This is a genomic window from Paenibacillus sp. HW567 (assembly GCF_000374185.1).
GTDB lineage: Bacteria > Bacillota > Bacilli > Paenibacillales > Paenibacillaceae > Paenibacillus_AQ.
The window spans coordinates 3,526,302-3,641,644 of the sequence record NZ_KB910518.1 but is presented as its reverse complement, the minus strand read 5'-3'; the positions used below and the strand labels follow the sequence as shown (position 1 = coordinate 3,641,644).

Below are 115,343 nucleotides of genomic sequence, written 5' to 3'. Positions count from 1 at the left end.
AGATGAACGGATATGAGATTGAAATCGCCGTTAATGGCGAGCAAGGCCTGGAGCTGGGTCTCAGCGGAAAATACGAATTAATCGTACTGGATGTCATGCTGCCCAAGCTGAATGGCTTCGAGGTATGCAAAAAAATCCGCGACGAGCTGGATATTCCCATTCTTATGGTCACCGCCAGACGGGAGGATATTGATATCGTGCGCGGCCTTGGCCTTGGCGCAGATGATTATATTACCAAGCCCTTCAAGCCTGCGGAGCTGGTAGCCAGAGTTAAAGCCCATTTATCCCGTTATGACCGCCTGAAGGGCCGCGGATCATCCACAAGCGAGCTGGAAATCAGGGAACTCAGGCTGAATCCGGACTCGCGCCGCGCTTTTGTCAGGGATGAGGAGGTTTCGCTGACCACCAAGGAGTTTGATCTGCTCTATTTCCTGGCTTTGCATCCCAATCATGTCTTCAGCAAGGATCAGCTCTTTGAGCGGCTATGGGGTGTGGATTCCCTGGGGGATACTCAGACGGTTACGGTGCATATCCGTAAGCTCCGCGAGAAGATTGAAGAGGATTCGGCAAATCCGCTATACATCGAGACTCTTTGGGGCGCCGGCTACCGGTTCCGCTCCTAATAATTCTTAATATTGCAGTCAGTCAAGCCAGAGATCGCCTTCGGGAGGATGCTCCGGCTTTTTTGTGTTCGGAATGGCCAATGGAGTTAAGAATTATTTAAGGGTCTGTTCACAGGCACTTTAGATTTATCCTTTACTCTGATTCTGCGGGAATATTTACGGAACAGGGCTTAAGTAACGCAAGGGGGATAAGTTATGGAAAGTATAGCCAAGCTAACAGGTGTAAGCAAGGAGTTCCCGAACGGCAGGGGGATTAGCGGTGTGAATCTGGTGCTGAACAAGGGAGATATCTACGGATTGCTTGGACCCAACGGGGCCGGTAAAACCACGCTTCTCAAAATGCTGACCGGACTGATCTCTCCGAGCTTTGGGAGCCTCTCGTTGTTCGGACAAGAGCTGGAGCAAGCCTTCGCGGCGAATATGCGGAAGGTAGGCTGTATGATCGAATCGGCTGATTTCTACGATTATGTCACAGCAGGCCAATATTTGAAGCTGAATGCGGTTTTTTATCCTGAGCTTTCACCGAAGCGGATTGACGAAGTGCTTGAGGCCGTGGATCTTGCTGCTTATGCCAGGGACAAAATCAGGCACTTCTCCACGGGAATGAAGCAAAAGCTGGCGATGGCCTCGTCAATCCTGCACCACCCGGAATTCGTGATCTGGGATGAGCCGACGAACGGGCTGGATATCGAAGGTGTGGTTCATTTCCGGGCCTTGGTCAAGCAATTGTCTGCTGAGCAAGGAATCACCTTCCTGATTTCCAGCCACATGATTCATGAACTGGAGCAGCTCTGCAACAGGGTGGGGATTCTGCATCAAGGCGTGCTGGTGCGCGAAGGTTATGTGCATGAGCTGCTTACGGACAACACCTCTCTTGAGCAATACTACATTTCCGTGCTGGAACAGGGAAAGGAGCTGATGGATAATGGACGGCCTGACAGCAGGACTTAGAAACGAACTGCAGCTTATGCTCTACCGCAAAAAAACGATTGTCCTCCTTCTGGTATCCATCATTATTCCAGTACTGCTGGTTGGGCTGTTCCATTCTCTGCAGCCGGTTCTGGGGCTTGTGGCGGTCAGCCCTTCCTATCCCGTTCAAATGCTGGAAATCTACACCTTGTTCGTGATCCCTCTGTTCATGATTGTGGAGATTGCCGATTTGTTTCCGCAGGAAATATCATCCCGCACTTTGAAGCTGGCCCTGCTGCGGCCAATCACGAGGCTCGGGGCATACACCGCCAAATTCCTTGCCCTTGGCATCGCCATCGGCGCCCTGCTGCTGCTCCTGGGAACGGTAAGCACTCTGTGCAACCTGCTGTTCGGAACTCCCGGCACGGGAGGCCTTAATGTCTTCAGTATGCTGAAAGCTTACGCAGCAGCGTTTCTGTCCATGTGCTCCCTTGCTGCATTGTTTGTGTTTACCGCTCAATTTTTTCGCAGCGCCGGCGGATTTCTGGTCACTTCCATTCTGTTATACACCGGAGGCAAAACCGTTCCTTACTTCTTCAGCGGCTTCTCCTATTTTTCGGTCACCTCGTATACAGATTGGTATTCATTATGGTTAAGCCATACCTTTTCCACAGGCAGACTCGCCAATACTTCATTATTTCTGCTGGCCGGGCTGCTGATGTTTTCCACGCTGGGCTATATTCTATTTGAACGTAAGGAGGTATAGCTATGAATGAACGCCAACTATGGAACAAGGTTCCGCAGGTTACGATTTTTTTCTGGATCATCAAAATTATGGCCACTACAGTGGGGGAAACAGCAGCAGATTTTCTGAATTTCAATCTCAATTGGGGTTTGACCCTCACAACTCTGGTGATGACCGGGCTGCTGGTAATCTCTCTGTTCTTTCAGATGTCTGCCGTTAAATACGTGCCCTCAATCTATTGGCTGGCCGTTGTGCTGATCAGTGTGGTAGGAACACTGATTACGGACAACCTTGTAGACAATCTCGGAGTTGCGCTGCAAACGGCAACGATATTCTTTGCACTGGCGCTGGCGGTGACTTTTGCAGCTTGGTATGCCAGTGAGAAGACGCTTTCCATTCACTCGATTACCACCAAAAAGCGGGAGGCCTTTTACTGGCTGGCCATTCTCTTTACCTTTGCTTTGGGTACCGCAGCGGGTGATCTGGTTGCCGAAAGTCTAAACCTCGGGTACTTCGTCTCCGCACTTATTTTTGCCGCACTCATTGGTGTTGTAACGCTGGCGCACTTCCGCTTCAAGCTGAACGCTGTCATAGCCTTCTGGATAGCTTATATATTGACCCGTCCAATGGGGGCATCCCTTGGTGATTATCTGTCGCAGCCCCGCAGCGCCGGGGGACTTGAACTGGGTACGACCGGAACCAGCCTTCTCTTTGTCGTAATCATTCTGGGTCTGGTTCTATACTTAACAAAAACAAGGAAAGACCAGCTTACACTGTAAAAATTTGTTCCCAGAGTTAATACTCCATTAAGAATCCCTTCACGATCCTTTTACGATTAAGGGTTAGAGTTAAAGAAGGCCAAGAGAAAAAAGGAGCTTTCTATGAACCGGAATCCTGCAGTGCTTATTGTGACCTCCAAATTTGGAGATGGTCATGTCAAAGTGGCAGAAGCTATCGAACACTCTTTTAAATCCAGAGGACTAGACCGGGTGTATACCGTTGACCTGTTCGCTGAAGTTAATCCCCGGCTCAATGAGCTTTCGCGGAGATTCTATTTGAACAGCACCTTTCCTGCTCAAGAGCTCTATGGGCTGCTATATGAAATAACGAGCAGCATGAAGCCGGGACGTGCGATGGGCAAGCTGCTTCATTCCCTGGGGAAACGTAAGGTGCGGCAATTGCTTGAAGATCTCCGTCCCGATGTTATTATCCATACCTTCCCGTATCTGGCCGCTGCCCAGCTTGCCGAAGAAACGGACAGCCAGGTTCCGGTATTTACCGTCATGACGGATTACGTCCTGCATGGGAGATGGATGCATCCGCATACCACGAAGTATTTTGTTGCATCCGAGTCGCTGAAGACGGCCCTGCTTGCAGCAGGAGCCGCAGAGGATACGCTGGTTGTGAGCGGTATTCCGGTGCGCCATCCGTTTGAACAAATTCAGGATCGTGAGGAACTTCTCGCGAAGCACGGGCTGGATGGCACCCGGCGGTATCTTCTGCTGGCGGCAGGCGCATATGGCGTACTGTCGAATATCGGCGGTCTGATCCACAGCGTGCTGGATCAATCCGGCTTCGATGTCATTGTCGTGTGCGGGAACAACCATAAGCTCAAGGCAGCTACTGAGAGCATATTCAAGGCTAACGACCGGGTCCATGTTCTGGGCTACACCGACAGAATGCATGAGCTGATGCACATCTCCTCTTGCCTGCTGACCAAGGCTGGCGGCATCACGCTGACGGAGGCGCTCTCCCAGCTCCTTCCGGTCATCGTCTATCGTCCGCTCCCCGGTCAGGAGGCAGGGAATGCGGCGGCGCTGGCGAGCGAGCGGATTATTGATGTGGCGCTTGATGAAGAACAATTGATTGCCCAGCTTCTTCAACTTGACAATCTCGAGTATAGAGAACAAAGAAAACAATTGATGAGAGAATTTGCCCGAAAAGCTTCTGCGGAGCGGATTGTCACCGAAGCTTTGGGTGTTATCGAGCAGCGGCAGCCGTTCGCCGGGCAGGCGGCGCAGCAACTCCTTGAAGGGCAGGTGCAAACCATTCATGGGTATCTCTAAAGCAAAGACAGGACAGATGACGTCCTTTACCCTGCTGGCTGTCATTCTTTTTTTCATCGAGTGGGTCAGAGGGGCTGTTCTGGTTGCTTATTTACCGGCTTATACGCTTATGGGCTGGGGACTGTCCGCATCCGTTGTCGGAATCGCGGTATCGGTTCATTACTTGACCGACAGTCTCATTAAAGGGCTGGTTGGTTATCTGCTGGACAGATTTCCGGGAAGGCTCGTGCTGCATGGCGGCTTTCTGCTGGGCTTCACCGGTCTCCTGCTTATCGTAACTACGCATAGTGCGTGGATTCTTATTGGCGCCTCCGCTTGTCTCGGGGCAGGGCTGTCCCCGATCTGGATTATCTGCATGAGCCAGATCAAGGAAGAGAACCGGGCGCAGCGGATGGGGACCCTCTATGTCTATTGGATGGCCGGTCTGGGCCTTGGTCCGGTTACGATGAATCTGATCATCGGCCGGAGCCTGCCGCTGGCGCTGTGGATTATTGTCCTATTCCTTACTGTAGGCTGGGTCATTGCCGCTTTTGTACATCTGGAAAAGACAACTGTCACGCGGATACATTCCTCCTTGGGAGAACAGTTCAGTGCATTGTGGAGCAAAGTGAAAAACGGCGGCTTTCTGCTCCCGGGCATGCTGCTGCAGACCACGGCCGGCGGAATGCTTGTCCCCTTTTTAACCAGCTACGCTGTGAAATATTTGGGCCTCTCCCATTCCCAGTTGTCTGTTGTGCTGTTAACGGGCGGGGCAGGGGTTGTCCTGCTGCTCGTTCCTATGGGCAAATGGTTTGATCATGCCGGCGGAAGATGGTTTTTGGTGTTGGGCTTCGGAATTTTCTCAGTGGCCTTGTTCGGCTTGACCGGAGTCAGTACCTTCAGTGGCGCTGTAGGGCTGGCGCTGCTGCTTGGATGCGCCTATGCGGCTCTGCTGCCCTCCTGGAATGCTCTGATGGCCCGCTATATTCCTGAGGATGCGGCGGGGATAAGCTGGGGGCTGCTGTTCTCTATAGAAGGGTTAGGCGTGGTGGTAGGTCCATTAATCGGCAGTTGGCTGGCAAGCATCGGGAATGAATTGCTGCCTTTTCGGGTCAGTGCCGTGCTGTTCGGGCTCATCAGTGTTGTCTATCTGCTGTCGCCCGCGCGTTTATTTGCCCGCAGGGAGAAGCTGGCTGAAATTAATCCGTGATCCGCTATAATTTAAGATTTATTTAATAGTCTCTTCACTGCGAATTTAGGATTGTCGCTTAGGCTTGGATGGCAAGATAAATTCAGCAGTGGAAGGAAGGTTAAGGAATGAAGAAAAAGTGGCTGTTGACCGGAAGCGCGGTCGGAATTAGCGGTGCTATTATGTTAGCCACCGGACTTACGGCATTTGCAGGGACCTCGGGCTATGAGGATTACAAGGCTGCGCTTAAGACTACCGCGCAGAATCTGACAAGTGCTACGATTCAGGCAGATGCTATTCTTAAGGATAATGGTTCCCTGCTTAGCCAGGCCCAGAGCAGCTTGAAGGCAAGCCGGCAAAATGAAGCCGTGAGCGGAACCGTCAAGATCAGCGGAAAAGCAGGCGCACAGACCATCAGCCTTTACAGTCAGCCTGACGGACAGGTCTGGAAGAGCGATGCTTCGGATGTGTATTATGTGAAGCAGGACAAGGCAGAGAAGGATAATCTGGAAGCAGGGAAGGGGACCAAGGACGGGAAGTGGTTCAGCTCCCAGGAAGAGACGGTCATTGACGCTTTGATCGGAAATTTGAAGAATGAGATCACTTCCACTGCGGGAAGTGATGGTTCCAAGGATATTTCGCTTCAGCTAGACAGCGCACAAATCCCGGCTGTGGTGCAGGCCCTCGCGCCGGTTGCTTTCAAGCATCTCGCGGATCAGTCCAAATGGGAGCATTCCACTGACAGCGGCAATGCCGCGAAGCCAACCGATCCTGAGGAGCTGTTCCGGCAAAATCTGCTTAGCGCCAAGGATATTGCGCTGACAGATGGCGTGCAGATTCAAAACATCAGCCTGCATGCGGTCGTTAGTCCGGCCAATGAAATTCAGCGCCAGCAATTTGCCATCACATTTACCGGACAGGATGCCAAGGGAGCTTCTCATACATTAACTGCAAGCCTGGATGTCCAGTTGTCTGCCATTAATGGCACAACTCCTGATTCCATCGACTTAAGCGGCAAGAACGTGCAGCCGGTGCAGGACGAGCATGAGGGCAGACACCACGAATAAGACCGGTTAAGCAGGCTAAACAAAACGCGGATAAGAGCAGTATTGTTCTTATCCGCGCTTCTATGAATAGTCCCGTCAATCATTACAGCAGAGAGGAGCTATCTATACATGCATGACTACATCATTGCTATCATTCAAGGCATTGTCGAGGGGATTACGGAATTCCTGCCGGTATCCTCCACAGGCCATCTCATATTAAGTGGAGAGCTCCTTGGATTCACAGGAGATAAAGCCGATACCTTCGAAATTATCATTCAGCTTGGAGCTATTCTTGCCGTGGCCGTCATTTACTGGCGGCGGATTCTTGGCTTGCTGGGTCTCGCAAAAGTGGATTCCGGGAACGGAAATACGAATTCGAAGCAGAAATTGAACCTGATCCATGTCATCCTGGCCTGCTTGCCCGCCATGGTGCTGGGCCTCGTCCTGCATTCCTTCATCAAAACGTATTTGTTCTCTCCCTATACCGTGCTGGCAGGACTCGTACTTGGAGGCTTGTTCATGCTGTTTGGTCAATACAAACGCACTGCAATACAGGCTGAGGACATTGATCAGCTATCCTACAAGCAAGCGTTCACCATCGGTTTGTTCCAGTGCTTGTCCTTGTGGCCGGGCTTCTCCCGTTCGGGAGCGACGATTGCCGGGGGCCTGCTGGCAGGTGCGGGCTACAAAGCTGCAACCAATTTCTCCTTCCTCATTGCCATTCCGATGATGGTTGCCGCAAGCGGCTATGAGCTGCTGAAAAGCTACCATACCTTAACGGCAGCCGACGCCGGATTTTTTATCACCGGATTTATTGTCGCCTTTGCCCTAGCCCTGCTTGCCGTGGTTACCTTCCTGAAGCTGCTTGAACGGCTGAAGCTCGCACCGTTTGCTTACTACCGGTTTGTGCTTGCTGCGGTATTCCTGATCTATATGATCAGCAAATAATTAAAGGCTAGTGCTGCATTCTTACCTTATTTTGATGGGCTGGGCAGCTTTGCTTTTTCCAAGGGTGTTCAGTCCATACATATCTTCAAGGGTGCGGAGCAATGAGTAATGGTTTGTTTTTACGGTATAAGTGCCCTTCTTGACGTCAGCGCCAACTATAAAGGTCGGTATTTTGTTATGCTCGCTCATATCGTCTTCATCCCAGGTAACAATTAGAAGGCTATTGTGGTTAGCGGCCCACGCGGCATACGCAGACAGATGGCTCTTGAGCCACTGATCCGCTGTTTTAATGCTGCCGTCATGCATATCATTGTTTAGGTTCGGTATAACAAAAGAAACGGTAGGAAGCTGATTGAAATCCTTGGGAAAGCTGGTTAACGGCATGTTGATGCTGGACGGCAGATTGGAGAAATTGACCCAGGGGTTATGTTTTTTTGCATACTTTGTTCTCAGATCATAAGGACCGGTATATCCCACATTGGGCAGCTGTTCATATATGGAGCTGAGGGGTTGTTCAGAATTTTGTGTGAGGAATGATTTTCTTCGACGACAATGACAATATGATCATACGCGGATTTTGCAGCCGGAGCCGCCCCGGCAGTAGCTGCTGAAACGGGATGAACGAGGGAGCCCGCTCCCAAAGTGCATAAAGCTATTGAAGCAATGATCAATTTCGATTTAAACATATTTCTTCCTCTTTTCTGGGCAGATTGCTGGAATACTCTTCATACTAAACTGGAAGTATTAAAATTTTCTTAATTCGCTGAATGCATATGATGGACTAAATGCTTATAATATAGGGTGCTGATTTTAGATAGATAAGTTGAGAGGGGAGAGGCACTGTGAGTGCTGTGTTTGAAATACATAATCTGGCTAAATTTCATTGGGAGGCCGGGGAGCAGGGGGCGGACAGGTATTTGTTCTCGCATATCGCCGCTGAGATCACTCAGCCGGAACGGGTTGCGCTTATCGGCGCTTCCGGACAGGGTAAAAGCACGCTGCTGCGGATATTGGCCTTGCTGGACATCCCGGATGAAGGAGATTTGCTGCTGAACGGCACTTCCTATACAATCTCGAATTCTCGTGAATGGAGAATGGCAGTAGCCTATGTAGCCCAGCAAGCGGTAATGCTGCCCGGCAGCATCGAGGATAATTTGCGTACGGTCAGCAGGCTGCATGGACAGCCGTATGATGCTGTACTTAGTGCGAAACTTATAGAGCAGCTTGGACTTGATCACCTGGACCTTGCCAAAAAAGCGGAGGATTGCTCCGGGGGAGAGAAACAGCGCATCTCATTAATCCGCACGCTGCTGCTTCGGCCAAGCATTCTTTTGCTGGATGAGGCTACAGCTTCACTGGATGTTGACAGCACAAGGAAGGTCGAGGCACTGTTGCTGAACCGGCATAAGGAAGAAGGGACAACTCTGATTTGGGTTACCCATGATCTGGAGCAGGCCCATAGAATCAGCAATCGGACATGGGTTATGGAAGAGGGCGGGCTGCAGGAATACAGCAGTACCGCTTATTATGACCGGACCGTGGAAGGAGCCGTGCATTCATGACATTAACCGCATTAAGCTTTACGCTCCTGTTTGTTATGGGAACGATGCTGGTCTCCATCTGGCAAAAGCTCGGCCTGGAAAAAGATATTGCGATTGGAACCATACGCTCAGCGGTTCAGCTCCTGGCGGTTGGTTATGTGCTGCAGTTTATTTTCCAGGCGGAGCATATGATTTATGTCGTCTTGATTATAATTTTTATGATCGGTGTCGCCTCATGGAATGCTGCCAAGCGGGGCAAAGGACTGCCCGGGCTGGTCTGGAGAATTGCCGTGGCGATCTCAGCAATGGAGCTTCTGATGATGGGGATACTGCTCGGGCTGCACATTATTGAGGCCACCCCGCAGTATATCATTCCAATCAGCGGAATGACCATCGGCAGCGCAATGGTTGTCTCCGGGCTGTTCATCAACCACCTCAAGCATGAAATGCAGCAGAACAAGGGAGAAATCGAAACCCTGCTGTCGCTTGGAGCCACGGCTCAGCAGGCCATGCAGAAGGTCAGGGCAAGAGCCGTGAAATTCAGCATGATCCCTACGATTGACGGCATGAAAACTGTGGGCCTTGTGCAGCTCCCCGGCATGATGACCGGGATGATCATTGCCGGAGCCGATCCGGTTATAGCCGTACGCTACCAGATTCTGATCGTATTCTCCTTCACCGCCTCCGCCGCAGTTACAAGTATGCTGCTGAGTGTGCTCATCTACCGGCTGTTCTTCACCGCCGATCTGCGGCTGAAGCTGCCGGGGGCTGTGGATTAAGCACTATGCAAATAGGGAAGCATAGGTGGTGAAAGCGAGGCGCGCCTATGAACCGGTTCCGGGAAATTCTTCGACGATTGCAGATTGTACGGCTATTCTCAGCTCTTTACCGTTATAAGCTGGTTCAGATCCTTATTCCTGCTGCAGTGATTCTGTTCATCTACTGGGAAGGGCAGAAGGAGTTTCGAAGAATTGACTGGGCCGGTACGCTTCACATTCTTCACCATATGAAGGCGGAGACTGTACTCCTGCTGTTTGGATTTGCGCTAATCGCGGTTGCAGCGGTGAGTCTATACGATTTTGTTCTCCGGCGTCATTTCCAAATTCCGCTCAGTGCCTGGGAGACCTTCCGATATGCATGGATTGCTAATACCTCCAATAGTGTCATCGGCTTCTCCGGGATTGCCGGAGCCGCTTTGCGGACCTTCCTATACCGCAAGCGGAATATTCCTGCGCAGACCATTACTGCATCCATCGCTTTCCTCTCCACAATTACAATCACCGGCCTTTCTGTGCTCTCATGGGCTGGCATTCTCGGCATACTGCCTATGCAGCCTGTCCTGCAGTCTCATCCCTGGACGATCTATGCGGTATGGGCAGCCGCCTTGTATTTGCCCGGATATTTGATATTGCAGCGTACGCCGTTTTACGCAAAGTGGCTGAACCGGAATCTGCCCCGGATGGATGCAGCTACAATCGCAGCCTCTGTCGTTGCTTCCTTATTGGAGTGGGCCTTTGCGGGAATCTCCTTCTGGCTGATCGGCTCCTGCTTTCTACCCGGACTTTCTCTCGCACAGGCACTTGGCATCTATACACTCTCCGCGATTACCGGCCTGCTCAGTATGGCTCCGGGCGGTATCGGCGGCTTCGATTTGACCGCTCTGCTGGGTCTCCAGCAATTGGGTTATCCCTCCGACAAGACGGCAGCCGTCCTTGTTCTATTCCGTCTGCTGTACTACCTGTTCCCCTGGTGGATCGGTCTTGTTCTAGCTGCATTTGATTTTGCCAGGGGCCGTGAAGGAGAGGACGGGCGAGACAATGCGGGCTACGAGAGCGTGTTGAACAACTGGCAAAAGATATGGCAATTTCCATCCCGGCTCGGAGTTGTCGGGGAGATCGGGGCCTGGTCGCTGGGCAAGCTTGTATTTGCAAGCGGCATCGTGCTTTTACTCTCCGCAGCTACGCCCGGCCTGCTCAATCGGCTGCGATTTGCCGAGGAGCTGCTGTCGGCTCCGCTGATGAGGCTGTCCCATCAATTAAGCGTAATCATTGGCCTGTTGCTGCTCGCATTGTCCTGGGGCATTTCGCATCGGGTAAAACGGGCCTACCGGCTGACTCTTTTCTTTCTCTGTGCCGGTGCGCTGTTCACATTCACCAAGGCGTTTGATTTCGAGGAAGCGATCTTCCTGCTCATTGTGGCATTGCTGCTGTGGATATCACGAAACCGGTTTTTCAGAGTCGCTACACCCTTTGACCCGGGAAAGGCAGCCCTTTGGGGACTTGTAACGCTTCTGGCTGCCTATGTCTACGACTTGATTGCTACAGGGATTCCGCCTGCGATCCTAAAGCATTGGCCTTCGAATGCGAAGCTAATGTGGCTCATTAACCCGAAACAGCATGCCGCGGCTGCGATTGCAGGTCTGGTAATGGCCTGGCTGCTGATCACACTTTTTTTTATTCTCAGGCCCAACCGGTTAGCCAATAAAGGGGCTTCTGCTGAAGAGCTGTCCAGATTGCACAAATTCCTTGAGCACGAACAAGGCAACCTGCTGACCCACGTATTATTTGCCGGCGATAAAAGCTTTTTTTGGGCATGCAACGATCAGGTGTTGATCCCCTATGCCATTGTCCGCAGGGAATTTGTCGTGCTTGGTGATCCCATTGGCAAAGGGAATTTGGTCAGTGAAGCCATTCAGGAAAGCCAGCGTTTTGCAGACCTGTATGATTTAACAGTTGTGTTCTATCAGGTTTCTCCGCAGTACCTTCCAATTTACCATGAGAATGGCTACCGTTTCTTTAAATTGGGTGAAGAGGCTTTGGTTTCTTTGGAACACTTTACCCTTAGCGGTAAATCAGGCGCAACTCTGCGCAGTGTAACTAACCGGTTCGACCGTGAAGGCTTCCGCTTTGAGGTGGTGCAGCCGCCCCATCCGGAAGATTTAATGAAACAACTGTATGACATTTCGCAAAAGTGGCTGGATGGAAAAAAGGAAAAGGGATTCTCGCTCGGCTGGTTCGATGAGGACTACCTGCAGCAGTCCACACTCAGTTTATTGTCTAGTCCGGGTGGCGACATCCTTGCGTTTGCCTCTTTGGCACCCGGCTATGATAACGGCAGCACACTGTCAGTGGATCTCATGCGCCATCTTCCGGTTACGCCTAACGGAACAATGGATCATTTATTCGTCAGCCTGTTAAAATGGGCGAAGGCACAGGGGTATGCGTACTTTAATTTAGGTATGGCCCCGCTATCAAGCGTAGGGCAGACTCAGTCCGCCATCCGGGAAGAGAAGCTTGCCCATTTAGTTTTTAAGCATGGAGGTCATTGGTATGGATTCCTGGGCCTGAGAAAATACAAAGAAAAGTTCTCTCCGGTCTGGGAGCCCCGCTACCTCGCGTATCCCTCTTCGGCTTCGCTGCCGGTCCTTTTGCTGGAACTGGTAAGGCTCATTGCCCGGCGGCCGGGAAAAAGGGATTGATTAGAAGGAATCTCAATCTACAGGTATTGCTGCTCAGCTCCCAGGCGCCCTGGCCGTTCTTTTGCACGAGCATGCGGTAGTCGTGATAATGTCCGCTTGGGCAGACGTATCCTAACGGACCGCATAGCCTTTATTTTCCCGAAAGAGATACATTTAGCGAGCTAGCGGACCGTAACGCGCTTATCGTCTCTTCGGCAGGTATATTTGGAGTGAATTTCTGCCCATAAAGGCGCTGGAGTCCGTTGACTTACGGAAAAATGACTTCCATTGGAAATAAGAGCGGCTCAGTCCGTTTACAAAGACTCAGAGGATAAAGTACCGGGTCACCTGGTTTCTGTAACTACACTCCCAATTTATTTTGCCTTTATATTATCTGATCAAAATTAGAAAAGAAGTTAATCGCTAAATAACCGCCCCTCCGCATATACAGGGGCGGTTATTTGTCATGAGTACCATTTCCTCTATTCCTCAACCGCCTTAGCCGAACTCGGCGTGTTCTTGTTCTTATACACCCACAGCGCATATTCCAGCGGGCGCTGGAGCGCCTTGCGGTAGGTGGCGCTGTCGCCTGAGCGGGCGAAGACCTCGCGGGCCGGCTTGGGGTTGACCTCCAGCACGTATATTTTGCCCTCGCGGTTAATGGCAAGGTCCAGCGCCAGCTCGCAGAGGGCGCCGAAGCTCTCTTCCAGGAAGGCGGCTGCATCTATTCCCAGCTTCTCGGCTGTCCGCATCGTTTTGTCGGCCTTCTCCGGACTGCCGAGCCACTGCCGCAGCAGCTTCTCCGCACGGATGGCGTGACCGCCGCCGTGGAGGTTGGAGGTCACGCTGCGGGCGGCGCCGACTCTGCCGGCGATGCCGGTCAGCTCCCAGGCGCCCTGGCCGTTCTTTTGCACGAGCATGCGGTAGTCGTGGTAACGTCCGCTGGGCAGGCGCAGCGGGATGCCCTGCTGCACCAGGAAACGTCCGCCAAGGCACCACTGGCGCACGATGGAGTCCAGACGGGAGAGCGACACCTTGCGGGGGGCGATGATCTGCCGGTTCTGGCGGCGTCCCTGGATATCGAAGAGGTTCTTGCCGTTCTGCTGCCGTTCAATCCGCAGGATACCGCGTCCGCCGGTGCCGTTAATCGGCTTGACATAGACGACCGGACTGAACTTCAGCATCCGGTGCAGATCGGCGGAGGATTGATAGAGCAGGGTTTCCGGCAGATGCTGCCGGAAACGGCTGCGCTGCGAGAAGGTCTGATGTATCGTCCATTTATTACGCAGCGGGCGGTTGAGAAAGGTCAGGTGGTTATAGCGCTCGCGGAAGCGCAGCAACTGCTGGAACCTCTGGCTGCGCTGAATCCGGCAACGGTCATAGATCATATTCGGGAATGAGCGCCATTTGCGGGACCAGGTCCCGCTTTTCACATCGAAGACCAGAGCATGTATCTGCTCTTTGCTCGTATGCACATCGGCAGGAGTGAAGACAAAGACATCCAGCCCCATTCGGCTGCCTTCAATAATCATCCGCCGGTATACAGTTTTTTCTTCGAGCTGCCTGGCTTCATTTAAATACAACGTGAGGATGCCTAAGACGGGCTCTGGCACAGGAGTTCACCTTCTTGTGGAAGATTTGCCGTATGGCTGCCGGATGTCAGCGGCGAACGGAACAGCAGGGTAGGTTTTCCGGTTGGGCCTGTTGTCAGCGCCACTGCAGCAAGCCCGCTATGGAAGCACATCTTCAGGCTGGCGGGGTTGTCGCTGGCTACGGCGCACTCCAGGCGGCCGAGCCGTTTGAGCTGCTCGGTCAGCAGCGCTGTCCCGGTATGCCTGTTCCGGTATAAGGGATGGACAGCGACAAGACAGGCGTCCTTGCCGTAGCCGGACACGAAGCTGACGCCAGCGAGCTGGCGTCCGTTCTGGCCGCGTACGGTGGCGACCAGCAGGGATACGCCGGGCAAAGCGAGCTGCTCCGGCGTCACTCGGGCCAGCACCCTGCATCCGCGAAGCGTAATCCGCTGCTCCCCGTATTCCCTCAAGAACTCCAGCAGACCGGTCAGCCTCGATTTCCACCGTCCCGGGTCACTGTCATAGATGGAGGATATCTGCATGGTGTGTCACTTCCTTTACGGTTTCTGTCACTACTTGCTTTGGCGGGAGAGATGCTGGCTGTATTGAAAGATCCGTTCCAGCGACAGCTTGCGGATTGCCGGCTCATCGAATTTCATCGGCCGGGAGTTGGCCTCGAAAAACCACAGCCCACCGTCCTCATCCACGCCGAGATCCATCGACATCTCTCCGAGCATTGTTTCGGAGGCCCGTTCAATCTGCCGGGCAATCAGCAGTGCGGTGGTGGGGACATTCTTCAGAATCGCTGCCGTCCGCTCCTCCCCGAAGGTTCCTTCCAGCATGTTCGCAGGCTCCTCGATACTGCCGCCGCGTGGTACATGAGTGGTGATGCTTCGGGCTCCGGCCAGCCTTGCGCCGATACCGGTTACCGCCCAGGCGCCTCTGCCGTTCTTCTGCAGCAGCGCGCGCAGATCAAAGGGGCGCCCATGGTACGTGGCGAGCCCAATGGCCTGCTGCACTATATAGCGGGAGGCCCCTTTCTCCTTGCCGATTCGCGCCCAGAGACGGTCTATAGAGGCTGCTTTGTAGGTCACATTTTTTTTGCCGCTCTGAATCTGCAGCCGGTAGGGCAAAGAAGTGTCCGAACGGTATTTCAGCCGCATGATTCCTTTGCCGGCTTTGCCATTCTCCGGCTTGAGGTAGAGGCTGTCATGGTTTTTCAGCATGGCAATCAGCGTATTCGCACTGCGCAGCCGTCTCGTTTTGGGCACATGCTTGGAGGTTGCGCGCGATTCCTTCAGCCACTCAAATAAATGCCATTTATTAAAAAAATGCGGATTATACAGATGGATATCCGGATGCATCAGACACTCGGAAATTTTGCGGGCGACAAGCGCCTTCTCCTCATCATCGCGATTCGGAATGCGGTTGTAAATGACCTGCGGCAACGGCATAGGAATGCTGTACCAAAGCTTGCCGCTTGCGGAAGGAACATAACCGCTCACAACTTTATCCTCCAGCTTCAGATCGCGGACAGTGACGACATACACAAGATAACCCATGTCCTTGCCGGTGCGGATGATGTCGCGGAAATTTCTCCGGTTGCCGCGAAATTGCCGCAGTCTGTCGCTGGTGGTCAGGATGGCGATAACGGGTTTGCCCGGGTCCGGGATTCGGATGCTCACAGTTCATCCCTCCTGCGGAATTTACTGAGATACAGACAATGCTCCAGAATGTGCTCAACGGAAGCTTTGCCTTCAGCACGCAGTGAAGGATGGCGGAAGATTGAACGTCCCGGCTTGGCGTTAGCCTCGAACATCCAGATGTCCTCATCCTGGTCAATGCCAAGGTCAAAACCGATTTCTCCGAGCAGATGCCGGTGCTGAATTTCCAGAGATTCCGCCAGTTTTACGGCGGTAGTCTTCGCCCGCTGCAGCACTTCGTCCGCCCTGGCTCCGAAGACGCGGCCCAAGGCCTGCTGCGGGGTGAGCAGTGCACCGCCATTCTTGAGATGTGTGGTGACACTGCCCCGGCCGGCTTTCTTGGCACCGATTCCGACAACGACCCATTGGTTGCTGCCGTTCTTGTGCATATGAAAGCGGAAGTCAATCGGGCAATTGTCAATTTCAATGAGGCGGATGCCTTGCTGCACCACATAGTTCTGCAGGTTCTGACCATGCCGGCTGCGCAGCATCCGCATCAGGCTGTCGAAGGTGGCGAAGCGCAGCAGCACATTTCTGCCGCCCCTCCGGTAACGGGCAAAATACCCCTTCTTGGGCAAATAGGTCAGACGGTATATTCCGTGTCCCAGGCTGCCGGCTGAAGGTTTGTAATACACGAAATGATGCCGGTCAAGCATGTCGCGCATCTTCTCTGCATTCGGGTTACTGTGCGTTTCAGGCACGAAACGGCCCGCAGAGCTGTCATTCTCCAGCAACTGGTAAATATCTGATTTGTTGAAAAAGCTCCAGTTAAAGTATGGAATTCTCTTGCGCGCGAACCTCTCACGCAGTTGATTGATGTAGGGCGAGGTCTCGGCTTTGCGGCTGGGCAGCCGGTTGTAGACGACATCCGGCAGCGGGACCTGCTTGCGCTCAAATTTGCCGCTTGCGTTCAGAAAATAGCCGTTCACCTGCTCCTGCTGCCAGTCTATGTCACGCGGCGTGAAGGCGAAGATGTAGCATTTGTTGCTGCCCTCGCGCAGCAGTTGCTTGATGAAGCCGGTCCGGGAGCCAAAAGGCTGTGAAGAGGAGGCGGGGCCGTCAGACAACACGCCGACAAGCGGTCCAAGCTGAACCTCGTCATTCTGCAGATTTCGGAGAAAGATGCCGCCAGATTTAGGGATTTTAATTGCACTCTTCACGCCCGAGGCGAGGAACAGGTGCTTCCCGGCGCGTTTGATCGGCTTGATCATTGCCGGTACCGCATCCTTGCCGAGCCGCAGGCGGATATTTTTCTTGCCGGACAGTTTCAGGCTTTTCATCAATTCACCCGAAACATAGACGACTCTTTGGGGCTGCTTGGTGAAATGCACATTGCAAAAAGTGAGACCCATTTATGAATCCTCCTTAGGAACCATTGATATCATTCTCCCGTTTGTAACGGAGCGGTCCGCCGGCAAATCTCTGATTTGCCGCTGACGCAAGAAGCAGATGACGCGCATAGCGCAGCGGGTTCTCGGCGGCGAGCTTAGCAGCCCGGCGGTCGCCCGTCAGCCGGAATACCGTGCGCCCTGGCTTGGAATTGGCTTCAAGCAGATAGATTCTGCCACCGGCATCAAGGCCGAAATCTAGGCCGAGCTCCCCCAGTCTGCCGCAGGCTTCTTCCAGCAGGGGAGGCAGCAGCGCTGCGGCTGCGGCAAGTTCTTGGAGCAGCTCATTTCCGTAATATCCATATTCATCTGTCAGGAAGGGCAGGGGAGACACTGCCGTTCCACCGCCATGCAGATTCGAGGTGAGCGAGCCGCGGTTACCGAGACGCACGGCCATGCCGGTAAGCATCCAGGCCCCGCGGCCGTTTTTTTGCATGAGCACGCGCACATCGAACGGCTGTCCAAGGCTGTTGGTCAGATGCAGGTAAGGCTGTATAATATAGCGGCGCGAGCCGATGAAATCATGGACCCAGCCCAGCCCTTCACCCAGCGTGCCGAACACATGCTGAAAGAACACGTTTGCTCCGTCCCTTCCGCGAACACGGATTCCCCCGCCTTTACTGTGCGGCAAGCGTACAGCGTGCAGGGTGCGTTTGCCATGCGAGCCGGCTTGGGGCTTCAGGAAAACGCCTTGCTCTCTTTCCGCAAGCATGGCGGCGAGCTCCCGGGTCCCCCTGTAGAGCCTGGTCTCAGGCAGCATAGCGGAAGCTTTGCGGCTCTGCCGCAAAATTTCATACACACGCCATTTATCGGGCAGTCCGCGTGACCAGGGAAGGGAGCGTGAAAGAGCGGCAAGGGCCGTGGCCGCAGCTCTTTTGTCCTGAGGACTTGAATACAAGCAGCGGTTATAGAGAACGTCGGGAGGAGAAGCCAGCGTAGGCTCCCATTGCCCCTCATTCCAGGTATAGCCGCTTATGGATCGCCCGTCTCTGGATACGCCATCCGGGTGAAACACGAGGACCTTGAGATCATACAGCGGGGCCGCCCGGCAAAGATGTGTGCAGAACTCCGGCTCCGAGATAGGGGGATTTCCTTGGCGGCGGCCTGTCATGATGCCCAGGAACCCCATTGCTGTTTCTGTCATGATGTCCTCCTTATAACCCGGCCAGATAGCGGCAATATAAAATCATTTGTTTGACGGAAGGCCTGATCTTCTGATCATTCAGCGGTGTGTTGTCATTCTTGGATGGCTTGGAGTTGACCTCCAGAAGCCAGATTCTTCCCGATTGATCGAGGGCGAGGTCAATTCCAAGCTCTCCGAAATGCGCCGGGATATAGGTTTCGACGCCTCTGGCAATAGCCAGGGCTGCCCGGGGAAGCTGAAGCTGTGTGCTCTCCTTCAGACCAGAGGGCAGATTGCTTTTGGAGATGGCCTCACGCACTGTACTGAGTGTCCCGCCGCGGGCCAGATTCGAGACAAAATGGTTGCTTCCGGCGGTACGGGCGACAATGGAGGTAACCCCCCATTTGCCGGTGCCGTTCTTCTGCACCAGCGCCCGGAAATCTACCGGACGCCGACCCAGCTCCATCAAGGGCAAGCCCTGTTGAATCTGGTAGCGGGTGGTTTTCATCTTGGGGGCGATGGCTTGGAACAGCTTTGCCAGAGTAGGAAAGCTAATCTTGCGTGTGCCCAGGGGTGTGGTGGACAGCAGCCGGTAGCCGCCGCCTTCTTCCCTGGAAATGCGCAGAATGCCTTTTCCGAGACTGCCGCGAACAGGCTTGAGAAATACACTGGAATAGCTGTTGCACATCTTCTTCAGGGTGGCGAAGCCCTTCAGGGTATGGGATTCCGGCAAATACCGCTGGAGGGCGGTGTCTTGGGCAAGCGCTTCAAAAACCTCTGTCTTGTCAAGGAACTTCTCATTGAAAAAATGTGTGCCATAGCGGGATTTTACATCCGCCAGAAAATGCTGTACGCTAGGTTTGTTCTCAACCTTTCGTGTTGTAAGCCGATTGTTGATCACATCGGCCACAGGAAGAGTCAGCTTCCGCCAGCCCTCGTCGTATACCCAGCCCTGAACGGAAGAGCTGTGCGTTTCCAGCGCTTCCGGGGTGAAGAAATATACATAGGCGCCCTGTGCATGGCAGGCATTGGTCAGCTCCCGGCAGAACATAGTGATCGGGCCGAACAGTCTGTCGGGATGATCCGGATGGTCGCGGCTTACCAGCACTCCAATTAACGGACCGAGCCGTAGAATGCGGCTTCCCGAGGTGTAGGACACATTAAGCATAAGTCGTTGTCTGAGCCCAAGCCGCCGCGCCAGTGCCTCACTTATGCGCAGACTCTCGGCTTTGGGAACCGGAATGACTGTGACCTCCTGCCGGAAAGAGCCGAAGGTGAGCTGGAGTGTCCCGTTTGCCGGTATTTTGAGCCTCTTCATTGATTTGTCGCCAAGCATTACAGTGTTTTCCTGCAGGATGCCCGAGTGGACCGTTTGGACCGGGATCTTGAGCTTAGACATCTTGGATCTCCTTCCGGTAGGCAGCATGATGCCGGCAATATGAAGCTTAAGAATTACATATCATTCATCATATGGAGACATCTGACCCTTGGTGATTGACCTACTCTTCAAAAAGCCGTTCCGGACGGATTAAATCTCTCGTTTGGAAAGAACAAAAGCAAATGTTTTCGGAGTGAACCCGCATAAGGGGATGTGAACCAAATTTTAGGAGGAATAATAATGAACGTAATTGATAAGGCGCATGAATTGGCGCGGGCCATCAAGGACAGCAGTGAGGTAACGGATATCAGAAACGCGATGAAGGTGATTGAGGCGGACCAGGAGAGCAAGCGGATGCTGGATAACTTCCGGCAGAACCAGATTGAGCTGCAGCAGCGGATGATGAACGGAGAGATGCCGCCGCAGGAGGAAATGGAGCAAATGGAGAAGCTGTTTGAGGTGCTGAACCTGAACTTAGGCATCCGCCGCCTGTTCGATGCGGAACGCCGTCTCAGCGTGGTCATTGAGGATGTGAACAAAATTATTACCGATAGCTTATCGGAGATGTACGGCGGCGCACAATAGGCTTCGCCATTTGTACGGATGGTACAAGCCGTGCGCAAGCAACAGGAGGGTGTCCCTCAGCCATTTGGCTGCTGGAGCACCCTCCTGTTGTGTCAGCGACAAATCAGAGTAGACGCGTCGCCCGCCCTATTCCTGCTTGCCCTCCACAGCGCAGAGCAGAATTCCGGCGGCCAGACCAAGTCTGCGGTCGAGCAGCCCTTTGCGGTCCTCGGAGAAGTCGGCGATAATTTTGGTGACGAAGGGATTGAAGTTCTGACGGAAGGCGGGAAAGGTGGTGTTCCCAAGCTCAATATTATATTTCTGCGGAATCAGTGTAATAAAACGCCGCAGGAGCGCCATCGCCGTACTGTCCTCCTTAATCAACCCGATTTCGGTATCCCTGCTGTCCAGCAGCACCCACTCGTCCTTCACGATGGATTTGAGCCCTTTGCGGCGCAGAGAGCCAAGATGTTCACCGGTCTCTGAATCCTGCACGTCATACGTAGCGCTGAAATCAATCACATTCCGGGCCTTGATGCGCAGCAGCTCTTTGGTCATGGTCTCATCGGTATAAAGGGCGATGTCCTCCTTCAGCTTGAACGCTTTCATCTGCGAATACAGCACAAGCTCCTCCGAGCTATTGTAGATATGGAGCTTGGCTCCCATGATAGAGAACACCTTTTTACGGATAATGTACTCTGAGTGGTTATATGCGTTATTCAAATAAAATCCCTCCCTGAAATGCCTCCATCATCTCACATCGCAGCCGTTCCTGCTATGCCCAAGCCTACACTTTCCATATTTTTTCCCGGCTTGTCTCATAATTCCGGCAGCCTGTTCATAGAGTAGAGATATAGATTCAATTGAACAACCCTTGAGAGAGAAGGAGCTGTCATCTATGAAAAAAAGAAACAAATTCAAGCACGTCGTCTACATGCTGGCGGCGCTGGCCATGCTTCTCTACGCTCTGCCGCAATTGTCTTTTCAGGGCGGACCAAGCTGGGCGCTGGGCTTCGGTGTGGTCTGGTGCATTTTTGCCTTTCTCGTCATCGCCTCGCACCTGCATTTCATCATTGGGGTGGATGAAGAGAAGCAGAAGCGGCTTGAGGCGGTCCGCAAAGCTAAGCTGGAGCAGTGGCAGGGCAAGTGGAATGAAGATGCAAGAGTCTCGCAAAGACTTTAGGAAAATACTGGAGCGGACGATGAAAAAATCGGCTGCTCAGCCCAGGGTGCTCCATTCGGCCGGAAACGGTAGTGTGAAGCGCCTTTTGCTTGTTGGTGGCGGGAAAAAATTGACGGTGATAATTATTATCAATTAAAATCATTTCGATAGATTGCGATAGACAAGGGGGGATCATGGATATGGATCACAATTTCGACCGGGAGTATGAGCTGGCAGTTCAAGAGCTGTTGGACCGAGTCTCCTTCCGGATGCAGGACTGCAGCCGGGAGACCGTAAGCGGGCCGCATGTACTGCTCGATACGGCTGCTCCCACCCACTGCTTGCTTGCCATAGACGGTCCGCCCGGCCGGCTGGTTCTTGATGGGCTGCCTTATCCGCTGGTGCCCAATGCTGTGTCTTATGTGATGCCGGGGCAGCGGGTGGAGCTGGACTTTGACTACGGCGAAGCACGCATACTGTACCGGATGTCATTTGAGCTTACCGGCGCAGGAGCTGACACCACACAGATTGTAAACGCGATGGCAGCTTGGCAGCGGTTCGCCGTTCCTGCGAACGCCTCCGCTCTGACATATTGCGGGAAAATCATGGACCACTGGAACACCGGCGATCCCGCGGAGCGGTTCATCAGCCATGCAGGTTTTCAGGAGCTGCTGTATATATGCTTCAGACGGAAGGAGCAGAACGAAGCGGCTTTGGAGAAAGCTTTTCAATATATAAAGACAAATTTCGGGGAAGCAGTCACGATTGAGGAGCTGGCGGAGAAGGCGGGCATGAGCCGGTATTATTTCATGCGCTCCTTCAAGGAACGCTTCGGGCAGAGTGCTATGGAATTTCTAACGGAGCAGCGTACCAATGAAGCCAAACGATTATTGGAGGCCGGCGGGACGCCCGGAGAAGTGGCAGATGCGGTCGGCTACAAGGACCCGCTATATTTCAGCAGCCAGTTCAAAAAGCAGGTGGGTATTCCGCCCAGACTGTATTCCCTGAATCGGAAGTGCAGGACGGCCGCCTACAGTTGGCCCAACATTGGCCATCTGCTGACGCTGCAAATGATTCCCTACGCCGCCCCCATGGATCAGACCTGGAGCGACGATTACTTCCGCAGATACCGGTTTGACGTCAAGGTGCCGCTGAGCCACGATTATGATTTTAACCGGCTGGCTCTGGAACGGGCGAAGCCGGACCGAATCGTCGCGCTGGACGAGATGATTCCCGAAGAGGAGAAGGAGAAGCTCCGTTCCATTGCGCCGATACTGTTCCTGAAGTGGCATGAGGATGACTGGAGAAGCCATCTGAGGGATACCGCGGGGTTCCTGGACAGGGAAAAGGAAGGGGAGCGCTGGCTGGCCCGTTACGATGAAGAAGCTGAGGCGGTGCGCCGGAACCTTCCGGGCAGCCTGCGGGAGAGCAGGCTTGCAATTCTGTCACTCTCCCCGAAAGGCATCATGCTGTGGGGGAGGCGCGCGGGCACGGTGTTGTATGATGACCTCCGGATCGGCGCTGCCCGCGGTGTCGGGGAAGTTAAGTTCACAGAGTATATCGAGGCTGGGCAGTTGTTGACACTGGAGGCGGATGCGCTGCTCGTGAGCGTGGCGAAGGAACGGCAGACACAGGCCGGATGGGAGCGGCTGCGGCAATCTGCGGACTGGAACAGCCTGAAGGCGGTCAGAAGCGGAAATGTATACCTGGCCCCAGGGCATGCCTGGCTCAGCGAGCCGTATCTTGAGTATACGGCGAACCGCCACAGGCAACTGCTGAATGAGCTGAAACTAGTATTTCGTGCTCTATAAATAGTGAAATCCGGCACGATTATATATTCTTTCTTGGTGCATTAGTGTTTATAATTACTCCAGTGAGAATGATTCTCAACATAACGTCCTGGAGGGGAAACCATGCTTGTAAATACAACAGCCGGCCGTTTCGGCAAAATCCTGAGTTCTAAGGCGCTGCTGCTCCTGATGCTTATGGGGTTAGTCGTGAGCGCCTGCGGCAATAACAACAGCGCAACCGGCAGCACAGCCCCGGCGGAGACCGGAGCCGCTTCTCCTGCAGCCCCTGCGGCGGAGCCCGCCATGCAAATCGTCAAGCACGCCTACGGGGAAACGGAGGTTCCGCTGCATCCGAAGCGTATTGCCGTTATCGGTCTGGAGGATGTTATGCTGTCCTTGGATGTACCGTTGGTGTATGCCTACGGTTTCGACGGCTTCTACCTGTACAACGAGTTAAAAGAGAAGAACATTCAGATGTCCGGCCAGGCGGATCTTACGCTCAATCTGGAAGCTATCCTTGCGGCACAGCCGGATTTGATTGTGCTTCAAAAATACTATACGGATGACAAGGGCTACGGGGAACTGAGCAAGATCGCACCGACGATTGCCTTCACTCCAGATGATTGGAAGTCATCCATTAAGGTTATCGGCCAGGCACTTGGGCTGGAAGACAAAGCGCAGGAAGTCATTCAGGCAAGCGAAGATAAGATTGCTGCTGCGAAGGCAGAGATTACTTCTGCTGTCGGAAGCAATAAGTCCGTTATCTATATCCGCCCATCGGATAAGGACCTGCAGGTGTTTTTCCCCAGCTTCATGCCGCTGCTCTACGACAAGCTTGGGTTCAGGGCGGATGCGAGTGTAGCCGAATTCCAGAAGACGGCAGAGGACGACTGGGGAATCAACACTTCCCTGGAGAAGCTTCCTGATATTACAGCAGATTATGTGTTCGCTATTTACGGCGGATCAATCAGCTCTCAGGAGGATTACGAGAAGGAAGTTGCAGCCCAATCAGAGGTGGAGAAGCTGCAGGTATGGAAAGTGATGCCTGCCGTCAAGCAGAAGCATTTCTACAAGGTATCGGCCAGAACGTGGATGTCTTCCGGGCCGATTGCCGAAGGCCGCATCGTCGATGATGTAGTGGCTGCGGTTACCGGCAAGCAATAGCTCCCTAGCAAGCCATGCCGGCTGTTCCGCTGCCTGCAACTATCCCGTTATAGTCTGTTCCACGAAGCCGCGATCCTCCCGCTGACGGAGAGTCGCGGCTTTGCTCTTGTCCGGCGTTATAATAGCGGTGAAGGCTGTTGTATTCAGCGGTTCCCACCGTGTATAATGGGTACAGAGTAGTACAGATCGGAGCATGGGGGTGTAACAGTTGGAAGGTCAAGGGGATAATATCACAAAACATGAACAACTGCTGCAGCACATCGAAAGCCTGAAGGTAGGGACCAAGATTTCCGTCCGCAAGCTGGCGAAGGAAATGGGTGTCAGCGAAGGCACGGCGTACCGTGCGGTGAAGGAGGCGGAGAACCTTGGCATCGTTATTACAAAGGAGCGGATTGGTACAGTCCGGGTGGAGAAGAAGCCGCGCAATATCTCCGACCAGCTTACCTTCGGCGATGTAGTCGATATTGTAGAGGGCCATGTGCTTGGCGGTGTGAACGGGCTGAACAAGCATCTTCATAAATATGTGATCGGAGCGATGAAGGTTGATGCCATGGTCCGCTATATCGACGCGGACAGCCTGCTGATTGTGGGCAACCGCGATGATGCGCATTCGCTTGCACTGGAGCAGGGCGCGGGGGTGCTTGTCACCGGGGGCTTTGGGACAAGCCGTGAGGTGAAAGCGCTGGCCGACGAGCTGGATTTGCCTGTAATTTCCTCCCGGCATGATACGTTTACCGTAGCTTCGATGATTAACCGGGCGATTTTTGACCGGTTGATCAAGAAGAAAATCATGCTGGTTGAAGATATTGTAGACAGCAAGCCCCGCCTCAATACGCTGAAAATAACCAGCACGGCCGGCGAGCTGCGGCAGCTCTCGCTGGACAGCGGAGAGCAGCGCTTTCCGGTTACTGATGAGTGGAACCGGGTCATTGGCATCGTGGGCCGCCGCGATGTGGAGGAGTTTGGCGAAGGGCAGAGCATCGAGAAGGCCATGGTCCGCAGCCCGATCACCGCGGCACTGCAGACCTCGCTGGCTTCGGCGGCGCAGATCATGATGTGGGAGGGCATCGACTTCCTGCCGATTGTCGACCGCAACCGCAAGCTGGTCGGCTCGCTCACCCGCAGAGAGGTGCTGCAGAGCCTGCGTGATGTCAGCAACCAGCCGCAGCTCGGAGAAATGTTCGACCATCTGATCTGGAATGGCTTTGCCGACGAGCGGGATGAGGAAGGCAGACTTTTTTTTCACGGCTTCATTACGCCCCAGATGGCGACGGACCTCGGAACCATTTCAGAGGGCGTATTGTCTACCCTGATGACCCTCTCCGCTTTCAGGGCGGCCAAGGATCTTACAGGCAACGATTATGTGCTTGACAATATGTCCACCTATTTTATCCGGCCGGTGCAGATTGAGCATTCGGTCATTGTGATGCCGAAGCTGCTGGAAATCAGCCGCCGCACCTGCAAGCTGGAGATAGAAATCAGCCATTTGGATACCCTGGTAGCCAAGGCTGTACTCATGCTGCAGTCGATTGACCACAACTGACGGCGTCAGCAAATGAACACACAAAGAAGACTATTCCAGGCCGCTGAGCAGGGAATAGTCTTCTTTGTGCAATGCCGTAAATTACAAATAAACAATACAGCCGTTATCCTCTAATTTGTGCAGCCAATTGGGAACGTTCAGCCCGTGATTCCACCTCAGATCCAAGCGTTCAAGCCCCTTGATTTCCAGCAGGGATTCGGGGATTTCCAGCAGGCCGTTGCTTCTTAAATCCAGCTCCAATAAATTAGCAAGTCCTCCGAGGCTCTCAGGAAGAGCAGTCAGCCGGTTATTTCTCAAGTTCAGCCTTCGTAGCCTCTTGCACCCGCCGAGCGATACAGGAATCTGAATCAACTGGTTGTCCTCAACATCCAGCACCCGCAGCTTCGTTAACTGGCCGAACATCTCCGGGAGTGTGGTTAGCCGGTTATTTCTCAGATGCAGCTCCCGAATATGGGTCAGACCGCCGAAAGCTTCGGGTAATGCGCTTAATTGCGTATTCATCACACGTAGCTCTACCAGTTTGGAAAGACTGCCAATTTCACCGGGCAATTCGTTAATAGGATTATCGCTGAGATTCAAATATTTAAGCTTGTCTAGCTTCCCGATTTCTGCGGGTACCGTTTGAATCAAATTATTATGAAGATAAAGATAGTCCTCCAAATGCGCCAGGCTGCCGATTTCCGGTGGAATGGCTTCTATTTGATTATGGCCAAAATCTATCATTTTGAGCTTGGCTAGTGCCTTGATCTGGGGAGAAACGCTTGTGAGCCCGTTAGCTGAAAGGTTTAAGACTTCTAAGCCATACATCTGGAAAATCTCTTCAGGGATGCTGTCAAAATGATTCTCGTACAGATTCAAATCCGCAATCTCACTCAGGGAATAAGCTGTTGCCGGCAAAGAAGTCAGATTACTGCGGGACAAATCGAGTTTCACTGCATTTCCTCCTCTTAATTGGTTACCCGGAGATGTTGAACGCCCCAAGCAGCAGAAAAAGCGCCTCGACAATGACCTTGCTTGTGGAGCCGCGGAACGTAAACATGCAGATTAGGCAGAGCGATAGTAGCATGCCGCCGGGCATGATGTTCATAACAGAGCGTGTGATGCCTTTTTCCAGAGGGTCCTGCGCTCTGAAATACTTGATCAGCAGAATCATGGACAGGCAGCTTCTTTTAGCAAATGTAAAAAAGCCGTTATCTGTAAGCTATTGTACCACGATTGTCCTTAGCTGCGTTTATAGGGACTGATTTCGACCCAAATTTGCAGCACGCCCTCCATGACGAGCATGGTGCGGATTCGAACCGAATATTCCTTCTCGCGCACGGTATAAATTTTGCCGTCCAGCAGCAGGCGGGCCAGCTTGCCGTCGCTGTCAATGTCGAACATGCTGCGCCCGCGCATAGGCTCCAGGTCGCTGCTCATGCGGCTGATGATTTCCTTCAAGGTTACGGGGTCTAGCTCGGCTGTGTCCTCCTCGGCCCTGCTGTCCTCCGTGCGGAGCTTGATTTCCCGGATAACAGTGGAGGTGTTGTTGTATTTCTTGAGCGTCTGAATGTCCTTCTGGTATTGCTCGATCTGCATGCGCATGTCCAAATTGTTCTGCCACAGCACATTGTATCCCATATGAAACACCGCATTGTACATGATGCTGCCCACGACCATCCCTAATACGAATATTGCGGAAATTTGCGAAAAGCGGCGGTAATACCGAAACGGTGGAACCCTCATGGCCTGCTCACCCCTTGCCGCACACCCATTTGACCAGCTCGCTTCCCATATGGGCTCCCAGGAAGGCGAAGACCAGGTAGAGAACCTGCTTGATAGCGGGAGAGAGATTGCCGCCCAGCATATTACTCTCAATGACCCGCATCGGGTCGATGGTTCCGCCGACCGCCGCGGCAAGCGCCCAGATTTTGATCCGGTCGGCCACATCCAGCATGGTTTGTGTCGGCGGCTGCAGCGAGACCACGGCCCCCATGCCGCCCAGCATCGCTCCTCCCAGCACAATCCCGAAGGCAATGAAGAAATCGAGAACGGCTTTGCTCAAAAAAACATTCATAATCAAGGCCCCTTTCCGAACCAGGCCGCTCTTGACTCAGCCTGTCCTTGTGCTCTTTCTTCATTCTATGGGCGGCTCCCCCTCTAATATGATAAAATAGTTACATCTTATGCTTTGATTTTGGAACCTGAAGGGAAGTGGGGGTATGAGCCCTTTCGTGCATTTGCATGTGCACAGCGAATACAGTTTACTGGACGGGGCGGCGCGCATTACGGACCTGGTGCGCCGGGCCGGCGAATACGGCATGACATCGCTTGCGCTTACGGATCATGGAGTGATGTACGGAGCCATCCCCTTTTATAAAGCGTGCAAGGCCAGCGGCATCAAGCCCATTATCGGCTGTGAAGCCTATTTGACGGCAGGCTCCCGCCGGGAGCGGGGCAGCCGCAAGGACCAGCCCATCTACCATTTGATTCTGCTCGCCAAGAATGAGACCGGATACAAAAACCTGATGCGTCTCGTGTCTATCGGCCATCTGGAGGGACAGCACTACAAGCCGCGCATTGATATGGAAGCCCTGGCCGCGCATGCGGAGGGTATCATTTGCCTCAGCGCCTGTCTCGGCGGCGAGGTGCCGCAGCATCTACTGAATGGGCGGGAAGAAGAGGCGCGCAGGGCAGCGCTGCGGTACAAGGCGATTTTTGGCGAGGACTTCTACCTGGAGCTGCAGGATCATGGAATTCCTGAGCAGAAGCGGGTCAACCCGCAGTTAATCGCTCTGGCGGCCGAATGCGGCATTCCGCTGGTGGTCACGAACGATGTTCATTATCTCGCCAAGGAGGATGCCGAGGTTCAGGACGTGCTGATCTGCATCGGCACCGGCAAGACCGTCGATGACGAGGAGCGCCTGAAGATCGGAACAGAGCAGTTGTTCCTCAAGAGCGGAGAGCAAATGGCGTCATTGTTCCCGCATGTGCCTGAGGCGATTGCCAATACAGCGGTGATTGCCGGGAAGTGCAATCTGGAGCTGACCTTCGGTGAGCATATCCTGCCGGCCTATTCTCCGCTGCCGGAGGGAAAAGATGCCGCGACCTACCTCCGCGAGCTGTGCTGGAGCGGGCTGGAGGCCCGCTATGCGGACACGCCGCGCTGGTCCTCCCGGGAAGAGAGGGATGCCGCCGGGGCGAGGCTGGCCTATGAGCTGGGCGTTATTGAGAACATGGGCTTCAGCGATTATTTTCTGATCGTCTGGGACTTCATCGCCTTTTGTCACCGGCAGGGAATCGTTACAGGTCCGGGAAGAGGCTCCTCCGCCGGCAGCTTGACCGCCTACTGTCTGCGGATTACCGATGTGGACCCGCTGAAGTACAATCTGCTCTTTGAGCGGTTCCTTAACCCGGAGCGCATTACGATGCCGGATATCGACATCGACTTCAGCGATGAGCGGCGCGACGAGGTTATCGCGTATGTGGTGGATAAATACGGCAAGGAGCATGTGGCGCAGATCATCACCTTCGGAACGATGGCGGCAAGAGCCGCTGTTCGGGACGTAGGGCGTGTGCTGAATCTGCCCTATAACGAGGTGGACAAGGCAGCGAAGCTGATTCCGGGGTATCTCGGCATCAGCATCACCCGGGCGCTGGAGGAGAGCGCGGAGCTGAAGGCGCTGTACGAGAGCAACCCGAAGATCAGGGACCTGCTTGACATGGCGATGAAGGTTGAAGGCATGCCCCGCCACGCATCGACCCATGCGGCAGGGGTTGTGATCTCCAAGGGGCCGCTGACCGATAACGTGCCGCTGCAGGCCGGCAACGAGAGCACGGCGCTGACCCAGTATTCGATGGAGCATCTGGAGAGCATCGGGCTGCTGAAGATGGATTTTCTCGGGCTGCGCACCCTGTCGATTATCGAGCGCTGCATGAACTGGATCAGGGAAATGACCGGCGGTGTGCCTGATTTCCGCAGCATTCCCGACCATGATCCGCTGACGTACGAGATGCTGGGAGCGGGTGAAACGACCGGCGTCTTTCAGCTTGAGTCGGCGGGGGTACGGCGGGTGCTGAAGGATATGAAGCCCACGGGCTTCGAGGATATCGTCTCCGTGGTGGCGCTGTACCGTCCCGGCCCGATGGAATTCATTTCTAAATATATCGCAGGCAAGCATGGCCAGATTGAAGTGGAGTATCCGCATCCCGATCTGAAGCAAATTCTGGATGATACTTACGGCATTATCGTCTATCAGGAGCAGATTATGCAGATCGCCTCACGGATGGCCGGCTTCTCGCTCGGTGAAGCGGATCTGCTGCGCCGTGCGGTCTCCAAGAAGAAGCGGGAGACGCTGGACAAGGAGCGCGGCCACTTCGTGCAGGGCAGTCTTCAGATGGGCTATACGGAGGCGGATGCCAATGCCGTCTATGATATGATCGTGCGCTTCGCCAACTACGGTTTTCCGCGCGCCCATGCTGCGGCTTACGGCGTGCTGGCCTTCCAGACGGCCTACCTCAAGGCCCATTATCCCGTGCAGTTCATGGCGGCCATGCTGACCGCCGTGATGGGCGTCCACCGCAAGGTGGCGGAATATGTGCTGGAATGCCGGCGCAGCGGCATCGGCGTTTTGCCGCCGGATGTCAACGAGAGCGGTGTGCTGTTCACTCCCGTTCCGGGTGAAGGCACAGGACATATCCGCTTTGGACTGGCGGCGGTCAAGAATGTCGGCACACTTGCTGTGGAGAACATCATGGAGGTGCGCAGGGAGCGTCCGTTCGACAGCCTGCTTGACTTCTGCCGCCGCGTGGATCTGCGCGTCTGCAACAAGCGCGTCATAGAATCTCTGCTGCAGGCCGGGGCTTTAGACCGCTTGCCCGGACACCGGGCACAACTGCTCGCGATGCTGGATGAGACAGTGGAAGCCGCAACGAAGTGGCGCAAGGAACGCGACGAGCTGCAGATTCAGCTCTTCGACGATTTGATAGAAACGCCGAACTGGGAGATCCGCTACCCGGATATCCCGAATTTCACGGTCACCCAGCAGCTCGAACTGGAGCGCGAGCTGCTCGGGCTTTATCTGTCCGGGCATCCGCTTGACGATGCCGCGGAGCTGCTGGAGGAGCCGGGGATGCAGCGGCTGATGGATCTGGGCGAAGCGGCGGACGAGAGCCAGGCCGTGACAGCGGGCATGGTCGTGTCCGTCAAGGAAATCACGACGAAGGCCGGCAAGGCGATGGCCTTCGTGGAATGGGAAGACCAGATCGAGCGCTGCGAGGTCGTGCTCTTCCCCGAGGTGTGGAAACGCAGCCGCGCCCTGATTGTGAAGGGCGCGCTGCTGGCCCTGCGCGCCAAGGTGCAGCAGGAGGACGAGGGCTTCAAGCTGCTGGCCGAAGAGGTCGCGCCGCTTGGCGCGGACACGCTCCGCGGCCTGCTGCAGCGCCGCAGCGCAGCCGCCGCCCGGGCCGCAGGCGCGGGCCGGGCGGCCACAGCCGGAGCGCCCGGCGGCGCTCCGGCAGCGCGGACAGGCGCCGGCAGCCCCGGCGCCTCCCGCAGCGGCGCAGCCGGCGGAGCCGCTGCGCCTGCCACTGCGCCGCGCGCGGCGGCGCCCGCGCCTGCGGCGTCCACGTCCGCCGCGTCTGTGCCATCCGCGGCGCAGACGGCCGCTGCTCCTGGCGCAGCGGAGAGCGGCCAGCGTGTCTTTATCAAGATCACGCTGGCCGCCGAGAACCCGGCGCTGCTGTCGCGCCTCCAGGCGCTGCTGCAGCGCCATCCGGGCCCGGCAGCTACCCTGCTGTTCTACGAGCGCGACCAGCGGCTGCTGGCGCTCAGCGACGGCTACCGGATCAAGCCCTCGGAGGAGCTGACCGCGGCCATCGAGACGATGATGGGGGCTGGAACAGTAAGAATAAAGTAAGAACATTTCCACCCCTTTCCGCATACATTAGGAAACCACAGGGCATTGTCCCGTGCGGAAAGGGGAAGATTACCATGTCATATCAAATGGCAGCGGAGCTGCTGGAGCGCAGGGGAGTGTCGCTGGCGTCCATTGCTGAGATCGTATATATTTTGCAGTCGGTCTATTATGCCGAATTAACGCAGGATGAATGCCTGGAGAGTGTACAGTCGGTCCTTGGCAAAAGAGAGGTCCAGTACACCCTCATGACTGGCGTCGCACTCGACGAATTAGCGGAGAAGAAGCTTCTTCCCCAGCCGCTGCAGGCGGTGATGGAGGCGGATGAATCGCTGTATGGCGCGGACGAGACCCTGGCGCTCGGCATCACGGGGGTATACGGAATGATCGGGCTGACAGGCTTCGGTTATCTTGACAAAATAAAGCTTGGAATCATCGGCAAGCTGAACGCGGATAAGGGAGGCATTCACGTATTCCTGGACGATCTTGTTGCCGGAATCGCAGCGGCGGCATCGGCCAGAATCGCGCACGGGCATGAGGGGGCCAAGGTATATCCATATAGCGCCGGCACGGAATAATTGAATGGACCGGAACCGCTGAATGCAGCCTCCTGCCCTTGTTCCTTCACTCCGCTCCTGTTGCGGGAAAAAAGAAAACTGTGTTATCATGATTCCATCATACGGGATACGGCTGGGAATTAAGATTAGGGAGGCTTTGCAAGGCATGTGGACGGTAATTTATATAGCTCCGACCGCCAAAGTGGCGGATATGATTCAGAGCAAGCTTACGGAAGAAGGCTTTCTGATAAAATGCCGTCCGGTCAATATGTCCAAGCAGCAGTTTGAGATTCTGGTTCCTTCGGGTGAGCTTGAAGAAGTGCAGGAAGTCCTTAATCTGATTCTGCATCCCTGAATGTTTATCAAAGTGAGCAGTGATGACAGCGGCAAGCTGCTGAATGCGCAAATAAACGGCTGAAGAGGTGCGATCCTTGTTCAAAGATTTGTTTCAGAAAAAACGGAAGTACGCGACTATTCCTTCAGAACGTCTGGAGCGGAGCGGCGGAGCAGCGGAAGGTGAACGCCCCAAACGGGAGATTCCCGAGGGCTTAATGAGCAAATGCAGTAAATGCGGAACGATTCAGTACAGCAAGGAGCTGGAGAAGAACCTGAAGGTATGCCCTTCCTGCGGCCACCATATGCGGCTGAACGCTTCGGAACGGATCGCAATGACGCTGGACCCGGAAGGGTTTGTTGAGTTTGACAGCGCTATGGCATCCGTAGACCCGTTGCAGTTTCCCGGCTATGCATCGAAGCTGGAGCAGCAGCAGTCCAAAACCGGACAGGTTGATGCTGTAATTACGGGACAAGGCACCATTGGCGGCCATCCGGTCATTGTGGCTGTGATGAATTTTGAATTTTTTACCGGCAGTATGGGCTCAGTTGTGGGCGAGAAGATTACCCGCGCGGTGGAAGAAGCCACCGAGAAGAGACTCCCGCTGCTGATCTTTTCGACTTCCGGCGGAGCACGGATGCAGGAGAGTATTCTGAGCCTGATGCAGATGGCCAAGACAAGCGCGGCGCTCGCCCGGTTTGGCGAGGTGGGCGGACTGTATATTTCGGTGATTACCGATCCAACCACGGGCGGTGTATCGGCGAGCTTTGCCAGTCTGGGCGATATTATCATTGCCGAGCCGGGAGCCGTATTTGGTTTTGCCGGCAGAATTGTCATTGAGCAGACGATCCGCCAGAAGCTTCCTGAGGACTTCCAGACTGCTGAATTTAATCTTCAGCACGGACAGCTTGATCTCGTGGTGCACCGCAAGGAAATGCGCGCCACACTGACCAGGCTGCTTGACCTGCATGACGTGAAAGGGGGATTTTAGGTTGGCGGGAGAGTTGCCTTTTGAAATGCCTCTACTGGAAATGCGCAAGAAGATTGCTGAGCTGAAGCAGTTCGGCGATGAGAAGGGGATTGATTTCAGCGATGAGATTGCCCGGCTCGAAGAACGTTACCGCGTGCTAGAGGATGAGATTTATTCCAATATTTCGCCTTCGCAGAAGATGCATTTGGCACGGCATCACAGCCGTCCCACCTCGCTTGATCTGATGGGGCTGATTTTTACTGACTATATTGAGCTGCATGGCGATCGTCTGTTCGGTGATGATCTTGCTGTAGTTGGCGGAATTGCCAAGCTGAACGGAGTTCCCGTAACCGTAATCGGCCAGCAGCGCGGCAAGGATACGAAGGACAATATTGCTCGTTTCTTCGGCAGCGCGCATCCTGAAGGCTTCCGCAAATCGCTTCGTTTGATGAAGCAGGCCGAGAAGTTCGGCCGTCCGATCATTACCTTTATTGACACCAAGGGGGCTTACCCCGGCAATACGGCAGAGGAAAGAGGCCAGTCCGAGGCGATTGCCAGAAACCTGTATGAGATGTCCCAGCTTGCCGTCCCTGTGATCTCTATTGTGATCGGCGAAGGCGGCAGCGGCGGAGCGCTGGCTTTGGCTGTAGGCAATCGTGTACTCATGCTGGAGCATGCAATTTATTCGGTAATCTCCCCGAACGGGGCGGCGTCTATCCTGTGGAAGGATGCTTCCAAGGCAGAGCAAGCTGCAGAAGCCATGAAGATTACGGCAGCCGACCTGCTGGATATGGAAGTCATCGAGGAGATTGTGCCTGAGCCGAAAGGCGGCGCCCACCGTGATTACGAGGCGACGGCGGCAGCAATCAAGGATGCCGTATGGCGTCATTTGCAGGAGCTGTCCGCGATGGACTGTGCTGAACTCAAAGAGGACCGTTATCTGAAATTCCGCAAAATCGGTAAGTTTGCCGAGGGCGAAACAGAGCTCGTTGCCGCAGAAGATAAAGAACAGGAAGAAGAAGTGCAGAGCGTCGAATAGGCCCGGTATTTTACAAAGTTGAGGCTGTATTCGTTTGCACTTTCACACATAAATCTGCTTTTTTAGTCCATCATTGAAACTGGAAGCGGCATACATTTATTAGCTTGGAAATAATCCCGTGCAACCTGCGGGGTTATTTTAATTTGTGCGCATTCTTTGAAAATTCGACTTAAATTTACAATGAAAAGACGCTTCAACATTGATTTTGTGCCCAAGTTGCAGTAATATTCATAAGGGCGCAGTTAAAGGTTCATGTGATAAAGTTCCTATGCAAACGACAAGCCTTATAGTAGATTTTGTAGTTGGAAAAAGTGAGACAGAGAGAACGAAAAAACGGAGGAAAACCTAATGCGGAAAAGTAAAATTGTATGTACGATTGGTCCTGCTAGCGAATCGTTGGAGAACATCAAAAAATTGATTTTGGCCGGTATGAATGTAGCCCGTCTGAACTTCTCCCACGGCGATTTTGAAGAGCACGGCAACCGGATCAAAACGATCCGTCAGGCTTCCCAGGAGCTTGGAAAGACTGTTGCTATTCTGCTCGACACCAAAGGTCCAGAAATTCGCACAGGCAAGTTGGAAGTAGAACCGATTGAACTGGTTCAGGATGAGTACCTGACATTGACTACGGAAGAAATCCTTGGCAACCAAAACCGTATCTCTATCACGTACAGCGACCTTCCTAACGATGTTCAAGTAGGCTCGACTATCCTCATCGACGATGGTCTTATCGGACTTACCGTTGTTGACATTCAAGGCACAGAAATCAAGACCCGCATTGTTAACGGTGGTACAATCAAGAGCAAAAAAGGCGTTAACGTACCAGGAGTTGCCATCTCCTTGCCGGGCATTACGGAAAAAGACACCAACGATATCATTTTTGGGATCGAACAGGACATTGATTTTATCGCCGCTTCCTTCGTTCGCAAAGCCAGCGACGTTCAGGAAATCCGTGCACTGCTTGAGAAGCACAACGCTTCCCACATCCAAATCATTTCCAAAATCGAAAACCAGCAAGGTGTTGACAACCTTGATGAAATTCTGGCAGTTTCCGACGGCCTGATGGTTGCCCGCGGCGACCTTGGCGTGGAAATTCCTGCTGAAGATGTGCCTTTGGCTCAAAAGCTGATGATTCAAAAATGCAACATCGCCGGCAAACCGGTTATCACAGCTACACAAATGCTGGATTCCATGCAGCGCAACCCGCGTCCTACCCGCGCTGAAGCGAGTGACGTAGCGAACGCAATTTTTGACGGAACCGATGCAATTATGCTGTCCGGTGAAACTGCTGCCGGGAAATATCCGGTAGAATCTGTTCTCACAATGTCTCGCATTGCTGAGAAAGCTGAATCCGCACTGAACCACCGCGAAATCTTCATGAAGCAGCAAATTGCTCAAGAAACAACAGTAACTGAAGCGATCAGCCAATCCGTAGCGATTTCGGCTCTGGATCTGAATGCTAAAGCTATTATTTCTTCAACAGTAACAGGACACACGGCACGTGTGGTTTCCAAATATCGTCCTAAATCGCAGATCATCGCGGTGACGACTCAAGAAAGAACAATGCGTCAACTGGCTCTCGTATGGGGCGTAACTCCGGTTCACGGACTTGAAGCCACTTCGACAGACGAGCTGCTGGAAACTGCTGTTAAAGGCGGTAAAGCATCCGGTCTGGTTAGCGCCGGCGATCTTGTTGTCATTACAGCAGGTATCCCGCTCGGACGCTCCGGCTCCACTAACCTGGTGAAGGTAGAAACTATTCCTGCGGGCTAATTTCGGAAAAATGCTTTTTGCCATATTTGACTGAATTCAAAAAAGCAATGGTGCAAGATGCCATTGCTTTTTTTGAATGTTAAGCTGCTCTGTCAATTGTTATGCCAGCCCCATAATCATCTTTTGTGGCGATGTGTCAGTCGGCACCCGGATGGTTTTGCGGCTGTTTTTAATTTCGGAATTGTTATATATTGAATTGAGAGTTTTGAGGAAAGTACAATTAAGACCGGACAAAAATGGCGCTTCCGGAGTGGGCCAGAGGTTTTCCTTTACGATAGACGCGGTTGACGATAAAAGCATCACCGTTAGCATTAGGACTGCCAGGCACGGCTACCGTGATCTTATTCTGAACCATGATACCGCTGTCGGCAGGCGTCAGATTGGGGCTCTTGCCGTTCACGCGGCTGGAGAAGAATCTGGTGGCAGTCATTCTACTGAGTGCTCCGATCTTGCCTCCCACCTGGGGAGCTTCCATGATCCATTCTGCGGAGGAGTGCGGTCCGGTATAACGCTGCAATGTACGGAAGGTCCATTGCTTACTGAGATTACAGAGGGTGATGCGCCACTTGCCGCCGCTTTCCTTGGCGATGGAAGCCCGCATGTGGTCACCCGGTGAGACAGGGAGCGGGATTACCGTTTCCGCAGCAGGGAGGATTTCCCACCAGGCGTAATAGTGGACTGCCCCGTTAACGGATTCATGGCCGGTTCCCGTCTGGATCAGATTGCTGTTCTTGAAGCCGTCGATGCCGATCCAGGCCGAGGAATAAGTAGGCCCCGAAGTGGCTTTGACAAAAGGGACAATCCATTCACCGGATATTCGCCTGAAAGTACCCTTTTTACCGGAGATGGCATATCCGCTCCAGTTGCTGGAGACCCAGCCGAATCCGGTGCTTTGAGCTTTGTTCTTATGGGCTTTAGCCGTAACACAGGGCCGGGTGCGCTTTGAAAGATCAGCTTTGCTCACAGATCCACCGCCTTTGCGATATAAGGATTTATAGTTTGCTGCTCTATTAAATGCGGCAGATGGTTTTGAAGTATGGGTATTCCGTTAAAAAGGAATAGAGAGGACCTATCGCACAAATGAAGAAAATGCTTAATCTGCGCGGATTTTATCTTTTTTTGGGACTCGCCGGCGGCTCGTTTGGCTCGTATCTTACTCTTCTTTTGAAGCATAATGGACTGGACAGCAGCCAAATTGGTATGCTGATGGCGACGGGCACACTGATTGCAATCTGCATTCAGCCTCTTTGGGGCGTCATTTCCGACCGTTATAACCAGACCCGGCTTGTACTTATTCTGAGTGTGGCTGTCCCGGCGGTGCTGGCTACGTTGTATCAATCCGAATATTTCATCCTATTGCTGGTCGTCTACACGCTGGCAACCATCTTCTCATCTACACAGGCTCCTATAGCCGATTCTTACGCCATTGCAGCAGCGAACCAGGCGGGGGCTACCTATGGAAGCATTCGGATGATGATGAGCATAGGGGCGGCCGTAGGCGCCTTTATGGGGTCGCAGTATGTATCGCATTTTTCTGTGTCCACGATCTGGCTGCCGTATCTGCTCCTCAATGGCGTTGCCGTCATTTTTGCGCTTACGCTGCCTAAGGAGGCCGAAGAGAACCGCATGATGAGCCAGTCGTTCTCCAACGGGATCAAGAAGCTGCTGGGCAACAAGATCTTTTTGGCTTTTCTGGGCGGAAGCTTTTTGGTGAACCAGACGATGACGGCTTTTGGCACATATTTTGTGCTGGCCTTTCAATCTGTCGGGGGCTCCACGAGCTATGCCGGAATTGCGCTTTTCATCGCCTCTGTAACCAACGTTCCCTCCATGCTGTACGCCTCCAAGATCATCAGGAAGCTGGGACGGGAACGCACACTGCTGCTGGGGGCGCTGATCTATGTGCTGCGGTGGGGAATTCAGGTCGCCTTTCCGAGTCCTGTAGTGATGGTTGCTGTGCAGGTGCTGCACGGCTTGTCTTTTGGGCTCTTTTATATCGCAGCGGTCGAATATGTGTCTCAGATTACATTGCCGGAGATGCAGGCTACGGGCCAAAGCGTGTTCAATATTGTGTTCTCCGGCTTTGCGGGAGTTCTGGGCAATCTGCTGAACGGAATTTTGCTGGAGCAAGGCGGTGTGGGACTGATGAATCTGTCCTGCATGCTTAGCTCATCTGTGGGAGCGCTTTTGCTTTTTTACGTAGCCCGAAGCACGCGGGGCAGCCTTCCGCTGCCCGTAGCTTCCAAGGGGACCGGGGCTTAAGTAGTACCGGAGAATGTTAGTAGAGAAAGGGGCATGTACAGATGGAATCACGTAATCCGGTATTGACCAGCCGCTGGCATGGCACTGCCTTCCGTGTACGTTATCAGGAAACCGATCAAATGGGTGTGGTGTATCATGCCAATTATTTGAGCTGGTTTGAGACTGGACGCACCGAGATGTTCCGCGGGCTGGGTTTTGCCTACCGGACGCTTGAGAGCATGGGGGTGCTTCTGCCTGTCACGTCTGCAGATTTGCAATTTAAAAGTCCGGCGCGCTATGATGATCTTATTGCCGTATATGCACGGCTTACGACCTTCTCGGCGTTGAGGGTGGTATACGAATATGAAATCCGGAGGCTGGCAGAGCCGGAAGCGGGCAAGAGCTCAGATGCTGCTGCGCTTGCAGAGCTTCCCGTGCCGACGGGCCTAGAGCGGTTGCCTGGAGAGCTGCTGGTTACCGGCTCAACGAGCCATGTGTGGCTGAATATGGACTGGAAGCCTGTTCGACTGGACCGGGTGCTGCCGGAATTGTTTTACGCCATAACGATGGCGCTAAGGAAAGAAGGAGGAGCAGAATGATAAGAAGCAAATGGCTGTGGGCTGCATTATTTATTATCCCAGCCGTGGAATTATTCGGGTTTATTTATGTGGCAGGTTTTTTGGGAGCGCCCAAAACGCTGCTGCTCATGCTGGCTTCCTCCGTAATCGGCTTCTTAATGATGAGGTTCGAAGGCAAGAAGGTGCTGCTGGACAGCAGGACGCAGATGGAGGAAGGCAAGGTGCCGGGACGGACCATGCTGGACGGCCTGTGCATATTTTTTGGCGGTCTGCTGCTGATTCTTCCAGGATTCGTGACGGATATCGTCGGCTTTACTCTGGTGTTTCCGCTGACCCGGCCGCTGTACCGGGTTTTTCTGTTGAAGTGGATTGAGAAAAAAATGAAAAACGGCACCTTCACCTTTTACCGCAGATAAGCTGGTAAGAGGAAGGCGCCGCCGCGCATGAGGCACATTTTGGGCATGAGGCTGTATTTTATACAGCAGACATCCATGCCGCTCTGTCGCGGCACTTTAGACGATGAAATTTCATAGAAGACCCTCAATTTGGCTTCGCCAAATTCGAGGCTTCCATAACAATGTCCTCTGTTCGGACATCGTTATTTCAGGATAGACATCCCGCTTTTAGGGCTGAAAATCAATTCTGCTGCAGTTTATGCAATCATATTCGGGGATATCTGCGGAATACCGGGTGTCGCTTGAATTCTGTTGCAGGAAGTGCAGCAGATTCTAATTCCCGGTTCAGGTGGAGCGTTTCTAATGCAGATTCTGCAGTAGAACGCTCTTTTTTTACATTTGAAGCTAATGCAGCCTGCCGCTGACGATGTAGCTGCGCAGGGCGCGGAAGACGCCGGCCCGGTTGAAGGCGTCGAGGATGACCAGAATCACCGGACCGAGGAGAAGGCCGAGCATGCCGAATAGTTGCATGCCGGCGTACATACCGATCAGCATGGCGAGCGGATCAAGGCCGATGCTGCTGGCCAGCACCTTCGGTTCGAGCACCTGGCGGGTAATCAGGATCACGGCATAGAGCACCGACAGCCCGATGCCAAGCGCCAGATTGCCGGTCATGTAGGAATACACCGCCCAAGGGAGCAGCACAATGCCTACGCCGAGATAAGGGAACAGATCAACTATTCCGATGGTCAGTCCGATGGCAAAGGCCGAATCCACACCCAGCAGCAGCAGGCCAATGATGACAATTATCGCTGTTATGGATATGAGCACGAGCTGCGCCCGCAGGTAGCCGAACAGCGCCTTGCGCAGACCTTCCCAAATATCGGCCACCGGCCTTCGCAGAGGCGCGGGCACAAGCGCATTCAGTTTAGCATTATGCCGCTCCCAGCCGGTGCTGAGAAAAAAAGCGGATAACACTACGACGACAAGAATGGTGCCTATGCTTGGCAGGGCGGAGACCAGCTTCAGGATCATGTTGAAGAAGCCGGTGATGAGCTGCGTCACGGCCTGACCCACCGTTTCTGTAGTCCGGCTGATATTGCTGTCAATAGTGGCGTGATAATTCGGGTTGTCGTGGTAGAACTGGTTGATTTGGTTAATAATATTTTGAATGCTGGCATTGCGGCTGACGGACAGCAGCAGCTCCCGCCACTTATCGGTGTGAAGATCGAAGGTCTGGAGCAGCACGATCAGCTCCTTGACAAGCCTTGTAATCAGCGCGGTCAGTACAAGCAGGGTCCCCCCGATATAGAACAGCAGCGACAAGGATACGGCCAGCCAGTGCGGAAGCTTGAAGCCTCTGAGGATGAGCACCAGCGGATGGATCAGGTAAGCGAGCAGATAGGCGAGCAGCAGCGGGTAGACCAGCGGCAGCAGCATATATACTGCAAGCAGCAGCGACACGGCGGCAAGGACGACCCACAGGCCGCGCAGCACTCTTTTTAATACCAATGAGTCCATCAATTTATCCCCTCCAGGTAAGGCTGCACGCGCCCCGAAAAACGGCTCGTCTTATATATATTCATAGCTTGGATATAAAGACTACCAGATGTTGAACGCCGCTCCTTATAAACTGAAAGCGCAATCATGAATCAGAGCAGCCGGAAGTTTTTTTCTATCTCTCCGATAAAATCATTTAATGCGGTGCAAAGCTTCCACGTTGTTCACATAACCGTCAAAATCCGGTATGATAATGAAAGGTTCAAAGCCAAAATTTCGTTGCATTCTCTGCGGGAGCTCATTTTGACTATTTATTGATAATTATGATACCTTGAAATGTAAATGTTTTCATGAGCTAAAAACGGCTTTTATACTCTTGTTGGCAAAGGAGAGATATACCATGACAGCTACTAAAGGACTGGAAGGCATCGTTGCTGCTACCTCCTCGATCAGTTCAATTGTGGACGGCGTGCTCACTTACCGTGGTTACGATATTGATGATCTTGCGGCAAATGCCACCTTCGAAGAGACCGCATATCTGCTGTGGTTCGGCAATCTTCCGACGACTCCCGAGCTGCACGCGCTGCAGCGTGATCTTAGCGCATTCGCCAAGGTCCCGGAGCAGGTAATCGCGCAAATGAAGCTGTATCCCAAAGAAGCCAATACTATGGCGGCGCTGCGTACGGCTGTATCCAGCCTTGCTCTGTATGACGAGGCGGCAGACGACATGAGCCGTGGAGCGAATGAAGCTAAGGCTGTAAAGCTGCAGGCACAGATTCCGACGGTGGTCGCCGCACTGTCCCGGATACGCAAAGGTCTGGAGCCTGTTGCGCCAAAGGAAGGCGTCTCGCTTGCCGAGAATTTCCTGTATATGCTGTGGGGCAAACAGCCGGATATCGTATCCATCAAAGCGCTGGATGCCGCGCTTGTACTCCATGCCGACCATGAGCTGAACGCTTCCACATTTGCCGGCCGGGTAACTGTAGCTACGCTCTCCGATATTTATTCCGGCGTAACTTCGGCAATCGGCGCACTGAAGGGGCCGCTGCACGGCGGGGCGAATGAGGCCGTGATGAAGATGCTGGAGGAGATCGGCAGCCTGGATAACGTGGAGCCGTATATCCGGGGCAAGCTGGAACGCCGTGAGAAGGTGATGGGCTTCGGACACCGTGTCTACAAGAACGGCGATCCGCGCGCCAAACATCTCATGAAGATGTCCTACGAGCTGGGAATGATGAAGAATGACACGACGCTCTACGACATGTCGGTGAAGATTGAAGAGCTGATCACAGGGCAGAAGGGACTTAAGCCTAACGTGGATTTTTATTCGGCTTCGGTTTACACGCAGCTTGGCATTGACCGGGAGCTGTTTACGCCGATCTTTGCGATTAGCCGCACTTCGGGATGGACCGCACATATTCTGGAGCAATATGTAGATAACCGCATCATTCGTCCGCGTGCGGAATACACAGGTTTATCCGAACAAAAGTACGTTCCGGTAGACGAGAGATAAAAGCGGCCCTTGCGGGCCGCTATACCCCTTTAGTAGAATGAAATATAAACCAAACTCACAAAACTTTTAGGAGGATATCCACAAATGTTGAAACTGGAAAAATACGATCTGCCGACAGAAGGCGAACAAATTACAATCGAAGACGGCAAGCTGCTCGTTCCGGATCATCCGATCATCCCGTTCATTGAGGGTGACGGTACAGGCCGCGACATTTGGAAAGCCTCCAAACGGGTGCTGGATGCTGCTGTAGCCAAGGCTTACGGCGGTGCCAAGCAGATTGCCTGGTACGAGGTGTTTGCCGGTGAAAAAGCCTTCAATACATATGGTGAATGGCTGCCGAATGATACGCTGGAGGCGATCCGTGAATATATTGTGGCGATCAAGGGACCGCTGACTACGCCAATCGGCGGAGGCATCCGCTCCCTGAACGTGGCGCTGCGCCAGGAGCTGGATCTGTATGTGTGCCTGCGTCCGGTCCGCTATTTCGACGGCGTTCCTTCGCCGGTGAAGCATCCTGAGCTGGTGGACATGGTTATTTTCCGTGAGAATACGGAGGATATTTATGCCGGCATCGAATATAAGGAAGGCTCTGCCGAAGTGAAGAAAGTAATCGAATTCCTGCAGCAGGAGCTGGGTGTGAACAAAATCCGCTTCCCCGAAACATCCGGTATCGGCATCAAGCCGGTATCCTCGGAAGGCTCCAAGCGCCTGGTCCGCTCTGCGGTTGAATATGCCATCAAGCACGGACGCAAGAGCGTAACGCTGGTTCATAAAGGGAACATCATGAAATTCACTGAAGGCGCGTTTAAGAACTGGGGTTATGAGGTCGCTGAGCAGGAGTTCGGCGAGCATGTCTTCACCTGGAACCAATATGATGCCATCAAGGAACGTGACGGTGAGGCTGCGGCGAATGCGGCTCAGAAGGAAGCGGAGGCGGCCGGCAAAATCATCATCAAAGACGCGATTGCGGACATCGCCCTGCAGCAGGTGCTGACCCGTCCAACTGATTTCGATGTGATTGCTACGCTGAACCTGAACGGCGACTATTTGTCCGACGCGCTGGCTGCACAAATTGGAGGCATCGGCATCGCTCCGGGAGCGAATATCAACTATGTTACCGGGCATGCTATTTTTGAAGCTACTCATGGTACTGCGCCGAAATATGCTGACAAGGACGTAGTGAATCCGGGTTCGGTGATCCTGTCCGGGGTAATGCTGCTGGAGCATCTGGGCTGGCAGGAAGCGGCTGACCTGATCTATAAAGGGATGAGCACAGCGATCAACAACAAGACGGTTACTTATGATTTTGCCCGCCAAATGGAAGGTGCGACAGAGCTGAGATGCTCGGCGTTTGCCGACGAAATCATCAATCATCTGTAAGCCGATCAATCTTTCAGGAGGATGACGAGTGGCCATCAAACGCAATAAAATTACTGTCGTGGGCGCCGGTTCTACCGGTGCTACCACGGCGCTTATGATTGCCCAGAAGGAACTCGGCGATGTGGTGCTGCTGGATATTCCCCAGCTTGAGAACCCGACCAAAGGCAAGGCGCTGGACATGCTGGAGGCCGGTCCTGTGCTGAGGTTCAGCAGCCAGATTACGGGAACCTCAAGCTATGAGGATGCGGCGGATTCCGATGTTGTAATTGTTACGGCAGGCGTTGCGCGCAAGCCGGGCATGAGCCGCGATGATCTTGTGAATACGAATGCCTCCATCGTGAAATCGGTCTGTGAGAATGTGAAGCGGGTCGCACCCGAATCCATTGTCATCATTCTGAGCAATCCGGTGGATGCCATGACTTATGTAGCTTACAAGACGCTGGGCTTTCCTAAGAACCGCGTCATTGGGCAATCCGGCGTGCTGGATACAGCGCGTTATTGTACCTTCATTGCCCAGGAGCTTAACGTGTCTGTGGAGGATGTGCGCGGCTTTGTGCTGGGCGGCCACGGGGATGACATGGTTCCGCTGGTCCGCTATTCCAGTGTCAGCGGCATTCCGATTGAGACGCTGATTCCTGCACAGCGGATTGCGGAGATTCTGCAGCGCACGCGTGTCGGCGGCGGTGAAATCGTCAGCCTGCTCGGCAACGGCAGCGCCTACTATGCGCCTGCAGCTTCGCTGGTGCAGATGGCAGAAGCGATACTGAAGGACAAGAAACGGATCATTCCTGTGATCGCCCTGCTTGAAGGGGAATATGGCTATAACAATCTGTTCATGGGAGTTCCGGCGCTGCTGGGTGCGGACGGCATCGGGAAGATTTATGAGCTGGAGCTGACGCCGGAAGAGAAAGCCGCCCTGGATAAGTCAGCCGAATCCATACGTGCGATTACTGCAGTAGTTACAATCTAAGATTCGGCTAGAAGCCCTCATTTGCAACTGAAATGAGGGCTTTCTTTTCATCTGCGATATGGTTGGGTATAATAATGTTGTAACTTATATCACAGCGAAAAGTGAGGGAATATAATATGGATCGGATTTTCTTTTTCTTACATATGATCGGGACACTGGCACTTGGCTTCTATCTGGTTCTGCCGTTTATTCTTAGCAGTACGGCAAAGCTGTCCGCTCCGGCCAAGGAGGGAACATTGAGCGCAATTGGCGGCTTTAACCGCTTCGCTCAATACGGATTGGTTGTTCAACTGCTGACCGGCGGCTATATGATCTCGAAGGGGGATTATACCGTAGCCTGGATGGTTGTTGTGGTTGTGCTGCTGCTCGCGATGTTCGCCCTGGGCGGGATTATGGGCAAGCCGCTGCGCCTGGCCGCAGCCGGAATGCGCGAGAACCGTGATGTGACGGCCCACACCGCAAAGCTTCGCACCATGAGCCTGCTGCTGATGGTCGTGCTGCTTGTGATGATGTTTTTTATGGTGTACAGACATATTATTTAAGCTGAACCCAACAATCGGTGGTTGACTGTAGAAGGGAGAAAGAGCCATTTGCGTGTCAATGCCGGAACGAGTGTGAACATGAAGTGAACATCACAATAGCAGGAAATTTACCCTCTGTTCTAGGCTGAGAGATCAATTTCAGGAAGATAGCGGGAAATTGTCTCCTTATATCTAACCGGTAGCCCTATCTGTGGCAGATTGGCAGATTATACAGGGAGGAAATCCCCTTACCTCGTGGATAATGGCAATTTCATACGAAGTAGCGGGTTATTTTCCTCTTACCTTTTCAGTTCGCGGAATGTCCATAGGGGTTCCCAGCAGCCGTTTCATGGCTCTTGGGCCCCCTTCTTTTTGTAGTTAGCTGTTGCTCACAGCAGCTCCTCCAGCGCAAATACATTGCTTTTCTCAAATTCCGCCAGAATGCCGGGCGGCAGCAAGGTCTGAACTTCAAGCTTGGTGCACCATTTATAAGCTGTATGTTCTTCTGAGAGCAACACCGTATCTTCATGTGATTTGCACAGATAGGTGATGATAATAAGCTGTCTGCCCGGATCGCTCAGAAAGGAGGAGGCATATGCAAGGGCTCCCACAGCTACCGTAAGCCCGGTCTCTTCCTTGACCTCCCGTTCCAGCGCGGCCTCCAGGCCTTCTCCGAATTCAATTTTTCCGCCCGGGCATTCCCAGCTCCCCGCTCCTGCAGTATCCTCTCCAGCGCGCTGTACAAGCAGAATTCTGCCTGTATGCACAATGATTCCTTTGACGGCAACGATGATGCTCCTTGAATTTCTGGTCATAACTGTACCGGCCTCCTTTGCCTAACCTCATTGCTCCGTCCGAATCTCCTTGCCTGACAAATACAATGTTCTCTAAATTATATCTGGTGTCTTCACGAAAAACGACTGTATTAATCCAAGCCCCATAAGCCATCCTAAAACGATGATGCTACTTCCATAGTTGCACAGCGAAAGGAGACAAGGATCATGCCAGACAATCAAGCCACACAAACCTTACCCCCGCAGGAGCAGAAGCAACAGCCCGGAATTGAGAGCCAGATGAAACCATTGCCGGAGTTCGAGACGTCAGCCTATAAAGCGGCAGGCAAGCTGCTGGGGAAGGCGGCGCTTATTACAGGCGGTGACAGCGGCATTGGGCGCGCGGTTGCTGTTCATTTTGCCAAGGAGGGCGCGGATGTCGTTGTGTCTTACCTGAGTGAGCATTCGGATGCCGAAGAGACCAAACGCCAGGTGGAGCAGGAAGGCCGCAAATGTATTTTGGTTGCCGGTGATATCGGTGTGGAAGCCTTCTGCCAGGATCTGATTAAAAAGACGGTAGAGGGACTAGGCAAGCTGGACATTCTGATCAACAATGCGGCCGAGCAACATCCGCAGGACAAGATTGAGAATATCACTTCTGAGCAGCTTGAGCGTACGTTCCGCACGAATATTTTCTCTATGTTCTACTTAACCAAGGCGGCAATGCCCCATCTGAAAAAGGGTTCCGCGATCATCAACACAACCTCCATTACGGCTTATCGCGGAAGCCCGCAACTGCTGGACTATTCATCCACCAAAGGCGCAATTCTCAGCTTCACCCGGTCGCTGTCGATGAATCTGGCGGAACAGGGCATTCGTGTCAACGCCGTCGCGCCGGGTCCGGTCTGGACTCCGCTTATCCCTTCATCCTTTGATGCCAAGAAGGTCAGCGAGTTCGGCGGCACACAGCCGATGAAACGCCCCGGTCAGCCGGAGGAGCTGGCTCCCGCCTACGTCTATCTGGCTTCCCAGGATTCATCCTATGTAAGCGGACAGGTGATTCATGTCAACGGCGGCGAGATTATCAACGGCTAACAGGAGCATTGATGCTCTATAATTCAGGAGCAAGAGCGTACCGCTGCGGTCCGCTCTTTTTGCTGTGTATGCCAAAGCGGTGAAATTCTTCTATCGCTTGTATAGCTTTTCCAAGGAAAACTATGTTAATATGAACCACGTCAGCAACTGAATATGAATTTGCCACTAGGGGTGCCGCAAGGCTGAGACGAACCTGACCGTTCGGACCCTTTGAACCTGATCTGGTTTATACCAGCGTAGGAAAGTGAGGACGAATGACTGCAGCGGGGCTTATCCTTCAGCCCATATTCCTGTATATTTCCGACTGCCTCCTATTGCTGGGGGCGGTTTTTTTGTGCCTGGTGCTGCAACAACAATGAATGAAGGTGAACCGTTTGGTTGAAATTCATTTGATTTCGGACGGGAAGCAGGAGCAGGAGAGGCTGATTACGCTTGCCGCATCTGTGCATCCACTCATGGATTATATCCATCTGCGGGAAAAGCATTTGTCCGCCCGGGAGCTGCTGAGCCTGACGGAGCGGCTGATCGGAGCCGGAATTCCTGCGGGCAAGCTGATCATTAATGACCGTCTTGACGTTGCCCTTGCGTCCGGCGCGGGCGGCGTCCAGCTTGCCTGGCACAGTCTGCCGCCTGCCGCTGCCCGCGCCGCTGCTCCCGGCCTGCGGCTGGGGAGGTCGGTGCATTCTGCGGAGGAGGCCGCTGAAGCGGGAGAACAGGGGGCGGATTACTGCCTGTTCGGGCATGTGTTCGCCACAGCTTGCAAGCAGGGGCAGCAAGAGCGTGGCCTTGGTCTGCTGAGAGCAGCCGTGCGGAGCAGCCGCATTCCCCTGATTGCCATCGGAGGGATTGAGCCTGGCAACGCTGACCGGATTATCCGGCAGGGCGCAGCGGGGATTGCGGTAATGTCCGGCATCTGTAGTAGCGCAGATCCTGTGGCTGCCGCCAAGGCTTACAGGGCGGCGGTGCAGAATTATTCCGGCACGGCGGCTGTGAATATCGCTGAATCTTCTGGCGGGGGAGGTGAACAGGCATGAAGCTGACCATTAATGGGAAAGCCGGGGGGAATGCAGGGAACTGCCGCACCGTGGCCGATCTGCTGTCCCTCCCCGAGTGGAACGGAAGACTTGTAATTGTGGAGCTGAACGGTGAAATTGTCTCCAAAGACAGCTACGGGGAGACGCTGCTCAGCGAAGGCGACCGCATAGAGCTGGTACATTTTGTCGGCGGGGGCTGAGCCGTATGGTATCAACAAATATAATGTTCAGGAGGCGGGTTCATGTTAGATCCATTTATCATCGGCGGCATTTCTTTATCCAGCCGTTTATTCATAGGGACAGGAAAATATAGCCGGAACACTCTGATTCCCGACGTAATCACACGCTCAGGTTCGCAGGTGATTACGGTCGCTCTGCGCCGGGTCGATCCTGAGAGCAAGGACAATATTGTCAGCCATATTCCTGCCCATATGACGCTGCTGCCCAATACTTCAGGGGCAAGGACTGCTGAAGAAGCAGTGCGCATTGCAAGACTGGCCAGAGCGGCCGGCCTCGGCAACTGGGTGAAGATTGAGGTCATTAACGATCAGAAGTATCTGCTGCCGGATAACCTGGAGACGATTCGGGCTACAGAAATTCTGGCTGCTGAAGGGTTCGTAGTGCTTCCGTACATGAGCCCGGATCTGTCAGCCGCCCTTCAGATGAAGAAGGCGGGAGCCGCCGCCATCATGCCGCTTGGTTCCCCGATAGGCTCGAACCGCGGTCTGAAGACGAAGGAGCTGCTGCGGATTCTGATTGCCGAGGTGGAGCTTCCCGTTATTGTGGACGCGGGAATCGGCAAGCCGTCTGAAGCCGCCGAAGCGATGGAGCTGGGAGCAGCGGCGGTGCTGCTGAACACGGCTATTGCTACGGCCCGTGATCCGCTGCTGATGGCCGAAGCGTTCCGCGATGCGGTATCCGCAGGCCGCAAAGCTTATTTGGCCGGACTCGGGCCGGTGGAAGAGACTGCCGTGGCGTCTTCACCCTTGACCGGGTTTCTGAAGTGACTTGCAGCCTAACAGAAATGGGGGAGGAACATGAGCTTTTATGAAACGCTGACCCGTCTGGAGCAGCTTCCTTACGCGGCCTTATGGCAAGAATACAGGGTGGAGGATGTCAAGCGGGCAATCCGCAAGGAGCATTTGGACGAGCGGGATCTTCAGGCCCTGCTGTCTCCGGCTGCGGAGGCTTGTCTGGAGGAGATGGCCCAGCGTGCGCAGCAACTGACCCGTTCGCATTTTGGACATGTCATGCAGATGTTCACCCCGGTCTATCTTGCCGACTTTTGCGTGAATCACTGCACGTATTGCAGCTTCAGCTCCATTTATGATTTTCCGCGAAAAAGATTGACGGCGGGGCAGGTCAGGCAAGAGGGGCGGGCGATTTCCGCCACAGGTCTCCGCCACGTCCTGCTGCTGACAGGGGAATCCCGCAGGGAAAGCCCGGCCTCCTATGTGAAGGAATGCGTGGAAATCCTCCGCGAATATTTCGCTTCAATCAGCATCGAGGTGAACCCGCTGTCCACGGAGGAATATAAGGAGCTTAGGGAGGCTGGAGTGGACGGCTTGACGCTGTATCAGGAGGTCTATCATCAGGAGACCTACCGCAAGCTGCATGTCAAAGGCCCCAAGCGGGTCTACCGCAACCGTCTGGATGCGCCCGAACGGGGCTGTCAGGCCGGATTCCGCTCGGTGAATATCGGTGCTCTCCTCGGGATGTATGACTGGCGGCAGGAAGCCTTCATGACTGCGATGCACGCACGTTATCTGCAGAACAAATACCTGGAATGCGAAATCGGCCTCTCCGCTCCCCGGTTCCGCCCGTATTTGGGCGAGTTCAACCCGGACAGCGATGTAACCGACCGGGCGCTGGTGCAGATAATATTGGCCTACCGCCTGTTTCTGCCGCGTTCCGGCCTTACCTTATCCACCCGGGAGCCGGCTGCCTTGCGTGATCATCTGGTTCATTTGGGAATCACCAAAATGTCGGCGGGAGTCTCTACAGAGGTAGGAGGACATACCCAGGAGGGCGGTACTCCGCAGTTCGAAATCTCGGATGAACGGAGTGTGCCTGCAATTGTGGACATGCTGGAGGCCAGTGGCCTCCAGCCGGTATTCAAGGATTGGGATCTTCTGGCGGTGCAGGCCTCTAAGTGAAAAAGCAAATCTAATCCCCGCCGTTTATTCAGCTTCATCCGCGGATTCTCCGCGATTCATTCCTGCTGACAGCTCATCCAGAGACATTTCAAAGCCCGGAGCCATATGGGTCAGGAAGTACTCCATCTCCGGCATGGCCAGCGCGCGCAGCTTCGCGGCGGTCTGCTCCTTGGCGGCGGCGAATTCGCGGTTGCCTGCGGCGACCTCCCAGACGCATTTCAGATAGGCGTCCAGATGATCCGCCGCTTTGACATAACGCAGCAGCCCGGCATCCTGGGAGCCGGACGGGCTGATCTGCGGCTGCAGGAGCGGCGCGTAGACAGCGGCAAGCTCCGGCGGTATCATCGCCGCCAGCCGTTCGGCGGCGATCTGCTCCATCTCGCGGAAGCTGGACAGCAGACGCGGGTTGTTATGTTTCACCGGCGTTGCGATGTCGCCGGTGAAGACCTCGGCGGCGTCGTGGAACAGCGCCATGGCGGCGGCCCGGTCGGCATTCAGCGACCGGGCGAAGTGAACGTTGCCGATGGAGCAGAGCATATGCGCCAGCAGGGCTACATGGAACGAGTGCTGAGCGACATTTTCCGGTGCGGTGCTGCGCATGAGGCTCCAGCGCTGAATATACTGCAGCCGGTAGAGATAGGCAGAAAAATGGTAATTCAATTTTAAAGTAACCCCTTTCATACGTGGCTTAATATGTTATGATAATAACTAATTGTAACAGAGTTTGGACAACCGCGAACGTATGGAGAGGAGCTGGACTAAGGATGCGGCATTTTGAAGACAGCGTGTATAATCTGATCGTAGAGACCTCCACGAATCTGCCGGGCGACGTGCGCCGTGCGGTAGCGAAAGGACGCGCCATGGAGGACCGGGCCACGCGCTCCGGCCTGGCGCTCACCACCATTGCCCAGAATATCGGCATGGCTGAGCTCCAAGTCTCGCCGATTTGTCAGGATACGGGGATGCCTACCTTCATTATTCACACACCGGTGGGCATCAATCAGATTGAGATGAAGAAGGATATTCATAACGCAATCATCCGGGCGACGAAGAACGGCAAGCTGCGCCCCAACTCTGTAGATTCGCTTACCGGGGAGAACAGCGGGGACAATCTGGGTGCCGGTACACCGGTGATTCATTTCGAGCAGTGGGAAGAAGAAGCTGTGGATGTCCGGCTTATTCTGAAGGGCGGCGGCTGCGAGAATAAAAATATCCAGTACAGTCTTCCGGCAGAGCTGGAGGGGCTGGGCAAAGCGGGCCGCGATCTCGACGGAATCCGTAAATGTATTCTTCATGCTGTCTACCAGGCACAGGGGCAGGGCTGTAGCGCGGGTTTTCTTGGCGTCGGCATTGGCGGTGACCGGACAACCGGCTACGAGCTGGCGAAGAAACAATTGTTCCGCAAGGTAGAGGATATCAACCCCATTCAGGATCTCGGCAAGCTGGAAGAGTATATTATGGAGAATGCCAACAAGCTGGGCATTGGCACGATGGGCTTCGGCGGTGAAGTTACGCTGCTGGGCTGCAAGATCGGTGTGATGAACCGTCTTCCGGCCAGCTTTTTCGTCTCGGTTGCTTATAATTGCTGGGCGTTCCGCCGCCAGGGGGTACTTATTGATCCGGTCAGCGGCAGCATCCAGGAATGGCTGTATGAGAGCGGCACGGGGATCTCTGTTGAGGCTGATGGCGGCTCCGCAGCGACTGCCGTACCTGAACCGGTGGCGGTTGCTGCGGGTGCCGGAGCCTCCGGTGCTGTCTCTGGCGATGCTGCAATTTCTGCAACGGAAGCGACGGGAGGAGCCGCCGCCAAGCCCGGGGAAGCAGCGGCTGAACCATCCCGTGAGATCCGCCTGACCACACCGATCAGCGAGGAGGACATCCGCAGTCTGCGGGTAGGCGATGTAGTGATTCTGTCCGGAGAGATGCACACCGGACGCGATGCGCTGCATAAGTATCTGATGGATCACGAATCGCCGGTTGATCTGAACGGAGCGGTGATTTATCACTGCGGGCCGGTGATGCTGAAGGATGAAGAGGGCTGGCATGTGAAGGCTGCGGGCCCAACCACCAGCATCCGCGAAGAGCCTTACCAAGGCGATATCATGCGTAAATTCGGCATCCGTGCGGTCATTGGCAAGGGCGGAATGGGTCCCAAGACGTTGAAGGCGCTCCAGGAGCATGGAGGCGTCTATCTCAATGCGATTGGCGGAGCAGCGCAATATTACGCCGAATGCATCAAGCAGGTGGATGGCGTCGATTTCATGGAATTCGGAATCCCGGAGGCGATGTGGCATTTACAGGTGGACGGCTTCGCCGCCATCGTAACTATGGACGCGCACGGCAACAGCCTGCATGCTGATGTGGAGAAGGATTCTGCCGCCAAGCTGGCCCAGTTCCGGGAACAGGTATTCAAATAAGGCATGCCATATGTATGCAGGAAGTCTTCCTCCGGATTTAATGGGGGAAGGCTTTTTTGTGCACAATTCATTGCTGTCATGCATTGAACCGGACTTTCATTTCTAGCGAAATCCTTAATCTATCAACGATATTTTTAAGCTTGACAACGCATACATAGGCATGTTAATTTTTAGAAGGAAACCGGTTTCCCATCCTGTAGCATGGTCCTGCAACAATTGTCTTGCAAGTGAGAGAAGTGTATTCACAGGCAGTAAAGCTCTAATGCGCTCATATGAGAGGGAGATGAGGAATGAAACGCAAAGTATGGCTTGTTCCGGTTCTAATCATGTCTATGGTTCTTTCCATCACGACGAATTTGTTTGTATTGCCGCCCGCAAAGGCGGAAGCGGCCAGCATCGGTACCGTTACTGAGAACGACACGATTTATCAGATCATGGTTGACCGCTTTAATGATGGGGATTCCTCCAACAACGCCACCGGGGCCGCCATTCGTTATGGTGAGAACTCCGAGGAAGATTTCCGTTATATGAAGGGCGGGGACTGGCAGGGGGTTATCGACAAGCTGCCCTACATTCACAACATGGGATATACCGCTATTTGGATCTCCCCGGTGGCCGAGCCGCAAATGACTAACCGCGACAACAACGGTACAGGGAAAAACACAGCCTACCACGGCTATAACGTAAAAAACCCTAATGCTGCTAATCCCTATTTTGGAACCAAAGAGAAACTTAAGGAGCTGGTGGACTCCGCGCATGCGCTCGGAATTAAGGTCATTATTGACGTAGTGCCGAACCATGTCGGAGACTACATGCTGGGTACGCAGGCTTATTATGATATACCGGCTTTGCAGCCGGCAGCGCCTTTCAACAACCCGGCCTGGTATCACCACAATGGAGATATCAACTGGTCGCTGGCAGACGGAAGATATGATCAATGGGCCCAGGATTATTTAGAGAATCACGATCTCGGAGGGCTGGATGATATTGACTTTGACGTTCCTGCCGCCAAGCAGGCCGTATTCAATTCCATTAAAGGCTGGTTTGACTACACGGGAGCGGACGGCGCGCGCGTTGATGCTGCCAAGCTAATCAAGCCTACGGATATCGGCGAATTGCAGAACCTGCTCGGGGTTAACACATTCGGCGAGAATTTTGACGGAAATGCAGAATTTGTCTCCCGCTGGGTGGGCAACAACAAGGAATGGGGCATGCTCGATTTCCCGATGTTCTTCTCGGTGCTGAACAGCTTCGCTTACGGGCAGTCCTTTGACTCAACCGTCAAAAGCACATTGGCCCAAGATTCCTATTACAACGGAAATGCGAACCATATGGTTACGTTTATCGACAACCATGACCGTAACCGGTTCCTGACGGAAGCCGGCGGCAGCGTTGAGAAGCTGCAGAACGCGCTGTCCTTCATCTTCACCGTACGCGGAACTCCGGTGGTCTTCCAGGGCACGGAGCAGAATAAGGGCAATGGCAACGGCCAGATTATGACAGGCGGAATCGCCGATACCTGGAACCGCTGGTCCATGGTGAAGCGGGATGCGAACGGCAATGTTCTGCAGAACTATTTTAATGAGAACACGAACACCTACAAGCATATTGCCAAACTGAATGAAATCCGCAAAAATAATCCGGCGCTCCGCACAGGCACCCAGCGTGAAATGTGGTCTGCCCAGAATTTGTACGCGTTCTCCCGCCGTGTAGACAGCGGAACTAATGTGGGCCAGGAGGTTATCTCCGTATTCAGCAACAAATCCAGCGGATCGCAGACAGTCACCATTCCACTGCGTGCAGAGAGTACACTGGCTGTTGGAACTGTTCTGATTAATCAATTGAATACATCGGACACGGTAACTGTTGGGTCAGGAGGCGCAACCGGCAAGCAAATTACCGTAACGGTGGATGCAAACTCTGCCAAAATCTATTCCAAGACGCAGCCTATTGTGGATACCGAAGCTCCGACTGTCCCGGGAAATGTGACGGCCACAGTGCAGAATGCATCCAGTGCGCTCGTAAGCTGGACGGCTTCCACTGACAATGTCGGGGTAACCGGCTATGAGATTTACCGCGATGGGGTGAAGGTGGGAACCTCTGCCACAACCTCTTACACGGACAATGGGCTTTCCGCCCAAACGAGCTACAGCTATAAGGTAAAAGCTTTTGATGCGGCAGGCAATCTGTCGGCATTCAGCGCAGCGGCTCTGGTGACCACTCCTGCCGGAAATAACGTAACGATCTATTACAAGCAAGGCTACACTACGCCTTACATTCATTACCGCCCGGCAGGAGGAACGTGGACGACAGCACCGGGAGTAGCGATACCGGTATCTGAAGTGCCGGGCTATAATAAAATTACGATTAACATTGGCTCAGCCTCGCAGCTCGAAGCTTGCTTCAACAATGGCAGCGGCACTTGGGACAGCAACGGCGGCAACAACTACCTGTTCGGCACCGGCACTTGGACCTATACGCCAACCGGAAGCATTCAGTCGGGCGGACCGGTGACGCCGACGGCGTCGCCAACGCCGACGCCGACGGCAACACCAACAGCAACAGCAACACCAACACCAACAGCAACAGCAACACCAACGCCTACAGTAACGCCAACGCCTACACCAACCATTACGCCAACAGCAACACCGACGGTTACGCCGACAGCGACGCCAACCGCGACACCTGTGGGCAATACGGCGACGATTTATTACAAGAATACCGCGTATACGAACTCTTATATCCACTACAAGCTGGACGGCTCGACAGTATGGACCACAGCGCCGGGAACGCAAATGCAGGCTTCCTCGTTCTCCGGCTACAAAGCGATTACGCTCCCGTTGGAAGGCGCAGCAGGGCTGACCGCAGCCTTTAATAACGGCAGCGGCACCTGGGACAATAACGGCGGCAATAATTATCATTTTGCCACAGGAGTCTGGAGTCTGGTAAATGGCAGCATCGCGGCAGGCGAACCCCAGGCGGACAGCGTGACGTTCCGGGTCAGCGTTCCCGGCTCCACGCCTGCGAGCGGGCCAGTCTACCTGACAGGCTCATTTAACAGTTGGAATGCGGCGGACCCCGCTTATCAACTGACCAAAGGCAGCGATGGCGTGTACTCGATTACGCTGAGCCTTCCGGCCGGAACGGCAGTGCAGTATAAGCTTACGCGCGGAAGCTGGGCGACCGTCGAGACGGCCTCCGGCGGCGCGGATATCTCGAACCGGACATTGACCCCGGCAGGCGGGGCTCAGACCGTCTCCGTGACCGTGCAGCGCTGGAAGGATCTATAGTCATAGAGTCATCCCTGTCCATTCAATAGCCGCAAGAAGACAGCAGAGCAGCAATTTCCCATTATTGGGTGATCGCTGCTCTTGTGTTTTCGGTCAATTATACGGATTGCCGGCTTGCTTCGGCAGAACGACGAGACCCGTTATTCACTTTGAAGAACCCGGAAGGCATTGCGGGAATAAGTGAGGAATCCTTCGGCCTTCATCCGGCTTAGCTCGCGGGACAAGGCGCTTCTGTCCACACCCAAGTAATAGGCCAGCTCCTCCCGCGAAAAGGGAATGGTGAAGCTGGGACTGTTATTTTTTTTCGCTTGCTGCTGCAAGTAGTAGAGAATTTTGTTGCGAAGATTTTTATGCGTCACGATGTCCAGCTTGTCGTATAATTCCTGATTCTTGTGCAGTATAAGGCTGACGAGATTCTCAATAATCCTGGCTCTCAGCGAGCAGATCACCTGGCCGGGCCGTACGATCTGATCAATCCGGATAAACAGCACCTCGCAATCGGTTGCCGCCGTTATCTCATAGCCTGTCTGTTGCTGGCCCGCATGAAGCGCCGTTTCCCCGACAATGGCCCCTGCGTTAAGCTCCGAAAAAATAAACCGCATCCCCATAGGATCTTCCTTACACATGAACAGGGTGCCCCGCAGAACGACCCCAATCGAATGCAGCCGCTCCTCTTTGTTGATAATAATCTCTTTCTTCCGGTACGCTTGGCTATACCCGTCCAGACAGGCCAGAGACTGAACAATCTCCTGCTCGGAAAAACCTTTGAACAATGCCGTCTCCTTGAACGAATTGATATACATTTTCGACAATTGTCACCTCCTGTTGCCATGGCAACCGAAAATTTGTGTAGGCTCTGCTATACTTTCAGTAATTGATAAACATTCTCAATAACTTGCTGAGATCATTATAGTTCATTTTGCAAGTTGTGACTGCTATTTTTGCATAAGTTAGGAGGTCGCTATGAACATTCCCTTTGAGCAGGCAGTGAATTTGCGCGATTTGGTGGTATACCGGGACCGGCAAATTACGAGCCGCACGCTGGCAAGCGAGGTCAATATGGACCTGCTGCTGTATGCAATGGACTCCGGCGAGAGCATCAGCAATGAGTCTTCACCGAATATGAAGGTCATCTATGTGCTGGAAGGACAACTGAATCTAACGCTACAAGGTCAGCCTGTTACCGTTAACGCCGGTGAATTCTTCGCAATTACAAGGAATACGGAGCACTCTATCGAGGCCCCAGGCAGATGCAAGTTTGTGCAAATGAATGGACTCAATTAACAGAAGAAGAGGAGCATGAGCGCTATGGAAAATAACCAATATATCAAAAAATTACCGCACTCCCAAGTCATGAAGCTGGACGGCCTAATCCCGGTAGCCCCTAATCAGACCTCAAGCATGACACTGGTGCAGCGCCCGAATCTGGGCATGACCTTATTCTCTTTGGACCAGGGGGAAGGCATCAAGATGCACACGACAAAAGGGGATGCGCTGGTTCATGTCCTGTCGGGCGTGGCTGAGATTACAATTGGCGATCAGCAATATACTGTCTCGCAAGGCGAATCTATTGTGATGCCTTCAGAGATTCCGCATGCGCTGCGGGCGCGGGAGGCTTTTCACATGCTGCTGACAGTGGTCAAGCCGGATAAAGAATAGAGATCAGGGGGCGGGGAAATGGCGAAGGTGGAAGCCGGACATACTTTTTTGGCGAAACTGGGAAAAAAACGGCTGCGGCCAGGCGGGATTACGGCAACCCGGTGGCTGATTGGGCAAGCGGGCTTGTCTCAAGACACGCAAGTGCTGGAAGTGGCCTGTAATATGTGCACGACTTCCATTGAACTGGCGAAGCAATATCATTGCCGTATTACGGCGGTGGATATGGATGCGAAAGCCCTGGAAAAGGGCAAAAAGAATATTGCCAAGCATCAGTTGCAGGAATACATCCATGTCGTCCAGGCTAATGCAATGAAGCTGCCTTTTGAGAATGAAACGTTCGACGTTGTTGTAAATGAAGCGATGCTGACCATGCTGGGCGATGCGGCGAAGCAGAAGGCCATCTCTGAATACTACCGTGTTCTGAAGCCGGGCGGGGTGTTGTTGACTCATGATATTATGCTGACCCCGGGCACTCCCGAAGATTTGGTGGACACCTTAAGGGGCATCATCCGGGTGAATGTGTCACCCTTATCCCTGGAGAACTGGAAGCATCTGTTCAGCAGCATCGGCTTCAGCAAAGTTACAGTGTCTCATGGTGCAATGTCGCTGATGAATCCTGCGGGAATGATTCGCGATGAAGGCTTGTGGGGTACAATGGGCATCGTTAAGAACGGTTTGAAAAAGGATAACAGAGGGATGTTCAAGAGGATGTACCAATTTTTTAACCGGTCAGGCAAAAGCTTAAATTATATCGCGGTCAGCAGCAGAAAATAACCACGTAGCTGCCCGGGCGTACCAATTACGCGGCAATCCTTGCGGCGCAAAAAGAGGCCAAATGCGGCCTCTTTTTGTTGCGGACAGAATCAAATGTCAATGAAAACCAGAGCGTATTCGGTTAATCTTGGCATAGATTATTATGAACTGCCAAGCAGGAGGTGGCTGAATTGTCTCAACCCCATGTGCTGACAGACAAGAAAGTGTTATGGATGAGTGTGTGCGGAATCTTTCTGCTCCTTGTAATCATGGCTGTGGTGTTGTTGTACCCCGGGCAGCAACGTGTGCATTTCAAAACCGGAGAAACCAGCTTTGTTGTGGATGTGCCCAAAGGGTGGACGGTCGTACAAAAGCCGCGCCAGGCGGGAAATGCCAATATTGAAGCTAGTCCCGATGAAGGAGTGGAGCTGCTGCTTGCCGGTGACGAGCGTAATTCCATTCGGATCTACGCCCAGTACGGGACCATCGGCCAACCCGAAGCCGGCTTTGTCAAAGAGCAGTTCTCTACCAAGCAAGGGGTGCAGGGCGCACTTTATAAAGACCAGGAGGACGGGAATTGGCAGCTAATACTGGAGCAGGCTATTGCTCCCGGCTTTTATGGTGCGGCGGTACGTTTTGAGGATAAAGCAATGCTGGATAAGAATCAGCAGAAGCTGGTGCAAATTCTGAAAAGCATCCGTATTATTAAGCTCTAGGAAAGCTGCTTTTTTGCAGAGGACTCACGGACGATGAGCTCCGGCTCCAACTGCATGTGCCGGGATGCCATACCGCTGCCCTGAATGCGATCCATCAGCCACTGGCCGGAGGTTACGCCAAGCTTGAAGGTATCTATATTCAGCGAGGTCAATGGAGGAGTCGTATAACGCGACAAGGGATACTCGTCAAAAGCGGCGACGCCAAGCTGTCCGGGAACTTCGATTCCCAGCTCGCGGGCGGCTTTCAGTACGCCGAAGGCAGCATAGTTAGTCATGCATACAACAGAGTCCGGGCGTTCTTGCTCTTCAGAGGATAAAAGCTCCCTTGCGGCCCGGTAGCCTTCATGCTCGTCGGCGCGGACGTTTACAGTCCAGTCCTCTCGGGCGCTGAGTCCTGCCTGCTGCATAGCCTGAAGATAGCCGTTTAGCCTCCGGGTAAAAATCCGCTCGTCCCGTTCTCCGCCGATAAAAGCGGGTCTGATATATCCCTGCTGCAGCAGATGGCTGGTCAGCATTCTCCCCCCGGCTTCATTGTCGAAATCGACCCAGCTTGCGGGAGCGTCAATCTCACCGATGGAGACGTAGGGGAAGTCCAGCCGGTCCAGCTCCATGGAGAGCTCTTTGGTCAGCACCGAGTTGTTGGCAATAATGCCGTCAACACGCTGGTTCAGCACAAGCCTGTTCAGGAAATGGCCTTCCTCATCACTATGCTGAACATTGCAGATCGTTAATTCGTACTTCAGAGGCCCGATGACACTCTCAATTCCTCCGATAATATTGTAAAAGAACTGGTTGAGGAACTCGCTTTCCTTGGACATGTCCACCAGCAGTCCGACCGTGTGGCTTCTTTGTCTGGCCAGACCCGTAGCTATACTGCTTGGCGTATAATTCATTTGCTTCATGATCTCGCGGATTCTGAGCTTGGTTTCGGCGGATATTTTGGGAGAATCGTTCAGCACCTTGGAGACGGTGGATTTAGCCACATTGGCGGCTTTGGCAACATCCGAAATTGTTACTTTCATCGGCTTCCCTCGCGAACTTTAGCATTTTTGTGAGCATGACCTTCTGCTTGTCATAATACCATAATTTCAAAAAGGCCTCTATTCAGGCTTGAAGCCCCCCTTAAGTTTACACTGCGTTGATAATCTTTGAGGAACTGGTATTTTGGCGAAAATGAAGGTAGGATGTTCTCAAGGACATAATGACAAGAAAGAGGACTAATTCTGATGAAACCGTTTCGCATCCGCCTTACGGTCATACTGATGGCACTGATTGGAATATCCATGATCGGCGCCGGTATCACTATGGCCCAGTTATTTAAGAATTCCCATATTTCGGCGCTCGAAGAAAACATGTCCCGGGAAATAAAACTGCTCTCCGGCACCTTCAAATTCACGGATATGAACGGTCCGGATGCTATGAATTACTACACGGCGGAGGCTAAACGTATCGCCAAGCTGACCAATTCACGAATAACCTTCATTACAAAGGAAGGCAAGGTCATCGGTGATTCAGAGAAGAACCCGCAGCAAATGGATAACCACTCGACCCGTGAAGAGGAAGTGCTTGCAGCCCAAGAAGGAATTGGCCGGGCGATCCGCTACAGCGATACACTGGACCGCAAAATGCTGTACGTGGCGGGAGCCGTAGTCTCGGATCAGGGCTTCGACGGTTACATCCGTCTCTCTATGGGCCTCGACGCTGTGACGGAGGGGCTGAACCGTGCCTGGATGATTATGGCCGGCGGACTTGTGCTGCTGTTCATCGCGGCAACCTTTGTCAGCTACAAGGTAGCCTCCAGCATGACCTCTCCGCTGGAGCAGATTACAAGGGTAGCCCGCCGCATTACCGACTTGGACTACGATGCCAGAGTGCCGATGCGGCGCAAGGATGAGGTCGGGCAGCTCGCGAATGCGATCAATGCCATGGCGGACAGCCTGCAGGCCCAGCTTAAGACAATCCGTGACAACGAGGATCTGCTGCAGAGCGTGCTGGACAACATGACCGGCGGAATAGTCATGATCAATGCCGAAGGTGAGATTGCGCTGCTGAACCGTGCCTCAGAGCGGCTGCTGGATGTGAAGAACAGCGAGATGACCGGGCACTCCTATAAGGAGCTGAAGCATCATTATGAGCTTACCCGTCTGATTGAGGAGGGCGTTTCCCGCAAGGAGCCGATCCATGAAGAGCGGAGCATCTACAACCCCGCGGAGCGGATTGTACGGCTCGATGGCGTTCCAATGATGCAGGACGGGGCCTGCCGGGGAATGCTGTTCCTGCTGCAGGAGGTGACGGAAATCCGCCGTCTGGAAAAAATGCGCAGCGAGTTCGTGGCCAATGTGTCCCATGAATTGAAGACCCCGGTTGCCGCGGTCAAAGGCTTTGCCGAGACCCTGCTCGGCGGCGGTGTAACGGATGAGAAGACCGCCCGCTCTTTTCTGCAGATTATTTACGATGAGAATGAGCGTCTGAACCGTCTGATCGGAGACATTCTGGAGCTGTCCAAAATTGAATCCAAACGTGTGCAGTTGGAATGCTCGCCCGTGCATCTGATTGAATTTTTCGATTCTATGCTGGAGACGATGAGCAAGGTTGCGGAGAAGAAGAATATCAGTCTTAGCGCAGATGTGCCTGCAGAGCTGTTCGTGGAGGGCGATGAGGACAAGCTGCGGCAGATTTTCATGAATCTGCTTTCCAATGCAATCAACTATACCCATGAAGGGGGAAGCGTGAAGATAACCGTTGTTAACGGGCAAAAGGCGGATGGCACGGAAACGGTTGTCTTTACCGTCACTGATACCGGGATGGGCATTCCGCGCAAGGATTTGCCGCGGATCTTCGAGCGGTTCTACCGGGTGGACAAAGCCAGATCCAGAAGCTCCGGCGGAACCGGTCTGGGGCTGTCGATTGTCAAGCATCTGGTGGAACTGCACCGCGGCTCGATCTCGGTAGAGAGCGACCTCGGCATCGGCAGCTCCTTCATCCTTGAACTGCCGCTGCTGCAGGATGAAGCGGAGTAGGCTTGGCAGATTGGCTTTTGAGTGGCGGGCACAGGATGCCGTATAATATTAATTTGAAAGCACGGAAATATAATGAAAGCTTAATTATTTTACACCGGGTTAACATTCTGGTGATATGATGGGCATGCCAACAGTTTTGTAAATTTTATAACATATGAAGACGGGGGAACCTATGGCACAACGATTGCTTGTCATTGAAGATGAACCGACACTTGCACGGCTGCTGTCCTATAATTTGACGCAGGAAGGCTATGAGGTGACGGTGGAGGATCATGGAACGGCAGGATATGACCGTGCGACTAGAGAACCTTTTGATTTAATCGTATTGGATCTCATGCTGCCTGGTATGAACGGGATTGATATTCTGGATAAGCTGCGCGGTCAGGGCATCCGCACGCCCGTTATCGTGCTAACCGCCAAAAATGCTGAAGAGGATGTGGTCCGCGGCCTGAAATCCGGCGCCGATGACTACATCACCAAGCCCTTTGGCGTATCGGAGCTGCTTGCCCGTGTTAGTGCGGTGCTGCGCCGGATATCCGGGATGGCCGAGGACGTGCAGCCGGAAGCCGCTGTGGCCGCTTCAACCATCATTCTGGGCCAACTGGAAATTTACCCTGAGCGGTATGAGGTCTCACTGGGTGGACAGAGCATCAATCTGCGTCCTAAGGAATTCGAGGTTCTGCTGTATCTGGCCCGCAAGCCGGGTGTGGTGCTGACCCGGGATGATCTGATGAATGCCGTCTGGGGTTTTGATTATATCGGCGGACAACGGACGGTGGACGTTCATGTCAGCTCTCTGCGCAAGAAGCTGGAGCTGGACCCGGAATCGGTGCATATTGATTCAATCCGGGGTGTCGGCTATAAACTGGTCGTGAACAAGAAAAGAACGCCTGTCATTTGAAATGACGGCGTTCTTTTCTGTCAGGCAGATTATATGCTCAAACCTGACATGCGATTTTACACTGAGTTAACAATCCTCTTCAACTCTATTTACACTGAAAGCTTATCATGGGGTACGAAGATGATGAGAAGGAGACACAAAAACTAATGAAATCCATCATTGACATAGAGAAGCTAGATCTCTACTATGAGTCTTTCCATGCGCTGAAGAGCGTCGATTTGCAGATTCCGGAGAAGCAGGTGACCGCATTTATCGGTCCTTCCGGCTGTGGTAAGTCTACCCTGCTGCGCACACTTAACCGAATGAATGATATGATACCCGGAACACGTATTGAAGGAACAGTGAACATTGGCGGCAAAAACATTTACAGCGACGAGGTGGAAGTGGAAAGCCTGCGCAAGCAGGTCGGCATGGTGTTTCAGCAGCCCAATCCTTTTCCGAAGTCGATCTATGACAATGTGGCATACGGTCCCCGTCTGCACGGAGTACGCGGCAAAGCCGAGCTTGATGAGCTGGTAGAACAAAGCCTGCGCCAATCGGCCCTCTGGGAAGAGGTGAAGGATTTCCTCAAGAAGTCTGCACTCAGCTTGTCGGGTGGACAGCAGCAGCGTTTGTGTATTGCCAGAGCACTTGCTGTGCAGCCTGATATTCTGCTGATGGATGAGGCGACCTCAGCGCTCGACCCGGTCTCCACGCTTAAGATTGAGGAGCTGGTACAGGAGCTGCGGGACAAGTATACGATCGTCATGGTCACACATAATATGCATCAGGCTGCACGGGTATCGGGCCGCACAGTATTTTTCCTGAACGGTGTAATTGTGGAGGCTGCGGATACGGAGATGCTGTTCTCCAATCCCAAGGACTCCCGCACTGAAGACTATATATCCGGACGCTTCGGCTAAGCGGCGGAAGGGACCCGTTCCTGGAGATGACAGGCTGACCATATGTTTTTGAGGAGGCTCGCTTTTATATGATTCGCAGAAAAGAATTCGACAAAGATTTGGAAGAACTGCGCAGCTTGCTGCAGCAGATGGCTGAGCATGTAACCGATGCGCTGGAGGGTGCGGTACTGGCTCTGCAGACCATAGATACTGCCCGGGCGCAGGAAATTGTCAAAGCGGATTTACGGCTGAACGCCATGGAAGACAGAATCATGGAAATCGGTTCACGGCTCATCATTACCCAGCAGCCGGTAGCCAAGGACCTGCGCCGTATCATTGTTGCCTTCAAAATATCAAGCGACCTCGAACGTATGGGTGATTTGGCGTTGGATGTGGCAAAGGTAACTATGCGTATTCAGGGCCAGCAATTAATTAAGCCGCTGGTAGATATTCCGCGCATGGCTGAAATCGTAACCGGAATGACAACCGAAGCGATCCAGTCCTATCTGGATGAGAATACCGATCTGGCTTACAAAATGGCCCAGGACGACGATCATGTCGATCAGCTCTACAGTGCGATGATTAATGAGCTGTACGCTTACATGGTCGAGAAGCCGGAATTCTTGAACCAGGCGATGCTGCTGACGCTGGTCGGCCGTTATATTGAGCGGATTGCCGATCATGCCACCAACATTGGCGAGAGCGTTGTTTATCTTGTGACCGGCAAACGTCCGGACCTTAATCAATAACAGCCGGCAGGCTGAGCGGATTTACCGCATACTGTAGCTGCAAGCTTTCTTAACCGGAGGCTTGCTTTTTTATGCAGTTCAGTGCATTCCCCTTATAAATTCCGCGAAGCCGTTTTTGCTTGTGCGGGGCATATGTTAAAATGTAAATAGTATGCAAGATAAGGCGAGGTGCTGAAATGGACAAGTTGATTCTTATAGATGGCAATAACATTATTTACCGTGCGTTCTTTGCAATGCCGCCGCTGACGAACACCGCAGGGCAGCAGACCAATGCGGTATATGGATTTACAACGATGCTGCTGCGCTTGATCGAGGAGCATAAGCCAAGCCATATGATCGTCGCTTTTGATGCGGGCAAGATTACCTTCCGCCATGAGGGCTATGAAGACTATAAGGGAGGCCGGCAAAAGACACCGCCCGAGCTCTCCGAGCAATTCCCGATGCTGAAGGAGCTGCTGCAGAATCTCGGGGTGCCGCAATTCGAGATCAGCGGCTATGAAGCCGATGACATTATCGGCAGCATTTCCCGCGAGGCTGACGAAGCCGGACGCCAGGTTATGATTGTGTCCGGGGACAAGGACATGCTGCAACTGGCCTCTGAGCACACGACTGTGGCTTTGGTGCGCAAAGGTGTTACGGAGGTTGAAATGTTCGGGCCTCAGCAGATCCGTGACAAATATGATCTGACGCCTGCACAGATTATCGACCTGAAAGGTCTGATGGGCGATGCCAGCGATAATATCCCCGGCGTCCCGGGCGTTGGCGAGAAGACGGCGCTGAAGCTGCTGCATCAGTTCGGATCGGTGGAAGGCGTGCTTGCCGGAACGGACGAGCTGAAGGGCAAGATGAAGGAGAAGCTGGAGGAGCACGCTGACAGCGCCGTTATGAGCAAGAAATTGGCTACAATCTACAGGGAGGTTCCGCTGGAGCACTCGTGGGAGGATATGGTGTTCACCGGGATTAAGAGTGATACCGCCGGACCTGCGCTGGCGAAGCTGGAGTTCAAGTCCCTTCTGGAGCGTCTGTCGCTGAGCGCCTATGCGCCTGCGGCGGACGGGGAAGGCGGAGAGGGTGCCCAGGAGGCTGCGGCGCTGGATATTACCATCGTGGGCGAAGCGGAGCTGCAGGACCTGATAGCTGCGCTGCCCGGCATCTCTGCGCTGCATGTGGAATCAAGCGGCGAGAATCCGCATCGTGCGGAAGTGATCGGCGTGGGCCTTTCTTCGCAGGAACGGCATTATTTTGTGCCGGTTGAACAGCTTAAGAGCCCTGCTGCGGCGAAGCTGCGGGATTGGCTCGGGGACGACAAGGCGCCGAAGAGCGGCTATGATCTGCACCGCGCCGACCTGGCGCTGCACTGGCAGGGGATACCTTTTGCCGGAGCCGCCAATGATGTACAGCTTGCCGCCTATCTGCTTGACCCGACGGAAGCCAATCAGAATTTGAATGACTTAACCGCCAAATACGGATTGCCCCGTTTGTCTCCGGATGAAGAGGTATTCGGCAAGGGCGCGAAATATAAAATACCCGGGCTCGACATTCTGGGCGGGCATGTCGCCCGCAAAAGCGCTACCGTACTCGGCATTGTAGAGAAGCAGCAGCAGGAATTGAACGACACGGCAATGACCGGTCTGTTCGTCGATCTGGAAATGCCGCTGTCGCGCATCCTGGCTGATATGGAGAAGCAGGGAATTGCCGTCAACAGAGAGGATCTCATTGATCTTGGAAAGGAATTTGAAGCGCAGATTTCCAGGCTGGTGTCGGACATTTATGCGATTTGCGGCACCGAATTCAACCTCAACTCGCCGAAGCAGCTTGGAGACATCTTATTCGTGAAGCTGGGTCTGCCTGTAGTCAAGAAGACGAAGACAGGATATTCCACGGACGCCGAGGTGCTGGAGAAGCTGGCCCCTTACCATGATGCCGTAAGGCTGATTTTGCAATACCGCACCATTGCGAAGCTTCAATCGACCTACGTGGAAGGGCTGCTGAAGGAAATTTCAGCGGAGACCGGCAAAGTGCATACCTTTTACCGCCAGACGATTGCGGCAACCGGACGGCTGAGCAGCCAGTTCCCGAATTTGCAGAACATTCCGATCCGGCTGGAGGAAGGCCGCAAAATCCGCAAGGTATTTGTGCCCTCCGAGCCGGGTTGGTCGATTCTGGCGGCGGATTACTCGCAGATTGAGCTGCGTGTGCTGGCGCATATCTCCGATGATGAGCGGCTGAAGGAAGCTTTTGTGCATGATATGGATATTCATACGAAGACGGCGATGGATGTGTTTGGTGTTGCCGCCGATCAGGTGGACAGCAACATGCGCCGTTCCGCCAAAGCCGTTAACTTCGGCATAGTGTATGGCATCAGCGACTACGGTCTTTCGCAGAATTTGAATATTTCACGCAAGGAAGCAGCCCATTTTATCGAACAGTATTTCGATGTATTCAAGGGTGTGCGCCGCTATATGGATGATATTGTGGTGGAAGCACGCAAGCAGGGTTATGTGACCACGCTGTTGGAGCGCCGCCGCTACCTGCCGGAGATTAATGCGAAGAACTTTAACCTGCGCTCTTTTGCCGAACGTACAGCGATGAACACCCCGATTCAGGGAACAGCGGCGGATATCATCAAGCTGGCTATGGTTCAGATGGACAAAGCGCTGTATGAGCGCGGGCTTAAGAGCCGCATGCTGCTGCAGGTACACGATGAGCTGGTGTTCGAGGTGCCGGAGGATGAGCTGGAGCTGATGAAGAAGCTGCTGCCTGAGGTTATGGAGGGGGCGCTGAAGCTGTCTGTGCCATTAAAAGCAGAGGTAAGTTTTGGAAGTAACTGGTATGAAGCGAAATAGGCTCCCCGCAGGGGCGGCATATCCGGTATAATGGTGTAGAGGTGAGCTAACATGCCGGAATTGCCGGAAGTAGAAACAGTCAAAAGAACACTTAATGTCTTAATTACAGGCAAGCAGATACAGAACGTCACCGTCCGGCTGCCGCGGATTATTCAGCGCCCGGACGATATTCAGGCTTTTGCCCATATGCTGGCTGGCCATACTGTGGTTAACGTTGAGCGAAGAGGGAAGTTTTTGCGCTTCGTGCTGGACGGTCTGGTGATGGTGTCCCATTTGCGGATGGAGGGCCGCTACGGTCTTTATCAGGGAAATGACCCTCTGGACAAGCATACGCATGTCATTTTTCACTTTACCGACGGCTCGGAGCTGCGTTACACGGATGTGCGCCAGTTCGGCACCATGCATCTGTTCCAGCCGGGCGAGGATCTGCTGCTCCCGCCGCTGAAGAAGCTCGGTGAGGAGCCGCTTGCGCCTTCTTTTACACCGGAAAAGTTCAAGGAAATTGTGTCAGGCAAAAGCACCAAAATCAAACCGCTGCTGCTGAATCAGGAATATGTGGTCGGTGTCGGCAATATTTATGTAGATGAGGCGCTGCACCGTGCCGGTATTCATCCGGAGACAGGTGCCAAAGCGCTCACAGACAGTCAGCTCGATAAGCTGCACCATGCTATTGTGGCCACCCTGACGGAGGCGGTCAATGCCGGCGGTTCCTCGGTGAAATCCTACGTCAACGGCCAAGGGGAGAGCGGAAGCTACCAGCATCAACTGCTGATTTACGGACGCAAGGACCAGCCCTGCACCACCTGCGGCACACTGATTGAGAAGAGTGTTGTAGGCGGCAGAGGCACGCATGTTTGTCCAAGCTGTCAGCCACCCGTTAAAGAAGTAAAGTAAGCGCTTATAGATCAAGCTTATGCTGGAGTTGCCCATGCTAATGCAAAAGGCAGGCACTCACTGCCCGTCCCGCCCATATACTGTGTGAAGAATGCGATAAGTTCGAACGGAGCCTGTGGCGGAGAAGTCCGCCCGGCTGCCGGTTCTTCACGGGAGGGATTACGGGTGGTGAGCCCATTTTTTTCACTGCTGCTGTTGGCATTTGCCCTGAGTTTGGACGGTTTTGGTGTTGGCATTACATATGGGCTGCGTAAAATGAAAATACCGCTGCTCTCTGTCCTGATTATTTCGCTTTGTTCAGGGATTGTCATTTGTGTCTCTATGCAGGTCGGTGTGCTGCTGGCCAAGGTTGTGTCTCCTAGTGCCGCATCCAGTATTGGAGCGGTTATTCTCGTCTTGATGGGCTGCTGGTCTTTGTTCCAGATGCTGCTGCAGAGGGAGAAGGAGCTAAGTGATGCCGGGCAGGAGTCTGAGCAGGGAGAAGAGACGACGAGGCTGGAGACAGCCGTTGCCGGCAATGACACTTCGGTTCATGCTTCGGAAGACGAAGCAGAGCGCGGGCCGCGTAAAGCGGCGGTTTTCTCGCTGGAGCTGCGGCATCTGGGCGTGGTGATTCAAATTCTCCGTACCCCGTCTTCTGCCGATATGGACGCTTCCGGCAGCATTTCCTCTACGGAAGCTATGGTGCTCGGAATTGCATTGTCGCTGGATGCGTTCGGTGCGGGTCTGGGAGCGGCTCTGCTGGGGTTCAACCCAATCTCCACCTCTCTGACGATTGCCCTTTTCAGCGGTACCTTTCTGGTGCTGGGGATGAAGACTGGGCTGAAGCTGTCAGGAAGCTTCTGGATGAAGCATGCTGCGGCACTGCCTGCGTTATTATTAATTGCTATGGGAATAATGAAGCTATTATGAGGTGAGTACATGATAATGGGCTTAACCGGAGGCATTGCCTCCGGAAAAAGCACCGTATCCGCAATGCTTGTGGATAAGGGGGCGCGGCTGGTGGATGCCGATGTGATCGCCAGAGAGATTATGCTTCCAGGGTCACCGGTGCTGGCCGCTGTAGTGCAGCAGTTTGGGGAAGACATTCTGCTGCCTGATGGTACGCTCAATCGGGCCAGGCTCGGAGAGCGGGTCTTTCATGACCCTGAAGCCCGGCAGAAGCTGAATGATCTGACGCATCCGGCGATCCGCAGCGAAATCAAGAAACGTATGTATAGCTTGGAGCAGGAAGACGCGCAGGGGTTAATTATCGTTGATATCCCGCTGCTGTATGAATCGCACCTGGATACCTTGTTTCAGGAGATCGTGGTGGTCTACATTCCCCGCGAGATGCAGCTTACCCGCCTGATGGAACGCAACAGTCTGACGCTTGCACAGGCTGAAGGCAGGCTGAAGGCTCAGATGGATATTGAACGGAAGCGCAGCATGGCTACCTATGCCATCGACAACAGCCGTGATCTGGCCCATACGGGGCAGCAGGTTGCCGATTTGTGGGACAGGCTGGGGTTATCATGAAGTGGCTGCGTAAAAAAAGAGTGCTGCTCCTGCTGTTTATAGGCTTCACGGCCATTCTGTTCCTGAGTACGAACTGGATGTCCTGGTTTTATCCCATCTATTATAAAAATGAGATCCGCAAGCACAGTGTCACCTACGAAATCGACCCGTTCCTGGTAGCGGCGATTATCCGGGTGGAGACAAATTACAAAACCGGCCGTGAATCCAAAAAAGGCGCTATAGGCCTTATGCAGTTGATGCCGGATACCGCCAAATGGGTGCTTGAAAAGGCCAAGCTTCCTGATGTATCTATGGAACGGCTGAAGGAAGAGCCTTCCGCCAACATTGAGCTGGGAACGTGGTATTTGTCCCTGCTGTCCCGTCAGTTTGACGGCAACCGTATTGCGGTCATCGCTGCTTACAACGCAGGCCCGGGTAAGGTGCAGCGCTGGCTGGATGAGGGAGCGTGGGATGGTACGGAGGCGTCCGTAAAGGACATCCCGTTTGGCGAGACCCGCCACTATGTGCAGCGTGTAATTTATTATTACGAGCAGTACACGGAGATTTATAATGAGTTCTAGGCTGCCGGGTGCTCTGAAATTAATAAAAGAAGTATTAAGCGGCATTTAACCGCTTAATACTTCTTAGGCAAGCTTATAGGGACAGGTTATTTGTATTGACCTGCCAGAGATTGTTCAGCCAGGGTTACAAGACGTTTGGTGATGTAACCTCCGATTGAACCGTTTTCGTAAGAAGTTTTATTGCCTTGGTATCCATCTGGGGAGAGCGTGATACCGAGTTCTTGGGCAACTTCGTATTTAAGTTGATCCAAGGCACCGCGTGCATTTGGAGCTACCAGGTTATTGGAGCTATTTTGGGCCATTGCTGTTCACCTCCTATCGGTTGGTAACTGTATTATGTGCTGGACATGGCAACTTCATAACATCAAATAAACGGTGTTTTATGGAAATCAGAAAATGGTCTCATTATAACAAAAGGAAGTGATAAGCTTATGAAATGTCCTTACTGTGATCACACCAATACCAAAGTGCTTGACTCGCGTCCGGCCAACGAAAATAAGTCAATCCGCCGCAGGCGTGAATGCGAGCAGTGCAGCCGGCGCTTTACCACCTTTGAAATGATTGAAGAAACGCCGCTGATTGTGATCAAAAAAGACGGCAGCCGTGAGGAATTCAGCCGCGACAAAATCCTCCGCGGCCTGATCCGCGCCTGCGAGAAACGTCCCGTTTCCGTCGAACGCCTGGAGTCCATTGTCTCTGAGGCAGAGAAATCCCTGCGCGGCATCGCTCTAGCCGAAGTGGAGAGCCGCCAGATCGGCGAGCTTGTTATGGAGCAGCTCTATCCTGTGGATGAGGTCGCTTATGTCCGCTTTGCCTCCGTCTATCGTCAGTTTAAGGATATCAACATGTTCATGAAGGAACTCAAGAGCCTGCTGTCCAAAAACGACGGGGAGCTTGAGGGATTGTAAGCCTTTCCGTAATACGGTGATGCTCAGAGGCTGCTTACGGATGCAACCGGGACTCAGCCGTCATTTAGGCTCAATTTGAGCGGACGCGCACAACGAAACCGATATGGCGTTGCTGAGGCCTTTTCCGGGAAGAGTAAATTTTTTTTACAAAAGTATTGACATGCGGCGCGAAATTATATACTATATAAAAGTCGCCTACGAAATAAATAAACAACGACAGCGATACGGTTCACACCATAAATCAGTTTTGCTTACATAGTGTAGTTGTTAAATGCGCTATGGGGCCATAGCTCAGCTGGGAGAGCGCATCGCTGGCAGCGATGAGGTCAGGGGTTCGATCCCCCTTGGCTCCACCAAAAACATTATATGGACTCTTAGCTCAGTTGGTAGAGCAGTAGACTCTTAATCTATTTGTCCAGGGTTCGAGCCCCTGAGAGTCCATCACAGAAAGAACGACAGAGATGTCGTTCTTTTGCTGTTTCAGGGAAGCTGTCCCGCTGAAGCTGAACAGCTAATGCTGACCTGCCAGCACTGACTGCTGACGCTGACCACCAGCTACGAGCCTCTGCCCGCTAACCCCAAAACCCTAACTTCATAGTAACCCATTCTTCACTAAATTCCTTCTCCTGATCAGTACGGACCCCACAGCCCTTATTTGCTCTAATCGGCACATTTAGCAGAGCTAACGGACCGTGTTGCGCTTATCCCCTATCCATTAGTCATAATTTTCACGATATCAGCAAATAGCTGCATCTGAGTCCGTAAGATAGACGAAAGGCTGTTTTTGTAGGAAATAAAGGCTGCTTGGTCCGTAACAACTTAAACAACTCACCTACCATTACCGATGGCAATAAGAATTTCAAGAAACCGGCCCGGTTCCTTAATTAGTCAGCTACCCACTTTTTACTCCGTTACACTCTCAACTGATATGTACGATTGCGCTGCTGTCCGCCGCTTGCTATGTCCAACAATTGCAGTTGAACCATTCCGTGCAGGATTCGTCTGGCGTGTCTATCTGTTACCTTGAGATGTTGCGCAAGCTCCAAAGGTGTGAATGCCCTGAGCAGACGCCGGGCGAAACGCAGAGTCTCCGCTTCTAACCAAGTTATCGTGGATGAAACATCTGTTGCGATGTATTTACCGATAAAAGACAGCACTAACTGCTGGCATTGCTTGGGCTCTTCGACAATTGAAGGATAAGCGATGGGGAGAAAGGTCCATCCATCCAGGGCCAGCAAGCAATGCCGGCGGCATAAATCCTTGAACCGTCTGACATCCAGATCTCTGGCATGTGGTCCATAGCCTTGAATCTCAATCCCGCCCTTCACCCCTCCCGGCATATAAGCCAAATCCAGATAACGATATCCGTTATTGAAATCCCGAACCTCCCATTCAGGAAAGAGATGATCTAAATTCCCGATTACCGGGAACCATACGACGCGGAGAAACTCAACTGTTCCATGCCCTAGTCCTTTACCAAGTAACTCCCTTCGCCTGTGGTTACTCTCATTTTCCAGATTACGTATTAACCATTCCCTGTACTGCTGCTCAAATCGTGACATTGCATTGCTCCTCCTTACATTCTGAATCGAGCCTAAATTTATCCCGCAAAAAAGCCGCTTGCATACGATGCCCTCCTGAATAAATTCAGATGGATACTGTATGTAAGCGGCGTGTGCTTCACAACCTATTTCCCATTATATCGCGGGCTATAAAGAGAATCCAATTTATTTTGCAAAAGTGTATTCAGAAATTATAGCTCTTGAGGCAGAGGTCAATCCTTAGTACAAAGTCAATTTGATAGTGAAATGTTAAATGGAATGGGAAAAGAGGACGTATCAAAAATCCAAAACGATATAAGAATTGCGGGACAAAGGCGATATTCCAAAAAGGTATTTGGGGCTGAAATTCAGGCTCTCCAGATTTCGATTGCTCTATATCTCTTAAGGAGCAGTGCCCCTGAACACTCCGCCAGAGCACATCGCCGGCAGCGATGTGGTTAGGGGTTCGATCCCCTTCGCTCCACCAAAACATCATATGGACTCTTTAGCTCTGTTTGTAGAGCAGTTGACTATTAATCAGTTGGTCCAATCCAAGGTTCGAGTCCTGAAGTCCACCACAACAAGCATCGGCAGAGAAGCCGTTTTTATTGTTGTCTGCGGAGCCTGCGAGTTCGGGTAGGGGGAAGAGCTGTTTCAAAACTCTGTTGTCTCAGCTCGTATTCGTTTTCCCGATTGTTCTAAATAATTTCTGATTATTCCCAATTCCACGACCCATGTCTCTACGGACTGTACAGCCCCTATTATCTCAATTTGGTGTATTTCGTCAGATTAACGGACCTTGTCGCGCTTATTGCCTCTTCCCCAAGCGTTTTTCGATTGAATAACAGTTAATAAGCGCACTTGAGTCCGATAACTTGGTGAAAAAGTGTTCTTTGTGTAAATAAGAACTGCTGGGTCCGTTTACAAGGTACATTTCCCCTAGTCCTCCCGTCGTAACGACGACACCGCCGTATGCCGAAAAGTATGGAGGGTGATGAGAGAGAGAGGGGATTTACTGCCTCTCCTAATGTAATCAATCGCTCAGGGCTCGACCCCCTTAGAACCCACAGCAAACGGCAAAGAGGGGGGATCGTCTTATTTCGTGTGGCTGTGAATGGGATTCAGCGTTCACGCAGTACATTATTTCGTCCGTAGCTACCAAAACCTCAGTCCCACAAATTGGCGAGGGACTGAGTTTTAATGCCCACGTTGGCTTGTAGCATCAACCGGCTCGGCTTGCGGTGGTCCGTTTTACGGCTGGCAGCAGGGCTGCAGGTACCAATCCGACCAAAGTGAAGCCAAGCGACCAGAGGAAGGTGTGGTCGTACGCCTGGGCAGTCGTTGCAGCGGTCAGCGGAGCGACCAACTGATTCTCCAGGATGACGGCCAAGACCGATGCGCCGAATGCGCCGCCTACCTGCTGAATGATCCGGGTAGTGCTGCTGGAATGGCTGATCTGTTCGGGGCTCAAGCCTTGATAGGAGGCGGCGAGAACTGGAAGAAACACTGCTCCGAGACCCGCTCCCCGGACAATGAGGGCAAAGCCGAGCATGTATAGACTGGTCCCGGCACCCGCCAGCGCAAACGGAAGTGTGCCGAGCGCAGTGAGCAGCATGCCGCCTATGACAACCGGACGCGGGCCGATCTGGTCGGTCAGCTTGCCGGCCCATGCCCGGGTGAGCAGCATGCCGACGCCTTGCGGCACAAGCAGCAGCCCGGAAGCAAGAATGCCTTCGCCGCGAACCTGCTGATAATACATGGGCAAGAGCAGCATGCCGCCATAGGTGGATAGCCCGGACAGGAAGAGCAGCAAGGAAGAGGCGGTGAACGAGCCTACCCGGAATAGCCTGAGATCAATGATCGGCACCTTGGCAATTCTGAGAGCATAGACGATGAAGGCGGTAAGCAGGGCTAATCCCCCAAGCAATGGGAGCAGCACGGCAGAATGTCCGAATCCGTGATGCGTCCCAACCTGAGCCAACCCGTAGATAAGAAGCACCAGAGAGGGAGACAGCAGCATAAGGCCGATGCCATCCAGACGTGCGGACTGCCCGGATGTCTTATCCTTCGGCAGCCAGTGCCAGGCCATCACCAACGCGATGAGGCAGATCGGAATGTTCACATAGAAGATCCAGCGCCAATCCAGCTTGTCGACGATGAGCCCGCCCAGTACCGGACCGAGAATCGGCCCGAGTAGGGCCGGCAGACCGGCGACCGCCATCAGCTTGCCGAGCTTTTGGGAGCCGGCGGAACGAACGAGCATGGTCTGCATGACCGGCATCATCAGACCGCCCCCGATCCCTTGGATAGCGCGGAATACGACCAGGCTGCCCAGATTCCAGGCCAGGCTGCACAGCACGGAGCCGGCCAAGAAAATTGACAGTGCGGCCATCCATATCCGTTTTCCGCCGAATTTATCCATGCCCCAGCCGGTCACAGGGATAACTATTCCCAGTGCCAGCAGATAGCTTGTCATAACCCATTGAATGCCGGATACGGAAGCATGAAGGGCTTCTCCCAGCGTATGAATGGCCACATTGGTGATGGTGGTGTCGAACAAAGGGGCGAGTGTTCCAACCAGAAGAGCCGCCATCACCCGCACGAGGGCAGGGCTCATGAACGATGCTGGCTCTTGAAATTCTTGTTGCGATTTCATGACAAACCACTCCTTAAATATTTAATAAGATACCATTAGTTTCTTATTTGCATATTATGTTATAATAAACGAATAAGAAACGCAACGTTTTTTATTGATGGAGGACGACGATGAGCGAAAAGACTAAAGAAGAAGCGAAAAGCGACATTCGTCGCAGAGGACATCATTTGGAAGCGGCTATTTATCAAGCCGTGTGGGAGGAGCTTGCGGCCGTCGGATTTCCGAGGCTCACGATGGAGAGTGTCGCTGCGCGGGCGAATACGAGCAAGCCTGTTCTGTACCGGCGGTATGCCAACAAGACCGAGCTTGTGCTCGGCGCCATCCAGTCGCGCATTCCCACTCCAGAGGACGAAATTCCCAATACGGGAGAGCTGCGCCAGGACCTGCTGGAAGCTCTAGCAAATATGAACCGCAATGTGGAGAGGTTCGGAAGCGATACCATTCGCTGCCTGTTAGTGGAGCTAGACAATCGTCCGCTGTCTGCGACCCTCTTTCCCAAAGGCCGCTCCAGCCATACGATGAAGACTATTCTCGGTCGCGCGGAGGCCCGGGGAGAGCTAAGTATGGATCGGATTTCCACCCGGATCATGGCCATGCCCGTCGATCTGATGCGCCATGAAATATTTTTGTCCAGCGAGACGGTATCTCCGGAAACGATTCGGGAAATTATCGACGAGCTTTTCTTGCCGTTGCTTCGCACCGTCGGTTTGAAGGGATAGCGCGGCAGAATCGGAGAGTGTGGAGAATTATTGCAGGCTTGTCCGTTCGAAGGACGGGCTTGTTTGGCGTGCGCACTCAGTATGTAAAATCCTTATTTTCCTCAAATTAACAGCGAAGATAGTCTTCATTATTCCATGCAGAATCCCCTATTGAGAAAATCAATGAAATGGCTGAATCAATAACTGTATAGTGTATTGCCGAAAGAATCATAAATCTTAAGCTGTTATAAGTCGATAAAATAACTAGGGCTTATAAATACATAGGTTTTTATATCAGAACATCCTTAGTAGTCCACTTAAGCCCATGCGTAGAAGCCGTATCTAAAATACTAATTCGTTACAGGAGGCAGGTTGTGGATAGGAGAAAAGGCAGCAGGTTCTTAGTTGTAATTATGCTGATTAATTTATTTGCTTTTAATCTGGGTGGGGGAACTGTAAAGGCAGCTTCCGTATATTATGTGTCTACGACGGGGAATGACATCACTGGAACCGGTACACTCTCAAATCCATGGAAAACCATACAAAAGGCAGCAGATACCATGATAGCTGGAGATACTTGTATCATACGAGGTGGGACATACCGGGAAACGGTAACGCTTCATACTTCCGGAACTTCTGCAAATCCCATAAACTTTAAGGCTTATACAGGAGAGACCGTAATAGTATCCGGTGCCGATCCGGTTACTGGCTGGGTAAATTACTCCGGCTCTATCTACTATGCGTCCATGACAGGTTCTCTTGGAACAAAAGATCAGATATTTGTTAATAAGCAAATGCAATTTGAAGCCAGATGGCCCAATTCAGCAACACTTGATCCCTTAAATTCAACATTTGCAACAGTCGATTCCGGTTCCACCACAACTATCAATGATGGAGATTTAACTCAAGCAGCAGGATACTGGGTTGGCAAAACGGTTTGGCTTGTTCCGGGAACAGGCTACAAATCTTATAAAAGCACCATCACCAGCTCAAGTGCCGGCTCCATTACCTTTGATAAAGTGGCTACTGCAGCGGCAGCCGATAACAGTTATTATATTACCGGTAATCTTAAAGATCTTGACAGTGCGGGAGAATGGTATTATGACAGCGGTACCGGCAGGCTTTATTTATGGGCCCCTGGTGGAGTTAATCCGAATACTCTGACAGTTGAAGCAAAGAAGCGGACTTATGCATTTGATGTAAGCTCCCGCTCTTACATAAATATTAGCGGAATTAATATTTTTGCCTCCAGCATTAAAATGTCTGATTCTAATTATTGTAAAGTTTCTAATATGACTGCGGAATATGTCAGTCATGATTCGGAGGTTACCAGCCAATACAGCACAGGGATATTTATGTCCGGTACCAATAATGAGCTTAGAAACAGTACTTTGACCTACAGTTCCGGTAATCTGGTGAGTATACAGGGAACAGGAAATAAGGTGATTAATAATCTTATTCATGAAGCAGATTATTCGGCTGCGGATATTCCGGCAATCTATTTACTGGGGGAAAACCATCTAATCAGTCATAATACGGTATATAACTCCGGGCGTCATCTGATATTTATGCCTACCCAAAACAGCCGGATACAATATAACAATCTGTACAATGCAGGAAAGCTGACAAAAGACTGCGGAATACTCTATGATTTTGCCTGGGATGGGCAGGGGACGGTAATTCATCATAATTACATCCATGATAATCTGGCCAAAAATTATTCCGGCACTGGCATCTATCTGGATAACGGCAGTAAGGGCTATATTGTGCATCACAATGTTGTATGGGGCAACTATACAGGGATAAGATTGAACACACCGAGTAATTTTAACCTGATCTATAACAATACCACCTACAGTAACGGTAATGTGGGATATTGGGGAAGCAGTTTTCAATCAGATATGTACGGGGACAGAATTTTTAACAATATCTTTACTACGGCCTTTACACTGCCTGGCACTCATATAGAGGGAAATAATATTACCTCAGGAACCGGTCCGTTATTTGTGAATCCCGGCGCATCTAATTTCAGGCTGCAGTCTACTTCTCCCGCTATTAATGCAGGGGTTGTAATCCCTGGAATTACGGATGGTTATGTTGGTAAGGCGCCTGATATTGGAGCATATGAGTACGGGGGAACTGACTGGACTGCCGGGCATAATTTTTCTTCACCTCCGGACCCGGTTTTTGAGAGTGTCAGCGCACTTTTTGTTAATAACGTAAGGCAATCTGATTTCGAGAAAGGGATCATCTCACCCTGGGCAACAACATATTCAGGAACGGCTGCAAGTGTAGCGGTACCTAGAAGCGGCTCTAAGAGCGTTAGACTGGGAACTGGGGAGGATGGTATCAAGCAGGTACTTACGGGGTTAAGTCCTAATACCAGCTATGTATGTACCGCATGGGTTAAGGCAGACACAGGAGAGCAGATTCAGATTGGTGTTAATGACTTTGGAGGAAAAGATATATCTGCAACATCTGCCAGTACATCCTGGACAATGGTTAGCATTCCTTTTACAACCGGAGCAGGTGCTACCAGTGCAACAGTGTTTGCTTACAAGAAGTCCGGTACAGCATATGTTTATGTGGATGATTTTGGGGTAGTTGAACAATAAAATATTTTACTGGTTTTCATGGTTGACAGCATTGGCAGAAAGGCAGTCTCAAAAAGTTGCTGCTACATGTCTTGATTTCTGTCCTGCTGTTTCCCGGCCTTGTTACCGGGGGTGTTGCGTTTGGAAATCAGTGTGCCCAAGAGGTCCGGTCCAGAACAGTCAAAATGGGGCCGGACCCAAGGGTCGCCTGAGGAAGCAAGAGGAAGCAAGCGGATGAAATATGAAAAATACGCAGACGATATAATAAAAAATTATTGGATGGTTGACAGATCCTGCGAGTTCATGATATGATCTATCTTGTGCTTGAGAAATTGGTTGAACGTTTATAAGCGCCACGGGGCCATAGCTCAGCTGGGAGAGCGCATCGCTGGCAGCGATGAGGTCAGGGGTTCGATCCCCCTTGGCTCCACCAGACATCATAAGGACTCTTAGCTCAGTTGGTAGAGCAGTAGACTCTTAATCTATTTGTCCAGGGTTCGAGCCCCTGAGAGTCCATCATAGTAAAACGGCAGAGATGCCGTTTTTTTGTTGTTTTGGAGAGCGGAAAACGGGATTACAGAACCTATCTGGACTATAACAAAGTATTGAGATGCTAACGCGCAAACCCTGAACCCCAGCAACCAACTAGCCACCCGCAAATCCCTGCTTCAGATTAACCATTGCTCCCTGGATTCCTGCTGCTTACTGTTACGGACCCCACAGGCCTTATTTTCTCTGATTGGTATATTTAGGAGGGTTAACGGACCGTGTTGCACTTATCCCCCGTCATCAGGCAATCTTTCACACAAAAATCAGCAAATAACTGCATCTGAGTCCGTAAGATAGACGGAACAGCGTTGATAAAGGAAATAAGGACTCCACGGTCCGTATGCTTCTGACAATATGGCTCCACATTACATATAAGTAACGCGGCCTTCGTGACTGAGCTTTTGTGTATCAGATTTACCTATATCCTTCAGCATTCGCCGGCTTACCGGCATCTATGACCTCGACCATGTAACGCCAGCAATCCGGTCGCGAGCCATCGAGATCCGTAAACCTGTAAACTTGCGCAAGCTCTCCGCTTGAAAGGGATCGTCCATTCCACCGGGATAGCCCCGGATCATGAGCAAGGGCAGCAACGGCCCGGCCCACATAACGGGGGGACTCCGAGATGATGAAATGGGGTTCCTTAGCCGCAGCATTCTGCCAATTGTCTTCATGTACTCCATAATGATCGAGCATCATTTCCGAACGAATCCAGCCAGGCGTGAGCGCCACCGCTGTACACCCATAAGGTTGAACCTCCTGGGCAAGAGCCCATGCCATGCGAATAACGGAGGTTTTAGCCTGATCATAGAACATGGATACCCTGTAATTTTTATTGTTATATTCAGTTATTCCATCCGTCATTTCTACAATCAAACCATTCTTATTTTTTATCAGGAGAGGCAGCGCAAAATGGCTTGTAATGAGATGTGTATCTATAGCGAGCCGCAGCATATGCAGACCATTTTCAAGTGAGTGCTTCCATAGAGGGACGTTCCATTCAATCATCTTTTCACCCCCCCATATATCATTCACGAGAATATCAAGCCGGCCCTGCTCCTGCTCAATACGATTCACTAATTTCTCTACCTGGGCAGGGTCCAAATGGTCGACTTGAACTGGGATTCCGTGGCCGCCAGCCCTGGTGACAAGCTCGGCCGTTTCTTCTATTGTTTCAGGACGATCGTATTCGGAACGATGGGCTAGAGTTGATCTTCCTGTCACATAAACCGTCGCGCCGGATGCTCCTAACTCAACGGCGATACCACGGCCGGCTCCTCTTGTAGCCCCGGCTACTAAAGCGATTTTTCCTTGTAAATCCGTCATTTCGGTTATACCTCCTTTGTGGAATATAACTCCATTATAGATTGTAATGACGACATCTCTTGTCATATATAAAGGATACTCAGCAAAGCAATACAATCTGCCCGAAATCAAACCGCTAACCGGACGCACCTTCCGTATTTTCGTAAATATTCATAACCACCTGCTGGATCGGCAGTTCCTTGACCGAAATGTCGGTGAACCGGTGCCTTCTGGAGATGTCTTCGATAAAATCGCTGATGGAAATATGCGCCGTATCCACTTCAAGCGTAATTTGTAAGTCAGACTGCCGCTCGATGACCTTGGTGTAGGCATTGTCGAAGTTGGTCTTGTGCACAGACTCCGCAAAAGTAAAGCTGACCCGTTTCTTCTCTCCCAGAAAAAGCTTCAGCCGCTGAAGCGAATCATCAAAAACCTTGTCCCCGTGGTTAATGACAATGACCCGGTGTGCAAGCTCCTCCACATCCTCAAGATCATGGGTGGTCAGAATACAGGTCATATTCTGCTTCTTGTTCATCTGGTGAATGAATTCGCGGATTTTGACCTTGGCGATCACATCAAGCCCGATCGTCGGCTCATCCAAAAACAATACGTCCGGCCGGTGCAGCATAGCCATGACGAATTCACATTTCATGCGTTCGCCAAGGGACAGCACGCGTGTTGGTTTTTCGATCACATGCGCAATATCCAGCAGCTCTGTCAGCTCTTCAAGCCGGCTTTTATAGTCCTGGTTGGCGATTCCGTAGATGGCCTTGTTCATATTGAAACTGTCGATAGGGGGAATATCCCAGATCAATTGGGATTTCTGGCCGAATACGGCTCCGATTTTACCGACATAACGTTTCCTGTCCCGGGCAGGCGAATAACCAAGAACTTGAATTTCTCCGCTTGTGGGGTACAGTGCGCCGCAGAGCATTTTGATCGCCGTTGATTTTCCCGCCCCATTGGGGCCCAGAATGCCGCAGATTTCCCCCTGCCCAATGGCAAAGCTGATATCGTTGACGGCGTGGACCACGACTTCTTCGCGCTGAAAGAAGCTCTTGATGGTCTGACCCATACCTGCGCCCCGCTTATAGGTTTTATAGGTCTTGGTCAAATGCTTCACATCAATAACCGGCATCATCCGCCGACCCCCTCGTACAATCTGATCATATGCCGGTATACCCATACTCCCGCCGCCAGAAATAAAAAGCAGGGCAGAACAGCAGCGAAATCGCTGGCGTGCGCCCGGCCGAGAAGGGCGGAAGCAGGGAAGAAGCCTACCATTCCCACAGGAATGATCATCGTCGCCAAAGCCTGAACAGCCTTAGGAAATATGGGCAGCGGATATTTTCCAATGTGAAGCACACTGTCGGAAAGCTCGGAAATTCTCGAGTTGCCGACCCATTTGAAGGACATAGCCGCCATCATTAGAGATAATCCTGCCAGGACCGCCGTCCCCGCGATAAACATTCCCGCAAATTGAAGCCAGTAAAGAGCCGGAATTGCGCCTACATGCATAACGGAAAATAGGAATAGCGAAACACCGCCCAGAAAGAGGCCAATACTATCGGTAGAAAATGTAGTGGCAACAATAAAAAACAGCGGATTCAGCGGTTTCATTAGAACAACCTCGAAGCTTCCCTCACGGACGTGCGACATGGTAGTCCACAGAACGCCGCCGAAGATAAGGCTCGAAAGGCCGCTGGACATGGTGAATACAGACTGGATCAACAACACCTCAAACAAGCTCCAGCCGGGAAAGCTGGTGCCCGCCCGGTAAATCAGCAGGGTCACCAGCGGAAACAGAATGTTGCCGATTAGCGTGATCAGACTGCTGGTGATGAAATTCATACGATAGGCCGCAGCCGACTGGAAAGCGGAATACATGCACTGCCTGTAAATATCCAGATACCGTTTCATGTAAAAGAACTGTCCTTTCATGGGGTCATTCATGCGCCGACAGCGGTAAATTGCTTCATGGCCAGACGGCGGACAAGCTCGTTAATTGCGAACGTAACCAACAAGGCCACCGCCTGCAAGCCCACAGCTTGCTGAGTGGAAAGCTCAATGCCTCCAAGGGAGTAATGGCCGGTAAAAACCATTGCAGGCATGTAGGCCATGTACTGAAACGGCAGGAAGAACTGGATTACCTGAAGCCAGTGCGGAAAAAAATCAAGCGGAATAAGCGCACCCGAAAAAATACCCGACACCAATATAAATGCGCTTCGTATTCCATCTGACTGGACAAGCCAAAATGAAGTCAGGCCAATCATGTAGTTCACATAAAAAATCATCAGAAAGGTCAGCAGCACCGACAGAAACGTCCATGGAAGGCTTGCCGGCATCATATCGACTCTAAAAATAAAAATGAAGATCAAAAGGCAGGGCAAAAATTCAAACAGGAAACCTAGAGACCGATGTCCGATTTTCTGAAACAAGGCGAAAGAACGGTGATGGATCGGGCGCAAATGAAAGGTAAGAAATTTACCGGTGCGTACAAGCATGGACAGGTTCCAATCGGCAAAATCCATGACCAGGTAACTGATAAGCGCGGTAGCGCCGAAGTACCGGATCATCTGAGGGAGCTCGATACCGCCGAGCGAAGAATGCTCTCCATAAACCGCCGTCCAGATAAAATATTGCACCATAAAATATACAGGACCGACGATGATGGACACCATGGAATGAGTGCGGTACGCACTCCACTCTTTGTAGGTCACATCCGCCACCGTGCGGCAGACAAGCCATTTGCGTCTAAGGCTGTTCATCAGGTGAGTCCTGACCAAATGATGTTGGTTACATTATACAAGCCCTCCGCGTACCAATTATCACCTACAAAAGGCACAAACCATACGGCAGCGAGCTGTTCCGTAGGGTCAATAACCATGGAGCAGGCTCCTGCGCCTTCATGACAATAGGTAGTTGGGGAGTAAAGGAATCCGGAGCCTCTTCTCATATCGAGTCCTATTCCATAGCTCCGGTCGCTGTTATCGGCTCCCCAGCAGTGATCGGGAACCCCGTACAGGGTGCGGGTCGTAATTTTCTCAACCGTTTTGCGGCCAAGAACACGGGTACCGTCCAGCGTTCCCATGCCCAGGAGCATGTTGGCGAATCGGATGAGGTCAGCCGGTGTAGATGCGAGGCCTCCTCCGGTCTTGGAAACCGTATCCCACAGCTTCTCCATCTGCGAGACCTCCGGCTGATTGCCATTGATGATAGCGTTCAGGCGCGTTTCATGTCTCTCGTTTCTAATAATGGTGCGTTTGGCCAATTCGGGAGTCAGCTCAAAAGCCGAGTCCTTCATGCCAAGAGGCTTCAGGATTTGCTCTTCTATGTACTGCTCAGCGGTTACACCAGTCACTTTTTTAATGATTTCTCCTAGCAGGCAGAAGCCAAATGAGCAATATTGCCATTCTTCGCCCACTTTTTTGTTCACCCCGCCGCTCAGCGCGGCTTTGATCCAGTCCGCTTCACCGTCCTCAGGGGTATATCTTTCAAAATACTCATCAATGATCTGCCAATAAGATTTATGATACGGATTCATAAGATCCGCACAGTCGGGAAACAGGCCCGAGGTATGAGTCAGAAGGCTGTAAATGTCGATTTTATCAAATGGGGCCACATTTAACGGCTCCAGGATAGTTCCGACAGGGGTGTCGAACCGGAGAATCCCGTCCTGGGCAAGCTTGGCCATCGCTACTGAGGCAACGGCTTTGGTAATGGACGCAATGCTATAGACAGTTGTTGGCAAAAGCGGCTCCGCCCGGTCTTCCCGGAAAGAAAGCGATCCGACAGCACCATGCATAAACGTCTTTCCATACCTTGAAACGCAGTAAGATGCGCCCTGGATCTTTTTTTCTTCGATCAGCTTCTGGAAATGGGCATTCAACACCTCGATTCTTGAAGTGTCGTAGCCTACCTCTGCCGGTGAACAGTCGGTAACGCCTGAAGTATGCAGCATAACCTATAAGCCTCCTTATAAATATTTGCGCCGTGCAAGAATAATCACTCAATAAAAGCGCTCTCAAAAGGAATCGCCTTTCGGTCCAGCATGTAAGGTAATTGCTGCCGGCGCAATTACCTATAAGTATATTTCCAGACATTGGATGTTACAATGGCAAGTTTGTTTTATAACCAAACTTGCCCGAGCGGCAGTTGCGTTTGTTTATTTGCTGCCGGCTTCCCATCTTAGATTCCAGTGATAATACTGATCCAATTCCTGGTGTCCGCTGAAATATTCTACGAGCCTCTCCACGCTGAGTGTCTCATCATTCTGATTGCGGATCATGGCGATGGCACACATGCCTTTATTGTTGTTATGCTCATCCAGCCGGACCTCGATCTCCGGTCCACCCTGCTGCTTGATGGTTACAACAGCGTCAGCCTCCGACCAGTTCGTAATTCCCTCATAGATAAAAGCAAAGATAACAATTCTGCTAATTTCGGACAGATAATGACCATTAATCCGCAAATTCTCGCCTGTGGCTATGGAGCCGGTGCGGTCATCCCCGTCAAGGGAGATGTAAGGCGGCCTATTCAAGCTCCCGAAGGATTCGCCGAGTGCCTGGACAGAACCTTTAATGCCATTTTTTAATTCAAACAGACACCCCAGATCAAGGTCGACGCCTTTACTTCCGAACCAGCCCGCTGATTTTTTTTGATACCAGTTGAGGTTGATCAGTATCTCGCCCAAGGAATCGGTTCCTTTCTGGAGTCTGATTATCTCCCCGTGGTTCTTAAGCAAGATGGTATTGAGATTTAGAGGAGGGGCTGGAGGTGATGCTGGTGAAGAGGGGGGCAAATTGTCCGTCTTAGGCCTTGACCGCAGCTCTGGTAGGGGAAAGGGGGACTGCTTCGATTGAATTACTGGGCTTGCGGGTTGAACTGACGGCAGTATGTCAGTAACCTGTATTCCATAACTTTTGCATAAGGCGGCTAAGCCTCCGGCATACCCGGAACCCACAGCGCTGAATTTCCATTCATTATCGTATCTATAGATTTCCCCGGCGACAACGGCGGTCTCTACAGAAAAAGCTTTACCTAACCTGTAGCGGATCAGTTCCGTTCCATCGGCAGCGTTGATAATCCGCAAATACGCGTCGTCCAGCAGCGAGAAGTTTTGTAGCCGTTTTTCAGCTTCATAAATCGTTAGTGCAAATGCAATCCGTTCGTAGTCTGCAGGAACTTGCCGGAGCTCAACGGCGATTTGCGTATTGTCGGTTAACCCCGCGTAGGCTCTTTTATCGGATAATACAGCTACGGATTGGTCTGCAGTAGAAGGGTTGCCGTAAAAAATAAGGTCCTCATCTTTAGAGACAGTCTGGGCCGGCGTAAGCAAAAAAGCCGAAAAATCAACCTCAACCTCAGATCTGGTATGATGCCAGCCCATTCCTACTATAATACGGGTAAGATGAGGCTCGTCCTTCGTTAAATTGCATTTTTGTCCCTTAATCAGATCCATTGTCATAAGAATCAGCCTTTCAAAAAGATTATTACCATCTGCCGCGTCTTCCGGCGTCAAGATTCGGACCGTTCAGACCGGATAGCTTGTCCAAGGTTTGTTCGTAAATACGCACAATATCCTGCACCTTTTGGAACTCCGGATCTGAGGGACCCAGATTGTCCATGAACATACGCTGCAGGATTTCTTTATAAAATGAAATGCGGCTTCCGATAAGCCCGCACTCGTAATCAATGACCTCTTCAACCGTGTGCTGCTGGACAAATTCCATCAAGTCATCCGCGGGGTTATCGTGTGACTCCCGCTCATTGCGTGCGGCAATTGGAGTGTTAACATTATCGAGGTTAACGGTAGAACGTATATTGGATAAGATAATACCTTCTTTGGCCAGCATTACCTGAAAAGGCTTATGCTTGAACAGCTCTTGCACAACAAGAGCGCACATTGTCTGATCCCTCAGCAGCATGCCGTCAAAAGGGTGAAGGACCCATCCCCTGTCATCCCGATACAGGTTGAACGTGAAAAATTCACCTCCATATTCATATTTCAGATTGATAGCAGTCTCTGAAGTAAGCTCATACTGAAATGCATCCATCATTCTAGCTGCGCCTCCTGTTTCTTCGTTCTTTGTGATTTTTATTAGCATAGCAGAATATGGGGAATCTTGGGAGGAAATATTTTTCGAAGTAAGCCGTCATTCTCTTCATTATTTATGGCAAAAAGAATGTTGATCGTTCACTTCTGATCAGTCTCATCTCATTGGTATTAACTGTAAATCGAACCCGTCCGGGTCCAGTACATAAAAGAACCGCAGAAGGGGATTCGACGCGATCGGTTTGCGCTATCGGGGTGTCATGCTTTTCAAATTCCCTATGGCCTCTCAGAAGCAGCTTTGTTCATGACGGCCGCGAATAAAGCAGCCGCCCTCCCGCTGCCCTCGGATATAAAGTTATCCTTATCGGTACGGTCAAAGCCCATCCATACGGCGGCAGTCCAATCGGGAGTGTAACCGGTAAACCAGAGATCCCTGTTGGCCTTGGCGTCGACACCAGGCAGACCCGCTTGGGTTGTGCCGGTCTTCCCAGCTACCGGAACAGCTAACCGCGCTTTTTTTCCAGTCCCTTCATCAACCACACTGCGGAGCATCAGCGTCATGCTCTCCGCTGTGCGCCTTGAAATAACCTGGCGGGGTTTGGCATCATGCTTGTAGATAACTCTTCCCTGGGAATTTGTGATGCTCCGCACAGTATGGGCCTTGTTAAATACCCCACCGTTGGCAAACACGCTGTAAGCCTGGGCCATTTTTAAGGGAGACACACCTTGATGAAGCCCTCCGAGCGCGATGGACAGATTATTGTCCTCCTTCGGCAGTTCTAGCCCGAGCTTGGCGGCAAATTGACGCGCTTCTGAGATTCCGATCTGCTTCAGCAGCCATACAGCGGGCGAGTTGATCGACTCTCGGAGTGCCGTATTCATTTTAACCTGTCCCCGGTAAACATTGTTCAAATTATCCGGGCTGTAATTCCCATATGTCTGCTTGCGGTCCAGCAGCATGCTGTCCGGCGAAAAACGGCCGGTTTCCAACGCTGGACCGTAAGCAATAATCGGCTTAAACGCTGATCCTGGCTGACGCGCGTCAATGATGGCCCGGTTGAGGCTGCCCGTACCTTCATTCCGGCCTCCGATCAGGGCCGCAACCTCACCGTTATGCTGGTTGATAATCACCATAGCTGCTTCCACTTGCCGGGTCGCGCTGTCAGGTGGAAAGAGCGCCGGATTACGAAAGGTATTTTCCAGCGCCTTCTGCACACCGGCGTTCATGGCTGTTGTGATTGTGTAGCCCCCCGTTTTCAGTTCCTCCAGCGTTTTTCCGGTCAGGAGGGATGCCTCTTTCAGTGTGGCATCAATATAGGATTTTCCTATTCCTCCGGCTACAACAGTCTCTTCCGGCAAATAGTACTCTTGACGTGCTGCCAGCATCCGCTCTTTCTCGGTAATCAGCCCATTCTGCTGCATGATCTGCAGCACGAGCTTTTTCCTTCCCTCGAAATCCTTATTATTTTCAGCGGGATGATAAATGGAGGGACCTTTGGGGATTGCTGCCAGTGAGGCGATTTGTCCGATGTCCAGCTCTTTCAGATCCGATACGCCGAAATAGAATTCGGCTGCGGCCTTGACCCCATATTGTCCTTGGCCCATATAAATTTGGTTGAGGTAGAGCAGCAGGATTTCCCGTTTCGACAACCGCTTCTCCAATGCCAGGGCAATGGAGGCTTCGTTTAGCTTGCGCAGCAAATTTTTATCCCGGGTAAGATACAAATTTCGGGCCAACTGCTGAGTGATGCTGCTGCCACCCTGTGAAATTCTGAGCCCTAACGTATTATTCACAGTCGCACGGAGAATCCCTTTATAGTCGACGCCCCGATGGCTATAGAACCGGCGATCTTCCACAGCCAGGAAAGTATCGAGTAGCAGCTCCGGCATTTCGTCCATTCGTGCCAAAGTGCGGTATCCTGATTCGGGCAGCGAAATTCTGCGAAGCACGGTCCCGTCAGAGCCGATAATCACGCTGGACTCCGGAAGAATCAGTTTCTCGGGGTGACGATTGATTATGGCGTTTCCATATATATGTACGTACGATAACCCCACCAGCAAAACGAGGAAGGCTATTACCGCTATATCAAAGCCCGTATATACCATCCGCAGCAGCTTACGCCCGAAAGGGCCATGTTGTCCCTTCATGGTTGCGCCATCAGGTTCTCCAGGAACCGTTCCATGCCCGCTGCTTCGCGTTTGGCCTCCTCGACTTGCTGCTGCATTCCGATTTCCCGCTCCAGACCTTCCAGCAAGTGCAACAGCGCTCGTACCCTTAAGATCAGCGCCATGATATCTTCACTGCCTGGCGGCACTTCTGATTGATCGGCAGCTTCCAGAACCGCTTCATCAGCGGTCTTGGTTCTCTTCACCCGGTTTATCTTCAGCAAGTTGTCGGCCAACTGGCCGAGTTCCCCGCGTGACAACACCGTAAGCTCATGGAACGGGACATTTGCTGTTATTGCCTCCGATGCCCGCAGCAGCATGGTTAGATCATCGGACAGCTTCTGTGAACGTATCAAAAAAATACTGGTAAACAGTATGACGAACAGCAGAAGCTCCATAGGCGTTCGGCCAATATGATTAATCATCCAGTGATGTAGCCGCACAAGAAAGGTGACGGAATCCGGAGTGTGCCGTGTATAAAAGAAGGCTGCGGCCGACCGCACCACAAATACCATTCCCCCGCTAAGCAGCAGGCTTCCTCCGCAGATGTAGAGATATTCGTTACGCACCGTGTTCCATTTTCTCAAGAAAATTCCCTCCCGGTATCCGGGCATTAGCTGCCCCTGTGAAACTAAAGAATACCTGAGAAATCTTAAGAATAACTCCACAAGTTCTAAAGATTCTCTAAAGAAAATTTAAGGCACAACCGGAAAACGGGTGATAAAATCAGTGCGGGTTTGATCGCTCCGGGCGTAAATCCGCCCCTGGTGGCGTTCAACAATGCTTTTTGCGATGGCAAGTCCCAGCCCGGAACCCCCGGTATGGCGGGAACGGGAGCGCTCTGCCCGATAGAAGCGTTCAAAGATATGCGGGAGATCGCTTTCCTCGATCATCTCGCCGAAATTGCTGATCCGCACGACCGCTTCAGAATCCTCGTGGGTAAGCACAATCTCCAGTTTTTTTCCGTCTCGGCCGTAGCGGATAGCGTTGGTAATCAAATTTTCATAGGCGCGAAGCAGTTCATAGGGAGCTCCCTGAATCCACAAATCATCCGTATGATCCTCGAACTCATAAACCATGCCCGCCTGGGCAAGCTCCGGAACCGACTCTTCCACTAGCTGCCTAATGAATGCTTTCAAATCCAGACGTTCCGCCACAAGTGGCAGACCTCCGCTGTTAACCCGGGTATATTCAAACAGATCATCAATCAGCTTCCGCAGAACCAGCGTTTTTTGATAGGCTATAGCGACATAATAGCGGATCTCTCCCTCTTCGCGGCAGCGATCCTGCTCAATGTAATCCAGGTAACCCAGAATCGAGGTCAACGGAGTGCGCAAATCATGTGAGACCCCGATAATCAGGTCATTTTTGGCCTGCTCCGCTTTTCGTTCTTCCAGCAGGGAATGCTGCAACCGTTCGGACATGATGTTAATATTCTCAGCCAGCACGCCAAGCTCATCGTTAGTTCTAACTTCAATAGGACGAAGCTCCCCAAGTTTTGTAATCTGCTGAATGCCTTGCGTAATTTCTTCGAGATAGGAAACGATTTTGCGTGTGAACAAAAAAAAGAACCCTAGAAAACTGATGATTCCGGCGGTAAACATAACTGGAACCGACCCGATATGATTGATAATCCACCGCAAAATAAGGGGAAAAGTCGATGATGACGGAGTTGGGTTTAGATACACCAAAAAGTTTACTAATTGGTAACCTCCCCGCAGTATTAAGGCTCCAGACATAATGCTCAGGATAAATGCCCATATGAATTTCCAGCGAATAGTGCTTATATATTTTGCGTTCAACATATCATCTCCCAGGGCGCTTAGGAAAGCCCATCCAATTTGTAACCGACACCCCACACGGTTTGTATGTATCGTGGATGTTTCGGATCAGTCTCGATTTTCTCGCGGATATTGCGGATATGTACCATAACCGTGCTTCCCCCATCAAGAAAAGGCTCGTTCCAGATATTCCGGTAAATCTGCTCCATGCCAAGCACCTGTCCCTGATGCCGCATCAGCAGTTCCAGAATCGAAAATTCCCTGGGCGTCAGCTTCACCTTTCGGTCACCAACGCTAACCTCGTGCTTCAAGGTGTCAATGGCCAAATCATCAAAGACCAATTCATTATCATTGATTCTTGCAGGTATGTCTTTGTTGAACCGGTGATAGCGGCGCAGTTGTGATTTAGCCCGGGCTACAAGCTCTAGCGGATTAAATGGCTTGCCGACGTAATCATCTGCACCTAGACTGAGTCCGGTGATTTTATCCATGTCGGAATTTCTAGCGGACAGCATAATAATTGGCATGTTCCGCTCTTCACGGATTTTCATGCAGGCGGCGAAACCATCCATATGGGGCATCATCACATCCATAATGATGAGATCTACCATTTCATCTTTCAAATGTTCCAGTGCCTCCAGTCCGTCAGAGGCTTTTAGCAGCCGGTACCCTTCATTGCAAAAATAAATTTCCAGCAGGTCAACAATTTCCCGTTCATCATCCACCAGCAGTATCGTTTCTTGTTTCACAGTCAGTAATCCTTTCGTAATCCAGCATATGGAAACCTATCATTATCATATATGAGAACTTGTCCAGATTAAAACTAAAAAAACTGACACTGATAGAATATCGGCGTCAGTTTTTAGCCGGATTTCCACCGCGAACAGCGGTATAAATCAAGAAATCTGCAGGCGGGCAGCGGCCGGAAGTCCAAACATTCCCCGCAGTTACGACCCAAACCCTAGCATGAAGATCTAAAGTTCAACTTATATAGCTATGCTCCGCTAACTGCACCTCGAAGCCGTCCGGGTCCAGTACATAAAAGTACCGCAGGCGGGGGTTCGGCGTGATTGGTCCACGCGCTATCAGGATGCCCTGGTTTGTCAAAGTCTCTATGGCCTCGTCCAGCGATTCCACCTCGAAACCAATGGAAACACCGCATTCCGGCTTCAGGATCTGATCGCTTCCCTGAATAAGCTCAATCTTGGGCTGCCCCTCCGTGCCTAACATGGCAATCTGTCTGCCTCTGCTCTCAAATCTACGGTCAATCGGAAGCCCCAAAATGCTGTGATAAAAATTAAGGGAAGCCTCCAGATCGCGCACCCTGAGCGTAATCCAATTCAGGTTTACTTTCATGATTTAAAACTCCTTTATTGTATAGTTACCTCTCGTATATGCTAGATTAGAAGATTCCGGGTGTTAAATCAACAGGGTATTTGGACTGATGCTAGCGATGAGCTTTGTGAGACTCCACAAAAAAGACCCCTGAGCTGAAAAAGCCCGGGGGTCGTTCTATAATCTTCCCTTAGGTAATGGAAGCTTCGTAGATATCTTGAGTGGATTGTGCGAGCATGGCGTTGAATTCATCTTCGGTTTGCTGGTCGCTTAGCCCCTGTGATAGGGCGCGGGAGAAGCTGGCGATTAGCCCGTGGTTATGTGCCAGCTTGGCATTGGCTTCCGCTTGGGTGTAGCCGCCTGACAAAGCTACGACCCGTACCACATGCGGATCTTTGATTAAATCGCTGTAGAAATTGTCTTCGGTCGGTATGGACAGCTTAAGCATGACCTTCACGTCTTTGCCAAGAGTGGATAATTGAGCGGAAAGCTCATTTCTTAAAAGCTGTTCCGACTTAGCCTTATCCGCACTGTGGATATCAACCTCCGGTTCGATGATCGGGACCAGACCATATCCGGCAATTTGCTTGGCAATGGCGAACTGCTGCTCTACGGCCTGTCTGATACCCGCAGGGTCCGCTTCTTTAATCAGAGAGCGCATCTTGGTCCCGAAGACATGCTTCTGGACCGCCCGCCCAAGCAGATCATCCAGACCGGGGATGGGCTTCATGAGCTGAACCCCGTTTTCGGGATCGGCCAGCCCCTGATCGACTTTTAAAAAAGGAACAATCCCCTTCTGCTCCCAAAGGTAATCGGCGGTTAATTGGCCGTCAATGGAACGATCCATCGTGTTCTCAAAAAGAATGGCGCCCAAAATGTACCTGGAATCAAACGCAGGACTCTTAATAATACGCGTTCTCATCTCGTGCACCCGCTCAAACATCTCTTCCTCAGTGGTATAGCGGTCTTCCTGAATGCCATATTGCAGCAGAGCTTTTGGAGTGCTTCCGCCGCTTTGATCCAAAGCCGCAATGAAGCCCTTTCCCGTGTGAATCCGATCCAATTGTTTCGTATTCATGGTCATTTCTCCTTTCCCTTACGTGAAAAAATGGCAGCTTGATTCTGTTATTATAGCAAATTCGTACGCAAGCATACATGTACAGCACATTTTCATCCAGCGTGACAACAATGTTACATTACACTCCTGCTTGTCATCTGAATCAAACGACAGCACTGGCTATGGAGCCATACAATTAGTAAGGTGGAACGGCCTGTTCGTTCAGAATAGGTTAGTCCTAAATTTGAAAGTGGGAGAGGATTGTACTTGAACAAGAAAAGGCGTAACCGCCGCATGTGCGGCATTCTGACCGCTGTGCTGCTGACGACATTTGCCGGTGAAGCAGGTGCGGCTGCCCGGCAGCCTGAACCGGACGCGCCGGTCTCTGACCAGCAGCATGCCATACCCGGCAGTAACGCCTTGGGAGCTTATGCGAGCGGACCGCGGGATGCCAAGGAGGTGGAGAAGTTTTTCGATGCGTTTTTTGCTCAGGCTGCCGTTAAGAAGAAGGCCGGGGCTGCTGCGGTATCCGTCGTACAGGACAGCAAAGTGCTTTTATCCAAAAGCTATGGGAGTACGAACCCGGCCTCGAAGCGGGTGGAGGAAGGGAAGGATATCTTTCGGATCGGCTCCGTCTCCAAAGTATTTACTGCTGCCGCTATTATGCAGCTTGTCGATCAGGGGAAGCTGTCCCTTCAGGATAATATCGAAAAATACCTGGATGGCTACAAAGTAACCAATCCCTTCGATACGCCTGTAACCATCGAGAATCTGTTAACACACACAACCGGCTTTGAAGTGCGCGAGCCTTCGGATGCCAGCTATCTCATGGACCCGTCCCAGAAGCCGGTCACGTTAAAACAAAGCATCTTCGAGGTGTTCCCTCCGGTAATCCGCAAGCCGGGAACGGCCTATATGTACGATAATTTCGCTTCTCGGCTGCAAGGATATATTGTCCAGCAGGTAAGCGGAGAATCCTTCGGGAGCTATATGCAAAAGCATCTCTTTGGCCCGCTGGGTATGAAGTCAAGCAGCTTTGGCATGAGTAAGGAGTTGACCCGGAGGCTTGCGCCCTCATACGATCCAGCGGGAAGCGCTATTCCGGTGTACGGATTTTCGCCAAGCGAATGGCCGGAGGGCAGCATGATCTCGACAGCCTCCGATATGGCGCTGTTTATGAAAGCTTTTCTGAACGGGGGGCGGGCGGCTGACGGTAAGGTGATCCTGTCTCCTGCGTCGGTAAAGGCGATGTCGGCTTACAAGATAGCCATCCATCCCGATTTTCCGGATACGACTTACGGCTTTGAAGCGCCTGTGCTTCCGTCCAAAACGAACGGTGAGCATGTGATCTCCAAAGGCGGCGACATTCAGGGCTATAGCTCGCTGCTATGGCTGCTGCCTGACCGGAAAACAGGTGTCTTCGTTACCTACAATACGAATCAGGATTTGCGGAACGATCTGTTCACCGCATTTATGGATCATTATTATGCGGGAGGAAAACCGGCTTACGATACGAAGGGATACAAAGCGCAGTCCGCAGACCAACTCGCCAAATTCGCAGGGCTGTACTCCGATTTACGGATCAAATTATTGACCAGGGTCGAAGTGGCCGGTGATGGAATCCTGAAGGTAAGCGATGCCTTCGGCAGCCACCAGCTTCAGCAGATCGACGATCTGTTATTTATGGATAAGGAGGGCAACCCGCTTGCATTCAAGACGGATGCCACCGGCAGCATCTCTTATATGAAATACACCAACCTATACAGTTATGCAGCGAAAATACCGGAGCATTTGCCCGTTTTCCCGGACGTTGGTGTGGATCATCCGTATGCGAGCTATATTCTCAGCCTGAAGTCACTTGGCTATTTAACAGAGGATTTGTCACAGCCGTTTCAGCCGCTGCAAACTGTTACCCGTGGAGCGTTCATCCATGCCTTCAACGCAATCTGGAGCATTCCGGCATCCTCTAACCCGTCCGTATTCAAGGACACTGAGCATACCCAGTATCGAAAAGATATCCAGGCTGCGATAGAGTCCGGCTTGCTTGAGGGTACGGGGAACGGCTTGTTTGAACCGGACCGTCCGATTCTCCGCGAGGAAGCTGCTGTGATCTGTTACCGCCTGCTGACTGCAACGGGAATCCGGCAGCCGGATGCTACAGCGGCGCTGGCACCGGGCACGTCGAAGTGGGCAGTTGATGCTGTCCGCTCGGCAGTAGCCTGGAAGCTGCATGGGCCTGAGGTTACCGAATCGGCCGGCAAGTCCGATTACGGCTCTCAGCGGGCATTGAACAAGCAGGAGCTGGCCGCGCTGCTGTTCACGATGCTGCTTCCGCAGTAAGGTTGGCTGTTATGTACGAGAGCGTCAAGAAACCTATGCAAGCAATATCTTTTCCTCACGTCAATTGCGAGAGAATATTATTACTTACAAAATGTTATGTGATGCTGTAGAGGCTTCCGGTATGTTGATTCATCGGTTATCCGATGATGAGTTTCTTGATCACGAGAAATTTGCGGCCGCGCAACGGGAAATTGTATATTTTCTCACCCAGGTTCAGCGTTCCTTACAGGCAGAGCCCCTCAGGGCTAAGCATTACCCGACCAGAGAAGTGGCTCGTATGCTTGGGGTGTCCCACCAGACAATTTCCCGGTGGATTGCTCAAGGACGGTTCGCCGGTGTCACTAGACCAGAACCAGGAAAACATGTGGATATTCCTGCCAACGCGATTCTGGAGTATCCGAGTGGTGAGACAGTACGTATTAGTGAGGCTGCGAAGTCTTATCAGGCGCGTATGCAAGCTGCCGCGGAGACGGAATCTGAAGATGAGTTGTGCTTCATAACCGGCAAACTTAGTGCTTACGAAGAAAAGTATGGCCCGATTGAGCAATTCAAGCAAAAGAGTGATTCCGGGGAACTCGTTACTTCTGATGAGGATATAGATCTGGACGTATGGACATATTTGCTTAAAAGGAAACAGGAACTGCTTGGCTGAGTTTACGCAGGAAGTTTTCACTTCAAGTGAAATAGAGTAAGCAAACGGCAGAAATGCCGTTTTTTTGCCGTTCAGAAGTCTATTTAGCCTCCTCACACCCGCACAATCGGATAATACAAATTGCATTCGCAGTAGTGCTTATTGCATTTGGCGTAGTTGATGAGCTCGAAGCTGAACTTGTCCTCCAGCCCGAATTGCACGGTAGGCATCCACGTTTCGAAGATGTGCCTCCAGATGGCGCTTAAGGTTCGGGAACTGATTTCTTCCGGGCGGTGGGGGCCCATGTAGGTGAACACACCGTATTTGTGGGGAGCAATCTGCTTTACTGTCATGTCAGGCGGAACGATGCTGCTCTGATCCACTTGTACGGACGGCTGATACCAGGTGTAGCCCTGAAACGGATCTGGGACAGTGGTGTGCCCGATGTAGGTATCTTTATTCACCGGATTGATGATTCTTGGACGGCTATGATAAAAGAATTCGACACCAAGCCGGTTCGAGGTCTGATTTGCCATGTTGTCATTGACATCTACCCGGTGCTCCAGGCCGGCAATCGAGAAGGTAGGCAGTATGCTGGTGGAATGAAAATAGACAAGACCTTCCCCCGCGCGGTGCAGAAAATCCGCATTGAAGCGGTCCATGATCTGCAGCGGAGTGGGATTGCGCCGCCATCTGGCCGGGCTGATGTTGAATTCTTCCTTGAAAACTCTGTTGTAGGTGCGTTCGCAGCCGAAGGAGTATTTGGACGAGATAAATTCAATACTGCTCGGCTCATGCATCAAATCCCCGAGAGAGCAGGCGATCCGCCTTCTGCGGACATATTCCATCAGTCCGGTGGACGTGGCTCCTTTCCAGATGCGCAGCAGATGGAATTTGGAGATGTTCACCTGCGTCGAGATGTTATCCAGACTCAGCTCCTCCAGCAAATGACTTTCGATATATTCTGTGGTTTGGTTAATCGTTTCCAGGAGATGAAGATCCATGAGGGCTCCTTTTAAGGACGGCGAAGCCGTTTCTGCTTGTAAGTTGAATTTCACCTTCGCTAACACAGCAATTTTTGTCCGGTTCCTATAGCGGCAGTGTAGTATGATTTTACCATAACGGGAGGATGGGAACGATTACTTTATGAAGAAGGCAGGGTGAGAGTAAGAGATTATGGACAATGTTGCACAGGCAGAACTGAAAGCACGCTACATAGCTGCGCAGGAGAGTTTTATCGGGAAGGTCAAGGGCGATCCGAATGTGATTGCCATTATTGTCAGCGGGAGTCTCGCGTATGATGTGGTCTGGGAGAAAAGCGATATTGATATGACCATGATTGTCCGCGACCAGCCGCTTACCACTACAAGCTATTGCATTGATGAGGACGGCATTCTTATCAATGTGTATCTGATGGTCCGCAGCGAATTCAAGCGAGGGATGGAGCGGGCGATCGGCGGGTCCTTCTCTCAATCCTATTTCTCCAAGGGAAAAATGGTCTATTCCACAGATGACACTCTGATCGAATATTTCGAAGACCTGAAGCAGGTTGGCAGTGATGATATCGCAGTTTCCGCGCTCCATATTGCCAGTGCCATCGCTCACCTTCGCGACAAAGCCATGAAGTGGCTGACGGTAAGAAAGGACCCGCTGTATGCCCAGTATTATCTGCTCAAGGCTGCGGAGTCTGTCGCTCATATGGAGCTGTGTATCCGCGGGGAAGCGATATCCAGAGAGGCCATCCAAAGAGCGCTGGTGCTAAATCCGGAGGCCATCGTTCCATTTTATCAGGAAGCCATGTCCCATCATATGAGCGTGGAGGAAATTAAGAACGGTATAGAGCGGCTGGATCAGGTGCTTGAGCAGCATCTTTCCATTTTTGCTAAGCCGGTGATTGAATTCATGAGCGATCAGGAGATCAAAACCGTTACGCTTATTAATAAGCATTTTCACGTGAGTAGTGACATGCTGCTTGGTGTTATGGACTATTTAGCGGATCAAGGGGTCATCGAAAAGGTAACCCAGACCATCCGTATTACGCCCAAAAGCAAGCGTGCCGTTGAGGAAGTAGGCTATTTGTATATTCCATAGACATTGAGTGTTGAAAGGAGCCTTATTCATGCCGGTAAGAACAACCATCGAGATATCCGGGGCCAAGCAAAATAATCTGAAGAACATTTCGGTTGAAATTCCGCGGGACAAGCTGACGGTGATTACGGGAGTATCCGGCTCGGGGAAGTCCTCGCTTGCTTTTGATGTGATTTACGGGGAGGGCCAACGGCGGTTTCTGGACTCCATCTCGACCTTTGCGAAGAGCCGGATCAGTCAGCTTAAAAAAGCAAAGGTAGACTATGTGCGCGGGTTGTCCCCGGTAATCGCTATTGAGCAGAAAAAAAGCAATAACAATCCCCGCTCAACCGTCGGCACGGTTACGGACATCAACGATTATCTGCGTCTGCTCTACTCCACCGCAGGTGTCGGCAAATGCCCGGAATGCGGCCATTCCTTGAAGCAGCTCTCTGCTGCCCAGATTGCCGAGCGCATTTCCTCCTTGCCATTCGGAACGGTGGTGGAGCTGCGCGCGCCCGTCTATAAAGTGTTCGGAGAGGATTACAACTATACCTTTCAGCAACTGCGGGAAAAAGGGTATAAGAATCTGCTCGTAGACGGTGAAGCTTTTTCATTGGCCGAGAAGCGGGAACTGGATGAAACCAAGGAATACCACATTGAGATGATCATTGACCGTTTTCTTTTGAAGAAGGATACCTATATTCAATTGACCAAATCCATAGAAGCGGCGATGCTGGCTCTGGAAGAGGACATTATGATTAAGGTAGAGGTTCCGGGAGGTGTGGACCGTTCCTTTTATCAGGACTTCGGGTGCCCGGAGCATCATTTCTTCCTCTGTGATATGCAGCCCTTTCATTTCTCCTTCAATTCGCCTGTAAGCGCCTGCCATACCTGCCTCGGGGTGGGGATGTCGTATGTGGTGGAGCCGCGCTTCCTGGTGGTAGCGCCGGAGAAGAGCATCAACAAGGGGGCGCTTAAGAATACGGTTTTCAATCCGGCGGGGAAGGACAGCTACCGCTCTGTGCTGATGTACAGCTTGTCCCAGAAGTATAATTTCAGCCTGGACACCCCTTTCTGCGATCTTCCCAAGACGGTACATGACATTCTGTTCTATGGGACCAGAGGCGAGGTGGTTCCGATGCTCCAGCCAACCAACTCTACGAAGAAGAATTGGATGATTGGACGTGATCGGCCGTTCTGGGGTTTTGTCCATGAAATGGAGAGCTGGTATAAGCACTACATACGGAAGAGTTCGACCACTGAAGCTTTCGAGCCGACGTTTATCAAGGATTGTATGATTGAGAAAATCTGTCCCGAATGTCATGGAGCAAGGCTCAAGAAGCAGCGGCTTCAGGTAATACTCGGAGAAGAGAATATAGATCAGCTAAGCCGCAAACAGTTGCCGGAGCTGCTTCATTCATTGGGAACATTGACGTTCGATGAAGAGATTCGGGATGTGGCCTCCTCCATTATTCAAGAGATCAAGACAAGAGTGTCCCTGCTTATCGACATCGGGCTGCACTATATCAGTCTTAGCCGGAGAAGCGACAGCATCTCTGGGGGAGAGATGCAGCGGATCAAAATGTCAACCCAAATTAGCAGTGAGCTGATGGGAATGCTGTACGTTATGGATGAGCCGAGCATCGGCCTGCATCCCAGGGATTCCAGCCGGGTCATTGATACGATGAAGAAGCTGCGGGATATCGGCAATACCGTAATCGTTGTCGAGCATGATATGGATACGATACGAAGTGCGGATCATATCATCGAGATTGGTCCGGGTCCGGGGATTCATGGCGGCAATGTTGTCGCGAGCGGCAGACTGGAAGATATTATGCATGAGCCTCAGTCGGTAACCGGTCAATATCTGTCGGGGCAAGCCTGCATCCCTGTCCCGGCGAAGCGGAGGAGCTTGGGGGATGACTTTTTAAGCATTCAAGGGGCTAGAGAGAACAATCTGAAGAATGTGGATCTGGACATTCCGCTGGGGCTGTTCATCTGTGTGACCGGGGTATCCGGTTCCGGGAAAAGCTCGCTGATCAACCAAATCCTGTACAAGCAATTGAAGATTGATAAGACTTCTGCCCGGATTGTCGCGGGGGAGCATGATTTTGTGTTTGGCTCGGATCTGCTGAACAATGTGATCAATATCGACCAGACGCCTATCGGCAGGAACAGCAAATCCAATCCGGCAACCTACATTGGCATGTACGATAAAATCCGGGATTTGTTCGCCATGCAGCCGGAGGCCATCGACCGGGGATACCAGCCTATTGATTTCAGCCTGACTCATGCAGGAGGCACCCGCTGTGAGCAATGCGCGGGAGACGGCATTATCGTGACCAACCTGCAGTTCATGGCGGATATCGAAACCATTTGTCCGGTATGCAAAGGGCTGCGGTTCTCGGAAGAAGGTCTTGAAATCAAAGTGAAGGGCAAAAGCATCGCCGATGTGCTGGAGATGACAGTCGAGGAAGCCCGCGATTTCTTCCGTGAACACAAGTACCTGAAGCATAAGCTGGACATTATGGATGAGCTGGGACTTGGTTATATGCGGCTAGGACAAAGCTCAACCACCCTGTCAGGCGGGGAAGCGCAGCGTGTCAAGCTCGCCCATGAGCTGTCCAAGATCAAGCGGGGAGCCCATAATCTGTACATCCTTGATGAGCCAACCACGGGGCTGCATCTGTCGGATATTCAAAAGCTGCTGTTGTCTCTGGGCAAGCTGGTGGACAAGGGGCATACCGTAATCGTTGTCGAGCATCATCTGGATGTTATGAAATCCGCCGATTATATTATCGACATGGGACCGGAAGGCGGCCATGAGGGCGGTTACGTGGTTGCCGAGGGTACACCGGAGCAGGTTGCCCAAGTAGAGGCATCCCATACAGGGAAGTTTCTGCGCACGGTTCTGTAAAACGGGAAAGACGTATAGATGATGGAACAAGTGCTGATTCTTGCCGGGAAAGCCGAATTAAGGTAGGTTTCCCGGCATAAGGTACTTGTATTTTTTTGACGAGCGGGTTGAATTAGGTTAAGTGCAGAAGAGGATGAATTCGAGGAATAAAGGGCAAAGATCGGGAGGAGCAGTTATGAATATAACTAAAGTTGAAAAAGATGGCGTAAATGGCAAGCTGAAGATGTGCAAATGAAAGATGGAATGCATGCCCTCTCTTCCCGGCTGTACATGTCTCATGCAATGATGCGATTTCTAGAGTGCCGCGGAAGAGTGCATGGGTGTCTGCTATATTAATATTGAAAGCTTCGTACCCGGCTCCTGCTGACTTGTCTCGCCTTTTTTTGTATAGATTACAGTTTTTTCACTGGTGCCAGTGTTTTCCTCTTGTTTATTTTGAACCTCGTTCACTTCATCATCCTGCTCTTGATAATTAGAGATCGCATCATTTGTCTCGTTCGCTTTTGTATACATTGTTTTAGTAATGTTATCCACTTTTGCTTGTAATTTTGTTTTTTCTTCTTCGCTGCTAGCCGTTCTCAATCTACCCTCTAACTCTGTTTTTATTTTACTCATCCCTGCCATCTGATCTTTTGCGGAAGAAAAAGAAATAATGAACCCCATTTCCTGTGCATCCAATCCAGTTTTTCCAGCTTCAGAGTCATTATTTCCGCTATCCTCTTCCCCATTTGTCCTTTCAAGTTTCTCTTGTTGAATTTCTAGTTTTCTTTGCTCCATCTGTTTCCTTAAGTCTTGAAGCTGTTCCTGCAATTCTTTCTGTTTGTCCATCTTCTCTGCGGCAGACAATTCTTTATTGTTTGAGAGGGTTTGCAGTTGATTCTGCAGGTTTTCAATGTGACCTTGAGAAGATTTCAACTGACTGTCCTGATTCGTGCCGTATGTACTTAACGTCTGATTATAGCTGGCAGAATTGATCGTTGTATTATTAGTAATTTGCATGAGAAAATCCTCCTTTTTTGGCGTACTCCATTATCTACATATCGGTAGAACTCAGAGAAAATTTAATTATTTTGGTAATATTATGAAAATTACTTATCGGAGCGGATTGTGGGGGGAGTGAATACATACTACTGCGCCGGCAGTGGAGATAATATGATGTGACCGTAAATCGAGTATAGGAGTGATTATTTTTGGGTGTTGATTTGATCTGTACAATCGGTCCGGCCAGCTCTTCTCCTGCCGTTCTTCAGGAATTATTGCTTGGCGGCATGACGATAGCCCGGCTTAATATGTCGCACAGCAGCCATGAGGAGCATCAAGAGGTGATCAACGCCTTGAGCGCCGCTGCCGCCAAAACCGGAAAGCAGGTAAAGATCATGGGCGACCTGCAAGGACCCAAGATCCGCTTGAAAAGTGTGCAGGGGGACGCGGTTCAATTAGAAGAAGGCCAGAATTTTATCCTTGACCAGTCCGATGAGCCGGGAGGCCGGGAGCGGGCGGCGCTCGATAACGCCAGTGTGCTGGATGACATTCAAATAGGAGATACAGTCCTAATTAACGACGGGGAAGTCAAGCTTGAGGTGACAGATAAAAAGCCGGAAAGCATCGTAACACGCGTCACTGTTGGCGGAACGATCGGCAGCCGAAAGGGCGTCAATGTTCCCGGAACGAGACTTCGCTTGCCGGCGATTACAGCCAAAGACAAACGGGACCTTCAATTCCTGCTGGAGCAGGGGGTGGATTGGATTGCATGTTCCTTTATCCGCGAGGAGACTCATTTGGAGGAGATTCGGGAGTATATTGCTTCTCTGGGGCAATTTAAGCAACCGGGGCTCATTTCCAAAATCGAAACCGTTCATGCCGTTCTTAATTTCGCTTCAATAATGAAGGCTTCAGACGGAATTATGGTTGCCCGGGGGGATCTTGGCGTGGAGCTGCCTTTTGAGCAGATCCCGTTCATTCAAAAAGCGCTTCTCCAAGAGTGCAGCCGTTCCAAGACCTATGCCATCACGGCTACGCATATGCTTCAATCCATGACCGAGCATCCTGTACCGACGCGTGCCGAGGTGACAGATATCGCTCAAGCCGTACTGGATGGTTCAGATGCCGTGATGCTGTCGGCTGAAAGCTCGGTCGGCAAATTCCCGGTGCAAAGCACGAGAGTCATGGACACTGTAGCCAAATTTGCGGAGAAAATGAGCTTAAAGGCGAAAAACGGAGAGGATAGCCGTGATTGTACATTGGAGATGATCTACGGCCAGCCTCCCTTTGATAAGCTGCGTAAGAATAATAGCTCTGCGGACAATAACAAGAGTCGGGAAGGCTACCTGGTTTCCAAATAAGCAATGGCGAGCGCCCCGGTTACGGGGTTGCGGTAAGTCTCACAGGCCACATCGAATACCTGGCCAATCAATTCTTTTGTCAAAATATCCTCAGGTTTTCCGCTGGCTGCGACCTGACCTTCCTTCATGACATAGAGATAATCGCAGTATTCTGCGGCGAGGGCAAGGTCATGGAGCGCAGCGAGAATGCCGATGTCCAGCTTTTTAACAATATTCAAGATCTGCAGTTGGTATTTAATGTCCAAATGATTGGTAGGCTCGTCCAGAATCATGAATTCCGGCTGCTGCGCCAGCACGCGGGCCAGGATAACACGTTGCTTCTCTCCGCCGGATAATGAATTATAGCTGCGGTCTGCGTAACCTTCCAGGTTCACCTTACTTAGTGCGCCGGAGACGATGCTATAGTCCTCCCGGTTGTCAGTCTCCAGCATTCCCTTGTGCGGGGTTCTGCCCATCGCGACTATTTCACGGACAGTGAAGTCAAAGCTCAGCTCGTTAAATTGGCCGACCACGCCCAGCTTTTGTGCCACAGCTTTGGGACTTGATTTTATGACATCCAAATCAGATAAGAAAACATCGCCCTGACGCGGCTTGATGACTTTATAGATGCTTTTTAGAAGCGTGGATTTGCCGCAGCCGTTCGGTCCAATGAGGCCGACAAACTGCTTGTTGTGAACTTTCAGGGATACATCCTTTACAATATTGGCATTTGAAAAAGAAACGGACAGACGGTCAACATTCAAATTCATCAGGATCTGCCTCCAAACGCATAGCCTTTTTTGATCAGCATGTACATGAACATCGGTGCGCCAATCAAGGCGGTAATAATCCCAATCGGAAGCTCCACATTCGGCACAATTGTCCGGGCGATGACATCCGTCCAGATCAGGAAGATGGCACCGAACAGTATGGACGCCGGGAGCAGCCTGCGGTGATCGGAGCCGACAAGCCCTCTCACCATATGGGGAATAATCAGTCCCACGAATCCGATCATGCCGCAGCTTGCCACCATTACCCCGGTAATCAGCGCAGTAAGAATCATGTAGGCCTTGCGGTATACACTCAGATTAATGCCCAGCGTGACAGCAGCCTCGTCTCCAAGCAGCATTGTGTTCAGTACACGGGATTGCAGCAGGAAAAAGATAACAGACAGCAGCACAGCGACTCCAATCAGCGGCAGCTTATCCCAGCTAGAAGCGGCCAGGCTGCCCATTGTCCAGAAAGTAACCGTCTTGATGCCTTCGGCATTGTTCGCGAAATAGACGATGAAATTGGCAAAGGCGGTGCATAAGGCATTGATGACCATACCGGCCAGAACCAGCTTGACAGAGGTCATTTTGCCGCCTGCACTGGCAAGGAGCAAGACGAGCAGCGAAGCGCCAACCGCGCCGGCAAATGCCCAGAACGCGATTCCCGTTTGACCCAGCAGCCCCATAGAGCCGAAGCCGATTAAGATTGCAAACGTTGCTCCAAGAGAAGCGCCGGAAGATATACCGAGTATGTATGGATCAGCCAGAGGATTCTGAACAGCGGCCTGCATGATGGTTCCGCATAACGTAAGGCCGGCACCGATGAACATAGCCATCAGGACGCGGGGAAAACGGATTTTCCAGATAATATCAACGTAAGAACCGGAGGTCAGCTCCTGAGCGTCTCCGATTTGAATGCCTGTAATGTGATGGAGCAGAATCCGGTAGGATTGGGATACGGGGATGTCTACCTGCCCGAAGGAGACCGCTGCGCCAACCGATAGAAAAGTGATAACCAGCAGGACCAGGATGACAGTCGTGAAGCCGTAGCGGCTATGAATAATGGATTTTTTTGATTCAGATTGCTCTAACAGATCAGTTTGCATGGCATTCAAAGGGCTCCTTAAGAAATATGTTTAATTTAAAATATAGTTCATAATGAGAACGATTGTCAATGATAATAGTTCTCATTGACAGGAGGTCCGACTTTCTATATTCTACGAGAAGTATCTCATGCCGGGCAGCAGCTTAAGTGTGCCGGACAGGATACACTATTGTTATTAATAGCAAAGGGGACTAGATTCATGAAAAATGTATTCAAGAGATATGTGCCGCTGCTCGCGGTTTTGGTAATGGCGGTTATGATAGCGGCTTGTTCTTCAAAGACATCGAACCAGAATGAAGCAGCTAGTTCGGCAGCGCCTGCAAGCAGCAGTAACGCCAGCACCAGCACAGAGACGGCAGCTCCAAGCAACAAGACCGTATACCCGCTCACCATTGAGAATTACTCGAAGAAGGGGGAAGGAACGGAATGGACGGCCAAATCCCAGACCTTCGACAAGGCTCCTGAAAAAGTTGTAGCCAACACCCAGGGCGCCGCGGAGCTGCTGATTAAGCTGGGCTTGACCGACAAAATGGTAGGGGTTGCTGCACTTTACGGCAACGGTGATCCCTCTGTTCAGGAGGAATTCAAGAAAATACCAGTAATCTCCAAGGAGTATGCAAGTAAAGAGCTGGTTGTTGGGGCAAGTCCCGATCTGGTCCTGGGACGCGGTGATCTGTTCGCAGATGCCGACTGGGGCGTTGGAACTGTAGATGGACTGAATGAGCTTGGCATTAAGACATTCGTGCAGAGCACCAGCGTTAAGGGAGCGACCCTTGACAGCTTGTACAAGGATATTGAACAGCTTGGCCAAATTTTTGATGTGCAGGACAAAGCAGCCGCCTATATCGAGGAATTGAAAAACCGCGCACAGAAGCTGAAGGATGATTCCGCGGCCAGAGGCGAGAAGACCTTTGCGTATGTTTCCGATGGCGGAAATGGGGAAATCAAGGTGTACAGCGGAAATATCGACACGTTTGCCGGAGATGTGCTTGGCTTGCTTGGACTCAAAAACAGCTTCGGTACAGTTACCGGCGATATCAGCAAAGAGCAGCTAATCGCGACCAACCCGGATGTGATGCTGCTCTCGGTGTACACCGGCGGAGTGGACCCGGAGCAGACGCTAAAGGCATTCTACGCCGATCCGTCGCTGCAAAGCCTGAATGCCATCAAGAACAAGGCGATTTATAAAATCGACTTCAACCAGTTCTGGGGCTACAGCTACTCTATCTTCGACGGAGCTGAGAAGCTCGCAACCGAGCTTGTTGCCAAGCCATAACTAAGCTGATCCCTCAGTTTACTAGAAGCGGATTGGGCCGTCACCAGGGTGACGGTTCGATCTGCTTTTTGCTGGTTTGAGGAATTAAGGTTGGCATCGCCTGAGGTACGATAGTGTACAGAAACAACGGCAGAAATGCCGCTGCTGGAGCGCCTCCAGCGGGAACCGGGTGAAACAACGGCAGAAATGCCGTTGTGGGAGTGCCCCCGGCGGGAACCGGACGGAACAACGGCAGAAATGCCGCTGTGGGGGCGTCCCCGGCGGGAACCAGGCGGAACAACGGCAGAAATGCCGTTGTTGGAGCGCCCCGGCGGGAACCGGGCGGAATAACGGCAGAAATGCCGCTGCTGGAGCGCCTCCAGCGGGAACCGGGCGAAACAACGGCAGAAATGCCGCTGCTGGAGCGCCCCCGGCGGGAACCGGGCGAAACAACGGCAGAAATGCCGCTGTTAGAGCGCCCCCGGCGGGAACCGGGCGAAACAACGGCAGAAATGCCGCTGTTGGTGTGCCCAACGGAGGTCGTTAGTTCCTGCCTGTATAGATTGAATTTAGAATTACCAAAAAGGGGGAGTGACGGAGGGGAAGTTTGGAACTGGAGGAGCGAAAGCGTCCGCCTTTGTCTGCGGATTTCCACCGCTAACAGCGGTATAAATCAAGAAATCTGCAGACAACAGCGGCCGGAAGTCCAAACATTCCCCGGAGTCACAACTCGACCCTTTTTGAGATATATTAAACTCAATCTATAATTTTAATTTTGAATAATAAGCACTAAAGATATAAAATATAGTGGCTAACGATTTAATAAGAGCTTGGGGGAACAGAAGAGTGGAACTTGGAATAAGCACCTTTGTCGAGACAACGCCTGACGTGGAAACGGGTACAACGATGAGCCACGCGGAGCGGATGCGTGAAGTGGTAGAGGAAATTATACTTGCCGATGAGGTGGGCTTGGATGTATACGGGGTCGGGGAGCATCACCGTCCGGATTTTGCGGCTTCCTCGCCGGCGGTAGTGATGGCTGCGGCAGCATCCCGGACAACCAGAATCCGGTTGACCAGTGCCGTTATGATCCTGTCGTCCGCCGATCCGGTGCGGGTGTTTCAGGATTTTGCTACACTGGACGGCATTTCGAACGGCCGCGCCGAGATTATGGTCGGACGTGGTTCGTTTACTGAATCTTTTCCGTTATTCGGGTGCGATCTGAACGACTACGAAGAATTATTCGAAGAGAAGCTGGATTTGCTGCTTAAGCTCCAGGCTTCCGAGCGGGTAAGCTGGGAAGGCAAGCACCGGCCTGCTATACATAATCTGGGGATCTATCCGCGTCCGGTGCAGCAGCTCTTGCCGGTATGGATTGCCAGTGCGGGGAGTCCCGAATCCGCGGTTCGCGCAGGGGCGCTAGGTCTGCCTTTTGCGCTGGCGATGATCGGAGCGGTGCGTCCGTTGCAATTTGCATCACAGGTGCAGCTCTATAAAGAAGCAGCGGCTAAGGCGGGCCATGACAGCTCGCGGCTGCCGGTTGCAGCGCATGCTCATGGTTTTATTGCCGACAGCACGCCAAAGGCCATCGAACAGTTTTTCCCTTCTACATATGCCAGAACAAATGTGAGAGCGGTGGAGAAGGGATTGCCTGCCTATCACCGGTCGGATTATGATGCCGCCTGCAGCTTTGACGGAGCATTGTATGTAGGCGATCCAGAGACGGTTGCGGACAAAATCATCCATCTGCGCAAGCATGTGGGGATTACAAGATTCCTGCTGCATGTGCCGCATGGTACAATGCCGCATGCCCAGGTGATGGAGGCTATCAGGCTGCTTGGCACTGAAGTGGCGCCCCGTGTGCGTGCAGAGGTTGAACGCTGGGAGCAGGACAACCTGTAGGACACAGCTAATATAACAAGTAACGGCAACACACGGGAGGCAGGTCCGATGAAATCGCAAATGGTTATCTGGAAGCGGCAATGGCAGGAGCTTATTGAGACGCTTGGGGGGAAGGGTGCCTACACCCGGCTGAAGATTGCTCCGCCTGCTGCGGAAGGCGAGCTTGCCGAAGCGGAGTTCCGGCTGGGAATTCGGCTGCCAGAGGAGCTTCGCACCTTGCTGAGGGAGGGTGCAGGCCAAGCTTATGTCTACTGGAGCTTGCCGGACGAAGCAATTTTGCCTTTTGAGGTGAGCGGTGAACTGGGATGGGCTGTGGAGCAACTGGAATTTTTCGCTTACGGCGAAGATGATTCTGATGGGAATCAGCGTTATCTCAGCTTTCATACGGCCGGTAACGGAGATGAGCTGCTGCTGGACTTGAACAGTCCTTCCGGAACGGCAGTCGTACACTGGGCACATGAAACGGCAGAATATTTACTGCTTGCGCCGTCATTCACGGAGTTCATCGACCGGGTCACAGCGCTGGGTTGTGTGGGGGCGGAGGAATGGCAGTACCCTGGATTTTGCGGCAAAACCGGACTGGACCCGGAGCTGCCCGCCAGCAGGCAATGGAGCGCTTGGCTGCATCAATATCTGACACTGACCCTGGAGCAGGCGCAGAATGACTTGAACTCACTCCTTCTCTACACGGAAATGTTCGGTACGGATCAGGAGACTGCCGAAGCCTTCGCGCAATATAACGCTGAAGTGGTGTTGCGAGCTTTTGTGGGGCGGGCAAGCCATGAACAGAACATCAGCAATAGAGAAGCCATTATCTGTCTTGCCGGAGAGGTGCTTGGTCAGCAGGCAGCAGACTTTGTGCGTTCACTGTGGTCAGGTGCTCCCCCCGTTGCAATAAGCCGGAGTTCACTTGCCTATCTGTCTGCTCTTTGCTTGCCGGAAGGTGAAGGATTAGAGCGTGTCCTCTCCATGCTGGAGACTTCTGCACAAGCGCGGAAGCTGAGTGGTTATGAGGCGAATTCACATCTTAAATTCTTTCACAGCCGCAGTGTGCTGCGCTGGATGGAGGACAAGGCCACTTATCCGTATGACGGGTGGGATACGCTGTATGCTCACTCACAGCCCTCACCGTCTGACATTATTCATTGGCTTGGCTGTGGTGGCGTTCAGCGCCAGATTGCTGTTTCAGCATTACCTGATCTGCTCACCGATAAGGGGACTGAGGTCTTCAGCTCGGCAGATTTGGCGCAGATCCGCCGTTTGCTGGAACAGGCGCTTGAGGAGGCTGTACTGAAAAAAGAAAAGCAGGCTGTCCGCGAAGCTCTTGAGCGGCTGGGTTAAACGTTATTTTTTAACATTCCCGTTGATAATCTTGTCTATTACATGTCTTGTCTATAACAAGATGTCGCTTCCAGCCTTGGAATGGTATTATAGGAAGTGGGGTGAATATGATAATGAACAATAAGTTAACGAGCGATGAAGCAACAAATGAAGAAATAACCCATGAAGCGGAATTAAATGAAGAAGCGACTGGCACCGAGGAACCGTTGACCGAAGAAGAAAAGATGGCAGCGCTTGTCAACGCGGTTCACCATAACGGTATCGTAGCGCTGAAGATGCATTTCCAAGAGGTTCAGGGTCAAGTGATGAATCTGGAAGCGTATGGTCCGACTTTTGTGTTTCATGTTATGGACGAAGCGAAGGATGTATATTCCTGCGGGTTTTTCCTGCGTGAGCTGGTTGCCAGATTCCAGACGAATAACAGCCCTTCAGTGTGGATGGCATCATTCTTTATCGACTTGATGAAGGTCAAGGGAGGCAAAGCCCTCTTACCGCCGCCTACAAGTGAAGAAGAAGCCAAGGCCATGATTGATAACATATTGGTGCCTCACTGTATTGCAGCCGTGCAGGAAGAGTTCGCCCCTGAGCAGGTGCACGCTGGCCTGGCCTGGAACGAGGTTCATGGTCCGGTATTTGAAGCGGGATTCCCGGCGGTGACCGAAGGAAATAACGTTTGTGCAATTCCTCTGCATCTGTTGCTGATACATCTTCAACTGAACCGGGACCCTTCGGAGCTGCTGCTTCAAGGCATGTACAACATTCGGAAAGAGCATGGCATGGAATAAGCTTTTTTTCATCTGCTGTGCAAATTACGAAAGAGATAGACCGCATCCTTATACAAGGAACGCGGTCTGTTTTTTTACATATATACTGGAATTTATAAGAAGTTTGTTAACAAGAATAGCTGAAGATTTTACACAGGATTGCCGGTGATTTTACATCGGTCTCTTAAAGTTAAAGATATAACAATACTAGGGAGGCTTATATGATAACCAAACATCCTCGACGGATAATTAGCGCATTCATGGCGATAATCATGCTGCTTACGATGCTGCCGGTATCCAATTCTGTTCATGCAGCAACTGCTGTAACCGTGGCCGAATGGGATTTTGTGAATGATCCCGATTCATCCAAGACATTAACGAGTTTTCCCGCCACAAGTGCGGTTGCTGATCCTAGCACAGTGACGCTGTCCACCTACATGGGGGAGAATGGCACTGGCGGCAAGATTTCAACGTACACGTCGTCGAACAGGTCGATTTCACTAAACGGCTGGCAAAATGGCGCGAACACAAAATATTGGAAAATTACCTTATCCACTGCGGGCTATGAGCATTTGAAGCTGGCTTTTGGTTCCTATGGCTCAAACACTGGTCCCAAGGATTTCAAGCTGCAATATAGTACAGATCAGGTTATTTATACAGATGTCCAAAATGGGGCTTATGTAAACACGGCAGATCCGGTAAAGTCGGAGTTCACCCTGCCGGCGGGTGTTGACGATAAGAGCAAGGTGTACCTGCGTCTGCTGCAAACCAGCGATGGCTCGATTAACGGGGGAACAGTAGCTTCTACGGGCACCTCCCGTATGGCAGATGTTAAAATCACGGGTGAGCAGAAAGCCGACTCTACCACAGTCGCAGCCGTTGTAGCTTCCCCGGATACGGGCAGTGAAATTGCCCAGGGCAGTCCGGTCGTGCTGTCGTCGGTTACTTCAGGCGCAGCCATTGAATACACATTGAACGGTGGAGCGGTTCAGACCCTTCCGGCTGCTTCCGGCCCTGTTGTGATTGATCAGTTCAATCAGACTGGAGATACGGCTGTCATTAAGGCAAAAGCTGTAAAAGGCGCAAGCGTGAGCGCGGAAAGAACCTTTGTCTACACCCAGGCACAGGTTCGTCAAGTACTCGCAAGCAAAACGGGCTCTGTTCCGGCTGATACGCAAATCACACTAAGCTCTTCTACTGCTGGAGCGAAAATTAGCTACATTCTGACCCGAAAAGCTGGTGAGACTGGTGAAGCGGTGGCTCCGAAAGCCGATTACAGCACTCCGATTACATTAACAGCGGACATGCTGCCTGCTACCATTCAGGCGTCGGCTACACTCGAAGGCTACAAGGATAGTGTGAATTCAACTTTCAATTATACGCTTAAGGCTCCGGGTCAAGAGGAGAAGGTATACTTCGGACAATTGCACGGGCATACCGTTCAATCCGATGGTTCAGGCACGATGGAAGAAGCCTATGCCTATGCCAGAGATGTTGCCAAGCTGGATTTCTTCGCCTTGACGGACCATTCGAATTATTTTGATACCTCCGCTGCTCCTGTGGACTATGCGGCAAGCGTTACGAATGCCAAATGGCAGGCTGGACAAGCTGCTGCGGCAGCGGCGGCAACGCCTGATTTTGTACCGTTTTACGGCTATGAAATGACCTGGGCGGGCGGTCCGGGCCATATAAATACTTTTGCTACAGACGGCTTTGTCAGCAGAAACCATAAAGACTATGCATCCGGCGTGTCCGGCATGACCAATTACTATAAGCTGCTGAAGACCATTCCAGGCGCGATTGGACAGTTCAATCATCCAGGACCGACGTTCGGCGACTTCAATAACTTTTCCAATTACGATCCTGAAATCAATCAGCATATGACCCTGATCGAGGTCGGCAACGGCGAAGGGGCGGTTAGCTCAGGCGGGTATTTCCGCTCTTATGAATACTATAACCGTGCTCTGGACAAAGGCTGGCATCTGGCGCCTACCAACAATCAGGACAACCATAAAGGGCTGTGGGGCAACGCCAATACGGCGAGAACCGCGATTGTAACGGACACCTTCACCAAGGAAGGCGTATATGCAGCGCTGCGTGAAATGCATGTGTACGCTACAGAGGATCAGAATCTGGAGATTAAGTACACGGCAAATGGCGAAATGCTGGGTTCAAGCCTGCCAGCGGGAACCGGGGAATTGAACATCAACGTGGATCTTTCAGACCCGGATGCCTCCGATCAAATCGGACAGGTATCGGTGATCACGAATGGCGGCAAGGAATCTTATATTCAGAATTTCACAACCAATAAGGCGAATTATTCGGTGAAAATCAACAATCCGGCGAACGGCTACTACTATATCCGTGTAGTACAACCGGATGGCAATATCGCTGTGACTGCTCCGGTCTGGGTAGGTGAGGTTGATAAGGTCGGCATTAATGCGGTGACCTCGTCGGTCAGCATGCCGGTGACCGGTGAGCCTTTGCAGATCACAACAGAGCTGTTCAATAATGAAGCTGCTCCGATTACGGTTGAATCTATCGGCTATACGATTGGTGGTGCCAGTGTTGCAGACAAAGTCCTTAGTTCTCCAATCGCTTCGCTGGGAACACTGAAGGACTCCGTTGATTACACGCCTTCGACTGCTGGAACCGCCACTGTAGAGGTTACGGTGCATGCCCTTGTGAACGGCGACAGCCGGGTATTTACCCAATCCTTACAGCTCAATGTAAGAGATGCCTCGAAGCTGATCAACATCGGGGTGGATGCTTCGCACAAGAATGAATATGTTGCCGGGAACTATGCCAACAGCATGACGAACTTCGCTAAGCTGGCCGAGGAATATGATGTACGGCTGGTGGAAATCAAGGATGGGATTACGGCTGACAAGCTGGCCGGCCTGAAGGCTCTGATCCTTACACCGCCGAACCGCAAAACCTCTGTAGGTCCGCTCGCTGAATATTCGGCTGAGGAAATTGCGGCAGTCAAGGCATTTACGGACAGCGGCAAAACGCTGATCGTTACCGGACTCGCGGACTACGGCGACGGGAAGAACCCCCCTGCCAATCATGCGGCATACCAGCAGAATCTGATTCTGGCTGCAGTTGATGCCAAGACGCGTCTGGTTGACGATGAGATGATTGACAATACCAATTATGTGTCCCAGAATTTCCGGCTCCGGTTCAAAAACTACAATATGAGCAGCCCTTATACGTATGGAGTAGATCCGGCCCAGGAATACAGCTTCTACAGCGGTTCCTCGATCACGGTCGCCGAGGCGGATAAGGAAAAAGTGACGAATATTGTTACTTCCCATGCGACCTCCGAAAGTCTGGACTCCGATAAGGATGGACTGGGCGGAGAGGGCAATCCTGTTGTTAAGGGGAATATTCCGGTATTGACTGTAGAAACCTTGGCGGGTGGCGCCAAGCTATTTACAGCCGGTTCGGTATTCATGTCCAACTTTGAAGTGCAGGCTACACTGGACAATTCAGGAGAGCTGGGCTACAGCAATTACAACATTACGCAGAACATCCTGAAGGAGCTGGCTCCAAGAACGGTAACTCCGATTGCTGAAGTGCAGAAGGCCCAGGAAGGTGCATCTTTTACCATTCAGGGTACTGTAACCTCCAATGCGAGCGGATATGATCAGGATACAGCCTTTTTCGACTCGATTTATGTACAGGACAGCACAGCGGGGATCAACCTGTTCCCGGTTTCCGGCAACTTCAGAGCGGGTCAGAAGGTCCAGGTTACCGGTACGGTAGGCGGCTATCAGGGCGAGAAACAACTGACTGTGAAGAGCATCGAACTGCTCGACAGCAGTGTAAATGAGATTTCTCCGGCTCAGGTGACAACGGCTGAAGCAACCTCCGATACGAACCGCGGCAGACTTGTCAAAGTTGAAGGCAAGGTAGTTTCTGTCGGTCTCGACGGCGTAAAAGTAGGCTCCATCGTTGTCAATGACGGTTCCGGTGATGTGCGGGTCTTTATTGACGGCTATATCACTAAGACAGTGAATCTGGAATATCTCAAAGCCGGCGACCGGATTTCGGCCATCGGGCTGTCATCCATTGATCCGGTTGGCAAAAGAATCCGTGTGCGCGACAGAAATGAAATTAAGCTGCTCAGCCCGGGGATTATGACGAAGATCGGCAGCTACTCCACAGGTTTTTCCGACCTGGAGGGCGGCGTTGCGGAGATTGTGAAGTACAACAGCGACAATCAGAAATTTTATCTGGTAAACGGCAAGGAGAAGCAGATTGATATTGTCAGCCTGAAGTCCCTGGTCTCCGGGAAGCAGACCGAGCTTGTGCTCGATAAGCGGATTGACGTCAGCAAGATGATTGACGGGTTCACTTTTGGCGACATCACCAGTATTGATATCAATCCGGCGCTCGATACCATTGCAATTGCCGTTCAAGAGGCGGATTATCAGAAACCCGGTGCAGTCCTACTGCTG

101 protein-coding genes, 5 tRNA genes and 1 riboswitch (2 of these 107 cut by a window edge) are annotated in these 115,343 nt (G+C 52.1%); of the genes, 67 read left to right on the top strand and 39 right to left on the bottom strand.

The features are described 5' to 3' along the window. The 8 genes from B212_RS0116715 to bacA form a co-directional block, all read left to right on the top strand. Window positions 1-623, top strand: the 3' portion of a protein-coding gene (locus B212_RS0116715; RefSeq protein WP_019912071.1) for a response regulator transcription factor. It extends 67 nt beyond the left edge of the window; 623 of the gene's 690 nt are visible here — the last part of the coding sequence; its start codon lies beyond the left edge, outside the window; the stop codon is at window positions 621-623. 195 nt (window positions 624-818) lie between these two features. Further along, complete coding sequence (locus B212_RS0116710) at window positions 819-1,574, top strand: ABC transporter ATP-binding protein (RefSeq protein WP_019912069.1); 756 nt, start codon at window positions 819-821, stop codon at window positions 1,572-1,574. After that, window positions 1,549-2,298 carry an ABC transporter permease gene (locus B212_RS0116705; RefSeq protein ID WP_019912066.1) on the top strand — a complete coding sequence of 250 codons (750 nt, stop codon included), beginning with the start codon at window positions 1,549-1,551 and terminating at the stop codon, window positions 2,296-2,298. The genes B212_RS0116710 and B212_RS0116705 overlap by 26 nt, the downstream gene beginning before the upstream one ends. A 2-nt stretch (window positions 2,299-2,300) precedes the next feature. Beyond that, window positions 2,301-3,056 (top strand): COG4705 family protein, encoded by a 756-nt coding sequence (locus tag B212_RS0116700; protein ID WP_019912065.1) that lies wholly within the window; start codon window positions 2,301-2,303, stop codon window positions 3,054-3,056. A gap of 102 nt (window positions 3,057-3,158) precedes the next feature. Beyond that, on the top strand, window positions 3,159-4,343 hold the full coding sequence (locus B212_RS0116695) for an MGDG synthase family glycosyltransferase (protein WP_019912064.1): 1,185 nt from the start codon (window positions 3,159-3,161) through the stop codon (window positions 4,341-4,343). Next, window positions 4,330-5,532: an MFS transporter gene (locus B212_RS0116690; RefSeq protein WP_019912063.1), complete on the top strand. Its 1,203-nt coding sequence runs from the start codon at window positions 4,330-4,332 to the stop codon at window positions 5,530-5,532. The genes B212_RS0116695 and B212_RS0116690 overlap by 14 nt, the downstream gene beginning before the upstream one ends. A 107-nt stretch (window positions 5,533-5,639) precedes the next feature. After that, a complete protein-coding gene (locus tag B212_RS0116685; protein ID WP_019912062.1) occupies window positions 5,640-6,578 on the top strand; it encodes a hypothetical protein in 939 nt (312 codons plus the stop codon). A gap of 108 nt (window positions 6,579-6,686) precedes the next feature. Beyond that, on the top strand, window positions 6,687-7,505 hold the full coding sequence (bacA, locus tag B212_RS0116680) for an undecaprenyl-diphosphate phosphatase (RefSeq protein ID WP_019912061.1): 819 nt from the start codon (window positions 6,687-6,689) through the stop codon (window positions 7,503-7,505). Between the two features lie 21 nt (window positions 7,506-7,526). Here bacA and B212_RS31680 read toward each other — a convergent pair whose 3' ends face one another. Next, window positions 7,527-7,982: an alkaline phosphatase family protein gene (locus B212_RS31680; RefSeq protein ID WP_051128176.1), complete on the bottom strand. Its 456-nt coding sequence runs from the start codon at window positions 7,980-7,982 to the stop codon at window positions 7,527-7,529. 365 nt (window positions 7,983-8,347) lie between these two features. Between B212_RS31680 and B212_RS0116670 the strand changes: the two genes are divergently transcribed. Genes B212_RS0116670 through mprF form a run of 3 tightly spaced genes read left to right on the top strand, consistent with a single transcriptional unit; the run spans window position 8,348 to window position 12,524 of the window. Then, window positions 8,348-9,067 carry an ABC transporter ATP-binding protein gene (locus B212_RS0116670; protein ID WP_019912060.1) on the top strand — a complete coding sequence of 240 codons (720 nt, stop codon included), beginning with the start codon at window positions 8,348-8,350 and terminating at the stop codon, window positions 9,065-9,067. Continuing rightward, window positions 9,064-9,825, top strand: coding sequence for an ABC transporter permease (locus tag B212_RS0116665; RefSeq protein ID WP_019912059.1), 762 nt, complete (start codon window positions 9,064-9,066; stop codon window positions 9,823-9,825). Before B212_RS0116670 ends, B212_RS0116665 begins: the two co-directional genes overlap by 4 nt. A 47-nt stretch (window positions 9,826-9,872) precedes the next feature. Further along, window positions 9,873-12,524: a bifunctional lysylphosphatidylglycerol flippase/synthetase MprF gene (mprF, locus tag B212_RS0116660; RefSeq protein WP_019912058.1), complete on the top strand. Its 2,652-nt coding sequence runs from the start codon at window positions 9,873-9,875 to the stop codon at window positions 12,522-12,524. A 461-nt stretch (window positions 12,525-12,985) separates the two neighbouring features. On the opposite strand, the gene B212_RS0116655 is transcribed toward mprF, so the two are convergent. The 6 genes from B212_RS0116655 to B212_RS0116630 are packed head-to-tail and all read right to left on the bottom strand — an operon-like array spanning window position 12,986 to window position 19,690. Continuing rightward, window positions 12,986-14,116 carry a YheC/YheD family endospore coat-associated protein gene (locus tag B212_RS0116655; protein ID WP_019912057.1) on the bottom strand — a complete coding sequence of 377 codons (1,131 nt, stop codon included), beginning with the start codon at window positions 14,114-14,116 and terminating at the stop codon, window positions 12,986-12,988. Further along, complete coding sequence (locus tag B212_RS0116650) at window positions 14,098-14,619, bottom strand: GNAT family N-acetyltransferase (RefSeq protein WP_019912056.1); 522 nt, start codon at window positions 14,617-14,619, stop codon at window positions 14,098-14,100. The genes B212_RS0116655 and B212_RS0116650 overlap by 19 nt, the downstream gene beginning before the upstream one ends. Before the next feature lie 30 nt (window positions 14,620-14,649). Beyond that, entirely contained in the window at window positions 14,650-15,762 is a 1,113-nt protein-coding gene (locus B212_RS0116645; RefSeq protein WP_019912055.1) for a YheC/YheD family endospore coat-associated protein, read from the bottom strand. Beyond that, window positions 15,759-17,132, bottom strand: a complete 1,374-nt coding sequence (locus B212_RS0116640; RefSeq protein ID WP_019912054.1) for a YheC/YheD family endospore coat-associated protein — start codon at window positions 17,130-17,132, stop codon at window positions 15,759-15,761. Before B212_RS0116640 ends, B212_RS0116645 begins: the two co-directional genes overlap by 4 nt. A 13-nt stretch (window positions 17,133-17,145) precedes the next feature. Further along, on the bottom strand, window positions 17,146-18,312 hold the full coding sequence (locus tag B212_RS31670) for a YheC/YheD family endospore coat-associated protein (RefSeq protein WP_019912053.1): 1,167 nt from the start codon (window positions 18,310-18,312) through the stop codon (window positions 17,146-17,148). Between the two features lie 10 nt (window positions 18,313-18,322). After that, the gene (locus B212_RS0116630; RefSeq protein ID WP_019912052.1) at window positions 18,323-19,690 is read right to left on the bottom strand and encodes a YheC/YheD family endospore coat-associated protein; all 1,368 of its coding nucleotides are present in this window, start codon (window positions 19,688-19,690) and stop codon (window positions 18,323-18,325) included. Window positions 19,691-19,909: 219 nt separating this feature from the next. On the opposite strand from B212_RS0116630, the gene B212_RS0116625 reads away from it, so the two are divergent. After that, on the top strand, window positions 19,910-20,254 hold the full coding sequence (locus B212_RS0116625; protein ID WP_019912051.1) for a YlbF family regulator: 345 nt from the start codon (window positions 19,910-19,912) through the stop codon (window positions 20,252-20,254). A 126-nt stretch (window positions 20,255-20,380) separates the two neighbouring features. Here the strand turns inward: B212_RS0116625 and B212_RS0116620 are convergent, their stop codons facing one another. Then, window positions 20,381-20,956: a hypothetical protein gene (locus B212_RS0116620; protein ID WP_019912050.1), complete on the bottom strand. Its 576-nt coding sequence runs from the start codon at window positions 20,954-20,956 to the stop codon at window positions 20,381-20,383. Between the two features lie 175 nt (window positions 20,957-21,131). Between B212_RS0116620 and B212_RS0116615 the strand changes: the two genes are divergently transcribed. From B212_RS0116615 to B212_RS0116600, 4 genes are all read left to right on the top strand, one after another. Beyond that, on the top strand, window positions 21,132-21,416 hold the full coding sequence (locus B212_RS0116615; protein ID WP_019912049.1) for a hypothetical protein: 285 nt from the start codon (window positions 21,132-21,134) through the stop codon (window positions 21,414-21,416). 173 nt (window positions 21,417-21,589) lie between these two features. Next, window positions 21,590-23,206: a helix-turn-helix domain-containing protein gene (locus tag B212_RS0116610; protein WP_156830152.1), complete on the top strand. Its 1,617-nt coding sequence runs from the start codon at window positions 21,590-21,592 to the stop codon at window positions 23,204-23,206. 102 nt (window positions 23,207-23,308) lie between these two features. After that, window positions 23,309-24,349 carry an ABC transporter substrate-binding protein gene (locus B212_RS0116605; protein WP_019912047.1) on the top strand — a complete coding sequence of 347 codons (1,041 nt, stop codon included), beginning with the start codon at window positions 23,309-23,311 and terminating at the stop codon, window positions 24,347-24,349. 208 nt (window positions 24,350-24,557) lie between these two features. Further along, a complete protein-coding gene (locus B212_RS0116600; RefSeq protein WP_019912046.1) occupies window positions 24,558-25,892 on the top strand; it encodes a DRTGG domain-containing protein in 1,335 nt (444 codons plus the stop codon). A gap of 81 nt (window positions 25,893-25,973) precedes the next feature. Here the strand turns inward: B212_RS0116600 and B212_RS0116595 are convergent, their stop codons facing one another. The 4 genes from B212_RS0116595 to B212_RS0116580 all read right to left on the bottom strand — a co-directional run bounded on the left by B212_RS0116595 (window position 25,974) and on the right by B212_RS0116580 (window position 27,948). Next, entirely contained in the window at window positions 25,974-26,825 is an 852-nt protein-coding gene (locus tag B212_RS0116595; RefSeq protein ID WP_019912045.1) for a leucine-rich repeat domain-containing protein, read from the bottom strand. Between the two features lie 22 nt (window positions 26,826-26,847). Continuing rightward, a complete protein-coding gene (locus tag B212_RS31665; RefSeq protein WP_019912044.1) occupies window positions 26,848-27,045 on the bottom strand; it encodes a YtpI family protein in 198 nt (65 codons plus the stop codon). Window positions 27,046-27,113: 68 nt separating this feature from the next. Beyond that, window positions 27,114-27,617 (bottom strand): hypothetical protein, encoded by a 504-nt coding sequence (locus tag B212_RS0116585; RefSeq protein WP_019912043.1) that lies wholly within the window; start codon window positions 27,615-27,617, stop codon window positions 27,114-27,116. A gap of 7 nt (window positions 27,618-27,624) precedes the next feature. Beyond that, window positions 27,625-27,948 carry a YtrH family sporulation protein gene (locus tag B212_RS0116580; protein ID WP_019912042.1) on the bottom strand — a complete coding sequence of 108 codons (324 nt, stop codon included), beginning with the start codon at window positions 27,946-27,948 and terminating at the stop codon, window positions 27,625-27,627. Window positions 27,949-28,093: 145 nt separating this feature from the next. Between B212_RS0116580 and B212_RS0116575 the strand changes: the two genes are divergently transcribed. The 6 genes from B212_RS0116575 (at window position 28,094) to pyk (B212_RS0116550) (ending at window position 36,459) form a co-directional block, all read left to right on the top strand. After that, window positions 28,094-31,789, top strand: coding sequence for a DNA polymerase III subunit alpha (locus B212_RS0116575; RefSeq protein WP_019912041.1), 3,696 nt, complete (start codon window positions 28,094-28,096; stop codon window positions 31,787-31,789). A 74-nt stretch (window positions 31,790-31,863) separates the two neighbouring features. Further along, window positions 31,864-32,364 carry a phosphatidylglycerophosphatase A family protein gene (locus B212_RS0116570; protein ID WP_019912040.1) on the top strand — a complete coding sequence of 167 codons (501 nt, stop codon included), beginning with the start codon at window positions 31,864-31,866 and terminating at the stop codon, window positions 32,362-32,364. A gap of 145 nt (window positions 32,365-32,509) precedes the next feature. After that, on the top strand, window positions 32,510-32,698 hold the full coding sequence (locus tag B212_RS0116565) for a hypothetical protein (protein ID WP_019912039.1): 189 nt from the start codon (window positions 32,510-32,512) through the stop codon (window positions 32,696-32,698). A gap of 76 nt (window positions 32,699-32,774) precedes the next feature. Next, window positions 32,775-33,668: an acetyl-CoA carboxylase, carboxyltransferase subunit beta gene (gene accD, locus B212_RS0116560; protein ID WP_019912038.1), complete on the top strand. Its 894-nt coding sequence runs from the start codon at window positions 32,775-32,777 to the stop codon at window positions 33,666-33,668. A 1-nt stretch (window position 33,669) separates the two neighbouring features. Continuing rightward, window positions 33,670-34,686: an acetyl-CoA carboxylase carboxyltransferase subunit alpha gene (locus B212_RS0116555; RefSeq protein WP_019912037.1), complete on the top strand. Its 1,017-nt coding sequence runs from the start codon at window positions 33,670-33,672 to the stop codon at window positions 34,684-34,686. 348 nt (window positions 34,687-35,034) lie between these two features. Next, on the top strand, window positions 35,035-36,459 hold the full coding sequence (pyk, locus tag B212_RS0116550) for a pyruvate kinase (protein ID WP_019912036.1): 1,425 nt from the start codon (window positions 35,035-35,037) through the stop codon (window positions 36,457-36,459). Window positions 36,460-36,679: 220 nt separating this feature from the next. Here pyk (B212_RS0116550) and B212_RS0116545 read toward each other — a convergent pair whose 3' ends face one another. Continuing rightward, window positions 36,680-37,423 (bottom strand): G1 family glutamic endopeptidase, encoded by a 744-nt coding sequence (locus tag B212_RS0116545; protein ID WP_019912035.1) that lies wholly within the window; start codon window positions 37,421-37,423, stop codon window positions 36,680-36,682. 116 nt (window positions 37,424-37,539) lie between these two features. Between B212_RS0116545 and B212_RS0116540 the strand changes: the two genes are divergently transcribed. The 3 genes from B212_RS0116540 to B212_RS0116530 are packed head-to-tail and all read left to right on the top strand — an operon-like array spanning window position 37,540 to window position 39,694. Beyond that, the gene (locus B212_RS0116540; protein WP_019912034.1) at window positions 37,540-38,721 is read left to right on the top strand and encodes an MFS transporter; all 1,182 of its coding nucleotides are present in this window, start codon (window positions 37,540-37,542) and stop codon (window positions 38,719-38,721) included. A gap of 41 nt (window positions 38,722-38,762) precedes the next feature. After that, complete coding sequence (locus B212_RS0116535; RefSeq protein ID WP_019912033.1) at window positions 38,763-39,299, top strand: acyl-CoA thioesterase; 537 nt, start codon at window positions 38,763-38,765, stop codon at window positions 39,297-39,299. Beyond that, window positions 39,296-39,694: an FxsA family protein gene (locus B212_RS0116530; RefSeq protein ID WP_019912032.1), complete on the top strand. Its 399-nt coding sequence runs from the start codon at window positions 39,296-39,298 to the stop codon at window positions 39,692-39,694. The genes B212_RS0116535 and B212_RS0116530 overlap by 4 nt, the downstream gene beginning before the upstream one ends. Before the next feature lie 384 nt (window positions 39,695-40,078). Here B212_RS0116530 and ytvI read toward each other — a convergent pair whose 3' ends face one another. Beyond that, the gene (gene ytvI, locus B212_RS0116525) at window positions 40,079-41,194 is read right to left on the bottom strand and encodes a sporulation integral membrane protein YtvI (protein ID WP_019912031.1); all 1,116 of its coding nucleotides are present in this window, start codon (window positions 41,192-41,194) and stop codon (window positions 40,079-40,081) included. 379 nt (window positions 41,195-41,573) lie between these two features. On the opposite strand from ytvI, the gene B212_RS0116520 reads away from it, so the two are divergent. The 4 genes from B212_RS0116520 to B212_RS0116505 all read left to right on the top strand — a co-directional run bounded on the left by B212_RS0116520 (window position 41,574) and on the right by B212_RS0116505 (window position 45,578). Then, complete coding sequence (locus tag B212_RS0116520) at window positions 41,574-42,686, top strand: citrate/2-methylcitrate synthase (RefSeq protein WP_019912030.1); 1,113 nt, start codon at window positions 41,574-41,576, stop codon at window positions 42,684-42,686. 84 nt (window positions 42,687-42,770) lie between these two features. Next, entirely contained in the window at window positions 42,771-44,066 is a 1,296-nt protein-coding gene (gene icd, locus B212_RS0116515; RefSeq protein WP_019912029.1) for an NADP-dependent isocitrate dehydrogenase, read from the top strand. A gap of 28 nt (window positions 44,067-44,094) precedes the next feature. Continuing rightward, a complete protein-coding gene (mdh, locus tag B212_RS0116510; RefSeq protein ID WP_019912028.1) occupies window positions 44,095-45,036 on the top strand; it encodes a malate dehydrogenase in 942 nt (313 codons plus the stop codon). 116 nt (window positions 45,037-45,152) lie between these two features. Next, window positions 45,153-45,578 carry a hypothetical protein gene (locus tag B212_RS0116505; protein WP_019912027.1) on the top strand — a complete coding sequence of 142 codons (426 nt, stop codon included), beginning with the start codon at window positions 45,153-45,155 and terminating at the stop codon, window positions 45,576-45,578. A 368-nt stretch (window positions 45,579-45,946) separates the two neighbouring features. On the opposite strand, the gene B212_RS0116500 is transcribed toward B212_RS0116505, so the two are convergent. Beyond that, the gene (locus B212_RS0116500; protein WP_019912026.1) at window positions 45,947-46,372 is read right to left on the bottom strand and encodes an NUDIX hydrolase; all 426 of its coding nucleotides are present in this window, start codon (window positions 46,370-46,372) and stop codon (window positions 45,947-45,949) included. Window positions 46,373-46,558: 186 nt separating this feature from the next. On the opposite strand from B212_RS0116500, the gene B212_RS0116495 reads away from it, so the two are divergent. From B212_RS0116495 to thiH, 5 genes are all read left to right on the top strand, one after another. Beyond that, entirely contained in the window at window positions 46,559-47,425 is an 867-nt protein-coding gene (locus tag B212_RS0116495; protein ID WP_019912025.1) for an SDR family oxidoreductase, read from the top strand. Between the two features lie 157 nt (window positions 47,426-47,582). Beyond that, a riboswitch (TPP riboswitch) is annotated at window positions 47,583-47,685 on the top strand. Between the two features lie 105 nt (window positions 47,686-47,790). Beyond that, window positions 47,791-48,459 carry a thiamine phosphate synthase gene (locus tag B212_RS31660; RefSeq protein ID WP_232231559.1) on the top strand — a complete coding sequence of 223 codons (669 nt, stop codon included), beginning with the start codon at window positions 47,791-47,793 and terminating at the stop codon, window positions 48,457-48,459. Next, on the top strand, window positions 48,456-48,659 hold the full coding sequence (gene thiS, locus B212_RS0116480) for a sulfur carrier protein ThiS (protein ID WP_019912022.1): 204 nt from the start codon (window positions 48,456-48,458) through the stop codon (window positions 48,657-48,659). The genes B212_RS31660 and thiS overlap by 4 nt, the downstream gene beginning before the upstream one ends. A 42-nt stretch (window positions 48,660-48,701) precedes the next feature. Next, complete coding sequence (locus B212_RS0116475; protein WP_019912021.1) at window positions 48,702-49,466, top strand: thiazole synthase; 765 nt, start codon at window positions 48,702-48,704, stop codon at window positions 49,464-49,466. Window positions 49,467-49,496: 30 nt separating this feature from the next. Continuing rightward, the gene (thiH, locus tag B212_RS0116470; protein WP_019912020.1) at window positions 49,497-50,615 is read left to right on the top strand and encodes a 2-iminoacetate synthase ThiH; all 1,119 of its coding nucleotides are present in this window, start codon (window positions 49,497-49,499) and stop codon (window positions 50,613-50,615) included. A gap of 24 nt (window positions 50,616-50,639) precedes the next feature. Here thiH and yfbR read toward each other — a convergent pair whose 3' ends face one another. After that, window positions 50,640-51,275 carry a 5'-deoxynucleotidase gene (gene yfbR, locus B212_RS31655; protein WP_019912019.1) on the bottom strand — a complete coding sequence of 212 codons (636 nt, stop codon included), beginning with the start codon at window positions 51,273-51,275 and terminating at the stop codon, window positions 50,640-50,642. A 104-nt stretch (window positions 51,276-51,379) separates the two neighbouring features. On the opposite strand from yfbR, the gene B212_RS0116460 reads away from it, so the two are divergent. Together B212_RS0116460 and B212_RS0116455 are read left to right on the top strand one after the other, a co-directional pair. Next, complete coding sequence (locus B212_RS0116460) at window positions 51,380-53,032, top strand: fumarate hydratase (protein ID WP_019912018.1); 1,653 nt, start codon at window positions 51,380-51,382, stop codon at window positions 53,030-53,032. 290 nt (window positions 53,033-53,322) lie between these two features. Further along, window positions 53,323-56,322 carry a carbohydrate binding domain-containing protein gene (locus B212_RS0116455; RefSeq protein ID WP_019912017.1) on the top strand — a complete coding sequence of 1,000 codons (3,000 nt, stop codon included), beginning with the start codon at window positions 53,323-53,325 and terminating at the stop codon, window positions 56,320-56,322. A 140-nt stretch (window positions 56,323-56,462) separates the two neighbouring features. Here the strand turns inward: B212_RS0116455 and B212_RS0116450 are convergent, their stop codons facing one another. Further along, a complete protein-coding gene (locus B212_RS0116450; protein WP_036669542.1) occupies window positions 56,463-57,125 on the bottom strand; it encodes a Crp/Fnr family transcriptional regulator in 663 nt (220 codons plus the stop codon). A gap of 160 nt (window positions 57,126-57,285) precedes the next feature. On the opposite strand from B212_RS0116450, the gene B212_RS0116445 reads away from it, so the two are divergent. The 4 genes from B212_RS0116445 to B212_RS0116430 all read left to right on the top strand — a co-directional run bounded on the left by B212_RS0116445 (window position 57,286) and on the right by B212_RS0116430 (window position 59,450). Further along, on the top strand, window positions 57,286-57,606 hold the full coding sequence (locus B212_RS0116445; RefSeq protein ID WP_019912015.1) for a cupin domain-containing protein: 321 nt from the start codon (window positions 57,286-57,288) through the stop codon (window positions 57,604-57,606). Between the two features lie 24 nt (window positions 57,607-57,630). Further along, entirely contained in the window at window positions 57,631-57,981 is a 351-nt protein-coding gene (locus B212_RS0116440) for a cupin domain-containing protein (protein ID WP_019912014.1), read from the top strand. 18 nt (window positions 57,982-57,999) lie between these two features. Further along, window positions 58,000-58,755: a class I SAM-dependent methyltransferase gene (locus B212_RS0116435; RefSeq protein ID WP_019912013.1), complete on the top strand. Its 756-nt coding sequence runs from the start codon at window positions 58,000-58,002 to the stop codon at window positions 58,753-58,755. A 170-nt stretch (window positions 58,756-58,925) separates the two neighbouring features. Continuing rightward, a complete protein-coding gene (locus B212_RS0116430; RefSeq protein ID WP_019912012.1) occupies window positions 58,926-59,450 on the top strand; it encodes a hypothetical protein in 525 nt (174 codons plus the stop codon). On the opposite strand, the gene B212_RS0116425 is transcribed toward B212_RS0116430, so the two are convergent. Next, window positions 59,447-60,472: a LacI family DNA-binding transcriptional regulator gene (locus B212_RS0116425; RefSeq protein WP_019912011.1), complete on the bottom strand. Its 1,026-nt coding sequence runs from the start codon at window positions 60,470-60,472 to the stop codon at window positions 59,447-59,449. The genes B212_RS0116430 and B212_RS0116425 overlap by 4 nt on opposite strands. Window positions 60,473-60,676: 204 nt before the next feature. Between B212_RS0116425 and pnpS the strand changes: the two genes are divergently transcribed. From pnpS to B212_RS0116380, 9 genes are all read left to right on the top strand, one after another. Next, window positions 60,677-62,470, top strand: a complete 1,794-nt coding sequence (gene pnpS, locus B212_RS0116420; protein WP_019912010.1) for a two-component system histidine kinase PnpS — start codon at window positions 60,677-60,679, stop codon at window positions 62,468-62,470. 172 nt (window positions 62,471-62,642) lie between these two features. Continuing rightward, window positions 62,643-63,371, top strand: a complete 729-nt coding sequence (locus tag B212_RS0116415) for a response regulator transcription factor (protein ID WP_019912009.1) — start codon at window positions 62,643-62,645, stop codon at window positions 63,369-63,371. A 146-nt stretch (window positions 63,372-63,517) separates the two neighbouring features. Continuing rightward, entirely contained in the window at window positions 63,518-64,273 is a 756-nt protein-coding gene (gene pstB, locus B212_RS0116410) for a phosphate ABC transporter ATP-binding protein PstB (RefSeq protein ID WP_019912008.1), read from the top strand. 68 nt (window positions 64,274-64,341) lie between these two features. Continuing rightward, window positions 64,342-65,001 carry a phosphate signaling complex protein PhoU gene (phoU, locus tag B212_RS0116405; RefSeq protein ID WP_019912007.1) on the top strand — a complete coding sequence of 220 codons (660 nt, stop codon included), beginning with the start codon at window positions 64,342-64,344 and terminating at the stop codon, window positions 64,999-65,001. Window positions 65,002-65,177: 176 nt separating this feature from the next. Continuing rightward, on the top strand, window positions 65,178-67,847 hold the full coding sequence (gene polA / locus B212_RS0116400; protein WP_019912006.1) for a DNA polymerase I: 2,670 nt from the start codon (window positions 65,178-65,180) through the stop codon (window positions 67,845-67,847). 51 nt (window positions 67,848-67,898) lie between these two features. Next, window positions 67,899-68,741 (top strand): DNA-formamidopyrimidine glycosylase, encoded by an 843-nt coding sequence (gene mutM / locus B212_RS0116395; RefSeq protein WP_019912005.1) that lies wholly within the window; start codon window positions 67,899-67,901, stop codon window positions 68,739-68,741. Between the two features lie 165 nt (window positions 68,742-68,906). Next, window positions 68,907-69,653 carry a manganese efflux pump gene (locus B212_RS0116390; protein WP_019912004.1) on the top strand — a complete coding sequence of 249 codons (747 nt, stop codon included), beginning with the start codon at window positions 68,907-68,909 and terminating at the stop codon, window positions 69,651-69,653. 9 nt (window positions 69,654-69,662) lie between these two features. Then, window positions 69,663-70,259 carry a dephospho-CoA kinase gene (gene coaE / locus B212_RS0116385; protein WP_019912003.1) on the top strand — a complete coding sequence of 199 codons (597 nt, stop codon included), beginning with the start codon at window positions 69,663-69,665 and terminating at the stop codon, window positions 70,257-70,259. Further along, the gene (locus tag B212_RS0116380; protein WP_019912002.1) at window positions 70,256-70,819 is read left to right on the top strand and encodes a lytic transglycosylase domain-containing protein; all 564 of its coding nucleotides are present in this window, start codon (window positions 70,256-70,258) and stop codon (window positions 70,817-70,819) included. Before coaE ends, B212_RS0116380 begins: the two co-directional genes overlap by 4 nt. Before the next feature lie 86 nt (window positions 70,820-70,905). On the opposite strand, the gene B212_RS0116375 is transcribed toward B212_RS0116380, so the two are convergent. After that, a complete protein-coding gene (locus B212_RS0116375; RefSeq protein ID WP_019912001.1) occupies window positions 70,906-71,121 on the bottom strand; it encodes an alpha/beta-type small acid-soluble spore protein in 216 nt (71 codons plus the stop codon). Between the two features lie 129 nt (window positions 71,122-71,250). On the opposite strand from B212_RS0116375, the gene nrdR reads away from it, so the two are divergent. The 3 genes from nrdR (at window position 71,251) to B212_RS0116360 (ending at window position 72,168) form a co-directional block, all read left to right on the top strand. Then, on the top strand, window positions 71,251-71,727 hold the full coding sequence (gene nrdR / locus B212_RS0116370) for a transcriptional regulator NrdR (RefSeq protein WP_019912000.1): 477 nt from the start codon (window positions 71,251-71,253) through the stop codon (window positions 71,725-71,727). Window positions 71,728-72,007: 280 nt separating this feature from the next. Then, a tRNA-Ala gene (locus B212_RS0116365) sits at window positions 72,008-72,083 on the top strand. Between the two features lie 12 nt (window positions 72,084-72,095). Beyond that, window positions 72,096-72,168, top strand: a tRNA-Lys gene (locus tag B212_RS0116360). 470 nt (window positions 72,169-72,638) lie between these two features. Here the strand turns inward: B212_RS0116360 and B212_RS0116355 are convergent. After that, complete coding sequence (locus B212_RS0116355) at window positions 72,639-73,289, bottom strand: hypothetical protein (protein ID WP_019911999.1); 651 nt, start codon at window positions 73,287-73,289, stop codon at window positions 72,639-72,641. A 385-nt stretch (window positions 73,290-73,674) separates the two neighbouring features. On the opposite strand from B212_RS0116355, the gene B212_RS34560 reads away from it, so the two are divergent. Beyond that, window positions 73,675-73,755 (top strand) — tRNA-Ala (locus tag B212_RS34560). Between the two features lie 735 nt (window positions 73,756-74,490). Here B212_RS34560 and B212_RS0116340 read toward each other — a convergent pair. Then, window positions 74,491-75,924, bottom strand: a complete 1,434-nt coding sequence (locus B212_RS0116340; RefSeq protein WP_019911997.1) for an MDR family MFS transporter — start codon at window positions 75,922-75,924, stop codon at window positions 74,491-74,493. Between the two features lie 110 nt (window positions 75,925-76,034). Here B212_RS0116340 and B212_RS0116335 point away from each other — a divergent pair, with 110 nt between their 5' ends. The 4 genes from B212_RS0116335 to B212_RS0116315 all read left to right on the top strand — a co-directional run bounded on the left by B212_RS0116335 (window position 76,035) and on the right by B212_RS0116315 (window position 79,732). After that, window positions 76,035-76,643: a TetR/AcrR family transcriptional regulator gene (locus B212_RS0116335; protein ID WP_019911996.1), complete on the top strand. Its 609-nt coding sequence runs from the start codon at window positions 76,035-76,037 to the stop codon at window positions 76,641-76,643. 392 nt (window positions 76,644-77,035) lie between these two features. Then, a complete protein-coding gene (locus B212_RS0116330) occupies window positions 77,036-79,237 on the top strand; it encodes a right-handed parallel beta-helix repeat-containing protein (protein ID WP_442950115.1) in 2,202 nt (733 codons plus the stop codon). Between the two features lie 336 nt (window positions 79,238-79,573). Further along, window positions 79,574-79,649 (top strand) — tRNA-Ala (locus B212_RS0116320). Window positions 79,650-79,659: 10 nt separating this feature from the next. Beyond that, a tRNA-Lys gene (locus tag B212_RS0116315) sits at window positions 79,660-79,732 on the top strand. 447 nt (window positions 79,733-80,179) lie between these two features. Here B212_RS0116315 and B212_RS0116310 read toward each other — a convergent pair. From B212_RS0116310 to B212_RS0116250, 13 genes are all read right to left on the bottom strand, one after another. Beyond that, window positions 80,180-81,091 carry an SDR family oxidoreductase gene (locus B212_RS0116310; protein WP_019911993.1) on the bottom strand — a complete coding sequence of 304 codons (912 nt, stop codon included), beginning with the start codon at window positions 81,089-81,091 and terminating at the stop codon, window positions 80,180-80,182. Between the two features lie 115 nt (window positions 81,092-81,206). Then, the gene (locus B212_RS0116305) at window positions 81,207-82,211 is read right to left on the bottom strand and encodes an ABC transporter ATP-binding protein (RefSeq protein WP_019911992.1); all 1,005 of its coding nucleotides are present in this window, start codon (window positions 82,209-82,211) and stop codon (window positions 81,207-81,209) included. Further along, complete coding sequence (locus B212_RS0116300; RefSeq protein WP_028530884.1) at window positions 82,208-82,990, bottom strand: ABC transporter permease; 783 nt, start codon at window positions 82,988-82,990, stop codon at window positions 82,208-82,210. The genes B212_RS0116305 and B212_RS0116300 overlap by 4 nt, the downstream gene beginning before the upstream one ends. A 29-nt stretch (window positions 82,991-83,019) precedes the next feature. Continuing rightward, on the bottom strand, window positions 83,020-83,838 hold the full coding sequence (locus B212_RS0116295; protein ID WP_019911990.1) for an ABC transporter permease: 819 nt from the start codon (window positions 83,836-83,838) through the stop codon (window positions 83,020-83,022). Continuing rightward, window positions 83,838-85,031 (bottom strand): serine hydrolase domain-containing protein, encoded by a 1,194-nt coding sequence (locus tag B212_RS0116290; RefSeq protein ID WP_019911989.1) that lies wholly within the window; start codon window positions 85,029-85,031, stop codon window positions 83,838-83,840. Before B212_RS0116290 ends, B212_RS0116295 begins: the two co-directional genes overlap by 1 nt. Window positions 85,032-85,235: 204 nt before the next feature. After that, window positions 85,236-86,537, bottom strand: a complete 1,302-nt coding sequence (locus tag B212_RS0116285) for a TerD family protein (RefSeq protein ID WP_019911988.1) — start codon at window positions 86,535-86,537, stop codon at window positions 85,236-85,238. Between the two features lie 25 nt (window positions 86,538-86,562). Next, window positions 86,563-87,129: a hypothetical protein gene (locus B212_RS31650; RefSeq protein WP_019911987.1), complete on the bottom strand. Its 567-nt coding sequence runs from the start codon at window positions 87,127-87,129 to the stop codon at window positions 86,563-86,565. Between the two features lie 272 nt (window positions 87,130-87,401). Continuing rightward, entirely contained in the window at window positions 87,402-89,273 is a 1,872-nt protein-coding gene (locus B212_RS0116275; RefSeq protein WP_019911986.1) for a transglycosylase domain-containing protein, read from the bottom strand. Next, complete coding sequence (locus B212_RS0116270; RefSeq protein WP_156830150.1) at window positions 89,270-89,878, bottom strand: hypothetical protein; 609 nt, start codon at window positions 89,876-89,878, stop codon at window positions 89,270-89,272. The genes B212_RS0116275 and B212_RS0116270 overlap by 4 nt, the downstream gene beginning before the upstream one ends. Before the next feature lie 108 nt (window positions 89,879-89,986). Beyond that, window positions 89,987-90,853, bottom strand: coding sequence for a sensor histidine kinase (locus B212_RS0116265; protein ID WP_232231485.1), 867 nt, complete (start codon window positions 90,851-90,853; stop codon window positions 89,987-89,989). A gap of 260 nt (window positions 90,854-91,113) precedes the next feature. After that, entirely contained in the window at window positions 91,114-91,821 is a 708-nt protein-coding gene (locus B212_RS0116260; protein ID WP_019911983.1) for a response regulator transcription factor, read from the bottom strand. A gap of 232 nt (window positions 91,822-92,053) precedes the next feature. Continuing rightward, on the bottom strand, window positions 92,054-92,428 hold the full coding sequence (locus B212_RS0116255; protein ID WP_019911982.1) for a VOC family protein: 375 nt from the start codon (window positions 92,426-92,428) through the stop codon (window positions 92,054-92,056). A 169-nt stretch (window positions 92,429-92,597) separates the two neighbouring features. Then, complete coding sequence (locus tag B212_RS0116250; RefSeq protein WP_019911981.1) at window positions 92,598-93,485, bottom strand: fructose bisphosphate aldolase; 888 nt, start codon at window positions 93,483-93,485, stop codon at window positions 92,598-92,600. Between the two features lie 246 nt (window positions 93,486-93,731). Between B212_RS0116250 and B212_RS31645 the strand changes: the two genes are divergently transcribed. Both B212_RS31645 and B212_RS33215 read left to right on the top strand, forming a co-directional pair. Then, on the top strand, window positions 93,732-95,804 hold the full coding sequence (locus B212_RS31645; RefSeq protein ID WP_019911980.1) for a serine hydrolase: 2,073 nt from the start codon (window positions 93,732-93,734) through the stop codon (window positions 95,802-95,804). 121 nt (window positions 95,805-95,925) lie between these two features. Next, window positions 95,926-96,456 carry a helix-turn-helix domain-containing protein gene (locus B212_RS33215; protein ID WP_019911979.1) on the top strand — a complete coding sequence of 177 codons (531 nt, stop codon included), beginning with the start codon at window positions 95,926-95,928 and terminating at the stop codon, window positions 96,454-96,456. A 92-nt stretch (window positions 96,457-96,548) separates the two neighbouring features. Here the strand turns inward: B212_RS33215 and B212_RS0116235 are convergent, their stop codons facing one another. Beyond that, the gene (locus B212_RS0116235; protein ID WP_019911978.1) at window positions 96,549-97,439 is read right to left on the bottom strand and encodes an effector binding domain-containing protein; all 891 of its coding nucleotides are present in this window, start codon (window positions 97,437-97,439) and stop codon (window positions 96,549-96,551) included. A 172-nt stretch (window positions 97,440-97,611) separates the two neighbouring features. Between B212_RS0116235 and B212_RS0116225 the strand changes: the two genes are divergently transcribed. Together B212_RS0116225 and uvrA are read left to right on the top strand one after the other, a co-directional pair. After that, window positions 97,612-98,526 carry a hypothetical protein gene (locus tag B212_RS0116225; protein WP_019911976.1) on the top strand — a complete coding sequence of 305 codons (915 nt, stop codon included), beginning with the start codon at window positions 97,612-97,614 and terminating at the stop codon, window positions 98,524-98,526. 28 nt (window positions 98,527-98,554) lie between these two features. Beyond that, window positions 98,555-101,422: an excinuclease ABC subunit UvrA gene (gene uvrA, locus B212_RS0116220; protein WP_019911975.1), complete on the top strand. Its 2,868-nt coding sequence runs from the start codon at window positions 98,555-98,557 to the stop codon at window positions 101,420-101,422. 327 nt (window positions 101,423-101,749) lie between these two features. Here the strand turns inward: uvrA and B212_RS0116215 are convergent, their stop codons facing one another. Continuing rightward, entirely contained in the window at window positions 101,750-102,421 is a 672-nt protein-coding gene (locus B212_RS0116215; protein ID WP_019911974.1) for a FlxA-like family protein, read from the bottom strand. 191 nt (window positions 102,422-102,612) lie between these two features. Here B212_RS0116215 and pyk (B212_RS31635) point away from each other — a divergent pair, with 191 nt between their 5' ends. Further along, on the top strand, window positions 102,613-103,764 hold the full coding sequence (gene pyk / locus B212_RS31635) for a pyruvate kinase (RefSeq protein ID WP_019911973.1): 1,152 nt from the start codon (window positions 102,613-102,615) through the stop codon (window positions 103,762-103,764). On the opposite strand, the gene B212_RS0116205 is transcribed toward pyk (B212_RS31635), so the two are convergent. Both B212_RS0116205 and B212_RS0116200 read right to left on the bottom strand, forming a co-directional pair. After that, window positions 103,746-104,513 carry an ABC transporter ATP-binding protein gene (locus tag B212_RS0116205; protein ID WP_019911972.1) on the bottom strand — a complete coding sequence of 256 codons (768 nt, stop codon included), beginning with the start codon at window positions 104,511-104,513 and terminating at the stop codon, window positions 103,746-103,748. The two genes, pyk (B212_RS31635) and B212_RS0116205, sit on opposite strands and share 19 nt — an antisense overlap. Beyond that, a complete protein-coding gene (locus B212_RS0116200; protein WP_019911971.1) occupies window positions 104,513-105,619 on the bottom strand; it encodes a FecCD family ABC transporter permease in 1,107 nt (368 codons plus the stop codon). Before B212_RS0116200 ends, B212_RS0116205 begins: the two co-directional genes overlap by 1 nt. Before the next feature lie 198 nt (window positions 105,620-105,817). On the opposite strand from B212_RS0116200, the gene B212_RS0116195 reads away from it, so the two are divergent. Then, window positions 105,818-106,894 (top strand): ABC transporter substrate-binding protein, encoded by a 1,077-nt coding sequence (locus tag B212_RS0116195; RefSeq protein WP_019911970.1) that lies wholly within the window; start codon window positions 105,818-105,820, stop codon window positions 106,892-106,894. Between the two features lie 40 nt (window positions 106,895-106,934). Here the strand turns inward: B212_RS0116195 and B212_RS34550 are convergent, their stop codons facing one another. Next, window positions 106,935-107,528, bottom strand: a complete 594-nt coding sequence (locus tag B212_RS34550; protein ID WP_156830148.1) for a hypothetical protein — start codon at window positions 107,526-107,528, stop codon at window positions 106,935-106,937. A gap of 191 nt (window positions 107,529-107,719) precedes the next feature. Here B212_RS34550 and B212_RS0116185 point away from each other — a divergent pair, with 191 nt between their 5' ends. The 4 genes from B212_RS0116185 to B212_RS33210 all read left to right on the top strand — a co-directional run. Continuing rightward, on the top strand, window positions 107,720-108,775 hold the full coding sequence (locus tag B212_RS0116185; RefSeq protein ID WP_019911968.1) for an Atu2307/SP_0267 family LLM class monooxygenase: 1,056 nt from the start codon (window positions 107,720-107,722) through the stop codon (window positions 108,773-108,775). Between the two features lie 48 nt (window positions 108,776-108,823). Further along, complete coding sequence (locus tag B212_RS0116180; protein WP_019911967.1) at window positions 108,824-110,116, top strand: SMI1/KNR4 family protein; 1,293 nt, start codon at window positions 108,824-108,826, stop codon at window positions 110,114-110,116. Window positions 110,117-110,229: 113 nt separating this feature from the next. Beyond that, complete coding sequence (locus B212_RS0116175) at window positions 110,230-110,901, top strand: hypothetical protein (RefSeq protein WP_156830147.1); 672 nt, start codon at window positions 110,230-110,232, stop codon at window positions 110,899-110,901. Between the two features lie 200 nt (window positions 110,902-111,101). Further along, window positions 111,102-115,343 carry the 5' portion of a choice-of-anchor I family protein gene (locus B212_RS33210; RefSeq protein WP_019911965.1) on the top strand. The gene runs 2,583 nt beyond the window's last position, so the window shows 4,242 of its 6,825 coding nt (coding positions 1-4,242); it begins with the start codon at window positions 111,102-111,104; its stop codon lies beyond the right edge, outside the window.

Coding starts and splice junctions, on each gene's coding strand:
- B212_RS0116710 (WP_019912069.1), top strand. CDS start 819: ATGGAAAGTATAGCCAAGCTAACAGGTGTAAGCAAGGAGTTCCCGAAC.
- B212_RS0116705 (WP_019912066.1), top strand. CDS start 1,549: ATGGACGGCCTGACAGCAGGACTTAGAAACGAACTGCAGCTTATGCTC.
- B212_RS0116700 (WP_019912065.1), top strand. CDS start 2,301: ATGAATGAACGCCAACTATGGAACAAGGTTCCGCAGGTTACGATTTTT.
- B212_RS0116695 (WP_019912064.1), top strand. CDS start 3,159: ATGAACCGGAATCCTGCAGTGCTTATTGTGACCTCCAAATTTGGAGAT.
- B212_RS0116690 (WP_019912063.1), top strand. CDS start 4,330: ATGGGTATCTCTAAAGCAAAGACAGGACAGATGACGTCCTTTACCCTG.
- B212_RS0116685 (WP_019912062.1), top strand. CDS start 5,640: ATGAAGAAAAAGTGGCTGTTGACCGGAAGCGCGGTCGGAATTAGCGGT.
- bacA (WP_019912061.1), top strand. CDS start 6,687: ATGCATGACTACATCATTGCTATCATTCAAGGCATTGTCGAGGGGATT.
- B212_RS0116665 (WP_019912059.1), top strand. CDS start 9,064: ATGACATTAACCGCATTAAGCTTTACGCTCCTGTTTGTTATGGGAACG.
- mprF (WP_019912058.1), top strand. CDS start 9,873: ATGAACCGGTTCCGGGAAATTCTTCGACGATTGCAGATTGTACGGCTA.
- B212_RS0116650 (WP_019912056.1), bottom strand. CDS start 14,619: ATGCAGATATCCTCCATCTATGACAGTGACCCGGGACGGTGGAAATCG.
- B212_RS0116640 (WP_019912054.1), bottom strand. CDS start 17,132: ATGGGTCTCACTTTTTGCAATGTGCATTTCACCAAGCAGCCCCAAAGA.
- B212_RS31670 (WP_019912053.1), bottom strand. CDS start 18,312: ATGACAGAAACAGCAATGGGGTTCCTGGGCATCATGACAGGCCGCCGC.
- B212_RS0116630 (WP_019912052.1), bottom strand. CDS start 19,690: ATGTCTAAGCTCAAGATCCCGGTCCAAACGGTCCACTCGGGCATCCTG.
- B212_RS0116625 (WP_019912051.1), top strand. CDS start 19,910: ATGAACGTAATTGATAAGGCGCATGAATTGGCGCGGGCCATCAAGGAC.
- B212_RS0116615 (WP_019912049.1), top strand. CDS start 21,132: ATGAAAAAAAGAAACAAATTCAAGCACGTCGTCTACATGCTGGCGGCG.
- B212_RS0116610 (WP_156830152.1), top strand. CDS start 21,590: ATGGATATGGATCACAATTTCGACCGGGAGTATGAGCTGGCAGTTCAA.
- B212_RS0116605 (WP_019912047.1), top strand. CDS start 23,309: ATGCTTGTAAATACAACAGCCGGCCGTTTCGGCAAAATCCTGAGTTCT.
- B212_RS31665 (WP_019912044.1), bottom strand. CDS start 27,045: ATGATTCTGCTGATCAAGTATTTCAGAGCGCAGGACCCTCTGGAAAAA.
- B212_RS0116585 (WP_019912043.1), bottom strand. CDS start 27,617: ATGAGGGTTCCACCGTTTCGGTATTACCGCCGCTTTTCGCAAATTTCC.
- B212_RS0116580 (WP_019912042.1), bottom strand. CDS start 27,948: ATGAATGTTTTTTTGAGCAAAGCCGTTCTCGATTTCTTCATTGCCTTC.
- B212_RS0116575 (WP_019912041.1), top strand. CDS start 28,094: ATGAGCCCTTTCGTGCATTTGCATGTGCACAGCGAATACAGTTTACTG.
- B212_RS0116570 (WP_019912040.1), top strand. CDS start 31,864: ATGTCATATCAAATGGCAGCGGAGCTGCTGGAGCGCAGGGGAGTGTCG.
- B212_RS0116565 (WP_019912039.1), top strand. CDS start 32,510: ATGTGGACGGTAATTTATATAGCTCCGACCGCCAAAGTGGCGGATATG.
- pyk (WP_019912036.1), top strand. CDS start 35,035: ATGCGGAAAAGTAAAATTGTATGTACGATTGGTCCTGCTAGCGAATCG.
- B212_RS0116540 (WP_019912034.1), top strand. CDS start 37,540: ATGAAGAAAATGCTTAATCTGCGCGGATTTTATCTTTTTTTGGGACTC.
- B212_RS0116535 (WP_019912033.1), top strand. CDS start 38,763: ATGGAATCACGTAATCCGGTATTGACCAGCCGCTGGCATGGCACTGCC.
- B212_RS0116530 (WP_019912032.1), top strand. CDS start 39,296: ATGATAAGAAGCAAATGGCTGTGGGCTGCATTATTTATTATCCCAGCC.
- ytvI (WP_019912031.1), bottom strand. CDS start 41,194: ATGGACTCATTGGTATTAAAAAGAGTGCTGCGCGGCCTGTGGGTCGTC.
- B212_RS0116520 (WP_019912030.1), top strand. CDS start 41,574: ATGACAGCTACTAAAGGACTGGAAGGCATCGTTGCTGCTACCTCCTCG.
- icd (WP_019912029.1), top strand. CDS start 42,771: ATGTTGAAACTGGAAAAATACGATCTGCCGACAGAAGGCGAACAAATT.
- B212_RS0116505 (WP_019912027.1), top strand. CDS start 45,153: ATGGATCGGATTTTCTTTTTCTTACATATGATCGGGACACTGGCACTT.
- B212_RS0116500 (WP_019912026.1), bottom strand. CDS start 46,372: ATGACCAGAAATTCAAGGAGCATCATCGTTGCCGTCAAAGGAATCATT.
- B212_RS0116495 (WP_019912025.1), top strand. CDS start 46,559: ATGCCAGACAATCAAGCCACACAAACCTTACCCCCGCAGGAGCAGAAG.
- thiS (WP_019912022.1), top strand. CDS start 48,456: ATGAAGCTGACCATTAATGGGAAAGCCGGGGGGAATGCAGGGAACTGC.
- B212_RS0116475 (WP_019912021.1), top strand. CDS start 48,702: ATGTTAGATCCATTTATCATCGGCGGCATTTCTTTATCCAGCCGTTTA.
- thiH (WP_019912020.1), top strand. CDS start 49,497: ATGAGCTTTTATGAAACGCTGACCCGTCTGGAGCAGCTTCCTTACGCG.
- B212_RS0116460 (WP_019912018.1), top strand. CDS start 51,380: ATGCGGCATTTTGAAGACAGCGTGTATAATCTGATCGTAGAGACCTCC.
- B212_RS0116455 (WP_019912017.1), top strand. CDS start 53,323: ATGAAACGCAAAGTATGGCTTGTTCCGGTTCTAATCATGTCTATGGTT.
- B212_RS0116450 (WP_036669542.1), bottom strand. CDS start 57,125: ATGTATATCAATTCGTTCAAGGAGACGGCATTGTTCAAAGGTTTTTCC.
- B212_RS0116445 (WP_019912015.1), top strand. CDS start 57,286: ATGAACATTCCCTTTGAGCAGGCAGTGAATTTGCGCGATTTGGTGGTA.
- B212_RS0116440 (WP_019912014.1), top strand. CDS start 57,631: ATGGAAAATAACCAATATATCAAAAAATTACCGCACTCCCAAGTCATG.
- B212_RS0116435 (WP_019912013.1), top strand. CDS start 58,000: ATGGCGAAGGTGGAAGCCGGACATACTTTTTTGGCGAAACTGGGAAAA.
- B212_RS0116425 (WP_019912011.1), bottom strand. CDS start 60,472: ATGAAAGTAACAATTTCGGATGTTGCCAAAGCCGCCAATGTGGCTAAA.
- pnpS (WP_019912010.1), top strand. CDS start 60,677: ATGAAACCGTTTCGCATCCGCCTTACGGTCATACTGATGGCACTGATT.
- B212_RS0116415 (WP_019912009.1), top strand. CDS start 62,643: ATGGCACAACGATTGCTTGTCATTGAAGATGAACCGACACTTGCACGG.
- pstB (WP_019912008.1), top strand. CDS start 63,518: ATGAAATCCATCATTGACATAGAGAAGCTAGATCTCTACTATGAGTCT.
- phoU (WP_019912007.1), top strand. CDS start 64,342: ATGATTCGCAGAAAAGAATTCGACAAAGATTTGGAAGAACTGCGCAGC.
- polA (WP_019912006.1), top strand. CDS start 65,178: ATGGACAAGTTGATTCTTATAGATGGCAATAACATTATTTACCGTGCG.
- mutM (WP_019912005.1), top strand. CDS start 67,899: ATGCCGGAATTGCCGGAAGTAGAAACAGTCAAAAGAACACTTAATGTC.
- coaE (WP_019912003.1), top strand. CDS start 69,663: ATGATAATGGGCTTAACCGGAGGCATTGCCTCCGGAAAAAGCACCGTA.
- B212_RS0116380 (WP_019912002.1), top strand. CDS start 70,256: ATGAAGTGGCTGCGTAAAAAAAGAGTGCTGCTCCTGCTGTTTATAGGC.
- B212_RS0116375 (WP_019912001.1), bottom strand. CDS start 71,121: ATGGCCCAAAATAGCTCCAATAACCTGGTAGCTCCAAATGCACGCGGT.
- nrdR (WP_019912000.1), top strand. CDS start 71,251: ATGAAATGTCCTTACTGTGATCACACCAATACCAAAGTGCTTGACTCG.
- B212_RS0116355 (WP_019911999.1), bottom strand. CDS start 73,289: ATGTCACGATTTGAGCAGCAGTACAGGGAATGGTTAATACGTAATCTG.
- B212_RS0116340 (WP_019911997.1), bottom strand. CDS start 75,924: ATGAAATCGCAACAAGAATTTCAAGAGCCAGCATCGTTCATGAGCCCT.
- B212_RS0116335 (WP_019911996.1), top strand. CDS start 76,035: ATGAGCGAAAAGACTAAAGAAGAAGCGAAAAGCGACATTCGTCGCAGA.
- B212_RS0116330 (WP_442950115.1), top strand. CDS start 77,036: ATGCTGATTAATTTATTTGCTTTTAATCTGGGTGGGGGAACTGTAAAG.
- B212_RS0116310 (WP_019911993.1), bottom strand. CDS start 81,091: ATGACGGATTTACAAGGAAAAATCGCTTTAGTAGCCGGGGCTACAAGA.
- B212_RS0116305 (WP_019911992.1), bottom strand. CDS start 82,211: ATGATGCCGGTTATTGATGTGAAGCATTTGACCAAGACCTATAAAACC.
- B212_RS0116300 (WP_028530884.1), bottom strand. CDS start 82,990: ATGAAACGGTATCTGGATATTTACAGGCAGTGCATGTATTCCGCTTTC.
- B212_RS0116295 (WP_019911990.1), bottom strand. CDS start 83,838: ATGAACAGCCTTAGACGCAAATGGCTTGTCTGCCGCACGGTGGCGGAT.
- B212_RS0116290 (WP_019911989.1), bottom strand. CDS start 85,031: ATGCTGCATACTTCAGGCGTTACCGACTGTTCACCGGCAGAGGTAGGC.
- B212_RS0116285 (WP_019911988.1), bottom strand. CDS start 86,537: ATGACAATGGATCTGATTAAGGGACAAAAATGCAATTTAACGAAGGAC.
- B212_RS31650 (WP_019911987.1), bottom strand. CDS start 87,129: ATGATGGATGCATTTCAGTATGAGCTTACTTCAGAGACTGCTATCAAT.
- B212_RS0116275 (WP_019911986.1), bottom strand. CDS start 89,273: ATGAAGGGACAACATGGCCCTTTCGGGCGTAAGCTGCTGCGGATGGTA.
- B212_RS0116255 (WP_019911982.1), bottom strand. CDS start 92,428: ATGAAAGTAAACCTGAATTGGATTACGCTCAGGGTGCGCGATCTGGAG.
- B212_RS0116250 (WP_019911981.1), bottom strand. CDS start 93,485: ATGAATACGAAACAATTGGATCGGATTCACACGGGAAAGGGCTTCATT.
- B212_RS33215 (WP_019911979.1), top strand. CDS start 95,926: ATGTTGATTCATCGGTTATCCGATGATGAGTTTCTTGATCACGAGAAA.
- B212_RS0116235 (WP_019911978.1), bottom strand. CDS start 97,439: ATGGATCTTCATCTCCTGGAAACGATTAACCAAACCACAGAATATATC.
- B212_RS0116225 (WP_019911976.1), top strand. CDS start 97,612: ATGGACAATGTTGCACAGGCAGAACTGAAAGCACGCTACATAGCTGCG.
- uvrA (WP_019911975.1), top strand. CDS start 98,555: ATGCCGGTAAGAACAACCATCGAGATATCCGGGGCCAAGCAAAATAAT.
- B212_RS0116215 (WP_019911974.1), bottom strand. CDS start 102,421: ATGCAAATTACTAATAATACAACGATCAATTCTGCCAGCTATAATCAG.
- B212_RS0116205 (WP_019911972.1), bottom strand. CDS start 104,513: ATGAATTTGAATGTTGACCGTCTGTCCGTTTCTTTTTCAAATGCCAAT.
- B212_RS0116200 (WP_019911971.1), bottom strand. CDS start 105,619: ATGCAAACTGATCTGTTAGAGCAATCTGAATCAAAAAAATCCATTATT.
- B212_RS0116195 (WP_019911970.1), top strand. CDS start 105,818: ATGAAAAATGTATTCAAGAGATATGTGCCGCTGCTCGCGGTTTTGGTA.
- B212_RS0116180 (WP_019911967.1), top strand. CDS start 108,824: ATGAAATCGCAAATGGTTATCTGGAAGCGGCAATGGCAGGAGCTTATT.
- B212_RS0116175 (WP_156830147.1), top strand. CDS start 110,230: ATGAACAATAAGTTAACGAGCGATGAAGCAACAAATGAAGAAATAACC.